Genomic DNA, 108,238 nt, shown 5'->3' on the forward strand with positions numbered 1-108,238 from the left:
CGGCCGAGGTCTGTTCGAGCGGAATGCCGCCCTGATGCCGCTTTGCGATGTAGAGAAAGGCCCGTCCGTACGGGCCGAGCAGCCATTTGTAGGTGGGGAAGATCACAAAGTCAGGATCGATCTGTTTGACGTCGAGCGGCAGCACGCCCGCGCTTTGCGTCGCATCGATCAGGAAGAGGGCGCCTTGGCGCTTCAGTACGGCGGCGACCTGTTCGATGTCGATCAGCCCGCCGTCGGACCAGTGTACCGACGAGATCGAGGCCAGCGCGACCGGCGGCGCGCCGGATCGCTCGACGGCGGCGAGAACTGCCGAGGTCCAGTCGGCGTCGTCGGGCTGCCGGACCGTCTCGACGGCAAAACCATGCGTATCGGCGCGGGTCCGCCATTCCAGCACCGGCGAGGAATGATCGTTCTCCAGCACGATGACGCGCGTCCCGCGCGGGATCGTGAGCAGCTTGGCGGCTGTCGCAACGCCATAGCTGACCGAGGGGATCAGCGCGATATCGGCGGGATCGGCGTTGATCAGCCGGGCGGCCGCGAGCCGCGCGCGCTCGTGCTGCCGTCCGGCAAAACCGGCATCGAGCAGCCATGGTCTGCCCTTGCGGCCGATGGCGGCGCGCGCGGCCTCCTGCGTCTTCAGCGGCAGCGGGCTGTAGGACGCCGAATTCAGATAGCAGACATCGCGCGGGATATCGAACAGCTCGCGTTGCGAGGGCAGCATGTGCATCACCAGTTCATTGTCGCCGCGACCAAATCGATCAATTTTGAGTCGTCAAAGTTTTCGGCAGTTGCAAGCGCGCCGGCTTCGATCAGATCAGCATGGCCAAGGCTCGTTCTGATCCCGATGGTGGTAATGCCGGCCGCGGTCGCCGCTTGAACACCGGAGCGCGAATCCTCGAATGCGACGGAAAATTTCGCTGCAGCGTTCACCGAGCGCAACCCTTCAAGATAGGGCAGTGGATGCGGCTTGCCGTGGCTAAGTTCATCGCCGATCACAACGCGCCTGAACCGGTCTGAGATCCCAAGGCCCGCCAGCAGCATTTCGGCATTGAGGCGCGGCGCGTTGGTGACCGCGACCATCGGCACGCCGGCCTGGTCGGCGCGCGCCAGCAGCGGCATCAATCCAGGCAGCGGTTTGATCTTCCCGGCAACCAGTTTACGGAAAGCGGCTTCCTTCTCGTCCATGATGGCCAGGCGGCGCTCCGGCGGTTCGTCCGGCAGAAAACGCTCGCCGATGGACGCGTTGGAAAAGCCCATCAGTTCGTTGCTGGCGCGGGCTCGGTCAAAGACGTGGCCGCGCGGACCAAACACCTTGTTAAAGGCTTGCAGGTGCAGCGCATCGGTGTCGGCGAGGGTGCCGTCGATGTCGAACAGCAACGCCTTCTGCGAACAGGGCATGCGGACCTAGCGCCCGTCGTACTGGTCCGGCCCCATCGCATAATCCCATTGCTCGTGGCCGTCGGCATAGGTGCGGTTGGTCACGGCCGGATTGCGGTTGATCAGCGGCCGCAGGTACATCGGGTGCGTGGCGCTGCGCACCTCGTGCTCGACCGTGAACAGGTGTTTTCCGTCGGCGAGATCGACGATGTCGCGGAAGCGGTACTGGTACTGGTTGTCTTCCTGCGAGACCAGGCCGCGCTGCTGGAGCTTGCGATAGGGGCCCGAAAAGTCCGTGATGTAGATCTGCACGTGGTGGCCGTCGTAATCGGGCTGGGCGAGGTCGGTCTCGCGGAATTGCAGATACTGGTTCTTGCCGACCTTGGCGCGCGCGACATTGCCGTCGCCGTTTCTGAATTCGGCCGGAATGCCCATGATCTCGGGATAGAACGCCGCGATCGCCCTGGCGGTGCCGGGCGCCACGTCGAACTCGACATAGGGAATGCCGAGCGTGATGCGCCCGAAACGATCGGCGTCCGGCTCGTAGCAGCGGATGCGATTGCCCCACGGGCATATCGCCTCGACATAGTCATTGTGCTCGCTGAAGGAAAAGCGCGTGCCTTCGAGTTTTTTGGCGACGGACGACAGCCGCTCGAGCAGGGCCGCGCGTCCGGAAATCACGAGGCCGGTATGGCCGCGCAGCACCTGCGCTTCGCTGGCCGGCAGATGAAACTGGCTGCGGCCGACATTCACCCACATGTTGCTGTCCGACACCATGATATAGGGATCGCGGGTCAGCCCGAGCCCGGTGACATAGAACAGCGTTGCCAGCCGCTGGTCCGGCACGGTCACGTTGACATGTTCGAGATGAGTGGAATTGCCGAGGTCCTCGGCGGCGCGGTCGAATTGTTGTTGTTGCATGGACGCGTTTCCCGGATGCCTGGCCGCATCATAGTCAAGCGTGAGGCCTATTCCAACAACGCGGGGCGGGCGATCGGGTCCCCCGGCTGCCGGGGCCGGCTAGTGTCCGACGATCGACTGCCGGAAGATCGGCTCCAGTCGCGCCAGTGCGGGAAGCACCCGGTAGCGGGCGATTTCATGCGGGAACTCGGCGCGGTTGGCCAGCAGGATAATGCCGACCTTGCGCTCGGGTATGAAGCCGACATAGGCTGACGCATTGTTGAGCCCGCCCGGCTTGTCGACGACGTCCATTCCCTCCACCGCAATGTTCTCCCACGCCATCGCTTGCCCGAACTTTTCATCGACCCGGAACATTTCGTGCTGGGTCATCTGTAGCGCTTTGCGCAATTGCGGATCGGCCGGCCCGCCGCCGAGGCAGGCGGAGAGGAGGATGGCGAGGTCCCGCGCTGAGGAGAACATCTGCCCGGTGCCGGGGAAGTCATAATAGCTCTGCTGGTTGCCCGGCGGACCGATCGGCATGCCGTCATGGGAATAGCCCTGGACGACGCGCTGCATGAATTTTGGATTCATGACGGCGCGGTTGTCCGGTCCGCGCGCGGGAAGCAGCGTCGAATTCATCCCGAGCGGCCTCAGGATGCGGTTTTCGATGAGCTGATTGATCGGAACGCCGTAGCGGCGCTCCAGCGCGAGCTGGAGCAGCACGTAACCGGCATGGGTGTAGATGCGCTGCTTGCCCGGCTGTTCGCCTGCCGGCGGCGTCCAGGCGTTGAGAACGCCGAGAAATTCGGCCAGCAAATATGACTCGTTGGGCCATGGCGGGTGATCCGTCGCCAGCAGCAGGCCGGAAGTATGGGTCGCAAGCTGGCCGATCGTGACCCGTCGGATATAGTCGCCGTTCAATTCGGTGACGTATTTGCTGACCGGATCGTCCAGCCGGATTTCGCCGCGCAGCGTTCCGAGCGCGACCAGTGCAGCCTCGAACACCTTGCGCACCGACGCTACGTTGAACAGCGTATCTGGTGTGATCGCCCGTTTGCTGGAGCGATCGGCGAGACCGTAATTGAAGAACTGGATGTGGCCCGCGATGTACACTGCGGCGGCTAGCCCGCCGGCATCGCCGGCCGTCGCCGCAGGCGCGAAATTTTCCGCTACGATGTCGCGAACGCGTGCGTTCAAGTCCAACTCTTTCACTCGCGCCGGACCGGGCAGGAAAACGAGCAGAAGGATAACGCCCGCGATGAACGGGAAGCGCCACGAGCTCATGTTGCCGGCGCCATCTCTGGTTCCGGACGACAGCTCATCGATCGCTCGGCTTCCTTCGACATCGCAGTCACCGTGGCCTTGTCCCGCCGGCGGCAACTATAAGCGTCGGCGAGGCAATCGGGATCACATTCCGGATACTTCGCTGGCGAGTAGCCCTACGTCCCGTAACTCTGTACCAAACTCCCCGCCACCAGCGACCAGCCGTCGACCAGCACGAAGAAGATCAGCTTGAACGGCAGCGACACCACCACGGGCGGCAGCATCATCATGCCCATCGACATCAGGACGGAGGCGACGACGAGGTCGATGATCAGGAAGGGGAGAAACAGCAGAAAGCCGATCTCGAAGGCGCGCTTTAATTCCGAGATCATGAAAGCGGGCACCAGGATGCGCAGCGACATCTGTTCCGGCGTGGCGGGCGGGGCCTCGCCCGACATGTCCATGAACAGTTTCAGATCCTTCTCGCGCACATTCTTCTGCATGAAGCCGCGCAGCGGGATGGAGGCGCGCTGGAGCGCGTCCTCGACGCCGAGCTCGTTGGCGATCAGCGGCTTGATGCCGTCGTCATAGGACTTCTGCAAGACGGGTCCCATCACAAAGGCGGTGAGGAACAGCGCCAGCGCTATTATCACCGAGTTCGGCGGCGCGGTCGCAGTGCCCAGCGCCGTACGCAGCAGCGACAGCACCACCACGATGCGCGTGAACGAGGTCATCATGACCAGGATCGACGGCGCGATCGACAGCACCGTGAGCAGGGCGATGAGCTGGATCGCGCGCTCGGTCACTCCGCCGCCGCCCTGGCCGCCGAGATTGATGCTGATGTCCTGCGCGAACGCGGGCACCGCCACCAGGGTGGCGGTGATTGTCAGGCTAGCTAAGAAAAAAACTCTACGCGGAAAAGCAACCGGCCTCACGAAGACGGATTCTTCGGACGGCCCAGGAGGGACGCCATTTCGTCTTCGAGATTTTCAAAGCCGCTCTTCTGCGGGGCAGGCGCGGCGGCGGGCGGTTCGCTCCGCGCCGGGCGCACCGGCACCGGCGGCTCCGGCGCCACGGGCGGGGCGACATCGGCGCCGGCCGGGCGGCGCAGCGCTGCTTCCAGCCGCTGCGCCATCTCGGCAAGATTGGCGTCGGCGCTCGACTGCGCGGGAGGCGGGGGCGGGGCCGGAGGAGGCGGCGGTGGCGGAGCCGCGGCGCGCTCGCGGATGGGCGGCGCCTTCGGCGGTTCGTTGACACGCGGCGCGCGCGGGATCATCGGCTCGGAGCGTGGCATGTCGGAACGTGGCAAGCGCGGCGGCGCGGTGGGGATCGGTTCAGGGCGCGGCTCCATCCGCGGCTCGGGGCGGCCGCCCATCGGTTCCGGCGCAAAGCCGGCCAAAGGATCGTTGCGGTCGGCGCGGCCGCCGGGCGGCGGACCGGCGGGGCGGCGCATTTCTTCCGCGAACGACGGACGGCTCGGGCGCGGCGGCGGTTCCGGCATGACCGGCTCGGGCGGAAGTTCGAAGGCGTCCGATCGCAGCGGCTCGCCTTCCCAGGCGGTATCCGGCAGCGGCGCAATCCGCGGCGGCGGCTCGGCGGCGCCGGGCGAACGTTGCGGAACCTGGTCGCGCGCCGGCATGGCGCGGACGATGTTGGGCTCGACCACGAGGTCGGTGGGACCGCCGATCATCAGCAGATGCTCGACATTGTCGCGCCGGACCAGCACGAGGCGGCGGCGGGCATCGACCGCGGTGGCGTCGATCACGGCGAGGCGCGGCATCCGTCCGCGGGTGGTGTTGGCGCCGATGCGGCTGTTGGCGAAGCGCCGGACCAGCCAGGCGGCAAGGCCGATCAGCGCCAGGACGACGATGAACGCGAAGAAGAACATGAAAGGTGACTGCATCTGACGTCCCCGGCCTTGAAGGCCTTAATCCCAGTCCCGGTCCCGACGCCTGCGGACGGCGAAGCGAAAAGCGATCCAGCGAATTCCGCCCGAGATCGGCCCTATTCCTTAATTCCCCACGGCAAACCTGCCGCCCGGCTCCAGTAATAGACCAAGAATCGCTTGAACCAAAACGACTTCTAAAGTCCCCTGAAGCCGTTTGCCCATTGCTGGTTAACGCAGCATCTGTGGCGAAAATGCGCTCGCATTGCCGATATCGGGCGATTCGTCGTAGCCAAAACGCGCTTCGCGCACGCGGGCGCGTTCGATTTTAACCAGCTGTTAACCATACAGGCGGCAAATATTGCCTACCTCGGGCGTCCCGCTTTGAGGCAGGAGCCGTGAAAGATGGCGATCAACGACCTTTCGATCCTGTCGGCGCTGCGTACCAAGATGCAGTGGCACCAGGAGCGTCAGCGGGTGCTCGCCGAAAACATCTCCAATTCCGATACGCCCAACTTCAAGCCGCGCGACCTGATCGAGCCGAAATTCGATTCGAAGGGCACGCAGGTCGGCGGCGCGATCGGGCAACTCGCGATGATGCGCACCAGCGCCAGCCACATCGCGCCTTCCGGCGGCGCCGGTCAGACGTTCGATCATGATCGCGGCAGGGGCGCCTTTCAGACTCGCCCGGCCGGCAACGCGGTGAATCTCGAGGAGCAGATGCTGAAAGTCTCCGCCAACCAGATGGACTACGCGGCGGCGACCTCGCTCTACAGCCGCAGCCTCGGGCTGCTCAAGACCGCCATCGGCAAGCGCTGAGGTTAAGGAGACTGCACCATGGCCAATGACGTCGGTGATTTCCAGAGGTCGATGAGCATCGCAACGTCAGGCCTGCGCGCGCAGGCCGGGCGGATGCGGGTGATCTCGGAAAACATTGCTAATGCCGACTCGACGGCGACCACCGCCGGCGGCGATCCCTATCGCCGAAAAATTCCGACCTTCTCCTCCGCGCTCGATCGCTCGCTCGATGCAAGGACGGTGACGCTGGGGCGGGTCCGCACCGATACGTCGGACTTCCGCGTCAAGCACGAGCCGAGCAATCCGGTAGCGGACGCGGCCGGCAACGTGAAGTACCCGAACGTCAATCCGCTGGTCGAAATGACCGACATGCGCGAGGCGCAGCGGTCCTACGAGGCCAATCTCAACATCATCAGCGCGACGCGCCGGATGATCCAGCGCACGCTCGATATCCTCAGGTCCTGAACAGGAAGGTCTTTTCGATGGCTTCACCCACGATTGCCGCCAACGCCTATGCCAACCTTGCCCGCATGGTGGAGTCCGCCGGAAAGGGCGGCGCCACCGAATCCGGCGGCCCGTCCTTCAGCGCGCTCTTGAAGGACGCGATCGGCAGCGTCGCCGATGCCGGCCGCAAGTCCGACGCCCAGGCCATGTCGATGGCCTCGGGCAAGGCCAACGTGATGGACGTGGTCACCGCGGTGGCGGAGACCGATGTCGCCGTCTCGACGCTGGTCTCGGTGCGCGACCGGGTGATCCAGTCCTACGAAGACATCATGCGGATGCCGATTTGATTTTTCGTCATTCCGGGGCGCGCGAAGCGCGAGCCCGGAATCCATAACCACGATCGGGAGTATGGATTCCGGGCCTGCGCCAAGAGGCGCATCCCGGAATGACGACAGTGAGAAGGAAGCGTGAAATGACCGGTGCTGAAACCCTCGACGTCGCCCGCGACGCGATCTGGACCATTGTCGTGGTGTCGGCGCCGCTGATGGTGGTCGGCCTCGTGGTCGGCGTCGTGGTGTCGCTGTTCCAGGCGCTGACGCAGATCCAGGAGCAGACGCTGATCTACGTGCCGAAAATCCTGGCGATCTTCGTGACATTATTATTGGCGCTGCCGTTCATGGCTGACTCCATGCACGCCCACATGATGCGGATATCGTCGCGAATCATCGGCGGATGATGCACTGTCCATGAGTCATGCGCGTCGATATCTCATTCCTGCCGGCGCTCGCCGCGACCTTCATGCTGGTATTCGCCCGCATCGGCGCGATGGTGATGCTGCTGCCGGGGTTCGGCGAGACCAATATCCCGGTCCGGGTAAAACTCTCGATCGCGCTGCTGCTCACCATGATCATCCTGCCGCTGCACCGGCAGGCCTATCAGGTCGACATGAGCTCGCTGGCGCCGCTGCTCGTCCTGATGCTGCACGAGATCGTCATCGGCGTCGTGCTGGGGGCGACCGCCCGGGTGACGCTGTCGGCGCTCCAGGTGGCAGGCTCGGTGATCGCCCAGCAGCTTGGCCTCGGCTTTGTCACCGCGATCGACCCGACCCAGGGCCAGCAGGGGCTGCTGATCGGCAACTTTCTCACCATTTTGGGCATGACCCTGCTGTTCGCGACCGACAGCCATCATCTGGTCATCGCGGCGCTGAACGAGAGCTACCGCATCTTCTCGCCGGGGCAGACATTTCCGACCGGCGACGTCGCCGCGCTCGCTACAAAGGCGTTCGCGACGGCGTTCAAGATCGGCCTGCAACTGTCTGCGCCGTTTCTGGTTTTTGGCCTCGTCTTCAACCTTGGCCTCGGCGTGCTGGCGCGGCTGATGCCGCAGATGCAGGTTTATTTCGTCGGCGTACCGCTTTCCATCCTCATCGGTTTTCTGATCCTCGCGCTCGTCATCACGGCGATCATGGGCACCTTCCTCGATTACTTCGTGAGCGTCATGCACCAGCTGACGCCGCTACGGTGAGGTGAGCCTGTGGCCGACGACAGCGAGAATGAGAAGACAGAAGACCCGACGCAAAAACGTCTCGACGATGCGCTGGAGAAGGGTGACGTCGCCAAGAGCCAGGAGGTCAACACCTGGTTCGTGATCGCCGGCGGCACCTTGCTGCTGTCGACCTTTTCCGGCTCGGTCGGAAACGGGATCACGATGCCCTTGCGCAACCTGATCGCCAATTCCTGGATGATCCGCACCGACGGCCCCGGCCTGTTGGCCCTCGCGCAAAGCCTCGAATATGCCGTGCTGGCCGCGATCGGCGTGCCGCTGTTGATGCTGATGCTGGCGGCGATCGCCGGCAACATGATCCAGCACCGCCTCGTCTGGTCGACGGAATCGTTAAAGCCCACCCTCAACAAGATATCGCCGGGCGCTGGTTTCAAACGCATTTTCGGCAAGCAGGCGATCGCGAATTTCTTCAAGGGCCTGTTCAAGCTGGCCGCGCTCGGCGCCGTCATGATGGTCGTGCTGTGGCCGGAACGGCAGCGGCTGGAAGCTTTCGTGCATTTCGACCCTGCCGCGATCATGACCGCCACCACGTCGCTCACCATCCACCTGATGGGCGCGGTGGTCGCCATGCTGGCTGCGGTGGCGATCGGCGACTACTTCTTCCAGTACCGGACCTGGTTCGAGCGGCAAAAGATGTCGCTCCAGGAGATGAAGGAAGAGTTCAAGCAGTCGGAAGGCGACCCGCACATCAAGGGCCGCATCCGCCAGATCCGGATGGAGCGGGCCAAGAAGCGCATGATGGCGTCGGTTCCAAAGGCGTCCGTCATCATCACCAACCCGACCCACTATTCGGTGGCGCTGTCCTATGAGCGCGGCATGTCGGCGCCGGTCTGCGTCGCCAAGGGCGTCGACCTCGTCGCGCTCAAGATCCGGGAGATCGCCAAGGAGCACGACATCCCGATCGTCGAGAACGTGCCGCTGGCGCGCTCGCTCTATGCCACCGTCGACATCGACGACGAGATACCCGTCGAGCACTACCACGCGGTCGCCGAGATCATCGGCTACGTGATGGGTCTCAAGCGGGGAATGCATACGGCTTAACTTCTTGAAAACCACCCGGGAAATTCCCGGAATTGGGCAAATAACCGCTTGGCGGACTTGCGCTTGCCGGTCCGATTCAGGCACTCAGGGGGCGTCTTCACGCCGACAGGCCATGTCTCTTTATATGACCGCCGAGACCGAGCACGATCCGTTACCCGACCCGGTCGTCGTCCACGAGCCGGCGCGGCGAAGCGGCAGCATCATCCTGGTGCTGCTGGTGGCGGCCGGCCTCGTCGCGGTCGCCGTCGCCCTGATGACGCTCGGCCGGAACCATGCGCAGCCCTATATCCTCGGCGTGCTGGCTGTGCTCGCGATGGTCGGGCTGTTCTGCCTGTTCGCCTTTGCCGCCGGCATCATCCGTTTTGCGGACCGCACCGCCGATGATCCTGTCATCGGCCGGATCGCCGACCATTCCTATGATGGCCTTGCTGTCACCGACCCGCGCGGGCATGTGGTTTATTCCAACGCCGCTTACCTGACGCTGACCGGCGCGGCCACGCCGCAGGACGTGCGTCCCGTCGAGCGTGTCTTCATCGGCAATCCCGATGTTTCGGAGGCGGTGTTCCGCCTGCTCAAAGCCGCGCGTGAGGGAAAACGCCAGCAGGAAGAGGTGCGGATCGCTGGCGTTGACGGCGCGCAGGGCCGCTGGCTGCGCATGCGGGTGCGGCCGCTCGGCACCGGAAAACGCTCCCGCTACGCGGTGTGGTCGATCGCCGACATCACGCGCGACCGCGAGCGTCAGGAGGACGTGTTCCAGGAGCTGCAGCACGCCATCGAATATCTCGACCATGCGCCCTGCGGCTTCTTCTCGGTCAGTCCTTCCGGCGATGTCGTCTACGTCAACGCGACGCTCGCCAACTGGCTCGACCATGATCTGGCCGAGATCGGCTCCGGCGGCCTGAAGCTGACCGACATCGTCTCCGGCGACGGCGCCGCGCGGCTCACCTCGATCGTGGCGGTGCCCGGCGAGGTCAAGACCGAGGTTTTCGACATTGACCTGCGCATGCGCAGCGGCAAGACCATGCCGGTGCGGCTCTATCACAAGCTGGCCTTCGGCGCCGACGGTGCGCCCGGCGCCTCGCGCACCCTCGTGATCAGCCGCGCCCGCGACGAGCATTCCGATCCGCAGCGCGCCGCCGAGGTGCGCTTCATGCGCTTCTTCGACCATACGCCGATGGCGATCGCCACCGTCGACCGCGGCGGCACGGTGGTGCGATCAAATGCGCGCTTTGCCAAACTGGCGCAGGGCCTCGGCGGCGACGGCGGCGCCGCCAAATCGATCTTCCGCGCCGTCAACGCGCGCGACCGGGGCCTGTTGATCTCGGCGATCAACCAGGCCGCCGAAGGGCAGGGCGACATCCCGCCGGTCGAGGCGATGCTGGATGCGCCGCGGGAACGCTGGGGGCAATTCTTCGTCACCGCGGTGGAGGAGGGCGAGCGCGATACCGAAGCTGCCATCGTCTACACGCTGGAGACCACCGAGCGGCGGGCGCTGGAGAACCAGATCAACCAGTCGCAGAAGATGGACATGGTCGGCCAGCTCGCCGGCGGCATCGCCCACGACTTCAACAACGTGCTCTCGGCCATCATGATGGCCAATGACTTCCTGCTGAACGCGCACAAGCCGACCGACCCGTCGTTCCAGGACATCATGCAGATCAAGCAGAACGCCACGCGCGCCGCCACGCTGGTGCGGCAACTGCTCGCCTTCTCGCGCCGCCAGACGCTGCGGCCGCAGGTGCTCGACCTCGGCGATGCGCTAAGCGACCTCACCATGCTGCTGCGCCGGCTGATCGGCGAGAAGGTGAAGCTCGACCTCGTGCACGGCCGCGACCTCTGGCCGGTCAAGGTCGACGTCTCGCAATTCGAGCAGGTGATCGTCAACCTCGCCGTCAACGCGCGCGATGCGATGCCGGACGGCGGCACGCTGGCGGTGAAGACTGCGAACGTGACCGCGGACGAGGCGGCACTCGCATCCTACAAGGGTCTGCCGGCCGCCGATTACGTTCGCATCGATGTCGCCGACACCGGTACCGGCATTCCCGCCGAGATCGTCGACAAGATCTTTGAGCCGTTCTTCTCGACCAAGGAAGTCGGCAAGGGCACCGGCCTCGGCCTGTCCACGGTCTACGGCATCGTCAAGCAGACCGGCGGCTTCGTCTATGTGGACTCCGAGCCTGGCAAGGGCACGACCTTCCGCATCTTCCTGCCGCGCCATCGCCCCGAGCTGGAGGCGCAGCCGGAGCCACAGGCGACCAATGGCACGGCGGCAAAGGACACGGCCGTCGAGGCAAAGCCGCAGGCCGACCTGACCGGGCAGGGTACCATCCTGCTGGTCGAGGACGAGGACGGTCTGCGTTCGCTGAACGCGCGCGGCTTGCGTTCACGCGGCTACAGCGTGATCGAGGCCGCGAACGGCATGGAGGCGCTGGAGGTAATGGAAGAGAAGAACGGCGCGGTCGATCTCGTCGTCTCCGACGTCGTGATGCCGGAGATGGACGGCCCGACCATGCTGAAGGAAATGCGCGGCCGCAATCCGAACCTCAAGATCATCTTCGTCTCCGGCTATGCGGAGGACGCCTTCGAGAAGAGTCTGCCGGAAAACCAGCAATTTGCCTTCCTGCCAAAACCTTTTGCCCTTGCCGCGCTGGTCGCGAAGGTGAAGGAAACGATGACGGCGACGTAGGGCGGATTAGCGAAGCGTAATCCGCCATCTTTGCCGCACGACAAGTCGGTGGGTTACGGCTTCGCCTAACCCACCCTACGAACTGTCACCGGACAAACGAGATTACGACCATAAATTCGCCGCGCCGGCGAATTGTAGCTTGCCATGGAATGGGGCGGTGCTAGGTCTGCCCGCCGGTATCCCGAAAGCAAGCTGCATGACAGACCCTGCCATGGCCCCCGAGACGCCGAACGTGACGGATACGGTGCGTTTCCTGCGCCGCTTCGCCGACCTGATGTCGAACGGCCAGAACTCGGCCTGGCTGCTCAATGCCGCCGCCATGCTCGAAACCCTGTCGGGCCGCATCTCGGCCTCAAACGGCGAGGAGCAGCTCTGGCGCCAGAAATGCGAAAACCTCGCCCGCGACAACGACCGGCTGGAGGCCGAGTGCGATGCGCTCCAGGGCGATATCGACGGCCATCTCGAGCTTGCGCGGACGCTGCTCGAGGAGCGCGAGACTCTCTCGACGGCGGTGCAGGCGCGCGAGGCCGAACTGGCCGAGCTCAACGAAGCGCTTGCCAGCGAGCGCGAGCAGCTTGCCGCCGCCTCGCAGGCGCATGAACAGTCGGTCGCCGAGGTTCGCAGCGCCTTCGAGGACGAACGCGCCGCGCTCAAGGCTGTCATGGCCGTGCGCGACGAAGAGTTCGGCCGGCTCCACGAGGCGTCGCAAACCGAACGCGAGCAATCGGAGCAACAATTGCAGGCGCGCGAGGTGGAGCTGGCCGAGCTTCGGCTCGCCTTCGAAAGCGAGCGTGAGGAATTGCAGTCGCGCATCGCTTCAGGCGAAGCCCTGATCTCGGTCCTGCGCAGCGATGCCGAGCGCGACAGCGAATGGATGAAGGCGAGGATTGCCACGCTGGAAGCCCAAAGGGTCGAGCTTCGCTCCGCACTCGATCGCCTCGGCGATCTGCAAACGTCGGCAGCCGCCCCCGATCGCGCCGCGCCATCGCATTCCATCGCCGCCGGTCATCCCGTGCCGGATGAGGACAGCGCCGTCGTGCCGACCGCCACGCTGCGCCACGCCCGCGCCCAGTTCGAATATCTCGCCAGGGAAAGCCTCCGCCGCGGCGACGTCGCCACCCAGGTGATGTGCGAGCTGAGCGCTCACACGCTGGAGCGCGTGCTGCTACAGGCCAGCCGCCCGGATCATCCATCCGCCGGCGAGATCGCGCTGAGCATTCTGGAGCCGTAGCGGCAGGCGGGACCACACTGGAGCGGCATCGGGAAATCACCTCTCCCCGGCGGGGACAGGCCGCTCTAACGAGCGACCGAAGCTGCTCACCCTAGAGATGCTATTGCCCACGTCATCAACTTTTCACTTGCGCGGCCATCACGCGTTTGTCTAGGCTCGCCTCCACAAGGGGCGATTGCAGGCGGCGCAGCATCACGGCGGAATTTTCGCCGGTGCCGCAAATTCAGCCCGACATGAATGGCATTCAGGCCTGTAGGGCGGATTAGCCGAAGGCGTAATCCGCCACCTTTGCTCGCCCGAGCATTCGGCGGGTTACGGCTTCGCCTAACCCGCCCTACAATCGTGCTGGTGGATGACATCGTGGCGAAGCGCATCGATGCGGGCGATATCAGGCTGACCGCGGTGGAATGGAAGAGCGGGGCGAATATGCGAATCGTGGATGTGGTGGCACCGTTTGGCGGCGAGGCGGAGATGCGGGGGCAGATCGTTGAACTGTAATAGTCGGCCGCATCTCAGTCGCGCCGAAGATCGGATCACCAAGCCAGCGTTGCGAAATTTTTTGACTTCTACCGCAATCCTTGCTCGTTTTGCCTCTTCGGTGAGAACCACTATTGGCAAGGCGTTATGGGTCAGCGCGATTCTAAGCGTCGCAACCGTGAGCGCTTCGCTGGCCATGGGCATGATCGAAGTCGAATCAAACATTGGTTCAACTGTAATCGACGACGTCATTCTGAGGGAGGGATACAATCCAAAAACTCTCCCTCCCGGCGAATCTTCACCCCTATCCGTTGGGATACGTGCTCACTTGGTTGAGCGTACAAGGCAGGGAGGTGCTGCTGCCGTTGAAGCGGCCTTGTTGGAAGCGGGCGCCTCTTGCCGCGCTTCAACCAGTGAAACTCGCCACTGCGAGATCGCACGCTATCGAGTGTTGCGTAGCGCAGACCTGATCGGAGCGCGCTACGAAAGAGCGGACTGGATCGTATCGATCTCATATGTTCGACGCGGCAACGACATCCGTAACATTCATGTCACGTATACGATAACCGGCAAACTCATTAACCGATAGCCCGTAGCGCGCGGATTAGCCGAAGGCGTAATCCGCCATCTTTGTTTCGACGGTTCGGCGGGTTACGCTTCGCTAACCCGCCCTACGGGTTGGTGGATGAGATCGTGGCCAAGCGCATCGATGCGGGTGACGTCAGACTGACGGCGGTGGAATGGAAGAGCGGGACGAATATGCGAATTGTCGCGCCTTTTAGGGGCGACGCGGAGATGCGGGGGCAGATTGGTCCGCTCAAATGACAGATGAAAAGGAAATCAAGCAACGGCGTCTCGCCGAGAGGAAAGCTTATCGTCTTACGCTTACCGCAGACGCTAGCAAGCTAATGGACGTGTTGAAACGTCGATCTCCAGAGATTTGGCAGCGTTATCGAAAGACGGTCGAAGAGGAAGGAATTATCGAAGATGAACCCTTCAGCACGATACTCCGAACGGCTTTCTCGTTGTTTCCGGAGCGCAAAACGCATGAAATTACTGATTTGCTTCGACGCATGCTCGACATGGTCAGGGCAGAGCTTGGCATGAAAGACCGGGGAACCTGATGAGCGGGCACCTTATGCAGTGTTGATCGCAGCCTGCACCGCAGCACTCGATCCCGACAGGATCGCGCCTGATCCGCGGCTGGCAGAGCTGGCTGACCATCTGACCTTCATCGAACAAACCGAGAAGATATCAGCCGCTGCAAGACGCGCCTCGAACACATCGATGAAGCCAGGCTACGGCGCCTGGTGCTTGGTGATATTGCCCGACTGAAGGCACGGTGTCGCGTTCACAGGTGTCCGCTTCCCGAGGAAACGCGGTCGCCGCATATCAGAGCAATTGAGCGTCGTGCGCTCGGAGTGAACGACGGAGGTTCACCCGCGGCCTACAAGCAGGACGGGAGTTCGGTAGAGTTCGTTGCTGTCACCATCGGTAACGCGCACAGCACATCCTTTGGAGCACAATTCTGGACGAACGATACGAAGCTCGCTCGCGAGGCTGTCAGCTTTGTCGATAGCGCTATCTGTGTTTTCTAGGATCATGCCGCCCTGGCTTTTGAACTGCGCGCCAACGACGAGATCAAAATTGAAGTATGGCACCTGAGTTCCCCGCAAGTTCCAACTACTTGGAATCTAGCAGAGTCGGTGAGGATTCCTCTATTACAACTTTGGTGGGCAGTTGAATTGCAGGCGCGTGTGGCGTTTCGGTACCGCACGTGACCACTGCGTGACGCGGGGCTTACGCTGTTCTCACAAAAAAGGACTCCATTGGCCGCTGCGCTTTCGGGAAGGCGCGAACGCGAACAGCCTACCGGCCCGCGCGGTTCGTCCGTGTTGCTCGACGAGCGGTTCGACGAAATGGACGGGGCCGGTGCGGAGTTTCGCCCGCTGGCGGTGGCCCGAGCGAGATGAGTGGACGGCGATTACTTTTTGAAAAGAACCATCATAGCGACGCACGGCCTCGTTCACTCGCTCTCGATCATGCCGCTCCACGTCGGGCAGGGTTATCACCGCATGTGGATTTCAGCCGGGATCGTCTCGTGGCTTGTTACCGGCTTGCGCGCCCCAGCCCCAGCGACCCGACGCATCCATCAGAGCTGATCCTTCATGGCGTGAAACATCTCCTTTACGTCGGTCAGGCGAAGCTTCTCGTTCCCGCGGCGATCTCGTCCCCCGCGAGCTAGTCTTTTGCTTTGAAGAATGCCCGCATGTCGCGGAGGAAGGCTTGGGCCAACTCGGGCGGCAATTCGAAATGTTTACGTAACATGGTAGGAAGATAGGCTGGCGAACCATGAAAAAGGGCCGCATTGCTGCGGCCCCGCCGGCAAATTCGGAATGAAATACGGCCCCGGCCTGGGGAGCCTACAGCTTACCGCTCGAAAAGAACACGGTGTTCCGCTGACAGAACACTCCGTAGAACTACTGTGTTCCGTAGTGGAACTTGGCGCCGATGTACACGTTTAGCCATTCAGCGGACTGGCGAGCCCCGTTCGCTCAAGCGCAGTGTGGCTCAAGACCGCGCGCCGGGGACGACCCCCAGTCTGTGACCTGGCCCCGGCCAGACTGGGGGCCCCATGGACCTGGCTGCACCCGACCATCCTCTTAGCCAAAGATTCGAACGAACGAGCGGGATTTGCGCAAGTTCGCTTGAGCTGCGCCGCGCGCCTGTCTCGAGCATGGCTTCATGGGCAACAAAATCGATTGGCCACCCGAGCCGGAAGAGCAAAGCCCCTGGCGCAAATCGTTGCCCTTCATCGTGCCTCCGGGAGCCGCGTCTTTTCTTGTTCGTCGGGTTTACGCACCGTAACGTCAATGCGCCCGCCCATCATTTTTGCTTTTTCGAACACCAGGCGATCTTCCTGAAGACGGTATGTACACCCGTACATTTGCCTGAGCGTGGCACCGAGAAATCCGCCGCCAGTAGTGTCGACGGGCGCCATGATGGCAACAGTGTTATCTGCAGAGTGGTCAGGGAGCATTGTGAAGGGCTTGTAGTCAGCATGCCTGATTGCTGCATAGGTCGACATTTCGAACGGTCCGACAATTTTTGTGTTTGAACCTAGGAGCTTTGAGACCTCAGCTCTGCATTGTTCGGCAACAGCGGGCGTTAGCAGGCCAAGCCCCGCCGCCGCGCGGGCCGGGTCGCCGCCGGACTATCCGATGCCGCCCGCCAATTTCATCGCACCAGTGGCCGCGCTAGGGCGTTGCATGTCCGCTATCGGGGGCAAGACGGACATAGGGTTGGGATGCCGCGACGTCGCCTAATGACCCAAGCCGATATCGGCCACCGTCAGAAACGAGCTGTATGAGGTCACCATCAGCCTCTCAAAGCGTGTTAACCTGAGTTGGAGCCAAAGCGTCTCCCTGAGGCTCGCGGGTGGACACATTGAGGCGCCGCGATTTTTTTACGTTGTTCGGCGGCGCGGTGGCTTGGCCAGCGATGGCGGGAGCACAAGGGCGAGAAGCCAGCCGACCTGCCCGTACAGGCACCGACCAGGTACGAGCTGGTGATCAACCTCAAGACCGCCAGGGCGCTTGCCAGCGCTGACGAGTTGATTGAGTAGCCTTTCTCCTTGCTGTACCTGCTCATGGCAGAAAGCGGCCCCTACCGGACATGCCGGAGAGTCCAGACGATGTCCGCTCTTGCGGGCTAAAGCGGACGTGCCGTTTGAGCGGCGAGACTTTCGCTTATGACCCAAAGCCGACAGACGGGCCACATCCATCGAAACGGAAGGGCCGCGGCTTCGAGCCGGAAGTGGTGAAGTTGCTGCGCAGGGCTACGCCATCGAGGCGGTGAAGATCCCCGCTGTCGGGATCGGTGGCAGGCTTCGCCGGCGACGTCGGCGCGGTGCTGACAAGGCAAGATATTTTGACTAACCTTCAATGCGGACGATCAAGGCGGGGCAGGACAGGGCTGACGAGAAGAGATCGATGAGCACAGTCAAAAGCGCTCTGGCCCAGAAGAGTGGCGCCCTGATCCATGTTCGTTCCGGCGACATGGTCGTCGAAGCCTTGCACCAGATGCGCGACAACCGGGTCCGCTCGGTGCTGGTCATCGACGACGACGTGCTGGTCGGTATCGTGACCCAGGGTGACTGCGCTATCAAAGTGCTACTGCCTGGGCTCGATGCGAAGCAGACGCCGGTGGGCCAAGTGATGACGGGCAACCCGGTGACGGTCAAGCCGGACGATCGGCTGGACGGCTGCATGGCAATGATGGCTAAGCGCAGTTTTCGCCATCTGCCAGTGCTGGACGCGGGCAAGGTCGTGGGCGTGATCTCGATCGGAGACGTCGTCAAGGAGATCATCCGGGATTTGGAGCACAACGTGGACGACCTGATGGGCTACATCATGAAGGACAGCCCCGGGGGCTGACAGACGAACCGCGGTGCCGTCGCACCCCGTCCGCGATCCTGCGGCGGGCCTGGTTCTTCTACGATTGAGAACCGCTCGCCGAGGTGGTCTGGCTGCCGCCACGCGAAAGGTAGTTGATGCGAAGATAAACCGCCTTTTGTTCCGCTGGTCGATACATAGTGGCGGATTACCCTAACGCTAATCCGCCCTTGCAATAGCGCAATCAGCTATCGTCGGTCATTCCGAAAGGAATGGCCTGCCGCGGTTGGCGGCCGCGACCTGGCCAACGGGCAAATCGACTTCCGATTTTCAGAATCGATGTCAAGCCCCGAAATAAAAATATTCCTCTTGTCAATTTCGGCAAATCAGAATTATAACAGAGCCACCTCATTCCCGAGGAGGGGCGTTGGCCATCGCCACCAAACGTTGGGATGGGATGCGGTGGACGCGTTTGTTCGGCTGACGATCGAGCAAGGGCGTACGGCGAAGTCGTGTGGTCCTGGCGCCGCGACGCTGGCGTCAAGTCGGTGGCATCTGCTGCCGGCGATGGTGACAACAAGCCCGCTCACCAGGGAGAGCGCGATATAAGCCGTAAAACCATTGCGCAGGGGATGTCGGAGTGTTCTCCGCTCACCTGTATGCTCGTGTGCAGTTTTTTGATGCGCAAGCAGCGCACACGAGACCTCGGGTGCAGCGCGCACCCGGCATTCCCTGCGCCCTCTACCCTTAGAGGCGCGATGAATTTTGAAAAGCTCGGGCAGATGATGTCGCGAGAACGATCTTCGTCGTCCCTGCGAAAGCAGGGACCCATACACCGCGGCGGATATGGTTTTGGCACGCTGGTCGAAGGCTTTGTTTCAACACCTCCGCCCTGTGGTTATGGGCCCCTGCTTTCGCAGGGGCGACGGGAGGAGAGGGATGTGCTCACTGGGCCGCATTCGATTCCGCAACGCAACCCATCACCCAAAGTTAACGTTTTGTGGCCGCAACTTGCCGGATTGTCACATCCCCGCGACTGAGGGCCGCAGCGCCAATCCCCTTTAATGGCTTCACTTTTAGGCAACACTGCCCATCTTAAGTGCGCTTTCCCCATGCCGGGGATTGAGGAAACAACCATGAGATTCACCCAGCGCACACGCGGCTTCGTCAAGGCGATCGCCGTTGTTCTTTCGTTGGCAGTGCCCCTTGTGATCGCCATCGCTTCGGCGGACGCCCGTCCGGGCGGCGGCGGCAGCATGGGTTCCCGCGGCTCGCGCACCTTCTCGGCGCCCCCGTCCACGACAACGGCGCCCGGCACCGCGCAGCCGATGAACCGCACCATGACCCAGCAGACCCCCGGAATGGGCGCGCCGGCTGCCGCGGCCAACAAGGGCGGCTTCTTCAACCGGCCGGGCATGGGAATGCTCGGCGGCCTCGCCGCCGGCTTCCTCGGCGCAGGCCTGCTCGGCATGCTGTTCGGCGGCGGCCTGTTCTCGGGCCTCGGCGGCATTGCCTCGATCATCGGCCTCATCCTGCAGATCGGCCTGATCATCCTGGTCGTGCGGCTGGCGATGTTGTGGTGGCAGCGCCGCCACACGCCGGCCACCGCCTACGCGTCGGGTCCGGCCGCGGGCCCGGAACCGCAGCCCCAGGCGAACATGCGCAGCGGAATGGGCGGCTTTGGCTTCGGCTCGAGCAGCGCCCCGCTGGAGATCGTCCCGGCGGACTATGAAGCCTTCGAGCGCCTGCTCGGCGAAATCCAGACCGCGTGGTCGAACGAGGACGTGGCCACGCTGGAACGCCTCGCCACGCCGGAAATGGCTTCGTACTTCGCCAAGGATCTGGCGGAGAACAAGGCCCGCAACGACGTCAACAAGATCTCGGGCGTCAAGCTGCTACAGGGCGATCTCGCCGAAGCCTGGCGCGAGGGCGAGACCGACTATGCGAGCGTGGCGATGCGCTTCTCGCTGGTCGACAAGACGCTGGAGCGCACCACCGGCCGGCTGGTTGCCGGCAGCGAGCAGCCGATCGAAGCCACCGAAGTGTGGACCTTCGCGCGCCGCCGCGGCACGGATTGGGAACTCTCGGCGATCCAGCAGACCAGCTGATCGGAACGCGAGAGACAAGAAACGCGAGAACAAAACAGGCGCCGCGGTCAGCTCCGCGGCGCCTTTTCTTTGCCGTCATTTTCGCGGTCGCGAAGCCGGAATATCGGCCCTCGCAGCGGGTTGATACCACGTCGCAACAAGAACAATCGGGAGGCTTCGTCATGCGTGCGCTCGTCAAACTCGTCTCGCCGTTCTGCTTCCTCATCGCAGCGATGTCGGCCGTGCCTGCAACGGCGCAAACCGCGGGCACCACGTTCTTCCTGACCAGCAACGGCGTCGGCAATGGCGGCAATCTCGGCGGCCTTGCTGGCGCCGACAATCACTGCCAGACGCTGGCGCAGGCCGCCGGCTTCGGCGCGCCAAAAACCTGGCGCGCTTATCTCTCGACCCAGGCCGTCGACGGTGGGGCGCCCGCCGTCAACGCCAAGGACCGCATCGGCAGGGGCCCGTGGCAGAACGCCAAGGGCGTCGTCGTCGCCAAGGACGTCGCCGACCTCCATAGCGCAGGCAACAACCTCACCAAGCAGACCGCGCTCAGCGAAAAGGGCGAGGTCATCAACGGCCGCGGCGATACGCCGAACCGCCACGACGTGCTGACGGGATCGCAGGCCGACGGCACCGCGTTCGCAGGCAGCGAGGACCGCACCTGCAAGAACTGGACGAGCAGCACGCAAGGCGCCGCCATGGTCGGCCATTCCGACCGCATCGGCCTGCGCGACGACGACGCCTCGAAATCCTGGAACACCTCGCATCCCTCGCGCGGCCCCGATGGCGGCTGCTCGCAGGCGGACCTCAAGAGCACCGGCGGCGATGGGCTGTTCTACTGCTTCGCAGCCAACTGAAGGCGCCTCGAACTGACGGCGTGTTGGCGCATTGACGGGAGGGGATGTAGCTTCGAGGCAGGCTGCATCCTCTGCCTGTAAAGGGAACGCCAATGCGCTATCAGCTCTATTACTGGCCGATGATCCAGGGCCGCGGCGAATATGTCCGTCTCGCGCTGGAGGATGCCGGCGCAGGCTATGACGACGTCGCGCGCCAAGGCAACGGCATGTCTGACATGACGCGGATGATGGACGCGGGCAAGGGCACGCCGCCCTTCGCCCCGCCGTTCCTGAAAGCCGGCAAGCTGGTGATCGGCCAGACCGCCAACATTCTGCTCTATCTCGGCTCGCGCCACGGGCTCGCGCCGAAGGCCGAGCCCGGACGGCTATCGGTGCACGGATTGCAGCTCACCATCGCCGATTTCGTGGTCGAGGTCCACGACACCCATCACCCGATCGGCGTGTCGCTCTATTACGAGGACCAGCGCCCACCCGCCAAGAAGCGCACGGAGGAATTCTGGAAGGAGCGCGTGCCGAAATATCTCGGCTATTTCGAGGATCTCGTGAAGGGCAATGGCGGCGCTTACGTCACCGGACGCCGCGTGACGTATGTCGATCTCTCCCTGTTCCAGATCGTCGAAGGCTTGCGTTACGCCTTCCCGAAGCGGATGGCGGCGTTCGAGGAGGACATACCCCGCCTGGTCGAATTGCGCGACCGCGTCGCCGAGCGGCCGAACATCAAGGCGTATCTGGCGAGCGAGCGCCGCATTCCCTTCAACGAGCAGGGCATCTTCCGCTGCTACAAGGAACTGGATGCTTGACGGCGCTCACATGCTCCTGCCGTCGATCGGCGTCATCGTCAGCTTCGACAATTCGATGCCGTCGATGCAGCTTACGTTCAGCGCCACCACGTCGCTGCCGTCAGGCTTCTTGCCGCGCGCAAACACGTCGACGCCGCAATCGATGCAGAGCTGATGCTTGATCGCGTGCTTGTTGAACAGATATTCCCTCAGATTGTCCTCGCCCGCGCACAGCCGAAAGCTGGTCGGCGGCAGGAACGTAAAGTGCAGGCCCTTCTTGGTGCAGATCGAACAGTTGCAGGCGGTGACCATGGCGAAATCCGTGGTGCATTCGAAGCGCACCTGGCCGCAATGGCAGCCGCCGGTCATGGTTTTGCTGTCGGGCATCGCTCCTCCTTCACCACACTCCGGGCACGAGACGATAGCGCACGCGCGCGGCATAGTCAGCATAGCCCGCGGGGTGGAACATGCGCAAAGAGGTGATGCCGCGCTATTCGTCCTTGCCGCGCGTGATGGAGATCGCGGCTTCCGTCTTGGTGCGCGTGCATTCCAGGCTGAGCCGGCGATAGCGCATCACAACCTTGTCGCCGCGCAGGAGGCCCATGCGCTTGAGACAGCGCGAGGCGCCGGTAGTGCTGTCGTCCTTGGTGATGGTGAAGACGATGGCGGCCATCGCGCCGACCAGCGAGATGAATTCCGGCGAGGGCTTGCGGGCGCCCTTGGCATAGAGCTCGATGGAATATTTGTCGCCCTTGCAGCCCACCGACAATTCTCTGGCGAGCGGGTGGGTCATGTAGACGAAATTGCCGGCCTTGAAGTTGACCTTCAGCTTGTCGATGTTGTTGGCGAGCTCTTTGGCGCTGTCGTCGCAGCGGTCGGCGTGGGCGGGCGAGGCGGCAAATGCGGCGGAAAGGGCCAGCGCTGCGGCGAGCAGGGCCGATCGGCGAAACGGTCGTCGTGATGTCATGTGCAAATGCCCCTAAAAACCCATTGAAGCGTGCGCGGCGGGTTCGTGCAAGAGCCGCGGCCGAAAGTCAATCAGAACCCGTACATCATCACGCCGATGGCGAACACCACGATGCTCACGGCGTGGAACAAGACCATGAACAGGGTGGGCGTACTGACCAGCGCGGCTGATATCGCCGGCCGCTGGTTGCGCGCTGCGTAAGCGATGCCGCAGGCGGCTATCAGCGGGAAGGCGATGATCTGCGCGGTGGTTTGCAATGCCGTGTAGCTGCTGCCGAAGTCGAAGCCGTGCTGCACCACCGACGGCATCTCGTTGAGCCAGGCGACAAGGGCGAGCGCGCCGAGCACGATGGTCGCATCGCGCAGGCGGCCGATGAGGACGAACAGCAGCGCCGCCAGCGCCAGCACCGGATGGACGGCCAGATGCGCCCGGGCGATCGCGCCGTCGAGGCCGGACGCCTTATGGCCGGGTATCAACAGGTCCGTTACGACCGACAGGCCATTGTACGCCTCCAGCAGCGCGGCGACGCCAAGCAGGATGCGCAGGCCAATATGGCGGGGGGCGGGGACAGCGCCGGCCGGGACGGAAATAGCGGTGTTCATGGCTCAAATGCCGTATGGCCCGGCCATTTCCGAACCTTCCCTTTGTCAGAAAAGTGCTTAGAACGGTTCAATCTGCCGGGGCTGCCCGGCCTAAAAACCCTGAGATTTCGCCATGAACGCCCCGACCGCCTTTCCCGACCAGCAAAAGCCCGTTCCGCCCTACAAGCACACGCCGCTATTCCCGCTGGGGGCCGACACCACGCCCTACAAGAAGATCACGACCGAGGGCGTGCGGGTCGAGAAGGTGCTGGGCAAGGACATGCTGGTGGTGTCGCGTGAGGCGCTGCGGGCGCTGAGCGAGGCGGCGTTCGGCGACATCAATCACTACCTGCGGCCGGGGCACCTGAAGCAGCTCCGCAACATCCTCGATGACAAGGAAGCGTCCGACAACGACAAGTTCGTCGCCTTCGATTTCCTGAAGAACGCCAACATCGCGGCCGGCGGCGTCCTGCCGATGTGCCAGGACACCGGCACCGCGATCATCATGGGCAAGAAGGGCTGCAACGTCATCACCGACGGCGACGACGAGGCAGCGCTCTCCGAAGGCGCGCGCGATGCGTATCTGCGCCGCAATCTGCGCTATTCGCAGGTGGCGCCGCTGTCGATGTACGAGGAGAAGAACACCGCCAACAACATGCCGGCACAGTGCGAGATCTATGCTGAGGGCGATGACGCCTACAAGTTCATGTTCATGGCCAAGGGCGGCGGCTCCGCCAACAAGAGTTTTCTGTTCCAGGCGACGCCTTCGGTGCTGACAAAAGATCGCCTGCTGGCGTTCCTGAAGGAGAAGGTGCTGACCCTCGGCACCGCGGCCTGTCCGCCTTATCACCTCGCGATCGTGATCGGCGGCACCTCGGCCGAGCTCTGCATGAAGACGGTGAAGCTGGCCTCCGCCCGTTATCTCGACGCACTGCCGACCCATGGCTCGGCCGACGGCAATGCCTTCCGCGATGTCGAGATGGAGCAGGAAATTCTGAAGATGACCCAGTCGCTCGGCGTCGGCGCGCAGTTCGGCGGAAAGTATTTCTGCCACGACGTGCGCGTGATCCGGATGCCGCGCCATGGCGCCTCGCTGCCGATCGGGCTCGGCGTGTCCTGCTCGGCGGACCGCCAGGTGCTCGGCAAGATCACCAAAGACGGCGTCTATCTCGAAGAGCTGGAGCACAACCCCGCGCAGTATCTGCCGGCGGTGGAGCAGTCGCTCGGTGGTGAAGTGGTCAAGATTGACCTCAACAAGCCGATGAAGGAAATTTTGGCGACGCTCTCGAACTATCCGATCAAGACGCGGGTCTCGATGACCGGCACCATGATCGTCGCGCGCGATTCCGCGCATGCCAAGCTGCGCGAGCGGCTCGAGAAGGGCGAGCCGCTGCCGGATTACTTCAAGAACCATCCGGTCTATTACGCCGGCCCCGCCAAGACGCCCGACGGTTATGCTTCCGGCGCGTTCGGCCCGACCACGGCGGGACGGATGGACTCCTTCGTCGACCAGTTCCAGGCGGCCGGTGGCTCGATGGTGATGGTGGCGAAAGGCAACCGCGCGGTCGCGGTGCGCGAAGCCTGCAAGAAGCACGGCGGCTTCTATCTCGGCTCGATCGGCGGCGCGGCGGCGAACCTTGCCGAGCACTGCATCAAGAAGGTCGAAGTTGTCGAATATCCCGAGCTCGGCATGGAAGCGATCTGGCGTATCGAGGTGGTGGATTTTCCGGCCTTCATCATCATCGATGATAAGGGCAACGACTTCTTCAAGGAATTGAACCTGGGTTGATCGCTCTCGGCCTCGACGGATACAGGGAAGGCTGGGTCGCCGTTCTGCTCGATGGCACGCGGCAGGAGTTGTCCTTTCATCGCGACATCGCCGACGCGCTGTCGCGACCGTTCGACAAGGCCGGGATCGACATCCCGATTGGAATGCCCGATGAGGGCGAGCGCAGTTGCGATTTGCTGGCGCGGATCATGCTGCGGCCACACGCATCGCGCGTGTTCACGGGCGCGCGGCGCTGGCTGTGGCGAGACTTCATCGATCCTGCTGACGCCAACGAGGAAGCGCTGCGCCGAGGGCAGAAGCGGGTGTCGCGGCAGCTCTGGCACCTCGGTGCGAAGATATCTGAGGTCGACGCATTCGTGCGTACCAATGCCTCACGCAACATATGCGAGGTTCATCCCGAACTGGTATTCCTGCGTTTGAACGGCAACAAGCCTCTGCCATCCAAGAAAACGGAGGAAGGGGACATGGTTCGTCGCGGTTTGCTGAAGCGGCAAGGTGTTGCGAATATCGACAAATGGCTGGACACCGCGAGGATCGGCCACGGCGCCAAGCGGGACGACGTGCTCGACGCTTGCGCCGTCGCCATCGCTATCCGGAATCCGGCTGGATGTCTGCCTGAAGGAAAGCCGCCGTTTGACGAATGCGGCCTGCCGATGCAAATCTGGTTCTGATTTCAGCCTTGCAAATTTTCGCCGGTAAAACATGATCGAATGGTTCGATGACCTGAAGGTCGGGATGCGCTTCAAGAGTGAGGCTGTGACGGTGTCAAAGGAAGACATCATCCGCTTCGCCAGGGAATACGATCCGCAGCCGTTTCACCTCGACGAGGAGGCCGCCAAGAAGACGATCCTTGGCGGGCTTGCCGCTTCCGGTTGGCACACGGCGGCCATTTCCATGCGGCTCGCGGCGGAGGCTCGCCCGTTCGGACCGCATCCGCTGTTCGGTGCCGGTGTCGATGATCTGCGCTGGCTGAAGCCGGTGCGGCCCGGCGATACCATTCATCTCGAAGGCGAGGTGGTCGAACTGGTGCCCTCGCGTTCGAAGCCGCACGGCGTCGCGCGTGTGAAATGGACCGCCTATAACCAGAATGGCGAGGCGGTCTATACGTTCAATCCGATCGCCATCGTGCCGAGCCGGCCACGGTAGGTGCCGGGCCGATCAAGTCAGCGCGGAATCCTGAAGGACATCGGTCCGCCGTTTTCGATACCGTCGAACATCACGAGCACGCGGACCTGTGCGGTATCCTCCTCGAGCACCAGCAGGGTTTCGGCCTTGGCCCCTGCGTCGACATCGCTGAGATCCAGCGTCCGTAATGGCTTGGCTTGCGCGCTCTTGCCATCCCAGAACCAGACCGAGTAGGGGACCATCTCGTTGCGGGTCGGACCTGCCAGGATCAGGATGCCATCGCTCACGGCGGCAAGGTCGCGGATACCGGCGTTTTTCCCGAGCGCGAGCGGCGTCACCTTGCTGTCGAGGTCGCCGCCTTTGGCAAAGACCGCGCTCGCGTCGACGCTGAGCACGAAGGCCGAACCGTCGATGGACGGGCCGCGCAATCCCAGGTGCATGCGGCCGTTTCTGACCGCGATGCCCTCGATATTGATGCCGCCTTCCGCCAATGGCTCATCGTAGAACTCCTTGATGGCTTCACCCTTGCGAAGGGCCTTGCGCAGCCGGGCTGAGGATTCCACGCCGACGACCTTGTCCTCATCGGGCTCGAATGCGGGAAAACCGGTCGCAGGATCGACCGGGATACGGAATACAACGTAGCTTGAGTCATTCTCGGAATCGCCGTGCCGGCTGCGGCCGTGCGATCCAACGACATAGAAAAATCCATCGGCGTAAGCGACGCCCTCGGCGTCGGGATTCTTCTTTTCGTCCGACAGGCGAATGAGGTCTTTCGGTTTCAGCCGGTCGCCGTCGATCTTGAAGAATTGCGCGTATTTCTTCTCATCGTTGGCAATCAGGCAGGACGTGAACTTTGGCTTGGTCGGCACGCATGCGGCGCCGCTCAGATTGGTGCGCGCCGTCTCGTTTTTCTCGAAATCCTTCGACGTCCACTGGATTGGCTCCCGCGCAACTTTCTCGGCAGGCTGGGTAAAGCCAGGCGACACGAGACCCAGAAACAGAAGACCGGCGGCAAGATTCGCCGCCGGTCGGGAACGGATCAAATGTGCAGAGTTACGCGACATGTTGCCTCCGGCCGTTCGATGCCGGACCGAGTACAATCTGAAATTGAAACTCGGGCAAGTGCCAACAACGGCCGGAAGACCGGGATTTTCGTTACGCCCGCGTTCCCGTGAACGGAAAACTGCCCATCGGGCCAATGCCCATTTCGCCGGACATGTTGTCGCCGGAGACCTTTCCGGTGAAGGCGAGGGTCAGCGGCATCGGGTTGGTGATCGAGATCTTCCAGGCGACGTCATCGCCGCTCACCGTGCCGTCGAAGATATCGCCGGAATTACCGTCGGCGCCTTGCGTGCCGGTCAGCGTGCCGCCGGCGCTCTTGAGCGACAGCGTCGCCTTGCGCTCACCCATCGGCGTGCTCATCACGATATTCCAGTTGCCGTCCACCGCCATATTGGTCTCCCCAAAGTTATTCGGTATAGCATCGGGGCGGTATAACCTATCTCGCGGCCGCTGCCTAACCCTCTGTTGTGGGGGCGGCCGTTTGTCTTGAACCAAGCGGTTGGCCGAGGGAGCGCGACGCACGCGCCTATGTCGCGGCTATCTCATCAGCGATCACGACGCGAAGGGTGTTCGGCGGAGAATCGCGAACGGTGCACCCAACCGGCGAATGCGCTTCCACCCACCGGACCAGGTCGCGAAGCTGTTCGGGATCAGCGGCTTGGGCTCCGATTTCGACGTCCGTTGTGAGCGCCGAATAGCCTGCCGAAATATCATCAAGACCGAGAATTCCGCGCGTATCGCCATCTGCGCCGACGCGGACCTCGAGCTTCGTCAGCACGATTCCGAGCCGCGCAGCCTGCGCCGTGATCATCGTCGCGCAACAGGCCGCGAGCGATGCCCGGAAGAACCAGCCGGGGCTTGGGTTGGCGTTTTCACCTCCCATGGCCCGCGGCATGTCGGTTTCGATTTGCTCACCCGATGCGCCGGTGACCCGGCATCTCAGCCTGTTGTCTACGGTAGCGATAACAGGCGCAAAGGTCGTGCGCGCCATGTGAGGGTTGGCGCGCACGGCGTTGCTCAAGCGGTCGAGTTCGACCTTGATGTCGGAAGGTCCCATGGACGGTTTTTAGGCTGCCTTTTCGACCGCGCCGCCGCCATCGGCCCACTCCTTGAAGCCGCCGAGATTGCGTACGTCCTTATAGCCGAGATCCTGTAGCGTCTTTCCGGCAAGCGCCGACCTTCCGCCGGACGCGCAATACAGCAATACCGTCTTGTCGCGGTCGAACGCCTGATCGTAGTAGGGCGAGTCCGGATCGGCGCGGAATTCGAGCATGCCGCGCGCAATATGCTTCGCGCCTTTTATCTTTCCGGTGGTCTGAATTTCGAGACCGTCGCGCACGTCGATCACCAGCACGTTGCCGCCGGCGATCATCGCGGCCGCCTCTTGCCTGTCGATCTTCGGTACCGATGCGTTGGCCGCCGCCATCAAATCTTTCAAGGATGCAGTCATTTGGTATCTCCAATCCAATTCGGATATCCTGCGCGGGAGGCCGCCGGGGGACAATGACCGCGGCTCTGAAAGGCTTTGCCGAAACGCTTGACGCTCGCGGGCCGATACGGAAGGCTTGCAACCGGCTCTGCACCAGTCCCCAGAGGGCTCATGGACGTTTTGTCGGAAGTCTTGCGGGTCGTGCGGCTGTCGGGCGCCGTTCACTTCATAGGCGAATTCAGCGAGCCCTGGGCGTTCGAGACGTCGCCGCCGCAGATGGCCGCGGCTCGCTTGAAGGTGCCCGAGGGATCGGTGACCCCTTTCCACGTGTGCATCGAGGGCCGCTGCACGGTCGTCTCGGGAAAACTGCCGGCCATTCTGATCGAAGCCGACGACGTCATCGTTTTCCCGCGCGGCGACCAGCATGTGATGGCGGGCGAAGCCAGGATCGCGCCGGTTCCGATCCATCAAATCTATTCAAAACCCTCCGCCGAGCAGATCACCGTCCTGAAACATGGCGGTGGTGGCCAGGTTTCCAGATTCATCTGCGGCTATCTACAGTCGGACCAGCAGTTCGATCCGTTGCTCAGCTCGCTGCCGGCGGTGCTGTGCGTTCGCCGGCGGGACGGAAGGCTGGTGCTGGAGGCCTATGATGAGGGCGGGGTGAAGGTGTACGCGATCGAGCAGCCGCGCGAACTGGAATGGTGGTCGGCATCCGTTCGTTTCCTGATCGGCGAGACGGCGACGCCGGGGCCCGGCAATCGGGCGGTGCTGGCGCGCCTTGCCGAATCGCTTTTTGTCGAGCTCTTGCGATGGCTGTTTCAGCACAGCGTGCGCGGCCACGGGTGGCTGGCGGGTCTGCACGATCCGCAGGTCGGCCGCGTGCTCAACCTGCTTCACGCGCTTCCCGATCGTTCATGGACTGTCGATGAACTCGCGAGGGAGGCCGGCGCCTCGCGTGCGACTCTTGCGAAACGCTTTCTGGAACTGGTCGGCCAATCGCCGATCCAGTATCTGGCAAGTTGGCGCATGCATCTCGCCAGGGATCTCTTGCGCGAGAGCTCGCTGGGCATCGGCGAGATTGCGGGGCGGATCGGCTATGAATCCGAAGCGGCATTCAACCGGGCGTTCCGCCGCGCGGTGGGATTGCCGCCCGCCGCGTGGCGTCTCGGCAACCTCACTGCGAAAAACAAGAAAGAAGGCGCAGCGGCGCGCGTGCTCGACACGCGATGAGCGCGCCGGATTGTCAGGCGCGGGCGGCACGCAGACGGCTGCCGACCAGCAGGCGGAACGCCACATACTGGATGGCGAAGGCCGCAATCTTGGCGCCGAGCAGCACGACCGACACGTAGATTGCCCACAATTTCATGTCGCCGGTTGCGGCTACTGCGACGGTGCCGGCGGCCAGCACGAACATCAGTGCCGCCCAGGCATAGCCCGCGAAGGTCACATATTCCGGAATGGTCTCGGTCACGATCGGCGGCAGGTAGCGCAGCATCCAGCCGCGCTTGAGCATGATCAGCCCGATCGCAACATGCCCGATCGCGGGCTTTGCCAGCACGAAGCGCGGATCGTGCGTGAGCAGCGTGGCGCCGCCGAGCACGATGACGAGCGCCAGGCTTGCCCAGGTCATGTAGCCGAGTTCTTGCCCCTTGATGCGCACATAGATCACCTGACCGATGGCGCCGAGAATGGCGACGGATGTCGCCAGGATGACGTTGTCGGTAACGAGATAGATCACCAGGAATACGATGGTGGAGAGGAAGTCCGAGCCGAGCCGGCGGAATGCATCTTTCATCGCGGTGTTTCCTGATGTGTCTCGTAGAGGTCAGTGCGTGCCGGGCAGGGCGGTGGCAGAAGGCGTGCCGTGCCTGGCCTTGCGATATTCGGGATACCATTTCGTAAAGTAGACGGCGCTGTTGCGCGCTGCAAAGGCGACCAGCAGCGACAGCCAGATCGGCAGGCCCGGCACATAGATCAGCGTGACATTGCCGAGCATCATCGCCAGCATCGAGGCGGCCCATACCCAGGTGATGACGTAGTTGGCGCGGATGAAGCCGGGGAATTTGGCGGTTTCCGCGTCGACTTCCTCCAGCGCGTATTGCAGCGTGAAGGGACGGCGGGCGGCGATCGACGCCAGGATGATCAGCAGGACACCGGCATCGACCGCAAATTTGACGGCCGAGACGCTCATGCCGGCATCGACCAGCAGCACATAGCAGCCGATGGCCGCGAACGTCACGACCGAACCTGCGGCGAGCATCTTGATCGAACGGCCGCGCACGAAATGGTCGATGGCGATGGTGGCAAGGCAGATCGCGGCGGTCACAAACAGGCTGACGGCTGCCGAGGTCAGCATCATCAGGACGGCAAAGGCGCCGTAGGGAGCGAGGATCAGGAAGATCGTCATAGCAGCCTCACGGTCGATCTTTACATCGTAAAGATAGCCTAGGCGGGGGCGCCGGAATCGTCAAGCAAAATCTTTACATTGTCAAAATGACGTGAATGAAAACGATAATTCAACGACATTACAATGGCTTGAAAGCTATTTATCCAGGCCAGAACCGCACCAGGCCGGCAATCGCGGCACTCACCATGACGAGCAAGGTGAGGGTGATTCCGCCGACGCGGCAGACCTGAAACTGCCAGGAGCGCGGCCCGACATACATGCCGATGGGGTGGATGAGCCGCGACAGCAGCAGCACGCCCATCAGCCAGTGCACCCGCGTGGCCGGCATTCCCGCGACTTCCAGGATGGCGACCATCAGGGCCGTGATCGGGACATATTCGGCAAAATTGGCGTGGGCGCGGATGGCGCTGCGCAGCCTGATGTTATCGCCGTCGCCGAACAGCACGCGGTTGCCGCGCCGATGGCGCGAGACCTGGAGGGCAAGTGCGATGTGTAGCAGGAGGAGGATGGCGAGATAGAAGCCGGTGACGATAGGCGGTTGCATGACGGCGCTCCCCAAAACATTCGCCGTCATTCCGGGGCGCCCCCAGGGCGAGCCCGGAATCCATACTCCCGATCGTGGTGATGGATTCCGGGCCTGCGCCTTACGACGCATCCCGGAATGACGGAGTGGGGATGTTAGCGCGCTGCCACCCAATTGCCATGGAAACCGTCGGGCACGCGATGGCCGAGATGCACCAGCGCCACGGGGCCGCTTTCGACATCCCTTGCATTGAACACGGACAGATCGCTGCGGTTTTCCCGCGCACGCCAGACCACCGCGAGCAGCCAGCCGTCGCCTTCCTCCGCATCCGCGCCGCGTTCGACGAACACCGGTTCGGAAATCGTATCGCCCGCCGGCAACAGATAATTGCCGAGCCGCTTGCCCTTGCCGTTGACATGCACGATTCCGGACAGCGCGCCGAACATCGGCAGGTCAGGATTGGCGCAGGCGTACCAGCCATGGTTCGAGGTCAGCCCGGCGCGGCGATCGTCGATGCGCGGGAATTCGCCGGTGAGATCGTCGAGATATTTTTGGGAAAAGCGATCGGTATTGCCGGAGAGGTCGAAGGTCCAGCGGCAATAGCGGGCACGCGACTTTTGCGGGTCGGTCGGCGAGCCGTCGGGATGGTTGAACAGCGGAGCTTCCTCGAACTGCATGACGTCGGCGACGATGCGGCCGGTTTCCTCCCAGGCGTTCATGATGTGGAAGACGTAGCAGGTCTCGGCGCGGAACCAGACGATGTCCTTGGCCGAACCGTTGCGCTTCATGACACCGACATAGGCGCCTTTTTCGGGCTCCCAGGCATAAGGAGCCTTGCCGCGCATCACGCGCTCCATGCTGCCGGTGATCGGCAGGATCGGAAACAGCAGGTGGTTCTCGGTGACGATGAAGTCATGCACCATGCTGGCGTAGGGCGCTTCAAAGCGGTCAAAGCGCGTCACGGTGCCGGACGAGGAGACCGAGCCGAAGGAAAGTGCCGGCGTCAGCGGGCCGGACGCATTGTAGCCGAAGAACACGAGTTCGCCGCTGACCGGATCGATCTTGGGATGGGCAGTGAAGGGGCCCTGGATGGCGCCGTTGTAGTCGCAATAGCCGCGGCGGTTCAGCGTGCCGGGCTCGATCTCGGTCGGCAGGTGGCCTTCCTCCAGTGCCAGCAGGCGGCCAGCATGCGAGATGATATTGGTGTTGGCGACGCCGCCATCAGTGGTGACGTCGGCGGGCGCACCCGGCAGTTTGCGGCCAAAACCGCCGAACAGCGCGCGGCCGGCATCGTGCTCGGCCTGCCATTTGGGAGTGCGGACCCAGCGGTTGCGATAGCTGGCGCGGCCGTTTTCGAGGTGAAAGGCGTGCAGCATGCCATCGCCGACGAACCAGTGCGCGCCCGGTGCATCGAATTGCGGATTTGGGCCGTTGCGATAGAGCGTGCCGTTGAGCTCGCGCGGCAGTTCACCCGTGATCTTCAGGAACGGCGCGTCGCATTCCATTGGAATCGGGCCGAGATTGTTGAGGCGGGCCGTATCGGTCGTCACCTTGTCGAGCATCGGTCACTCCTCCCGTATCTTTACATCGTAAAGATACAACTATAGCGCATGGCGGTTATAGTCAAGTAAAATCTTTACAGTGTCAAAATGGCGACATATAAGAATCGCATGGCAAGAAACGCGAAAGAAAACAAAGCGAAGAGTCCGATTCGGACAACGGCTCGTAGTAGCGCCGCAAAAAAGCCTGTGGCACAGCGGCGCAGCCGATCATCGGATGCGACCCCGTATCATCACGGCGATTTGCACGATGCGCTGCTGAAAGCCGCCGAGCGCGTGCTCGAGCGCGACGGGCTGCCGGGCCTCACGTTGCGCGCGGTGGCGCGTGAGGCGGGTGTGTCGCACGCAGCGCCGACCCATCATTTCGGCGATCTCACCGGTCTTGTCAGCGAACTCGCCGCGATCGGCTACCGCCACTTCAGCGCCGCGATGTTGGCCGGGAGAGCCTCCGGAACCGTGCAGGAGCAGGGGCTGGCCGCCGCAAGAGCCTATGTCGCCTTTGCGCAAGCCCATCCGGGCATGTACGGGCTGATGTTTCGCGCCGAGCGGCTCGACATGTCGCGGCCTTCGCTACATGAGGCCTCCGATGCCGCGTTCGCCGGTCTTGCCCGCGGGGTCGGCGCGAGCCGGCACGAACATATCGCGGCAGATGCCATGTCGCTGGAGCAGGGCGGCGCCGTCGCACGCGCCTGGTCGATGGTCCATGGCTTTACCATGCTGCTGCTCGACGGCCGCTTGATCGCTATCCTGCAGCGGCTACCAAAGGGCACCACGATGGACCAGTTGTTCGAGGCGATGCTGAAAAGCCCGGGTCCCCGGCCGCCGGTGTCGTAGCGGCGAAGCAACGACGCCAAGCCGAGCATCTAGCGCCTCGTCAGCTCCACCGCGCGGCCGCTGGCGCCGACCACCTTCACCTCGTCCTTGCCGCATTTGAAATCGCGGGCGAATTCGTCGGCGGCCTTACGGGCGAGCTCGTTGGCGTTGGGATTGGCCTTTACGTCGACATAGGCGACGTGACAGACCGCGCCCGGCGGCAGCCGGGTTACCGCCAGCATCGGCTTTGCGATCGGGCGGCCGTCCTTGTCCTGGTCGGTATTGTCGGCGATGTGCCAGCGCTGGATGATCGCGAACGGTTTTGCATCAGTGGCGCGCCATTCTACCGTGTGGGTGGTGGAGTTGAACGGGCCGAACCAGGCTTGCGCCGCCGGCTCCTTCGATGCGCCGGCGCGGTTGCGGCCGACCGAGACGGTCTCGCGCAGATCGTCCTCGCTGATCAGCACCACATAACCGGCCTTGCCCGGGCACACCCTTGTTGTCGAGTCATCGACGCCATTCCTGCCGGCGAAGACCCGGCAGTCCTTCGGTGCGGTCGAGCTGTAGCTGCTGCCGATAGTTTCGGCATGCGATAGCGGGGGCATGGCAGCGCCGGCGGCAATCAGCGTCGCGGCCAGGATTGTGACAGTTGAGGGAATAGAGCGCATGGCGGACCGATCACGGGAACGTCTCATGCCTTAAGACGTTCGCAATCTGGGGACGGTTCACTCGCAATGCGGGAAGGGCCTGACACGGAAGCGGAATCGTTCTAGAAGAAGTCTTCGCGACACATCTGTCAGCATTAGCGTTTGTCAGTTCAATCATGCCTGCCATAGCCTCCCACAAGCCGTACCGCATTGGCCGCTCCAAGACCGGACTCGGTCTCTTCGCAACAAAGCCGATCAAGAAGGGCGCCAAGATCATCCGTTATTTCGGGCCGCTGCTTGATTCCAAAAAGAAAAAAGACGACGCGATCGAGAACAAGTACCTGTTCGAGCTGACCAACCGCTGGACCATCGACGGTTCCATCCGCGAGAACGTCGCCCGCTATATCAACCATTCTTGCAAGCCGAATGCGGAATCCGACGTCCGTCCGCGCAAGCGCAAGGTGTTCATCCGCGCCATCAAGCACATCGAGCCCGGCGAGGAGATCAACTACGATTACGGCACCGACTATTTCAAAGCCTATCTGAAGCCGATCGGCTGCAAATGCGCGTCCTGCGAGAAGAAGCGCAGGAAGAAGCGCGCCGAGGTGCGGGCGGAGCGGCTGCGGCTGAAGGAAAAGGAAGAGCGCAAGGCGAAGCGGAAGGCCGAGAAGTTGGCCAAGGAGCGGGCCGAAAAGCGCGCAAAATCAAAGCGCAAGGCCGAGAAGCTGAACGGGAAGGCCAACGGCGTTCACCTCAACGGAAAATCGCCCAACGGTCGCGGGGCAAAGTCCGCAGCCAGCAAGGTGCTGGAGGCGAGGCCAGGGATCTCGGTGAAGGCGAAGCGCACGGCGAAACCGAAGCGCGAGATCATCGCACCGGCCGAGGCACCCGGCGCCGCTTCACCGGCCGGGCTTCCGAACTGACCTCGGCAGCGGCGCGCCGCCAAAATCGAGCGCGGAGCGCTGGATGATCGTTCCGCTCTGATCGATGACGAGGCGGAATCGCCGGTGTTTTGAGAAAAAGGTCAGTCGGTGCCGGCCGAGATCCGCGTCCGTGCCCCGTTCTGTCATGGTCGTGATCTTGCCCGCCCGCATATCCTCGCGAAACTGCGGCAGCGCAAGCCCGAGACCCTCGGCAATCACGGATGCTTCGACCTCGATAACGCCGTCCCTGATATCGACTGGCTTCATGGTTTCAGGCTGCGCTGGCGGTTGAAGACTTGCGCGGGCGTGCCGGATAGGCGCATTCGGCAAGCGTCGTCGCATCGAGCTCGCGCATAAAGGCTTCGCGCGCGGCCGCCAGCTTCGTCTTCAGCCGACAACGCGGCGTCAGCACGCAAGAACCTCCTTCGCTGGCGAAGCACTCGACCAGCGCCTGCCGCGCTTCGAGCACGCGGACGACCTCGCCGATGGTGATCGATTGCGGCGGCCGTGCCAGCGCAAAGCCGCCGCCGGCGCCGCGCTGGGTCGTAATGAACCCGCCATCGGCGAGATCGCGCACCACCTTGGCCAGATGATTTCTGGAGATGTTGAATTCGGCCGCGATCTCGCTGGTCGAGAACGAGCGCGCCGGCTCGCCGGCCAGCCGCATCAGGGCGCGCAGGGCAAAATCGGTGAACATGGTCAGACGCATGGCAGCCCTCGAAAATCGGTCTTGCAAGGCCTGTATAGTCCGCTAAATAGGCATTTGAAATACCTATTTAAGAGGCAGGGCCATGACGGGTGCGGAGAGGCGCGAGAAAATCACGGCGGAAATTGCCGCCAGGACCGGCATCACCGAAGAGATGATCGAGCAACTGGTGCGCGGCTTCTATGACAAGGTTCGCGCCGATGAGATGCTGGCGCCGGTGTTCGATGCGAAGATCAGGGATTGGGAGCCACATCTACGGCAGATGTTCGCGTTCTGGTCATCGGTCGCGCTGATGACCGGGCGCTATCACGGCACGCCGATGGTCAAGCATATGCCGCTGCCGGTCGATGCTGCCCATTTCGACCGCTGGCTCGCTTTGTTCGAGGCGACCGCGCGCGAACTCTGCCCGCCGGCGGCGGCAGCGCATTTCGTCGAGCGGGCACAGCGCATAGCGGCCAGCCTCGAGCTCGGCATCGCGAACGGGCAGGGCGTCATGCTCGGCGTGGGCGAACGGTTTCGGCGCAATGAAGCCGGAGCTATCAGATAGAATGCCCGCGAACCCGGTAGGGTTCGCAGGCAAGTTGGAACGCTCGTCTAGATGCCCTTGAAGATATTTCCAGCGAACAGGACGGCGTAGGCGACCAGCAGCACTTCGAAGACGTGCTTGCCCGCATAGGGAATTGAAACGCCGGCGTAGTGGACCAGGAGGGCGATCACGGTAAGAACGACCGAGATCAGGAAGACGGGAAGAGTAGGCGCGCTGAGATTCATGACAGTATCCCCAAGCTGCTCTTGCCGCGCAGTTGCGGCGGCCGATCAAGCTATGGCGCAGCGGGCATTGGCAAGGGGGTTCGTTGGTGCGCCCTGTGGAAAGTCATCGGATTTGCGTCGCCGCAAACCCGATGACCGGTCGCAATTCCGTCACATGGTTCACGCCGTGACGGCACTGCCGCTCTTGCGCAGGCCGATATATTGCAGCTCGGCGAACACGCCGGTCGCAATCGCCTGCGCGACCACCATGACCATGCCGAGGACGTTGGGCGAGACCGCGCCCGAGAACAGCAGCGCGATGCTGGCAAGCGTCCAGGCCGCGTTGCCGACGATCACGATCCAGACCAGCGCCTTCAGCGCCGATTGCCGCAAGCCGAGCCAGCCGACGAAGGCGGCATAGGCGATCAGGAACAGGCCGGTTTCCAGCAACAAGCCCTGCGGAAGATTGAACAGCGAGGCGAACGCGCCGGCGCCGAAGGTGAAGGCCAGCGCTGCAACACCGCTGAAGACAGCATCGGCGAGCAGGGCGCGGCTCAGGAACGAGGACGGTTGGATCATGGCAGTTCTCCTTTGGTTGCGGTGGACGTTGAGGAACTAGCGGAGCCAGGCGCGCAGCCGGCGCAAGAGACGGATCGGGCAGAGCGTTTTCGCCGCCCGTGTTTCTGCCGCCTGCACCTGCGCGAACACGAAGATTCCGGCCGAATGCACCAGCGGTTCGGGCATGTGCAGCGATCGCGCCAGCAGCCAGACGCCGAGGCTGACGAGCCAGGGCAGGATGGCGGCGGGCTGAAAACTGTTGGGGCGGTCAGGCGTCGTCATGGTCATCTCCTGTGATGGCGAAGATGATCCGGCGCGAGGGCCAATTCGATTACCTCGGACGTAATGGAATGCGTGAATTTCGCATGGTAGGTTTCCTGCCATGAACGCACATGCATCCACGGCACGAACCGAGCGAACGCAACCTGTCCATGTCGGCGAGCACCTGCGCGAATGGCGGCAACGCCGTCATCTGAGCCAGCTCGATCTCGCGGGGGATGCCGAGATATCGGCGCGGCATTTGAGTTTTGTGGAAACCGGCCGCGCGGCGCCGTCACGTGAAATGGTGCTTAAACTCGCCGAACGTCTGGAGGTGCCCTTGCGCGAACGCAATGTTCTCCTCGTCGCCGCCGGTTTTGCGCCGGCCTTTCCGCAACGCGCGCTCGATGATCCCGCGCTGAAATCGGCGCGCGAGGCGATCAACCTTGTGCTGAAGGCGCATGAGCCGAGTCCGGCGCTGGCCTATGACCGGCATTACAATCTCGTCTCCGCCAACCGGATGGTGGCGCCGCTGTTGGAAGGCGTGCCCGAGCGCCTGCTCGGCCAGCCCTTCAATATCCTGCGGCTGGCCTTTCATCCCGAAGCCCTTGCGCCGCGCACGGTCAACCTCGCCGAATGGGCGGCGCATCTTTTGGAGCGCTTGCATCGCCAGTGCGAGGCCACCGCCGATCCGGAGCTGATCAAGCTTTACAATGATCTGCGCAGCTACCCGCTGCCGGCGCGCTCGGGGCCGATATCGCCGGACACTGTCGCGATCCCCTTCAAGCTCCGCCACAATGGCGATGTGCTGAGCTTCATCTCGACCACCATGGTGTTCGGCACACCGGTCGACGTGACGCTGTCGGAACTGGCGCTGGAGACGTTCTTTCCCGCCGACGAACTGACGGCGCGGAAGCTGTGCGAGATGGCGCCGCGCGATTAGCGCACACATCCACTATAGGCGCGCCACTGCTGTAAGCGCGCTACTTGACGGTCACGCTGACGTTCATCGTCATTGCGCTCGGTGTCGTGCCGCCCAGTTTGCCGACCCATTGAAAGATATATGAATCCTGACCCTTGAAGCCGGGGGTTGGCCGGTAGACAATTGCGAGGCGGCGGATGATTACCAGTGACCCGTGCTTTGGTCTCGATTTCACGTCAATTCCGTAGATCGGGTCGCGGCTACTTCCTATGCTATGCGTGCACGGAGTGCCGTCCGTCGTTCTCTGGATGTTTAAGTCAGTGCCCAGACGCACGGAATATCTCGATCCCACGCATTTTGCGTCGACCGTTGAAGCGAGTGCTAAGTAAAATACCAATCCCAAAATGAGGCGCTGCATTGATGCTCCTGCTATGCCTTTGAAACGATATTAAGCGCGCTGGCATGGACGATGGTGGGGCGTCCGAAGTCGCCTCGAAACGCAATACTTTATCAATAGCCGCGTTTACTTGTGCAATCGGCCTTCGCATAATCTGTGCATGGATACGCGTTCCGCAAAAACCACCGGCGTGCCCGCCAGTCCGGTCGGCGATCTCCTGCGCGGCTGGCGCAACCGTCGCGCCATGAGCCAGGCCGATCTCGCCTTCGAGGCCGGCATCTCGATCAAGCATCTGAGCTATGTCGAGACCGGCAAGGCCGTCGGCAGCCGCGACATCCTGCTGCAACTTGCCGGCGCGCTCGACCTCTCGCTGCGCGACCGCAATGCGCTGCTGGAGGCGGGTGGTTTTGCCCGGCAATACGGCGAGCGCGATCTGTCGGCGCCGGAAGTTGCCGACGCCAAGCGCGCGATCGATCTGCTCCTGAAACGGCACGAGCCGTTTCCGGCGATCGTGACCGACCGGCAATGGAACGTCATCCAGGCCAACCGGGCAGCGGGCCGGCTGATGACCATGCTGCTGGGAGAGGAGCGCATGAAGCGGCCGCTCAATCACATGCGCATGTTTCTGGCGCCGGACGAATTGCGTCCCTTCGTCGAGAACTGGCCAAGAGTCGCGGCGGCGCTGCTGGTGCGCGCACGGCATGAGGCGATGGCCGCGCCGCTCGATTTCGCCTTGCAGTCGACCTGGCGTGAACTTCTGAAATTACCTGACGTGGCGGCACCTCAACTCGACGAGGACGAAACGCCGAGCCCGCTCTGCGAGGTGCGCCTGTGCAAGGGCGGCATGGCGATCGGCCTGATCGGTGCCGTGCTGACGCTCGGCACGCCACAGGACGTGACGTTGCAGGAACTGCGCGTGGAGATGTTCATGCCGGCGGACGAAGCGTCGGAGAAGACGCTCGTCGCGCTCGCGCCTCAGGATGCCTGAGCCCGCGCCTCGCGCCGCTCGAATGTCATCGCCTGCATCACTTCCGCAAACGGTCCCTGACGGTCGCTGAGCGTTGCCGTGGTCAGTCCCGCGCCGCCGGCGCCCGCGCGGGTGCGCGAGCGGATCAAAATCCATTCGCCCTCGGGCGGGCGGAAGAAATAGAGGCTGATCTCGGGATTGATGAAGGTCCATTCGCGCATATCGACGATCTGCGCGACACCGCTGGAAAAATCCGCGGCCTGCACGGCCTGTAGCAATGGCGTGTTGGCTTCGCCTTCGACCAGCGGCACGTCAAGCCGCATCCAGGCGGCGGCCGGGCCGGGCTTTTCCAGTGCACCCTCGATCAGGCGCGTCGACACGTTCTGAAAGTAGCGGCTCCATTTTTGCGCAAAGGCCGGCGGCGGCCTGCCGGTCTCGGGTGGCGCGTCGGGACCGCTGTTCTTCGAGAAGGGATCCGCCGGGGATTCGCCGCCTTGCGCGGTGAGCAGCGCCGTGCAGCGGCCGATTTCGGTATCGCCATCCAGCAGCCGCACTTGCAGCGTCTTGGCCTTGCGGCCGTCGCGCAGCACATCGGTCTGCACGGCAAAGGCGCGGAGCCCGGCCGGGCGCCAGAGGTCGAAAGTGAGACGGCGCACGGCAAAACCGGATTGCTGCGCCAGCCGCTCGACCTCGCGGGTCATCAGCGCGGTGGTGGCGCTGCCCTGCAACATGTCTGGAGACCACGGCCCGCCGGCATGTTCGGTGGCGCGAAACAGGCTTCCTTCCGGTTTGAAAATGGCGGTCATGGCGCAATCTCCCTTGGAATGTTGCCGCCGTTCCTATGGCCGCTCCGGAAATCCCGCAATAACCGCGGAGGTTATGTGGACGGAGCCATGCGGGCGCCGCCCTTGTTTCGCGTCGCCAACGGGCTATTTTCCGCTTCTCCCTGATGGAGGACGCGCCATGAGCGACCTGAAGCCGCTGAAACTCGATATCGTCTCCGACGTGGTCTGCCCCTGGTGCTACATCGGCAAGCACCGCATCGAGGAGGCGCTGGCGCTGGTGCCTGACGTTCCCGTCGAGGTGCACTGGCGGCCGTTCTTCCTCAATTCGTGGGTGCCGCGCGAGGGCATCAGCCGCGAGGAATATCTCACGGCAAAGTTCGGCTCGGTCGAAGCCTATAAAGGCATCGCCGGCCGCGTGGTTGCCGCCGCCACCGAGGAGGGGCTGAGCTACCACCCCGAACGCGTCAAGCGCCAGCCCAACACCATCGATTGCCACCGCCTGATCCACTGGGCCGAAGCGATCGGCAAGGCCGCCGAGATGAAGCAGCGCCTGATGGAATTGTATTTTCGCGACGGCGGCGACCTCACCGACATCAACGTGCTGGTGCAGGCGGCCGCCGATGTCGGCCTCGATGCCGATGACGTGCGCAGGCGTCTGGCCACGGACGAGGACGTCGCCGAGATTTCCGCTCAGGCGCAGGAGGCTTCCGACAAGGGCATTTCCGGCGTGCCGACCTTCGTGTTCGCCCAGAAGTATGCGGTATCCGGCGCGCAGCCAGCCGAGCAGCTTGCCCGCGCCATCCGCCAGGTATCTGCGGAGATCAACGCGCAGGCGGCGGAGTAGCGATCACATCAGCGACAAGTCTTGATGCCCGGCCGAAAGCCGGGCATTCGTTTGAAGAAGCAACGACAATAACTCTGGGGAGACGTCATGATCTACGAACTGCGAACCTATACCGTTCGGCCAGGCACGCTCGGCGACATCGTGAAAGCGGCGAGCACCGTGTCGCGCGACATCCGCGGGGATAATTTCGGCAAGCTCGAGGGCTACTGGCTAACCGAGATCGGGCCGCTCAATCAGGTTCTCCATATGTGGAGCTACACCGACCTCAACGAGCGCGCGCGGCTGCGCGCCGAGCTTGCCAAGAATCCGCGCTGGGGCAGCGAATACATTCCGCTGATCCGCCCGCTGCTGGTGCGCCAGGAGGTTCGCCTGATGAACGCCATCCGCCCGCCGGTCGCGCCGGCTTCAGGCGGCAACCTCTATGAATTGCGTGCCTACCGTGCGAAGGCCGCAGGCGGCGCGAAGCAATGGCTTGACGAGTTCACCAAGGTGCTGCCGGAGCGCGAAAAATATTCGAAGATCGTCGGGCTCTGGCAGACTGACGCGGGGCAGCCAAACGAGCTATGCCACATCTGGGCCTATCCCGACCTCAATGCCCGCGCCAAGGCGCGCGGCGATGCGATGAAGGATCCGGCCTGGCAGGATTTCCTCACCAGGGGTCCGGGCTTACTGGAGGAGATGCACTCCACCATCATGCTGCCCGCGCCGCACTCGCCGCTGAAATGAGGCGGATGGCGACGCCCCGTTCGTGACGTGTTAGGGTGCGCTAGCGGATCGTGAGTGTCCCCTGGAGGCGCCATGCGACGCCGGGATTTCGTCACCCTTGTTGCGCGTGCGGCTGCGTTGTGGCCGGGCATGGCGTTTGCCCAGCGCTCGACCGGCAAGGTATGGCGTGTCGCCTACCTTCATCCCACGGGCAGTTTGCTAGTCGGCGTTTTCCGCACGGAAATGCGGAAGCTTGGCTACATCGAGGGCGAGAATCTGGTCATCGATCAACGGAGCGCAGAAGGGAAGGCTGAACGCCTGCCTTCTCTAGCACATGAATTGGTCGCGCTCCGCCCGGATGTTATTGTTGCTGTAGCAACTCCGGCCATAGCTGCCGCGCAGAGCGCCACCTCAACCATCCCCATAGTAATGGCTCCTGCTCTTGATCCGATTGGCTCGGGCTTTATCAAGAGCCTAGCCCATCCCGGCGGAAACATTACCGGTATGGCCAATATGTTTAGCGATGCCATCGGCAAGTCAGTTGAACTCCTACACACCATCCTGCCGTCAGCCAAGCGCGTCGCCGTGCTGATGTCCAATAATCCGACCCATCCGCAGTTATTGGAGTTGGCGGAAGTTGCCGCAAAAACGTTAGACCTCGCGGTGGTTCCGGTGATCGCTCCCACGCCTGGCGATCTCGAGTTGGCGTTTAACAGGATGAGGCAGGAAAACTGCGACGCTTTGCTTGTGCTTGGTGATCCAATCCGACCGACGATCGTTTCGTTGGCCGCGAAAACAAGAATGCCGACAATCTATCAAATCGCTTCTTTTGTTGATTTGGGCGGGCTAGCGAGCTACGGCCCGGATTTTCAGGTGATTTATCGCAAGGCGGCGCAATACGTCGACAAAATCATCAAAGGAGCTAACCCAGCTGAACTCCCCGTGGAGCAGCCCGTCGTTTTTGAACTTGCTCTAAACCTCAAAACAGCCTCGGCGCTCGGCCTGACCATTCCCGATCATCTTGTGGCCCGAGGTGATAAGGTGATCGAATGAAATTGACCGCCAGCTATCCAAATCTTGAGACAATGATAGAGGCGTCGTGGATGGCCGGGCAAGGCCCGGCCATGACGGTGGGGCGAGTTACGCGTCCTTCAAATAATAGTTCGCCTTCTTGCCGAGCGCGATCCGGCGCAGCACCTTGCGCATCCCCATCGAGGCGCGCAGCGGTTTGATCGCCGTCGTCACCGTCCGATAGAACGCGAGCTTTAGCGTATCGAGCGCGGGCTGTTTGCCCGGCGGCTTCTGCGGCAGGCCGATGCCGCGCAGCATCGAGTTGAAGAAGTGCAGATCGTTGAGGCGGCGCACGTCGCGCGTCTTCCAGGTGATGGCCATCGAGATCGAATGGGAATCGGCGGTGCGCACCCAGTGCGGCCACTGATAGGGCACGTAGCAGCCATCGCCCCCGAACAGATGGAATTCCTGGCCGCGTGAGGCAAACCGCTCGTCGAATTTCAGGTTGCGGTGTTTTGTCATCGAGCGCTCGATCTCGGCGTCGTCGACGATCGCGCGGTCGCTGTTGTCATAGATGGTGAAGAATTTTTCGCCGTGGATCTGGACGAAGAAATTGTCCTCGCTGTCGAGATGGAACGGCGTGGTCGAGTTCGGCGAGGACACGAACAGAAAACCCTCGAGCTGCTCGAAGCCTGCATCCGCCAGGCTGTTGAAGCCGCGCGCGCGGGCGACCGACAGCAGCGTGTCTTCCAGCAGTTTGCGGTACTCAACAGAGTTTTCGATGCGCTTGAGCACCATCCAGGCGCCGGCGGTCTCGATCTGCCTGACGACGTCGACGGGATCAAGGTCGACGGAGGGGATCGCATCCGGGTCCTGACTGATCGCGACCTTGCCGGAATTATATTCGATCAGGTCGCGCGGCAGCTCCGAGGCAAGCTGCGCGATGCGCGGCAGCATCAGGAGCGGATGACCCGCCAGCTTGTGGCGGATCGCGAACGGCTTGAGCGGAAAATCCCGCCGCAGCGACTCGTTCGCTGCCGTGATCACGGGTGCAACAGCGGTGCTCGTATTCACTGGGGCTTCTCCTGACCGTTGTCCTGACGCTTCTCTTTGCGCTTGCGGATGAAATGCACGGCGCGGCGGGCCGGCTCGCGGATCATGTCGCGCAAGGCCAGCGAGGCGCGGATCAGCGGCACAACGGGATCGCGCGGCCGCAGCGGTATCAGCACATCGCCAATGGCAAGGCGCCCGCGCCAGATCGGGTTGATCATGGGATGATCGGGGGCCGCGGTGGAATCCGCTGATGCGATGGCGGGATCGGCGCACAGATGCTGCGTTAGATCGATCGTGAGCTGGACGCCCGGCGAGAATTTTGCAAAGCGCTCGTCGACGCCGAGCTTGAAGAAGAAGGCGCGATCCCGGTGCCGCAGCACGATGCCGGCGGCCACTGGGACTTCTCCGGCGCGCAGCGTCACGATCTCGCAATTGCCGGTCTCGGCCAGCCCGGCGGTGGCCCGGCGGATAAAGGCGGCATCGCCGACATCCTGTAGCAGCGCGGTGCCGCGCCTGGCCTTCCAGCCGCTGGCTTCCAGTTCAAGGAAGATTTCCGCGGCGGCGGCGACCTCGTTCGGCGTGCGGGCGATGCAAAAACTCACCGTGCCATGCTCGGCAAGCCGGTTGCGCTGGCGGCGCAGCTCCTTGAGTTTCTTTGCACCCAACGCTTCGCGCAGCAATTCATCGGCATCCTGCCGCGCGTCGAGCGCCGCACGCAGATGCGATTGCAACAGTCGCGGACGCAAGCCGTCGCGGCGTAATTCCTCCCGGAACGCCTTCATGGCGGCGCCGTCGAGGGTGACGGCACGCAGGATCAGGGCATGCGCGCCGGCCTGGCGGGCCTGCCGCATGATTTGCAGCGCCGCGTCCTCCGCGCCCTCGCGGTCGAGCAACGGCGTGCAGAGCGTGCCATACGGATCGGCGCTGACGAAGACGGGCAGGGGAATTTTGTAGGCGCGCCACATCGGCATCACCGGCATCAGGCCGGTCAGGCGTGCGGGTGCCGCGGTGTTCCAGGCGCTGAGTGCGAGGGCGCCGATGCGGCCGCGCGCAGACGCGTTCACGGCGTGCGCCCATTCGGGCAGGTAATAGCCGTTGGGCTCGATTGCGCGTTCGGCCAGCGCCCGCCATGGTTCGGCGGCAACGGCTGCCAGCGGTCCATAGGCAACTTTGCCGGGTGAAGCCGGCGCTCGCGCCGCCACGGCATCCTTTTGCGATGCGCGACGGACCATCGCTGTATCGGCTATATCGACCACGTCCCGCTTCCCCGCTCGCGACGGTTGGGCGGACGCATTGGCGCGTCCCGCTTCCCTCGCTGATCGGGCGACGCTACTGAAAAAGATTGGAGAAACCCGCAGGGCCCGGCCGGCAAATTTAGCGGTACTATTAACCGGTCATTCACCGTGAAGCGGAGGTTCCCATGGTCGCAACGTCATTTACCCCGATTGCATCAATTATCGGCGGCGCTTTGATCGGAATCGCTGCTGTTTTGCTGATGGGTTTCAGCGGGCGGATCGCCGGGATCAGCGGCATCGCGTCGCGGCTGCTTCCACCCTATGAGGACCATGAGTTCGCCGGCAGGCTGGCGTTTATCGCCGGCCTCCTTGCAGCGCCGCTGCTGGTGCGGCTCGCGACCGGGGACCTGCCGAGCCAAACTATTCAGGCCGGCCCGCCGGTGCTGGTGATTGCGGGACTACTCGTCGGCTTTGGTTCGGTCTGGGGTAGTGGCTGCACCTCCGGCCATGGCGTGTGCGGAGTGTCGCGGCTTTCGATGCGCTCCTTCGTTGCCACCGCCGTATTCATGGCGACAGCGATCGTGACGGTTTACCTCGTTCGGCATGGAGGCTGACGATCATGCGCGTGCTGATTCAATTCGTGATTGGGGTGATCTTCGGCCTTGGACTGCTCGTCTCCGGCATGTCCGATCCGGCGAAGGTCCTCAACTTCCTTGATTTCGGCGGCGTCAGTGCCGGCACCTGGGATCCGAGCCTCGCCTTCGTGATGGCGGGCGCAGTCGCAGTCACGCTGATCGGCTACAGGTTGGTCTTGAAGCGACCGCGGCCTCTGCTTGCCGAACAATTTCATGTGCCGGGCAGGGACGATATCGATCTGCGCATCGTCGTCGGGCCTGTGATCTTCGGCGTCGGCTGGGGGCTCTCCGGCTTTTGTCCGGGACCGGCGTTGACCGCGCTCGGCTTCGGCGCGCCGCGGGCGTTCCTGTTTGTCGCTGCGATGCTGGCCGGCATGATGCTGGCGCGGTGGATCGCAGGCCGCCCCGCGCGCTCCGGCATCGTCACCCCGGCTGGATGATATCTTTGGGTCAGGCGGACCGGGATATCGGCCGATGCTGGCCCGGCACCGCGGCGAGAAGCTCGCGCGTGTATTGATGTTCGGGGGCTGCGAACAAGGCGGCCGTCGCCTTCAACTCCACGATAATACCGCGTTGCATCACCGCGATGCGGTCGCAGATTTGCGCGGCGACCCGCAGGTCGTGGGTGATGAACAGCATCGAGAGGCCAAGCCGCGCCTTGAGGTCTTCCAGCAGTTTCAGCACCTGGGCCTGAACGGAAACGTCAAGCGCCGAGACCGCCTCATCGGCAACGATGACTTGCGGATCGAGCGCGAGCGCTCGGGCGATTCCGATGCGCTGGCGCTGTCCGCCGGAGAATTCGTGGGGGTAGCGTTCCATCGCGCCGGCATCGAGGCCGACCATTCCGAGCAACTCGCCGGCACGGGCGCGGGCCTGCTTTGCATCCGCGCCATGCGCGATCGGTCCGTCGCTGATGATCTGGCCAACCTTGCGGCGCGGGTTGAGCGAGGCAAAGGGATCCTGGAAGATCATCTGGATGCGGCGGCGCTGCTGGCGCAGCGCCTGCCCATGCAGCGCGGTCAAGTCGATGTCACCGAGCCGGATGGTGCCGCGATCGGCCTCTAGCAACTGCATCACGAGCCGCGCGACTGAAGATTTCCCCGAACCGGACTCGCCGACAAGGCCGACGGTTTCGCCCTGAAGGATCGAGAAGCTGACGTCATAGGCGGCGCGCACCCGGCGCTCGCGCTGAAACCAGCCATTGGAGGTGACGTAGGTCTTGTCGATACCAATGACGTCGACGGCCTTGCTGCGGCCGGTCAATGGCGCGCGGGGCGGCGGGTCCATCGACGGCACGGCTGCCAGCAGAGCCTTCGTGTAGGGATGTTCGGGATGGCCGAGCACCTGTTCCGAGCGGCCCTGCTCGACAACCTGCCCATGCCGCAACACCACGACACGGTCGGCGATATCGGCCACCACGCCGAAATCGTGGGTGATGAACATGACCGCCATGTTGCGGTTGCGCTGGAGGTCGCGGATCAGTTTGAGGATTTGCGCCTGCGTGGTGACGTCGAGCGCGGTGGTCGGCTCGTCCGCCACCAGAATTGCGGGCTCGAGCGCCAGCGCCATCGCGATCATCGCACGCTGACGTTGTCCACCGGACAGTTGATGCGGATAGGCGCGCACGATTCGCTCAGGCTCGGGCAGGCCGACTTCGCGGGCAAGCTCGATCGCCTTGCGCCGCCGTTCGCGCGACGTGAGCAGGCCGTGCGCCTCGAACACTTCCATCATCTGGTCGCCGATCCGCAGCAGCGGATTGAGCGCGGTCATCGGTTCCTGAAACACCATGGCGATGCGGCGGCCGCGCAGATCGCGCCAGCCATTCTCGTCGAGCGAGAGGAGGTTCTTGCCTTCGAAGCTGATGGTGCCGGATTCCGTGGTGACGCTGTCCGGCAGCAAGCCCATCAGTGCATGGGCGCACATCGACTTGCCGGAGCCGGATTCGCCGACCACGCAGACGATCTCGCCCGGATTGAGATCGAACGAGACGTTGTCAACGGCAAACGGCCGTTCGCCGCCCGGCGGCAACGCGATCCGCAAATCCTTGATCGAGACGGCGGGAGGAGCGGGCATGCTCAGCGACCCTGCCGCGCCAGCCGGGGATTGAGCGCGTCGTTGAGGCCTTCGCCCACGAGGTTGAGGCCGAGCACCGAGAGCAGGATCGCAAGGCCGGGAAATACCGTGATCCACCACGCCTGCCGGATCACGGTGCGGCCGGCACCGACCATGTATCCCCAGGAGATCAAATTGGGATCGCCAAGGCCGAGAAAGGACAGCGAGGATTCCAGCAGAATGGCCGTCGCGATCATCAGCGATGCCAGCACGATCACCGGCGACAGCGCGTTCGGCAGGATCTCGTGCCAGATGATCCAGCGGTTGGTCTGGCCGGTGACGATGGCGGCCTGCACATATTCGCGGGTACGCAGCGACAGCACCTCGCCGCGCACCAGGCGCGCCACCGGCGGCCAGCTCACGATCGCGATGGCCGCGACGATCGAATAGATCGACGGCTGCAGGATCGCCACCAGCACGATGGCCAGCGCAAAGCTCGGGATGGTCTGGAAGAATTCGGTGAATCGCATCAGCGCATCGTCGACGCGGCCGCCGAAATAGCCGGCGATGGCGCCAAGGGGAACGCCGACCGCCAGCGCCGCCAGGGTCGAGACCAGGCCGACCAGCAGCGACACGCGCGCGCCGTGGATGATGCCGGCGAACACGTCGCGCCCGAGCGCGTCGGTGCCGAGCGGAACGGCCGACAGCGTGAAGGGCGGCAGGAACGGCCGCTGCACCATGCGCCACGGCGAGTTCGGAAAAATCAGGGGACCGACCACCGCGACCAGGATCGCCATCACGACGATGATCAGTCCGATCAAGCCGCTAGGGTTGCGCAGCATCTGCCTGGCAAACTGTCTCATGCCGAGTACTGGATGCGCGGGTCCACCATGCGGTAGACGAGGTCGGTGACCAGATTGAAGATCAGCACCATCGCCGAGCAGACGACGAAGACGCCGAGCAGCAGGTTGTAGTCGCGCTGGATCAATGCCTCGTACATCAGGCGGCCGATGCCGGGCCAGGCGAACACCGTCTCCGTCAAGACGGCGCCGCCGACCAACGTGCCAGTATGCAGGCCGGCCAGCGTCACTACCGGGAGCAGGGCGTTGCGCAGTACGTGACGGCGCTGGATCACGCGGTCGCTTAGCCCCTTGGCTCGGGCGGTCTTGACGAAATCGAGCCGCTTCACTTCCAGCATCGAGGCGCGCGTCATGCGGGTATAGGTCGCCATGAAGAACAGGCCGATCGTCATGGCCGGCATGATCAGATGCGCGCCGATATCGAGCACGCGCGCAAAACCGGTGTGACGCGCGCCGATGGTCTCGTAGCCGAAGCTTGGCAGCCAATCGAGCGTCACCGAGAACAGCAGGATCGCCATCAGGGCGATCCAGAACAGCGGCGTGGCATAGAACACCAGCGCCATCGCGGTGATCGCGGTGTCTAGCCAGGTGCCGGCCCAGCGCGCCGCCAGCGTGCCGAACAGGATGCCAAGTACCAACGAGATAGCGAACGCCGTCATGGTGAGCAGCAATGTCGCGGGCAGGCGCTCCAGGATCAGCTTTGACACCGGCGCCTGCTGCCGGAACGAGAAGCCGAGGTCGAAGCTGAGGATGCCTTTGACGTAAATGAAGAGCTGCTCGGGCAGCGGCCGGTCGAGGCCGAACTTCTCGCGCAATTGCTTGACGAACACCTGATCGCTGGCGCCGGCTTCGCCCGCCATCACCACGGCGGGATCGCCGGGCGCAAGCCGGATCAGGAAGAAGTTCAGCACGATGATCGCGAGCAGGACGATGACGCCCTTGACGATGCGTTGCGCAACGAAAGAGAGCATCAGCGATCCGTCACAGCATCAGCGCGACCGCGGCGGGCCACCTCACTTGTCGACCCAGGCATCGCGAAACCCGTCATTGACGCCGATGGCGGTCGTGATGAGGTTCTTCACCTTGCAGCGGGTGATGGTCGGGAATTGCAGCTCCAGCATCCAGGCAACCGGCACGTCCTCGACCAGGATCTTCTGCGCCTTCTCGTAGATTTCCTTGCGCTTCGAATCCGGCGTCGCGTTGGCGCCTTCGGCGAACAGCTTGTCGATCTCGGGATTGGAATAGCCCTCGACGTTGTTGAACTGCTGGCCCTTCATGATCTGGCTGGAGACGTAGTTGCGGCCGACGCCGAGCGCGGGATCGCCGTACTGGTAGAGATAGGTGAAGGAGATATCGTAGTCCCAGTCGCCGATGCGCTGGTTGGAGCCGGGCACGTCGGTGGCGATGGTCTCGATGTTCATGCCGGCGTCCATCAGGTTCTGCTTCACGGCCTCGCCCCAGCGCTGCCAGGTCTCGCCGTAGGGCAGCGGCATCAGGCGGACTTTTTCACCGTTGTAGCCGGCTTCCTTCAGCAGGGCCTTCGCCTTGGCGGGATCGTAGGGATATTTCGGTACGTCATCGGTGTAGAACTTGATCGTCGAAGCCGACGGGCCAGTCGCGACCTTGCCGAGACCGTTCCAGATCACGTCTTTCGCGAAGTTGCGGTCGATCGCGTACATGATCGCCTGACGGATTTTCTTGTTGGACGTCGGGCCGGCGCGGTTGTTCAGCCAGAGCCAGGCGAGCGGGGAGAAGAATTCCCAGCCCGCACCGGTCACACAGGTATTGGCAAGCTTGCTCAGCCGCGGCACGTCGAAATTCTCCACCGAGCCGCCCGGCAGCACGTCGACCTTGCCGGTCTCGTAGGCGACCGCGCGCGCCGCAGCGTCGGGAATGATCTGCCAGTAGATCTCGTCGAGATAAGGTTTGCCTTTGACGTGGTAGTTCGGATTCTTGACGAGGCGGATGAACGAGCCCTTCTGCCATTCCTTGAACATGAAGGGGCCAGTACCAACAGGCGTGTTGTTGTTCGGATTGGTCTTGAAGTCGGTGCCTTCATAGAGATGTTTTGGCACCATCGGGAGCGAGCCGACCTCGAAGATGCCGATGAACGGGCCGAATGGCTGCTTCAAGGTGAACACGACGGTGAGATCGTCAGGGGCCTCCACTTTCTCGAGCTGCCCGAGATTGCCGCGCGCCCGCGCATGGGTCTGCTTCAGCATTTCGATAGAGAACAGTACGTCGGCCGAGGTGAAGGGCTTGCCATCGTGCCAGGTCACGCCGGGCTTGAGCTTGAAGGTATAGACCTTGGCGTCTTCGCTGATGGTCCAGCTTTCAGCGAGGCCCGGCAGCGGCTCCAGCTTCGGGCCGTAGCGCAGCAGCCCCTCGAAGATGTTGCCCGACACCATCTGCGTCGGGCCGTTCTGGATCAGTGCCAGCATCAGGCCGGGCGGCTCGGGCTGGATCACGGCGTTGATGACGCCGCCGGTCTTCGGTTCCTGTGCGCTTGCCGCCGCAGTCAGGCAGGCGAGGGTGACGCTCAACGCAAGTTTTTTCAGCATGACACCGTCTTCTTGTTGTTGGCCCCGATCGCGCATGGCGACGGCATCGACACGTCATTCGGCTGAAATTCCCGGATTTTTCAGCCAAAGCATGTCTCTCGGGCAACAAGGCTCACACGGCGCCGCTGATCGCGGCAAGACGAAAGTCTCGACAGCAAACGGCTAAAAAATAGCCATCACGATATGAGGTTGATCGGCATGTTGGTAACGGCCGAGAGCTTTAAAAACGAAAGAGCCGCGGAAGGCGTCTTCCGCGGCTCTCTCGTATCCGAACCGATGCTTACCAGCGATCGCCGCCGACGCCGACGCCCACGCTGACGCCAGGTGTGCGGATGCCGACGCTCGGGCCGTCATCATAGTCGCGATAAGTGCGGCGTTCGTAATAGCGCGCGCGTGGCTCGTAGGAGTTGTAGGAATCGCGGTAGCCTTCGCGGACGATCACACGGCTGCCGCCGCGGGTGCGATAGCAGCGGCCGGAATCGTCGCAGACCATGCGAACCTGCTGCACCATATCCGGATTGGCGTATTCGCTCGTGTTGTAGATATCCGTCGCGCTGGCGCTGCCGGCCGACAGTGCGCCTGCTCCGGCGAGCAGCGCAATTGCAAATGTCCTCATCTCGTCCTCCTCGGTGGAAACTGCCCTCGCGCTGACAAGAATCCTCGAATGCATTGGTTCCGGAGGGAACCGGGTTCCGACGCTCATTCCGTCAGATCGGCTCATACGACTCCGTCGCGCAATTGTCGTCCTCCTCGACACGTTTGCGGTCGACGATCAGGTCGCCGGCGATGGTCACTCGATAGGTCTGGGTGAGGGGCGCACCGGTCACCGAACTGATGTCGGCCCTGACGCAGGCGGTCCAACCGGCGCCGGCCGGCTCGCGGAGCGGCGCCGAGACCCGCACGCGGTTCGGGCGGGATGCCGCCGTAAACACCGATTCCATTCCGTCCCGGACGATCCGTTTGACGTCGGGCGGCGGCTCCGGCGGCGCCGGGTCAGGCGCCTTGGCGCGCATGAATTCGGGGACCGGCGCACGAATGTCCGACAGGCCGCAGCCCGTCAGCATCAGCGCTCCCCAAACAAGGCACACACTATGAACGACGATCCGCCGCATCCGCCGTCTGGTCCCCCCTGCGCCGATGTAAGATCACCTACAGTTGCGGTCAATTCCGGCACCGGCGGACCCGCCAACAATTGATGAAGGGGCGTGGAACCGGTTATCGTGGTGCGTTGCTGCCGTGGCGCGGCAGGGGAGAAAGACGTGACAAAATTCCTCACTGTGATGGCGGCATTGCTGGCGATGATCGTGGTGCCGGTGCATGCCCAGAAGCGGCCGCAAGGCGAGCACCAGAAGAAACAGGATCAAAAGCCGCAGGTGGACGAGAAAGCCTACAAGGCCGCGCTCGAGAGAATTCCCGAGCCCAAGGAAAAATACGACCCCTGGGGCGGTGCGCGTCCCGCAGAACCTGCAAAGAAGAAGTGAGACGGCGGCCACGGACCCTGCCTGTCAAGCCGATCGCCCTGCGTGCATTTGATGCAGCACGCGTTTGAACCTTTCCATTCAAGCATGTGACCAATTCGGCAACCTGCATTGCCGGGAGGGTCATTCATGTTCGGTCGCGCGCTTCTCAAGATCATTATTCCTGCCACGCTTTTGTTGGGTGCTTCTTCCGCATTGGCCGAAAATCGCCTCGCGCTGGTGATCGGCCAGTCCGCCTACAAGACGGTTCCGGTGCTGCCCAATCCCGGCAACGATGCCAAGGTGGTCGCGCAGCTTCTGACGGATTCCGGCTTTGATGTGGTGTCGGCGACAGATCTTTCGCAGAACCAGATGCGGGAAAAGGTCAGCGAATTTGCCGGCAAGATCGCGGCGAAGGGCGCCGACACCGTCGCCATGATTTTCTACGCAGGCCACGGCCTGCAGATCGACGGCGAGAATTTTCTGGTGCCGGTCGATGTCGATGTCAAACGCGAATCCGACATCCCGATGCAGGCGGTGCGCGTCAACGACATTCTCAATACGCTGACGTCAGTGCCGAGCAAGATGCGCTTTTTGCTGCTCGATGCCTGCCGCAACAATCCGTTTCCCGAGCTCGACAAGACGGTCGGCCGGGGACTGGCCATCGTCGACGCCAAGATCGGCGCGCCCAACACCTTCCTGTCGTTCTCGACCTCGCCCGGCGCGGAAGCCGAAGATGGCTCCGGCGCCAACAGCCCGTACACGACGGCGCTGCTGGCGGCGGTGAAAGAACCGAACATTCCCGTGGAAGAGACGTTCAAGCGCGTGCGGCTCGCGGTCAACAAGGCGACCGACGGGCGGCAGACGCCCTGGGACTCTTCATCGCTGACGGAGGACTTCCGCTTTTCCGGCCCGTCGGCGGCAGGCCCAAAACTCGCTGCGGTCAAGAAGAGCGTCGAGGAGTGGAAGCGCGACCTGAAGGGCAAGCCGGTCGAGGAAGCGAACGCGCTGATCGTGGCCGACGGCACGGACGAAGCGTATGAAGCTTTTGCGGTGAGCTACGCCGGAACGACGCGCGGCCTTCAGGCCAAGGATTGGCTTGACCGTCATCGCCGCATGGTGGCATGGAACAATGCCATCATCATCAACACCGCGGCCGGCTATCGCGCCTTCGTCGCGCAATATCCCGACAGCGACCTGGTGGCGACCGCGCGCAAGCTGGAAGAGCGGCTGCGCTACCGGCCGAACCTCGTTGGGGCCAACGCCGCGCTGCCGGTGCAAAACGCTTCGCTCGCGCCGACCTGCTCCTGCAACACGCCGCCGGCTCCGGTGCTGAAACCGGAGCTGAAGAAGGTCAACGCGCCGGTCAAGAAGGTCGATCCCGATCCGCCGAAGCGCAAGCCGCCGAAGCGCGTGTACGAGCCCGAGGACGATGTCGTGGTCGTCCGCCGCGCCCCGCCGCCGCGCGACTATTACGAGCCGGCGCCGGGCCCGTCGATCGGGATCGGTATCGGCATCGGTGGCGGCGGTTTTGGTGGCCGCGGTTACGGTGGCGGGTATGGCGGTGGCGGTTACGGCGGCCCGCGGCGCGGTTATTGATGCCGGCCGGAGCGCGGAATCAAAATCGCGAAAACAACCCCATGCACAGTAGAATTCCGGGGCTTCAGGCTTGCTACGCTAGTTGAAAGCCACGCCAATTCGCCGCTCGTTGCTCCACACCGGGCGACAGCGGCGGATGAACTGATCCCTTTCGATCACCAGCGTAAACGACGACGGCAGGATGGCCGGCGCGGCGAGTTCAATCGCGGCGCCGCCTGACGACAGATTGCGCACCGTGCAGGCGACGTCGTGGCCGCCGAAGGCGATCGTCGCTCCCTTCAGCACCCGGTAGCGCCGTGCCGCGCGTTTCTCGACCATCGTCACAAATCCGAAATGGCGTCTCGATATTCGAATCTAGCGAAGCTGGATTACGGAGCGCTGAATCGCGACTTCTCATTCTGCGCAAAGGATTCAGCTTTCGTTTACGACACGCCAGTGTGAAAACATGCCGGCGCGGATTCTCCGAAAAATCCGATTCCCTGCCGAAAACCTTGCTCATGAATGGAGAGACGAAAATGAAGACGACGACCGGTTCGATCCTGCTTGCCGCCATGCTGCTGTTCTCGTCCGCGCCCGCGAATGCCGCCGTGCTCGATCTCTCCACCATGACCTGCAAGCAGTTCGTCGAAAGCGGCGACGACACCATCAAGATGGTGCTGACCTGGATGGACGGCTGGTACAAGGGCGATTCCGACGAGGCCGTGATCGACACCGACGTGTTCATCGAGAACGCCAAGAAGTTCGGCACCTATTGCGGCAAGAACCCGACGATGAGCATCGTCAACGCCGCCGAATCCGTGCTGGGCAAGTAAGTCTTTCCGTCATGGCCGGGCATAGCCGTCTGAAGGACGGCGTCGCTTCGCTCGCCTATGTCCCGGCCATCCACGTCTTCTTTCGCGTGCGCCGCCAAGACGTGGATGCCCGGGACGTCCAGCGCGAAGACGCGCTTCGCGCTTCTGCCCGGGCATGACGAGTTCGATTCACAGCATCGCGAACGCGCTGGAGACCATCGCCACCGGCTTGTTGTCGGCGGCGCTCGACAGCGTCACGCGGCCGAAGCTCATGGTGCGGCCGAGCCGCACCACGCGTGCGTCCGCCAGCACGTCGGACGCGCTGGCCGCCTTCATGAAATGCGTGGTCTGGTCGACCGTGGTCATCATCCGGTAGCCGCGGTTGGCGGCGAGGTTGGCGATCACCATCGCGGTGTCCGCGAACGCCATCAGCGCCTGGCCGCTGATGATGCCGCCGTTGCGGCACAGCCGTTCGGAGAACGGCATGCGCAGCACCGCGCCGGGCTGCCAGTCCGGGGCGCCCTGCGGCGGATCGCAGTCAAAACCCTCAATCGACAGGTTGAGGTCCATCACCCACGGTGCAAACACTTCGCCCAGCACACGCCTTGCTTCATCGATGCCGAATGTTGCGGTTTCTTTCTGTTGCTGCATGATTCCTCGCCCGGTCTGACGCCTCATTTTATGGATCATCACAGCGAAGGGAACAGGCGCGTCACGGCTTGAACAGGCCGGGTGGGAAGCCGTATCATCGCGACGCAAAGGGTGGGCCGTTCATGTTCCGGCGTTTGGCGGTGGTTTTGGGCGTGATCGCGGTCGCGCTGCTGCTCAACGGTTGCAGTAAATGCGGTCCATTCTGGAGCGACTGGACGCGTTCGCCGCAGGCCTGCAAGTCGGACCGCCAGTGAATCCACCGTTGGAAGTCGTTGAGAAGAAGCAGGGAGCATCCCCATGAGAGTTTTTGGCCCGAGCATCATTGGCGCGGCGGCGGCGATCGCGCTGCTGGCGGGGCCTGCGCGCGCGCAGATGCAGACGCCCAGCATGAACCTGATCCCGGAGATGCAGTCCAAGTCGCCGGAGGAGAAGGAGCAGGACGCGATCAAGGACAAGGCCTATCGAGAGTCCTTACGGAAGATTCCCGACGCTAAGGGGTCCAGCGATCCCTGGGGCGGCGTGCGCAGCAATGATGCGCCGAAGGCCGCCGCCAGCCCCGCGCCGGCGAAATCCAAGGCCAAGGCCGCCACCAAGGCCGACGCCAAGGCCGCGAACTAGGCGGCACCGCGCCGTCGTCGGGGACTCACGCAGCGGTTCCGCCGGCCTTATATTGAGCCGGTCGTTATCGTGTTTTCGGAGTTTTCGACATGGCCGTCCGCCCGCGGGATCTCGCCAGCCGGATGGCCGGGCGGCGAACGCCCGGCCGGAAAGCCGACGACGGCTATTTGCGCGAGACGTTTACGCTGCCGCGCGAGGCGGCGCGCAGCAAGGCGCGCGATTTCTTCTCCCGTTACCCCAAGGCCGCCTATATGAGCTCGGTTGAAAGCTGGCGCGAACTGCCTGACGGGGCTATCGAATTTACCATGCGCCGGCTCGCCAGCGCGGATTAGGCAGAAGGTGCGCCCGGGCTCAAAAGCCGGGGTGGCTGCACGTTTCGATTGTGCCTCAAGCGGCGCCTTGCGACACCGGACCTGCCCGCAAGCCCTTACCGTAATTAATATTTTCAGGTAACCGGTATTCAAGTATTTCCGCCTAGGTTCCCGCATAGAGGGAAATCATGGCAAGGCACCGCAACGATCTCGGCGCGCGCAAATCCGTGCGCGTCGAGCTCCAGACGCAGGGATTTTTGATCCCCGCGCCCAATGCGCCGTGGATCGAATGCACCATCGTCGATGTTGGCGATGGCGGGGTTTGCCTCGATGTCGGCGATCTCGCGGTGCCAAAACTGTTCGGGCTCGCCTTTACCGCCGGTGGCGAGGTGCTGCGGGTGTGCCTGCTGGTCTGGCGCCGGGGCGAACTGATCGGCGCGCGCTACGTCAGCGCCAAGGAACTGCGCCAGGGGCTGACGCCCGCGGAAAATTCGGACCGGAGCGCGATGGCCGGCTAGGCGGCGCGTCCCCGGGGTTCTCGCTGATGACGGGGCGGGCCGATCAGCGTGTGAGGCTGAGTTCGGCCAGCCGGTTGAGTGCGCCGAGTTGCTGTGCCGGCGGGGCCGCATCATCCAGTTCCGCAACCGATTGCAGCAAGCTTTGCAGCGCGCGTTCGGCGACATCCGAGGGCAGGGGCGCCTCGTCATACTCCTCGATATAGCGGCCGACGATCGCATCGAGCAGACGGCACATCGCGCGCTGTTCGGGATGGGCGCGTGCGAGTTCGGCGAGTTTTTGCTGAAAAATCTTGAAGGTCCGAAGACCTGCGTGCTGGCCCGCAAGCCAGGCGTGAAGTTCGTTCACGGAATGCTCCTTCCATTGCCAAGAAGAAGCTGTGGACTTGTACAGCAGGGCGGGATCGATGAGGAGCGCTATTGTTGCAGGGGAGGCAAGCGCCGAGCATCGTGCGAACAGGAAATCACCGGGCGGACATGAACGCGATCGCCAGCACGATGACCCAGCCGACGATGACCAGCGATGCCACCGCGCCGGCGGTGATTTTGGCGATTTCCCTAGGCGTATGAGGCCTGTCCACCATCGCTTAGCGAGCAAGAAATGAGGCTATGGTGGAGGATAGCATTGCGGGGAGTGAAGAGCACCATGGGGGCGGCGCTATCCTGCTTTCACGTCCGGAGCGCGAGAACTGACGGTCTTCGGAAGTTCCCCCGCATGGTCCTTGAGATCGGCGGCCGCCTCCACCAGCCGGGCGGCAATGCCGGCATCTGACGTCGCCTTGGCCATCTTGAGCAGCGCTGCGGCGGCCTGGCGGGCGTGGTAGCGATTTTCCGGCACAGGGACATCCTTCTTTTCTTCCCTCCTCAAGTTGGGGAACAGCGATTCCGTTCCGCAGCGAACGTGCAAAAGTGCACGGAGCGGCCATTCGGGCACAGGGGGGTCCTGGCACGGTGCCAGGCTCAACTCGGCGGGCAGGGCTTGGGAAGCCGCACGCGCGCCGGAATCGTTGGGATCCGCGAAGGCCGCGGGCTGCGGCGGCCTTATACGATCTCGGCGCCCGGATCAGTGCCTGGTTGCGCAAAGTCGGGATTGTCTTCAAGTCGCCGGATGCCGCATTCGACCACGCCGGAGACGATCAGCAAGTCGTGTCCCCAGCCGTCTGCGATCACGACGGTCGCATCCGGATCAGGCAACGCCTTCAATACCTGTATGAGCTCGCGAACTTTCATTTCCGTGGTGAGATGGAAGGCCCTCGCCGGGCCGTAGGGTGGGAACCTGATGAGACCCGCTGACAGCGGCGCGGGCAATATCGCCAGTGCCGATTCTCTCAAAAAACTCTTCCACTTTTTCCCGGCGTGTCCCACCAACCAAAGATCGTATCGGCGCGGGGCCGACAACCGCCTCGGGCGCTGTCCGAGCGATGGCACCGGAATTGTGAACCAGGACACGCTCGGAATTTCCGCTGTGCCGTACCATCGGGCCGCCGATCGGAATTCCCCAAATCCCCGTCGGCTGGCCTCCAAGGCTAGGCCCCGGCTAGCTCGCGTTGGCCGGGGCCACGAATTTCAATGCGGATGAGTTAGGGCGCTTCGGCTTGTTGTCAGCGATTATAAGGGCTGCTTCGCCAGTCCCATGAAACAACAAGCGATAAGCTCTTGATTGAAAGAGGCCGCAACAGAGGCGGCCTCAATGCCCGACCAGCTCTAGATCAAGTAATAGTCGGCCAAAGCATGCTCCTGCGTACCGGGCAGAGCGACGCTGTCGTCGCCGTAGTGAGCATCGATGACTCCGCGCTGCAAGCTTTCTGTCAATTCCTTCAAATCCTCGCCCATCGTACCGTGCGATTGCGATTTGAGGTCCATGAATCCCATGATCCCGCCGAGCTGGCCCATCGTATTTCTCCTGTGCCTGGTGCGATGGCTTTAGCCATCGCTCCCCCAGTCGTCGCGGCGGTCAGCCGTTGGGTTCGGGGTTCGCATTTTCGTGATGCACGTTGGCCGTGGCCACGATTTTCACCCCCACAATTTCGGCGCTTCGGCTTGTATCCGCATTCAGCTTTGGCAAAGGGGCCAATTTAGTCAGCCCACGAAACAACAGCGGGTACGCTATTGATTGAAGAGGCCGCCAACCGAGGCGGCCTCTTCCTTTCGCATCATCAAGGGATCGGAGTGACCAGCTCTCCAATCAGGGTGCACGTTATTCTTATTGCGGTCTGGGCCTGAGTGTAGATTCGAACAAAGGGATATCGGCCCTGTCCGACAAGAAAGGCCATCTGTGTGTTGCTTACGCCCTTCGAGGCTTGCGGGTAGTCCAGGTGGTACTGGCGCCCTAGATCGAAAATATCGACTGTGGCTGCAACCGAGAGGACCAGATCAAACGGGATCGCGCCGGCAGAGTAAGAGCAACTGACGTGAGTGACCTTTAGAAGCTTGTCCGCAGGTGTTCTGGAGAACCAGGCTGTGCACTGCCCCGCCGGGCCGGGATTCCCGCAATCGGCCGGAAGAAGAGTTTCGTCGTAGTACGTCCCGTAAGTGATCTGGACTGCTTGGGCTTGGCTACCGAGGACGAGGGGTAAGGCAAGAACGGCATATCGAGCAAAACGGGCAAAGGGCATTGATGCCTCCATCATTAAAATAACGGGCATATTCCAATCGGATTGCGGGAATGCGTCAATCTGGCACAACCGCTCCGAACGAAGCGTCCCTCGGGTACTGGCCGAAATAGGCCACTCGCCAGATCAAAACAGGCCACTCCCTCAACTGCGGTAGGTCGCCCGCTTTTTGTCGAAGTTTGCCGGAGGCGGGATGCCATCCCAACTGCGGGCGATGTTCCGACAGACCGCCTCAATATTGCGATAGGTCTTTTTGTAACTCGCCGGAGCTGCCACGCGCTCTTGCCGGTGGGTGTGGAAGATGAAGCAATGATCGGGGGACGGTTTGCCTTCCTCTGGAGTCGTCTCGACAACGTGCTGGTGCAGGATGATGGCGCTGTGAGTCATCCCCTCCGTCAACCGGGCCTTGGCGTCGTCGGTTTTGGGGTCAACGCCCTTCGCCACGTCGATCACAACGGCGCCGTGCAGATCGGAGCCGCGCTGCCGGGAAACGCGGATGTGGGCACTAGGACGAACGCTGACTGTGACACCCTCAATCTCAAGACGCCGTGGCGCGGCTTTTTCGAGATTGAGCCCGCCAATCTCCAAAGCATTCAAGCTGCGTTCAAATGCGGCGAGGGCGTTCAGCTCGTAGGTCAGATTATCTTTCTGCTGCGGATTTTGTGCGCCCTTGATCGCTTCTTCCAACGCGATGCGACACTCCGCAAGGATGCGCCTGTCGCGGGTCGGACTAGACAAAAAGCGCGATACCGCAGGCCAAAGTAAACGATATATTAACGACCGAGACAGACGCTCGTAACGCATGTTCCGAAGGATTGTTTCGCGTGGTCCATCATCGGCGGCCATGTATTCGCCAAGTTCCAAAACCGTAAACCTGGGTTTGCGGTTCACACGCCAGATAGGTTTGAGGTCTTCCATGCAACACGTCCTGTTTTCGACCCGGCTTACCGACGGTCGGGAAATTTGCGTGTCGCCGATCTCGGCTGACACATTTGAGGCCAACAAGGCGCACAGCCTTGGCGACGACACTGGCTATTTCATCTACGAGTTCGACGCCCGCCGCCCATCGGTCGGCATCGAGATTCTTGCCAAAGCAATATCGTTCGACGCCGCCGTGAGACTGGTGGACATATTCGTGGGGGCGGCATTGGCGCCGCCCGAATCAATGGGTTCAATCTAACCCGATTGGCAACCGGAAGTGTAGCCGGTCAGGATTTGCCCCCATCAATTACCACGAACTTTCGGCGCCGATCCGGGGGCGTTTCCGTCGGCAGGGAAGGCGCTACAGCAAGCGCAGCATCGACAAGCTGGCCAATGCTCCAAGCACGATCCGCAACGCCTATGGCCTTCGCTGGCGTCGTGCGGAGGGCTTCGTGAGTGCGGCAGAGGTTGTAGTGGCAAACGTACAGCGCGACCGCTGCGACGTGGTTATCCAGCTTCTTTGAGAAGCCATTGGTGAGGCGGGTAAAGCGACGGCTGCCCATGCGGAGCGAAAGGTTCTGCCGTTCAACGTAGCTGGTCGAGACGTACTGGTCGGGATCGCCACTTACTACCTCGCGATCTACAGCTACTACAGCGGCCGGGGAGTAGCGGCCCTGTGCTTCCTTTACGAGGTGCGTTACCGAATAGGTCTTTACGATCACGCCATGAGAGGCGCTGTCGCCGAAGGCGCTGCGGATCGCTACGCGGTAAGGGTGGAAGCCGTCCGTTGAAATCTCAGGCTGACCGATGACGCGGCTGCGGAGGTCGTGCAGGAAGTCCATCGTGCTCTCAGCATTCCGCTTGCCGACGCCCCAGCTAATGATTGCCTTCTGCGTTCCGGCCATGGCGATGAAAATATACTGATCGCCCTTGGCGTGGATTTCGTGACGCTGGACGTTCTTCTGCTTCTTTCCGACGAAACTCCAAGCCTCATCGAGTTCAAGACGCTCGGTGCGAACGCCGACCATCAAGCGGTCGTGCAATTCCATGCAGCCCATGCCGACACGCAGAGCCAGGTTGCCGACCGTGCCACGGTTGACGCCAGTAAGGCGGGCAGCGGTGCGGATGCCGACGCCTTCGCAGAGGGCGGCAATGACTTCAATTTGCTTTTCGCGGGGGAGTACGTTCACGAAGCTCATCCTTCGGGTTGAAGGGATGGCTTCGGCGACTCTGGAATATGCGCCCGTCAAAGCGTATATTATCCAGAACGGTTGTCGCTGCGGGCTCATCCCCGGGGCGGTGATCGGGGGTCGTTTCCGCGTCAACGGCAACGGCCCCACTGGATTGGTTATGGTGGAAGCGGTCAGATTCGAACTGACGGGACCCTGCGAGGGGTTTGGACGCCCAAAGGTCCGCCGAGGGGTAAGCTCGGTGCGATAAGCCACTCTGCCACGCTTCCGCACACAAAAACGCCCCGCCAGCCGAAAGGCCGGTGGGGCGTTCTGTCGTGTGAGCTATGCTTAGCATGGAGCCAATATGCTTGACATGGTTCCGGCTGTCAAGCATATTCGGTGATGCTAAGCATGGAGGTTTGGCATGGATGATGACAAGGACGAGGACAAGCAGAGGGCGGGGCAGATCGGCGGGGCGCGACGCGCTGAAATTCTTGCCCCTGACCGTCGGGCCGAGATTGCTCGCAAAGCAGCGACCGCGCGATGGGGAGCGCAAATGCCGCGCGCCACCCACAAAGGAAATTTCAAAGAGGAATTTGGCCTTGATGTCGAATGCTACGTTCTAGACGATGCGGCAAAGACAGCGGTCGTTAGTCAGACGGGCATGGCGCGAGCGTTAGGTTTGCCGTCCACCGGGGGCGCTTTTCCGCGATTTTTCACCGGCAAAGCTATCGCCAATGCAATCGGTCTCGATGTCCGCCAAAAACTAGAGAATCCGATTAAATTTCAGACTCTTACGAGCGGTATCGAAAGAGGTCCCGACCGGATGGTCGTGAACGGATTTGATGCTGCTCTTCTGATCGATCTTTGCAAGGCGATTGTCGCTATTGAAGCTGAAGGGAAGCTCTACCGCCGCCATCACCGCGTTGCCGCTCAAGCGCATATTATTCTGGGCGCTTCAGCAAAGGCTGGCATTCGGCAACTCGTCTACGCGCTGGCAGGATACAATCCCACTGCCGAGGAAGTTATTGCAGCGTTCAAGCTCTATGTGCAGGAAGAAGCGAAAAAGTATGAGCAGGAATTCCCAAGTGAATTGTACCTGCAATGGCACCGCCTCTACGCCATACCGGTGCCAGTGCGTGGCAAGCCGTGGCACTTCAAGCACCTAACTATCAAGCACGTCTATTTCCCGCTTGCGAAGAGCAGTGGGAAGGTGCTGGAGTTGCTGCGAGCCCTGAAAGCCAAAGAGGGGGATCGGCAAAAAAAGCTGTTCCAGTTTCTGAATGAACTTGGTGCGCGGATGTTGCGAATCCACATCGGTCGGGTGCTGGAGATGGCAGAATCCTCCGATGATCGCTTCGCGTACGAAAAGAAAATCATCGAACGATTTGGCGGGCAGCACGAGTTAGATCTGATTGTTCCTCCGCAGCCGGAAATGAAAGAGGCCGCCAACTGAGGCGGCCTTACTTGCCTAGACGGTGCTCGTATTTTTTCTACGCCTAGACGCCAAGAGAACAATTCCCGAACTAGGCCACTGCCATTTTCAAACTAGGCCACTGAGCCCGGAAACAGGCCATTACCGTCCCTCGCAAAAGAACATATTGCGAACATAGAACAAATGTGGTACGGAATTTTCACACGCGAAAAAATCCCGATTCTGGCTGTTTGTGCCGCCTGCGAATCCGCCATAAGGAGCACCACCTATGTCCGCTACTGCCCTGCGTATCGTCGAAGGATCCTCCATGGATAAGTCCAAGGCGCTGTCCGCCGCGCTGTCCCAGATCGAACGTCAGTTCGGCAAGGGGTCTGTGATGAAGCTCGGCAAGAACGACCGCTCGATGGATGTCGAGACGGTGTCGTCGGGCTCGCTCGGGCTCGATATCGCGCTCGGCGTCGGCGGCCTGCCCAAGGGACGCGTGGTCGAGATCTACGGACCGGAATCGTCGGGCAAAACCACGCTGGCGCTGCATACGGTGGCGGAAGGCCAGAAGAAGGGCGGCATCTGCGCCTTCATCGACGCCGAGCACGCGCTCGATCCGGTCTATGCGCGCAAGCTTGGCGTCAACATCGATGAACTCCTGATCTCGCAGCCGGACACCGGCGAGCAGGCGCTGGAAATCTGCGACACGCTGGTGCGCTCCGGCGCGGTCGACGTGCTGGTGGTGGACTCGGTCGCAGCGCTGGTGCCGAAGGCCGAGCTCGAAGGCGAGATGGGCGATGCGCTGCCCGGACTTCAAGCTCGTTTGATGAGCCAGGCGCTGCGCAAGCTCACCGCGTCGATCAACAAGTCCAACACCATGGTGATCTTCATCAACCAGATCCGCATGAAGATCGGCGTGATGTACGGCTCTCCCGAAACCACCACCGGCGGCAACGCTCTGAAATTTTACGCCTCCGTCCGCCTCGACATCCGCCGCATCGGCGCCATCAAGGAGCGCGACGAGGTGGTCGGCAACACCACCCGCGTAAAGGTCGTGAAGAACAAGCTGGCGCCGCCGTTCAAGCAGGTCGAGTTCGACATCATGTATGGCGAGGGCGTCTCCAAGATGGGCGAGATCCTCGACCTCGGCGTCAAGGCCGGCATCGTCGAAAAATCCGGCGCCTGGTTCTCCTATGACAGCCAGCGCCTCGGCCAGGGCCGCGAGAACGCCAAGGCGTTTTTGAAGGCCAATCCGGACGTCACCGCAAAGATCGAGACCTCGATCCGGCAAAATTCCGGCCTGATCTCCGAGCAGATTCTTGCCGGCACCCCCGAGCGCGACGCCGATGGCGTCGAACCGGAGGAATGAGGTTTTGATCTGAAGCTCGTGTTTCAAGAGAGCGGGCGCTGAAGACGTTGAGTTGCCGACGTCTTTGGCGCCCATTTTGTTTGTGTTTTGAATGCCTCAAAGGCTTCTATCGCGTCCCGGACGCAGTGCAACGCACCGCGAAGCGGTGTGGTGCGCTGCTGAGCCGGGCCCCATCGCTTCTGCACAAACAGGTGTGGGTCCCGGTTCTGCGAAGCAGCGCAAGAGCGCTGCATCGCGTCCGGGACACGAGGTCTGGTTTTTACTCCGCCGCCTCGGCATAATCCGTCACCGGCGGGCACGAGCACACCAGGTTGCGGTCGCCGTAGACGTTGTCGACGCGGCCAACCGGGCTCCAGTATTTGTCCGAGCGCGACACACCCGCCGGGAAGCAGCCCTCGGCGCGGCTGTAGGGGCGGGCCCACGCATCATCCGCGATGTCGTGCACGGTGTGCGGCGCATTGCGCAGCGGCGAGACCTCGACCTTCCAGCGGCCGGCTTCGATCTCGGCGATTTCGTTGCGGATCGCGATCATGGCGTCGCAAAAGCGGTCCAGCTCCATCTTCGATTCCGACTCGGTCGGCTCGATCATCAGCGTGCCCGGCACCGGGAAACTCATGGTCGGGGCATGGAAGCCGTAGTCGATCAGCCGCTTGGCGATATCGTCGACGGTGACGCCGGCCGAATTCTTCAGCGGACGGGGATCGACGATGCATTCATGCGCGACGCGGCCTTTTGCATTCCGGTACAGCACCGGGAAATGCGGCTGGAGACGTGCTGCGATGTAGTTCGCGTTCAAAATCGCGATCTCGGTCGCGCGTTGCAAGCCTTCGCCGCCCATCGTCAGGATGTAGATGTAGGAGATGGTGAGGATCGACGCCGAGCCTGATGGAGCTGCCGACACCGGACCGACCGGATGCGGTGTCGCGCCGTCCGTAAAGGGATGGCCCGGCAGGAACGGTGCGAGATGCGCCCTTACGCCGATCGGGCCCATGCCGGGGCCGCCGCCGCCATGCGGAATGCAGAACGTCTTGTGCAGGTTGAGATGGCTGACATCGGCGCCGTAGTCGCCGGGCCGCGCGAGGCCGACCTGCGCATTCAGATTGGCGCCGTCGAGATAAACCTGCCCGCCGTGCTGATGGACGATGTCGCAGATGTCGCGGATGTGCTCCTCGAACACGCCATGGGTCGAGGGATAGGTGATCATCACGGCCGCGAGATTTTTGGAATGCTTCTCCGCCTTGGCGCGCAGATCGTCGACGTCGACATCGCCGCGCGCATCGCAGGCGACCACCACGACATCCATGCCGACCATCGCGGCGGAAGCCGGGTTGGTGCCGTGCGCGGAGGAGGGGATGAGGCACACCTTGCGATGCGGCTCGCCGCGTGCGGCGTGATAGCCGCGGATCGCGAGCAGCCCGGCATATTCTCCCTGCGCGCCCGAATTCGGCTGTAGCGACACCGCGTCATAGCCGGTGATGTCGGCGAGCCACTTTTCCAGCCGCGCGAACAGCGCGTGATAGCCCGCCGCCTGCTCGCGCGGCGCGAACGGATGCAAGCTTCCGAACGCCGGCCAGGTCAGCGGGATCATTTCCGTCGTGGCATTCAGCTTCATGGTGCAGGAACCGAGCGGGATCATCGCGCGGTCGAGCGCGAGATCGCGGTCGCTCAGTTTTCGCATGTAGCGCAGCAGTTCGGTCTCCGAGCGATGCGCGTGGAACACCGGATGGGCGAGGAAGGCTTTTTTGCGCTTCAACTCGGCCGGCAGCGTGTCACGTACGCCAACTTCGATCTCGGCATAGGCCAGCTTGCCGCCGAAGGCGCGCCACACCGCCTCGACGGTCTCCGCCGTCGTGGTCTCATCCAGCGCAATGCCGAGCATGCCGTTGCCGATGCGGAGGTTGATCCTTTCCGCAACCGCGCGCGCGACGATCTCGCTCTGCTTGCCGCCGGCATCGACCGTCAGCGTATCGAAGAACACATCGCTCCGCGGCGCAAAGCCTAGCTTGCGCAGTCCCGCCGCCAGCACCGCGGCGCGGCGATGCACCGTGCGCGCGATGTGGGTCAGCCCCTCGGGGCCATGATAGACCGCGTACATCGAGGCGATTACCGCAAGCAGCACCTGCGCGGTGCAGATGTTCGAAGTCGCCTTTTCGCGCCGGATATGCTGCTCACGCGTCTGTAGCGCGAGCCGATAGGCCGGCTGCCCCCGCGAATCCACCGAGAGGCCAACGATGCGGCCGGGCAGCGAACGCTTCAGCGCATCGCGCACCGCCATGTAGGCCGCGTGCGGGCCGCCATAGCCCATCGGCACGCCGAAACGCTGGGCAGAACCGACCGCGATATCGGCGCCGAGCTCGCCGGGCGAAGCCAGCAGCGTCAGCGCCAGCAGGTCGGCGGTGACGATGGCAAGCGCGCCCTTCGCACGCAGCGTCGCGATCGCCGGCCGCAGATCGCGCACGACGCCTGATGTGCCCGGGTACTGCAGCAGCGCACCGAACATTTCGGCCTTGTCGAGATCGGTGAGGGGATCGCCGACGACGACGTTCCATCCCAGCGGCTCCGCCCGCGTGCGCAGCACGGCGAGCGTCTGCGGATGCACCTCGGCATCGACAAAGAACGCCTTCGTCTTCACCTGCGAGGCACGCTCTGCCAGCGCCATTGCTTCCGCCGCGGCGGTGCCTTCATCGAGCAGCGAGGCGTTGGCGACGTCGAGCCCGGTGAGGTCGCAGATCATGGTCTGGAAGTTGAACAGCGCTTCCAGCCGGCCCTGGCTGATCTCGGGCTGATACGGCGTATAGGCGGTGTACCAGGCCGGATTCTCCAGAATGTTGCGCTGAATAACCGCGGGGAGGATCGTGCCGGAATAGCCAGTGCCGATCAGCGAGGTGAATACCTGGTTCTGCGCAGCAAGCGCGGTCATGTGCGCGAGTGCCTCCGTCTCGCTCAAGGCGCGGCCGAGATCGAGCGGCGCCTTTTGCCGGATCGAGGAGGGCAGCGTCTGGCCCATCAACTCGGCGAGGCTTTTGGCGCCGACCGTCTCCAGCATCGCGCCGATATCGCGCGGCGAGGGGCCGATATGCCGGCGCACGAAGGTGGTGGCGGCTTCGCTGGTGTGTTTGAGCGGCGCGTTCATGTGTTCACCTCAGGCCGTATGCTTTGCGTAGGCGGCCTCATCCATCAGGCCGCCGAGTTCGCCCTTGTCGGCGATCTTGATCTTGAAAAACCACGCCTTGCCGTCGGCATCGGAATTCACCAGCGCAGGTTCCGCTACGAGCGCGTCGTTCACTTCCACCACTTCGCCCGAGATCGGCGCATAGACGTCGGAGGCGGCTTTTACCGATTCCACCACGGCGGCGGCTTCCGCCTTCTGGAACGAACGGCCGACCTTCGGCAGCTCGATGAACACGACATCGCCAAGCTGCGACTGCGCGTAATCGGTGATGCCGATGGTGGCGACGTCACCTTCGATGCGAAGCCATTCGTGGTCGGAGGTGTAGAGCGTCGTCATGAAAAACCTCTAGCGTTTATAGGTGTTGGGTACGAAGGGCGTGGCGGCGACCTGTAGCGGCAGGCGCTGTCCGCGCACTTCGGCGAACAGGGTCGTGCCGAGTGCAGCGAGTGGGGAGGGGGCATAGCCCATCGCGACCGGCGCATTGAGGCTCGGGCCGAAGCCGCCTGATGTGACCTTGCCGATCTGTTCGGAGGAGGCCGCATCCGCAAACAGCGGCGCGCCCTCGCGCACCGGTGCACGGCCTTCCGCTTTCAGGCCGACGCGGCGGCGCGGCGCGCCCTTGTCGAACTGCGAAAGAATCTTTTCCGCGCCCGGAAACCCGCCGGCGCGCGCGCCGCCGTTGCGGCGGCTCTTCTGCACCGACCATTCAAGCGCGGCTTCCACCGGCGTGGTCGTGGTGTCGATGTCGTGGCCGTAAAGACAAAGCCCGGCCTCGAGCCGCAGGCTGTCACGCGCGCCGAGTCCGATCGGCAGCACATCAGGATCGTCGAGCAGCGCCGTTACCAGCGCCTCGGCCTGTTCGGCCGGGACGGAAATCTCAAAGCCGTCCTCGCCGGTATAGCCTGAGCGCGACACAAAACAGTCATAAGCGCCGATGCGGCGCGGACCGGCATCCATGAATTTCATCGCGGAAACATCTGCACCAATTTTAGTCAAAGCCGCTTCGGCCTTCGGCCCCTGCAACGCGATCAGCGCACGATTCGGCAAAGGCTCAATGATGCAGTCATCGGAAAGTTTGGCGCGCAGATGCGCCTCGTCATCCGCCTTGCAGGCGGCATTGACCACCAGGAACAGGTGATCGCCGAAATTGGCGACCATCAGATCGTCCAGGATGCCGCCGGCGTCATTGGTGAACTGGGCGTAGCGCTGCCGTCCCGGCGCAACCGCCACGATATCTTGCGGCACCAGCCGTTCCAGCGCGCGCGCGGCATTTTCCACCCGGCCGGATTTTGCCCGCAGCACGATCTGGCCCATATGGGACACATCGAACAGTCCGGCACTACCGCGGGTGTGCAGATGTTCCTTCAGCACGCCGGCGGGATATTGCACGGGCATGTCATAGCCCGCGAACGGCACCATTTTGCCGCCGCGCTTGATGTGCAGCGCGTGCAGCGGGGTGGTTTTCAGGCTGTTTTCGGATTCGCGCGCAAGCATCACAGAGGCCCTCGCAGGTTCCCGGGGACCAGCCCCCGAAAAATCCTGCAGAAAGCCCCATCTGTCGCTGTGCCTGAGAGTATTATCCCGTCGGCGGACGCGTAGGGCTTGTGGCCTTCGGCGCCTCTTTCCAGATGCATTCAAGTCACGCGGTCCGTTTGCCTGAGAGTTTCCGGGGCGGTTGCTCCTTCGGCGCCGGCATCAAAGCCGATCTCTCCCGACGTGACTGTCGTCTAGCAGATGGGAGGGAAACACGGCTCCCACAAGTCTGTCAACGCGGCGAAAGCGCTATCAACGGCCCTTTGTGTGCTGCGGCAAGCCCATGATCCGCCTGCACAGTTTCTGGACAGGCGCACAGGCAATGTCTAAAAGCGTCTCTTCCGGGAAACTGCCGTTCCCGCAAAGCTTTCCCCGATTGGATGAACATGAGCGGCGTCAACGAGATCAGGTCGACTTTTCTGAACTACTTCAAGGCCAACGGTCACGAGATCGTGGCCTCGTCGCCGCTCGTGCCGCGCAACGACCCCACTCTGATGTTCACCAATGCCGGCATGGTGCAGTTCAAGAACGTCTTCACCGGCGTCGAGAAGCGGCCCTATCAGCGCGCCACCACGTCGCAGAAATGCGTGCGCGCCGGCGGCAAGCATAACGACCTCGACAATGTCGGCTACACCGCGCGCCATCTCACCTTCTTCGAGATGCTCGGCAACTTCTCGTTCGGCGATTACTTCAAGGAGCGCGCGATCGAACTCGCCTGGAATCTGATTACCAGGGATTTCGGGCTGAAGAAGGACAAGCTGCTGGTCACCGTCTACCACACCGACGACGAGGCGGCCGGCCACTGGAAGAAGATCGCCGGCTTTTCCGACGACCGCATCATCCGGATCGCGACCTCGGATAATTTCTGGGCGATGGGCGACACCGGCCCGTGCGGCCCCTGCTCGGAAATCTTCATCGACCGCGGCGAGCATATCTGGGGCGGACCGCCGGGCAGCCCGGAGGAGGACGGCGACCGCTTCCTCGAATTCTGGAATCTCGTCTTCATGCAGTTCGAGCAGGTGACGAAGGAGGAGCGCCAGCCGCTGCCGCGTCCCTCGATCGACACCGGCATGGGGCTGGAGCGCATGGCCTCCATCATGCAGGGCGTCGACAGCGTGTTCGAGACCGATCTGTTCCGCAACCTCATCGATGCCACCGCGTCCGCGCTCGGCCATGGCCCGAAGGAAGGTACCGTCGCCTCGTTCCGCGTCATCGCGGACCATCTGCGCTCCTCGGCCTTCCTCGTTGCCGACGGCGTGCTGCCGTCGAACGAAGGCCGCGGCTATGTGCTGCGCCGGATCATGCGCCGCGCGATGCGGCATGCGCAGCTCCTCGGGGCAAACGAGCCGCTGATGCATCGCCTGGTCTGGGCGCTGGTGCGCGAGATGGGCCAGGCCTTCCCCGAGCTGGTGCGCGCAGAAAAGCTGATCGAGGAAACGCTGCGGCTGGAAGAGACCCGCTTCCGCAAGACGCTGGCGCGGGGCCTTGCCATCCTCGACGAGAAGAGCGCCGGCCTGAAGAAAGGCGACATGTTCGACGGCGACACCGCCTTCACGCTGTACGACACCTATGGTTTTCCGCTGGACCTGACGCAGGACGCGCTGAAGTCGCGCGGCATCAGCGTCGATCAGGCGGCCTTCACCGATGCGATGGATCGCCAGCGCGAGAAGGCGCGTGCGTCATGGGCCGGTTCGGGCGAAGCCGCCGATGAAGCGGTCTGGTTCCCGCTGCGCGAAAAGCTCGGCCCGACGGAATTCCTCGGCTACGAGACCGAGAGCGCCGAAGGCGTCGTCTCGGCGCTGGTGAAGGACGGCAAGGAGACGGACAGCCTCAAGCCAGGGGAGACCGGCTCGATCGTGCTGAACCAGACCCCGTTCTATGCGGAGTCCGGCGGCCAGGTCGGCGACACCGGCGTGCTCACGGGCGAGGGCGTCAAATTCCGCGTCACCGACACCCAGAAGAAAGCCGGCGACCTCTTCGTGCACATCGGCACCGTGGAGCAGGGCACGCTGAAGCCCGGCACCGCGCTTCAATTGGAAGTCGATCACGGCAGGCGCGCGTCGATCCGCGCCCATCACTCGGCGACGCATCTCTTGCATGAGGCGCTGCGCCAGGTGCTCGGCGATCACATCGCCCAGCGCGGCTCGCTGGTCGCGCCGGACCGCCTGCGCTTCGATTTCGTGCATCCAAAGCCGATCACGCCAGAAGAGCTCGCCCGCGTCGAGGACATCGCCAACGACGTGGTGCTGGAGAACGACGAGGTCACCACCCGCATCATGGGCGTCGATGACGCGCGCGAGGCGGGCGCCCGTGCGCTGTTCGGCGAAAAATACGGCGACGAGGTCCGCGTAGTCTCGATGGGCAGGCAGGCGCGCGAGCACGGGCAGAACGCGCTCGGCTGGTCGGTCGAACTGTGCGGCGGCACCCATGTCAAGCGCACCGGCGACATCGGCCTGATCTCGGTCACCAGCGAAAGCGCGGTCGCTTCCGGCGTGCGCCGCATCGAGGCGCTGACCGGCCGTCACGCCCGCAAGCATGCCAACGACACGATGGCGCTGGCGAAGGCGGCGGCCTCCGAATTGCGCACGTCGATCGAGGACGTTCCCGCTCGGATCGCCGCGCTGATGGAAGAGCGCAAGAAACTCGAGCGCGATCTTTCGGATGCGCGCAAGAAGCTCGCGATGGGCGGCGGCGCTTCCGCCGGCAATGGTGCGGCGGGCGGCGTGCGCGAAGTCGGCAACGTCAAGCTGCTGGCGCGCGCGGTCGAGGGCGTCGAGACCAAGGATTTGAAGAGCCTGGTCGATGACGGCAAGAAGCAGATCGGCTCCGGCGTCGTCGCCATCGTCGGCGTCACCGAGGACGGCAAGGCCGGTGTGGTGGTCGGCGTCACGCCCGATCTCACCTCGCGCTTCAGCGCGGTCGACCTCGTCAAGATCGCTTCCGCCACGCTCGGCGGCAAGGGAGGCGGCGGCCGGCCCGACATGGCGCAGGCCGGCGGGCCCGACGGCGCCAAGGCGAGCGCTGCGCTCTCGGCCATCGAAAAGGCGATGGCTGACGCCTGAGGGCCGGCCTCGCGCGTTACGGATCGTTCGCGGGCTTCTTGCAAAGCGGCTCGTATTCGGCCGCCCGCTCGGTCCATTTCTCTGCTTCGGCTATCCAGTATTCCCGCCGGGCAGCGTCGGTCTGTGCCTTCGCCAGACACCGTGCCGCCTCGACAAGGCAGGACAATCTTCGATCCATGTTGGTCCCCATTCACGGGAATAGGGAAGAGGATTCAGGATGCCGGCTCCGTGCGGCGCGTCACATAGGGACTGGGGCGCGCTCTACTGCTTTGCTATCGCCGGCCCGATGCGGTCGATCCGGTTGGTCCAGATACCGCCGGCATATCCTTTCGGCAGCAGCGTGAGATCTTCCACCCGGTCGATGCCCTTCGAGAAATCCTCGCCATCGTGGGGTCCGATGACGAAGACCCCGGATCGATGCTTGTTCATGCGGGCGAGAAAGCGGTTCGGCCAGCCCCACAGCCATGGCGCATAGTTAACCGGGACCAGCAGCAGGCTGCGTTCGCAATCCGCGGGGACATGTCCGGACCATCCGAGCAGGAGATAGCGGATCAGGCAGCGCTTTAGCGTAGCTCCCGACATCGTCGCGACGTCGAGCCTTTCGCGCACCTGCGCGACCGGCAGCGCGCCGCCATAGATCATCAGCCGTTGCAGTTGCGCCTGTGGCAATGATTGCAGCCGGGCCGCCAACAGTCGGCCCTCGGCGGGATCGTTGCTCTTGATGTGGATGAGAAAGCGCTTGTCGGGAAAGGCGGCCAGCACCTCGTCCAGCGATGGCATCAAGCCGACGCCCTTGCCGCGAAACGGCCAGGTCTTGCCGCCATCGGCGGTATAGCCGTAGCCGACGTCCAGTCTCTTCAGGTCTGGGAGCGAATGCTCGCGGGTGACGCCCTTGCCGTCGGTGCGGCAGTCCAGCGTCCAGTCGTGAAACACGGCGAACTGGCCGTCCGTCGTCGGATGAATATCGAGCTCGACGATGTCGGCGCCGGCGGCAAAGGCCGCGCGCATCGAGGGCAGGGTGTTTTCGATTAAGCCGTGCTCGGGTGGAAAGATACGCGCTGCCGTGCAGGTCGTCGCGGTGAGGCCCTCTGTGCCGTAGGTCTGCGCCAGCCCACGATGCGCGAGCAAGGTGGGCTTTGCCCCCGGCGCGGTCCAGAGCGAGCTGTTGTTGAGCCAGATCGCCGCCGCGGCAATGAGGACCAGCGCTCCGACCCAGGCCAGTCGCCGCATCTGCACGTTACGATTCACGCCAGCGGCTCAATCCTTGCGCGAGAACACATAGTCCGCGGCGTAGGGCACGCTGCTGAAGGCGCCGGCCTTGTCGCAGGCGCCCGCGAGCTTGCCGCCGCTTGTATTGATCCGCTGCACCGTAGTGACGCCGGCGAGCACGCCGCTGCCGCGCCGGGAAACCACCTCGAGTTTCAGCCAGGGAATATCGTTCGCCGTCGCGCCGGGGGCATTACCGACGGCCTTGCCGACCACGGCGCTGCCGTCGGCATGCTCCCAGCTCGGCCCGGCATAGTGGCGGCCGACGGTCTTGCCATCCACCAGCAGCGTCGCGATCGGCTCGCGGAACGCCCAGCCGAGCTTGCCGTCGGCCCCGGCCTTGCATTCGTACACCTGCGCACCTTCGGCATGCGCGGTGAGCACAACGGCTTCTCCCGGCGCTGCGATGGCGTCGGGAAGCGGGGTCTGGGCATACGCCGTCACGGGCGCAGCCGACAGCAGCAATGAGAGTGTAACGGCCTTGCAACCCGGCATTGTGTCCTCCCGAGTATGAGTTTCTTGCAAGCCGCGAAGCGGCCAAGACAAACCCGCCGCAGCAGGCAAATCCTTTGGGGCGAAAACGCGGCGGTGTGCGATGGCCAAACAAGAAAGGCGGCCCGAGGGCCGCCTTTTGATGTTTGCAACTTGTCAGCGACCGCTTACGCCGCCATCGCCTTCGCGAGGTTGTCCGACACCTTGTCGAGGAAGCCGGTGGTGGACAGCCAGCGCTGGTCGGCGCCGACCAGCAGCGCCAGATCCTTGGTCATGTAGCCTTCCTCGACGGTGGCGACGCAGACCTTCTCCAGCGTGTCGGCGAATTTGGCGAGCTGCGGATTGTTGTCGAGCTTGGCGCGATGGGCGAGGCCGCGCGTCCAGGCGAAGATCGAGGCGATCGAGTTGGTCGAGGTCTCCTTGCCCTTCTGGTGCTCGCGGTAGTGGCGGGTCACCGTGCCGTGCGCGGCTTCGGCTTCCACCGTCTTGCCGTCGGGGGTGAGCAGCACCGAGGTCATCAGGCCGAGCGAGCCGTAGCCCTGCGCCACCGTGTCGGACTGCACGTCGCCGTCGTAGTTCTTGCAGGCCCAGACATAGCCGCCCGACCACTTCAGGGCGGACGCCACCATGTCATCGATCAGGCGGTGTTCGTAAGTGAGCCGCTTCTCGTCGAACTGCTTCTTGAACTCGCGGTCGAACACGTCCTGGAAGATGTCCTTGAAGCGGCCGTCATAGACCTTGAGAATCGTGTTCTTGGTCGAGAGGTAGACCGGATAGTTGCGCATCAAGCCGTAGTTGAAGGAAGCGCGGGCGAAATCGATGATGGAATCGTCGAGATTGTACATCTGCATCGCAACGCCCGAGCCGGGCGTCTTGAACACTTCGCGCTCGATCACCGTGCCGTCCTCGCCGACGAATTTCATCGACAGCGTGCCCTTGCTGGGGAACTTGATGTCGGTGGCGCGGTATTGGTCGCCATAGGCGTGGCGGCCGATGATGATCGGCTTGGTCCAGCCGGGAACGAGGCGCGGCACGTTCTTGCAGATGATCGGCTCGCGGAAGATCACGCCGCCGAGGATGTTGCGGATGGTGCCGTTCGGCGACTTCCACATTTCCTTCAGGCCGAATTCCTTCACCCGGGCCTCGTCCGGGGTGATGGTGGCGCATTTGACGCCGACGCCGACCTTCTTGATGGCGTTGGCGGCGTCGATGGTGACCTGGTCGTTGGTCTTGTCGCGGTGTTCCATCCCGAGATCGAAATAGATCAGCTCGACATCCAGGAACGGGTTGATCAGCTTGTCCTTGATGTATTGCCAGATGATCCGGGTCATCTCGTCGCCATCGAGTTCGACGACGGGGTTGGACACCTTGATTTTTGCCATGACGGAGGGGGCCTTCTTTGGAATGGCGCGCTTCTTGGAGCGGCTCGGGCGGGAAATGTGACGGGGCTATAGCACTGCCGGGGGGCGGGCGGAAGCCAAGCGGGTATGCACTTTAAGCCGATCCGCGGCCCAAGGATGGCCGCCTGCGCGGAGGCGCCGCAGCCTCACGTTCCCCCGGGCGATTCAGGTCCGTGTCAGTGGCTCAAAAAGTGCCGCCAGGCGCATTGTGAGCCCTGCAAAATCCTGCCAGACAGGCCCGAAATTGGATAACCAAACCAAGGCTTTGAATCGGCCTTTTGCGGGCTTCGTTCAAAATCCTCAGAACTTGAATTCAGAAAGTGAAGTGATGTCCGGATCGGGCACCGACAGGACCAAGGCTGGCCGCGACCTGGAAGGGCCTGTTGTGATTCTGGTCGAGCCGCAGCTCGGCGAGAACATCGGCATGACCGCCCGCGCCATGGGCAATTTCGCGCTGTCGCGGTTGAGGATCGTCAAGCCGCGCGACGGCTGGCCGAACATCGCCGCCCAACGCGCCGCCGCCGGTGCCGACCACATTCTGGAGCGGGCGGAGCTGTTCGATACGGTGCAGGCGGCAGTCGCCGACCTCGACCTGTTGTTCGCCACCACCGCCCGCGCGCACGATCAGGCAAAGCCCGTGGTGGCGCCGGAGGGGGCGGCACGGGAGATCACCGCTCACATCGCCGGCGGCGGCAGGGCCGGCATCCTGTTCGGCCGGGAGCGCGCGGGGCTGGAGAACGACGAGGTCGCGCTCGCCAACCGCATCATCACCTATCCCGTCAATCCCGGCTTTGCCTCGCTCAACCTGGCGCAGGCGGTGCTGCTGATGGGCTATGAGTGGTTCAAGCTCGCAACCGCCGGCGCGCTGCCGTTCGAGATGCCGGAGCGTTCCGAGCGCGCCTCCCAGCACCAGATCGATGCATTCTTCGAAAATCTCGTGCGCGAGCTCGACAAGGTCGAATTCCTGCGCCCCGCCGAGAAGCGCGACACCATGCTGGTCAATTTGCGCAACATTTTTACCCGCATGGAGCCGACCAAGCAGGACATGCATACCCTGCACGGCGTGGTGATGGCGATCGCCGAGGGACGCAAGGGGCCGGCCAAGGGCGGCGTGCTCGACGGCGAACAGGCAACGCGCCTGCGCGCGCTGCTCGCCGAGCACGCGCAGGGCACGCTGACCTCGGAAAGCGGCACGGTGCGCGGGCTCGCCCGCATGCTGCGGCGGAATCCGACCGATGCCGAGCGCATCCTGTGGCAGTCGCTGAGCCGCGACCGCCGCTTTGCCGGCCAGTTCAAGCGCCAGACCCCGGTCGGCCGCCACATCCCGGATTTTGTCTCCTTCGTACACCGGATCGCGATCGAGCTGATCAATCCCGGCGAGACGGAGGTGATCGTCGCAGAGCGTGCCGCGCGGGGGACGTGGCTGGAGGCGAGGGGATACAAGGTGATCGGCATGACAACAGCCGATGTCGAGCGCGATTTGCAGACGGAGCTGGCGAAGGTGGAAGCGAGTTTGAGGAAATAAATCTTCCGTCGTCCCGGCCAAGCGAAGCGCGAGCCGGGACCCATAACCACCGAATTGAATTTTGCGAAAGCTGGAGCTCCAGCTTGTTCTAACCACATCCTCCTGTGGTTATGGGTCCCTGCTTTCGCAGGGACGACGACTCACACCGCCTCAAGCTGAGCAGCCGCAGCCCGCTTTGCCTTCTTCACTTTCGCCGGCTCCAGCAGCGATCCCGCCGCCAGCGCTGCGGTGTCGGCGACGCCCGGATTGCCCGTCACCATCGCAGCGACGATCGCACCGTCGATCAAGAGCGCCAGCTGATGCGCGAGCACTTCCGGCTGGGCCGCGCCCATTTCTCCCGCCAGCTTTTCGATATGGCCGAGAACCACCTTCTTGTGCCGCATCGCGATGTTTCGGAACTGCTTCTGGTCCTTGTCGTGCTCGGCAACCGCGTTGATGAAGGGACAGCCGTAAAAGCGTTCCTCGCCGAACCAGCTCTTCAGCGCCGGAAAGATCCGCGCCAGCTTGGTCTGCGCATCGCCGCCGCCTTCCTCCATGGCGCCGATGAACCACTCGCGCCACTGCCTGCCTTCGCTCTCCAGCACGGCATGCACGAGATTGGTCTTCGAGCCGAAGAGTTTGTAGAGCGTCGTTTTCGCGGTGCCGGCTTCGTTGATGATGGCGTCGATGCCGGTGGCGTTGATGCCGTCCTTGCAGAACAGGCGCGTCGCCGCGCTCAGCAATCGTCCGCGTGCGGATTCGTCATCGATGGCAATGCGTGCCGCGGCCGACTTCTTCTTCGAAGCTGATTTGCTCATGCGCGCAAGTAAATCGGAGCGCGCGGTTCCAATCAAGCGGCATTGTGTTTGTGCTCAAAAGAACCGCGGGCAGGGCAGCAACTGCATCGGCTTTGAGCAAGCCTCTCCTGATCAATCTCGCGCCATGCGCCACTAACGGCCTGCAATGCTTCGTCTTTCGATTTGGCCGGCATTCTGGCACGCTTCGTGCAGGAAACAGACCGTTCGGTATCCTACTCCCAGGGAGAGAAATAGATGACCGCGGTCGCTCAAAAAACAGTGCTGACAGGCTGCCTCGCGCCGATCGACAAAGGCGGGCTCGAGCAACTGATCGCCAACGGCAAGGCCAACCCCAAGGTCATCAAGACCTTGAAATGCAAGACGGTGGCCGAAGGCAAGTTCCGCCACGCCAACTACATCCGCAACCTCGCGCCCTACATCGTCGACGAGCCGCCGGGACTTTTGGGCGACGACACGGCGCCCAATCCGTCGGAGGCCTCGCTTGCCGCGCTCGGCTCATGCCTTGCGGTCGGCCTGCATGCCAACGCCGTGCATCGCGGCTGGACCGTCAACAAGCTCGAACTCGAGCTCGAGGGCGATCTCAACATCACCGCGGTGTGGGGCACCGGCGACGTCAGCGAGAAGCCGGTCGGCTTTACCGACGTGCGCGTGAAGGTCGACATGGAATGCGAGGGCATCTCGCAGGACGAGATCAACGCGCTGGTCGCCCATGTGAAGAAATGGTCGCCGGTCGCCAACACCTTTACCCGGCCCGTCAATCTCGAGGTTGGCGTGTAGAGCATGATCCGGAAAAGTGGACACCGGTTTTCCGAAAAGATCATGCTCAAACAAAAAGATAGAGCGCGATGACGCTTCGAAGAAAAGTCATCACGCTCTAGCAAACGCGAAGCAAAAGGTGCGGAGACGATCCATGGGTTCACTGGCTTTATCGCGGGTCGAAACTTCCGATCAGCCCGCACCTTCCATTGCCGACGAGGTCGCGCGCATCGCGCGGCAGAAGCTGGCGCCGCTGGCGCCGGCGATCGATGAGGGCACGGTCTATCCCGCCGAGTTGTTGCGCGATCTCGGCAGGGTCGGGGCATGGGGCAGCCATGTCCCGCTGGAAGGGCCGGCGGATCTACGCTGCGCGATCCAGTCGATCGCGGCGCTTGGCGAAGTCTGCGGCGCCACCGCCTTCATGGCCTGGTGCCAGAACACGCTGGTCTGGTACGCCGCGAATTCCTGCAACCTGAAGCTTGCGGCACGGTTCGGCGACGGCTTTTCGAGCGGGCGCGTGCTCGGCGGCACCGGGCTGTCCAACCCGATGAAGACGTTCTTCGGCATCGAGAAATTCAAGCTGAAAGGCCGCAAGGTCGAGGGCGGCTACATCGTCAAGGGCGCGCTGCCTTGGGTGTCGAATCTCGGGCCCGACCATTTCTTCGGCACCATCTTCGAGCGTGAGGACGAGCCCGGCGGGCCCGTGATGTTCCTCGCTGACTGCTCCGATCCCGCCATCACGCTTGCTCCCTGCAAGCCGTTCCTCGCGATGGACGGCACCGGCACCTATGGCGTGCAGTTTCGCGATGCCTTCGTTCCGGACGAATTGATCCTGGCCGAACAGGCGGGACCGTTCGTCAAGAAGATCCGCGCCGGCTTCATCCTTTTGCAGGCCGGCATGGCGCTCGGCCTGATGAAGGACTGCATCAACATCATGGACGAGGTCGACGGCTCGCTCGGCCACGTCAACCGCTATTTGCCGCAGCAACCCACTCAGTTCCGCGAACTCTACGCGGAATTCGAGAAGGAGGGGATGGCGCTGGCGAGCGATCCCTACAACGCCGATGACAGCTACTGGCGCCGCGTGGTGGCGCTGCGGCTGCGCCTCGGCGATGCCAGCGTCGCGGTCGCGCATGCGGCGATGCTCCATTGCGGCGCGCGCGGCTACCTGAAGAGCCATCGCGCCCAACGAAGGCTGCGCGAGGCCTATTTCGTCGCCATCGTCACGCCCGCCACCAAACAACTTCGCAAGATGCTGGCGGAGTTCTGATGGCGCGTTCCGTTCACCCCGACTGCTAACCAACCACAACAGGAGAGGCCTGCCATGACGGACGTTCTGATTACTGCCAGCGATCTCGCCGAACTGATCAAGAAAGAACCTTGCGTGATCATCGACACGCGCAACCCGGACGCCTATGCGGCCGGCCACCTGCCGGGCGCGGTGAACGTGCATGAGATCTTCACCTATCTTGCAACCTCGACGCCGGAGGGCATGCACGAGCTGAAGACCAAGTTCGCCGATGCCTTCGGCGCGGCCGGCCTGTCCGGCAAGGAAACCGCGGTCATCTACGAGCAGTCGATGAACTCCGGCTTCGGCCAGTCCTGCCGCGGCTACTACCTGCTCACGATGCTCGGCTATCCCAAGGTAAAAGTGCTGCATGGCGGCTACGACGCCTGGGCGATGGCGGGCTTCCCGACCACCACGGATGTGCCGAGCCCGGTGAAGGCCTCGTTCTCGATCGTCCCCGAAGCCGGCGACATCCTGATCGACGCCAAGACCATGCTGGCGGCACTCGACAAGCCCAGCATCGCGCTGCTCGATGTCCGCGATGTCGATGAATGGATCGGCGAAAGCTCGTCTCCGTACGGCAAGGATTTCTGCCCGCGCAAGGGCCGTATCCCCGGCGCGGTGTGGCTGGAATGGTACCGCATGATGAAGCCGACTGCGGAAGGGCCGCGCTTCAAGTCGAAGGACGAAATCCTGGCCGAATGCGCCACCGTCGGCATCTCCCAGAACACCCCGGTCTATCTCTACTGCTTCAAGGGCGCGCGGGCTTCCAACACCTTCCTCGCGCTGAAGAACGCCGGGGTGAAGGATGTCCGGATGTATTTCGGCTCCTGGAACGAGTGGTCGCGCGACCCGTCGCTGCCGATCGACGAGGGTCTTCCGACTGCTGCCCGCGTAACAGGCAAAGCGGCATAAAACGGCACAGAACCTGCATGCTTGTCATCGCCCGGCGGCGCAAAAAGCGGCCGGGCGATGAAAAATTGTCCGGATGGGCGCGGAGCGAGCCTTTGCGAACCGTCCGGTGTGACAAAGGGGCGCAGCATGTCTACCTTCGATGATCCCTTCGATTCCGACCGGAAACTTTCCGCCGGCTGCGTCTGCGGCCAGCATCGCTCGGCGGCGGAGCATGAATATGCCGAACGGACGCTGCGTTGCGAGCCGGTGACGCCTGTCTCGAGCGAGGAAAAGCGCTACGAGGGCGTCGTCGCATCGGCGGTGATGCGTGCAGTGTTTCCCAAGGACGCGGCGCGCCGCGCCTTCCTGAAATCGGTCGGCGCCTCGACCGCGCTCGCCGCGCTGTCGCAATTCTTCCCGCTGAAGACCGCGACCGAGGTGTTTGCGCAATCCGGTGCGCCGGAGAAGAAGGATCTGAAAGTCGGCTTCATCCCGATCACCTGCGCGACGCCGATCATCATGGCGGCGCCGATGGGTTTTTACGCCAAGAACGGCCTCAATGTCGAAGTGGTGAAGACTGCCGGCTGGGCCGTGATCCGCGACAAGACCATCAACAAGGAATACGACGCCTCCCACATGCTGGCGCCGATGCCGATCGCGATCACGCTCGGCCTTGGCGCTAATGCGATTCCCTTCACCGTGCCCGCGATCGAGAACATCAACGGGCAGGGCATCACGCTTGCCATGAAGCACAAGGACAAGCGCGACCCGAAGGACTGGAAGGGCATGAAGTTCGCCATCCCCTTCGACTATTCCATGCACAATTACCTGCTGCGCTATTATCTCGCCGAGCACGGGCTCGACCCCGACACCGATGTGCAGTTGCGCTCGGTGCCGCCGCCGGAGATGGTCGCGAACCTCCGTGCCGACAACATCGACGGCTTCCTCGCGCCCGACAACATCTGCCAGCGCGCGATCTATGACGGCGTCGGCTTCATGCACATACTCTCCAAGGAGATCTGGGACGGCCATCCCTGCTGCACCTTTGCCGCCAGCCGAGAATTCATCACCACATCGCCTAATTCTTTTGCAGCGCTGACCCGCGCGATCGTCGATGCCACCGCCTTTGCTTCGAAAGCGGAGAACCGCAAGCAGATCGCGGAAGCCATCGCGCCGGCGAACTACATCAACGCGCCCGTCACGGTGCTGGAGCAGGTGCTGACCGGCACTTACGCCGACGGCCTGGGCGGCGTCAAAACCGATCCGAAGCGTGTCGATTTCGATCCGTTCCCCTGGCAGTCCTTTGCGGTGTGGATGCTGACCCAGATGAAGCGCTGGGGCCAGATCAAGGGCGATGTCGACTACAAGGCCGTCGCCGAGCAGGTGTATCTGGCCACCGACACCAAGAAGGTGATGGCCGAGATGGGATTGAGCCCGCCGGCGACGTCCTACAAATCGTTCTCGGTGATGGGCAAGACCTTCGATCCTGCCAAGCCAGACGATTATCTCGCGAGCTTCAAGATCAGGAAGTCGTCGTGAGTTCCAAGGCGCGTCTGCGCTCTCTGCCGTCGTCGTCCCGGCGAACGCCGGGACCCATACCGCGCAATCTTTCGATCGTGGGCGGTGGGAATACCGAACAACGAATCTTCGCCAAATTGCTCCCTGGGGTTATGGGCCCCGGCGTTCGCCGGGACGACGGGCTGAGGGAACGGGCGCGATGACCTTCTCTCTTCGCTTCCGCGCGGCCATCGTCTCGATCGTGCTGTTCGCCGCCTTCCTCGGCATCTGGCACATCGCAACGCGCAGCACGTCCGCCGTCGGCAATATGAGCCCGGAATATGCCAAGCTGATGGGCATCACCGCCACGCAAGGCAAGTCGGCGATGCCCGGCCCGCTCGATGTCGGCGCCAAACTGTGGGAGCACGTCAAGCGTCCCTTCTACGACAACGGGCCGAACGACAAGGGGCTCGGCATCCAGCTCGGCTATTCCATCGCCCGCGTCGGCCTCGGCTATCTCCTCGCCGTGCTGGTTGCAATCCCACTCGGCTTTCTGATCGGGATGTCGCCGCTGATCAGCAAGGCGCTCGATCCCTTCATCCAGGTGCTTAAACCGATCTCGCCACTGGCCTGGATGCCGCTCGCGCTCTACACCATCAAGGATTCCTCGATCTCGGCGATCTTCGTCATCTTCATCTGCTCGGTGTGGCCGATGCTGCTCAACACTGCGTTCGGCGTCGCCAGCGTGCGCAAGGAGTGGATCAACGTCGCGCGCACGCTGGAGGTTGGCACCATCCGGCGTGCTTTCACCGTGATCCTCCCCGCGGCGGCGCCGACCATCCTCACCGGCATGCGCATCTCCATCGGCATCGCCTGGCTGGTGATCGTCGCCGCCGAAATGCTGGTTGGCGGCACCGGCATCGGCTATTTCGTCTGGAACGAGTGGAACAATCTCTCGATCACCAACGTCATCATCGCCATTTTGCTGATCGGCATCGTCGGCATGCTGCTCGACCAGGTCCTCGCGCGTTGCGCACGTATGGTCACGTTTCCGGAGTAGAGCGGTGTGACCGAAAAATTCATCTCCATCGAAGGCATCGCCAAGCGCTATCCGGCGCCGGGCGGCACCACCACGGTGTTCGAAAACCTCTGGCTGTCGATGTCGCGCGGCGAGTTCGGCTGCGTGATCGGCCATTCCGGCTGCGGCAAGACCACGGTGCTGAATATTCTCGCGGGCCTCGATGAGCCGAGCGACGGCGCGGTGATCGTCGACGGCCAGGCGATCGAGGGCACGAGTCTGGACCGCGCCGTGATTTTTCAGAGCCACGCGCTACTGCCGTGGCGCACCGTCCTCGGCAACGTCGCCTATGCCGTCACCTCGAAATGGCGCAACTGGGATCGCGCCAAGGTCAAGGCGCACGCGCAAAAGTTTATCGATCTCGTGGGCCTGACCGGCTCCGAGCACAAGCGGCCGTCGGAACTGTCCGGCGGCATGAAGCAGCGGGTCGGCATCGCCCGCGCGCTGTCGATCACGCCAAAAATCATGCTGATGGACGAGCCGTTCTCGGCGCTGGATGCACTCACGCGCGGCACCTTACAGGACGAGGTGCGCCGCATTTGCCTCGAGACCGGCCAGACCGCGTTCATGATCACCCATGACGTGGACGAAGCGATTTATCTCGCCGACAAGATTTTCCTGATGACCAACGGCCCGGGCGCGGTGCTCGCCGAGATCGTCGAAAATCCGCTGCCCAAGGATCGCGGCCGCATCGATCTGCACCGCCATCCCTATTACTATGCGCTGCGCAACCACATCGTCGATTTCCTGGTAACGCGCAGCAAGACCTTTACATCGGGGAATCCTGGTCACGATCCGCGCGATGTACCGGTGGTGCGGCCGGGGAAGCCCGAACTGGTGATTGCGTCGGTGTCCGAAAGTTCACAACAGGCGTCATGGCCGGGCTTGTCCCGGCCATCCACGTCTTAACGCAATCCAAGACGTGGATGCCCGGCACAAGGCCGGGCATGACGAATAGAGGGAGACTGCAAATGAAAAGATCCGATCTCACGGAAAAGCTGCTCGACATCAAGCGCGAGAAGGGCTGGAGCTGGAAGTACATCTGCGAAAAAATCGGCGGTTATTCCGAGGTGCTGATCGTCGGCGCGATCATGGGTCAGATGAAACTGACGAAGCCGCAGGCCGCCAATGCCGGTGAATTGTTCGGGCTGTCGAAATCGGAAATCGCGATGCTCAACGAGATTCCGATGCGCGGCACCGGCACGCCGATGCCGCCGACCGATCCGCTGATCTACCGCTTTTATGAAATGGTGATGGTGAATGGCCCCGCCTGGAAGGCGCTGATCGAGGAAGAGTTTGGCGACGGCATCATGTCGGCGATCGACTTCGATTTTGTGATGGAGCGCCTGCCCAACCCGAAGGGCGACCGCGTCAAGATCACCATGTCCGGGAAATTCCTGCCGTACAAATATTACGGCGCCAGCGGCAACGTGCCGGAATATGGCTTCAAGGAGGAGTGATCTCTCCACCCGTCATTGCGAGCGAAGCGAAGCAATCCAGCTTGGCCACAAGCAAGGAAGCTGGATTGCTTCGTCGCTTCGCTCCTCGCAATGATGGAGGTTGCTTTTGACCTCATGGTGAGGAGGCGCGTCAGCGCCGTCTCGAACCATGAAAGCCCCCGCTGCGGCCATCCTTCGAGACGCGGCGCTGGCGCCGCTCCTCAGGATGAGGGCTGCACCTTCGCAAACGCCTCCCTGACTTCCTTCACCGGCGCCATCTCGCGGATATAGGTGAAGGCGCCCTTGTCCTTCATCTCATTTGCGCACCTCAGAAACGCCGCCAGCGCCACGCGCGCCATCGCACCGCCGACGCTGATGCGCTTGACGCCGGCGGCCGATAGCTGATCGATCGTCAGCGTCGGATCGGCAAAACCCATCACGTGGTTGAACGGCTTCCTGAGCGAGTCGCAGACGGTCTTGATGGTCGCAAGATCGTAGAGGCCCGGCGAATACAAGACGTCAGCGCCGGCGGCCTCGAATGCCTGAAGCCGCTTGATCGTGTCGTCGATATCCTTGCGGCCGTGCAGCAGGTTCTCTGCCCGCGCCGTCAGCATGAACGGGAAGGGCAGCGCGCGTGCGGCTTCGACCGCCGCATGCACGCGCTCGACTGCAAGCGCAAAATCGTAGATCGGATTTTTGGGATCGCCGGTGAAATCCTCGATCGATCCGCCGACGCAACCCGCCTCGGCGGCAAGCCGGATCGCCTTGGCGGCCTGCTTCGGGTCATGCGCCCCGCAATTTTCCAGGTCTGCGTTGACGGGCAGGTCGGTGGCCGCGGTGATCACCCGGCAGTTCGCGATGATCTCGTCCAGACTCACCGTCGCGCGGCCCAGCATGTTGGCAACCCCGAGGCTGGTCGTCGCCAGCGCCTCAAAGCCCATCGCCGCGAGCAGCTTTGCGGTGCCGGCCTCCCAGGGGTTGGGAATGATGAAGGCGCCGGGACGCTCATGCAGTTCACGAAACGCTTTTGCCTTGTCCATCTGGCTGCGCATGCCGGCTCCTGTTCGCAAGTGTCGCTGTCGCGCCGAACCTAGTGCGCTTTCCGATATCCACCAAATTTGTTATTTCTCTTCATTCCATCAGTTTTTTGCATGAGGAGAGCATGGACAGCGACGCCCTCAACACCTTCCTGATGGTGCATCACCGCGGCGGCATCTCGAATGCCGCAAAAGCCCTGCATCGGACGCAGCCGGCGATCTCGCGCCGCATTGCGCTGCTGGAGCAGGAGCTCGGCATGCCGCTGTTCGAGCGGGTCGCCGGCCAGATGGTGCTGAGCGATGCCGGCCGGGTGATGGTGCCCTATGCCGAGCGCGCGGTGGCGGCGGCGCAGGATGCGGAGAATGCGGTGAGGGCACTGGCGCGGCCGGACTCGGGACCGGTGGCGCTCGCCGTGGTCGGCACGCTCGCGAGCCACAAGCTGGCGCGCATCATCAAGCGTTTCACGAAAGAGCATCCGAATGTCGATCTATCGCTGCGCACGGCCACCAGCGCCGAGGTCAGCGAACTGATCCGGCGCGGCGAAGCGACGATCGGGCTGCGCTTTCACCGCGATCCGTCTCCCGATCTCGATTGCGAAGTGCTGACCTCCGAGCGGCTTCAGGTCGTATGCGCCCCGGATCACCCGCGCGCCGGCCGGCGCGTGAAGAGGCTGGCCGATCTGCGCGGCGAACGCTGGGTCGCGTTTCCGCTGCTGCCGGAACGGCCCGAGATCATGGCGGCGCATGTGTTCGCGCTGTTCCAGGCGCACGGGCTGGGTGACATCGCCTGGACCCCGGTCGACAGCCTCACCGCGCAAAAGCGCCTGGTCGAGGCCGGCCTCGGCATTGCGCTGCTCTCACAGAGCAACGCCGCCGACGAATTGCAATCGTCGGCGCTGAAAACCATCGCGGTGGGTGATCTGGATGCGAGCCAGGACGTCGTCGCGGTCACGCGACGCGGCGGTTTTTTAAGCGCAGCGTCGCGGCGTTTGCTGGATGTGTTTCGTGCGCGCCTCGGCGGTTCTCGTCGTCGCCCGGCTTGACCGGGCGATCCAGTATTCCAGAGACGCCAACGATTGAGCCGAGAGGCCGCGGCGTACTGGATACCCGCATGCGCGGGTATGACGGGTGAGGGTGGGGCTGCGTCCGTGCCAGTTGCGGAGCGCCTACGACCCCGCCTTCACCTGCGCGACCGCGGCCGCCATCAGCTCGTCCATCTTGGCGCGAATTTGCGGCTCGCCGATCGCGACGCCCTTGGCCTTGAAGTCGCCGGCCACCTTGCGCAGCACATCGGTGTCGCCGGCTTCCTCGAAATCGGCCGCGACCACTTCCTTGGCGTAGGCGGTGGCGGCATCGCCGGTGATGCCGAGCTGCTCGGCGGCCCACAGCCCCAGCAGGCGGTTGCGGCGGGCTTCGGCCTTGAACTTCTGTTCCTCGTCGAGGGCGAACTTCTTCTCAAAGCCTTCTTCGCGCTTGTCGAAAGTGGTCATGTCCTGGGGTTCCAATCCTGCCAAATCGGTAAAGGCGGCGCTCGTTGCGGCAGCCCGGTCGCGCGCCTACATAAAGGGCCGATTCCGTCCAAACAACGGGCCTTTAAGCCGCAGCTAAATAGGCGGAATCGGGCCTTGAATCCAGCCCGGTATAACTGGGCCCAAACGGGCTGGATCGATTGTGCTTGGCGGGCCAATCGGATAGGTTGCCAACAGGCTTGGTTCTTGTTCTGTTTCGGGTCGATCGGTTCAAGTTCCTGGCCTTCACGGCAGCTCCGTCGTGGGTCGCATTCCCTTGTCATCCGGAGCACACCAATTCATGGATTTCAACAAAACACGGTACATCCCAATGAGCCGTCGACGCCGCATTTATGAAGGCAAGGCAAAGGTGCTTTATGAAGGCCCCGAGCCGGGAACCCTGATCCAGCACTTCAAGGACGACGCGACCGCGTTCAATGCCAAGAAACACCAGGTGATCGAGGGCAAGGGCGTCCTCAACAACCGGATTTCGGAGTACCTGTTTGCGCACCTCAACGACATCGGGGTGCCGACCCACTTCATCCGCCGTCTCAACATGCGCGAACAACTGATTCGCGAGGTGGAGATCGTGCCGCTGGAAGTGGTGGTGCGGAACGTCGCCGCCGGCTCGCTGTCGCAGCGCCTCGGCATCGAGGAGGGCACCCAGTTGCCGCGCTCGATCATCGAGTTCTATTACAAGAACGACCAGCTCAACGACCCCATGGTGTCGGAAGAGCACATCACCGCGTTCGGCTGGGCGACGCCCCAGGAGATCGACGACATCATGGCGCTCGCCATCCGCGTCAACGATTTCCTCACCGGCCTCTTCCTCGGCATCGGCATCCGCCTCGTCGACTTCAAGATGGAATGCGGCCGCCTGTTTGAAAATGAAATGATGCGGATCATCGTCGCCGACGAGATCTCGCCCGATTCGTGCCGGCTGTGGGACGTCAAGTCGAACGAGAAGCTCGACAAGGACCGCTTCCGCCGCGACCTCGGCGGCCTGCTGGAGGCCTATACGGAAGTCGCCAAGCGGCTGGGCATCCTGATCGAGAACGACCGGCCGTCCGGCACCGGGCCCGTGCTGGTGAAGAGCTAGAGCATGATCCCGACCCGAAGGGCCGCGTTAGCGCAAAGTGGGAACCGGTTTTCGGAAAAGATCATGCTCAAGTTAAAGAGGATTAAGACGTGAAGGCACGCGTTACCGTAACGTTGAAGACCGGCATTCTCGATCCGCAGGGCAAGGCCATCGAAGGCGCGCTGAAATCGCTCGGCGTCGACGGCGTCGCCAGCGTCCGCCAGGGCAAGGTGTTCGACATCGAACTGTCTGCGACCGACAAGGCCAAGGCGGAAGCGGCATTGAAAGAGGCCGCTGACAAGCTACTGGCGAATACCGTGATCGAGAATTACCGGGTCGAGCTGCTCTGAAATGAAATCCGCCGTCCTCGTTTTCCCCGGAATCAATCGCGAGCGCGACATGGCACGGGCGCTGAAACTGGCGTCGGGGCAGGAGGCCGCGATGGTCTGGCACGCCGAGACCTCGCTGCCCAAAGGCACCGATCTCGTCGTGGTGCCCGGCGGTTTTTCCTATGGCGATTATCTCCGCTGCGGCGCGATTGCGGCGCGAGCGCCGGTCATGGACGCGGTGCGGAAGTTCGCCGCCGACGGCGGCCTCGTGCTCGGCGTCTGCAACGGCTTTCAGATCCTGTGCGAAGCCGGCCTGCTTCCGGGCGTCTTGATGCGCAATGCGCGGCTGAAATTCATCTGCAAGGACGTGCATCTGCGCGTGGAGCGCTCCGACACGCCGTTCACGCGCGGCTACAATGCCGGCCAGGTGATCCGCGTGCCGGTTGCCCATGGCGAGGGCAATTATGCGGCGGATGAAGAGACGATAAGACGGCTCGAAGGCGAGGGGCGGGTGCTCTATCGCTACTGCTCGGCGGACGGCGAGGTCGGCGATACACACAACATCAACGGTGCTGCGGCGTCGATCGCCGGCATTGTCAGCGAGCGCGGCAATGTGCTCGGCATGATGCCGCATCCGGAAAACCACGTCGAAGACATCATGGGCTGCACCGACGGCCGCGGGCTGTTTGCCGGGCTGGTGCAGCATCTGGAACGCGCCGCCTGAGCATGCGGCGGCGATCGCTTTTCCCGGCGCTGCTGCTCCTGCTGTCGGCGACGCCTGTTCTCGCCGATGCCGTCCCTGACGCGCTGAAAAACAGGACGGTTACGATCGGCTGGACGGCCAACAACACCCTGCGTGCGGAATCCGGCAACGTCATATCGCGCTCGGTTCAGGTCAGGCGGCAGATTTACATCAGCTCGGCGGGGCGAACGTTTGTGAGGTTCGAAGCGAATTCCGGACCCATGTCGCGAACAAAAGAGTTCGGTCCAGGCGAAAGTGCCGGCGGCAGGGCTCGCGAACTGCGATTTTCAGGCGGCAAGCTTGTCGGTTCGACTGAATTCGCAAGTGGTGCGGCGCAACTCGTCATTTCGTTCGATGCCGGCTATTCCGGTTGCAGCGTCGATGTGACCTTCGGGCGCTCCGGGGGCGCCCCGATACGGCGCAGAGGGCTGAATGGAGTCATGTATGAGTTGCTCAAGTCGGAGATTTCGGGCCGGACTTGCGGCATCCGGGACGGCAATGTTTTTGCCCGCTAGGACGGCCCCGAATATGCCCCCCGCTTGAAAAATAGCCGTCGGCGCGGCTAGGCTCCTCCAGTTGTTCGGTCGGGGGAGGACGCCTCCATGCGAAGTTCGGCTGTTCTCGCGATTCCTGTCCTTTTGGTTCCTTCGTCTTCTGCTTTCGCGAACGCGCCGGCGGCCGCCTACAACAAGACCATCACGATTTCCTTCACCTCGAGCGGAACGCGTACCGACTCGCTCGGCAAGAGCGCCGGCTTCAGCTCGCAGGTGAGCCGGATTATCTATGTCAGCAGCAATGGGCGCCTGTTCATGCGGCATATCGTAACGTCTATGGGCAAGGGCCGCCGTGCGCGTGGCGGCGATTTCGAGCCCGGCAGTGGCCGCGGCGGCAGCTTTACGTTCCAGGGCAACCGTCTGGTCGGCACCATGACCTGGGCGGCGGGCGCGAGGCAAATCACCGTGACCTTCGATCCGGGCTTTACCAGTTGCACGGCGACGGTGGTCGACGGACGCATGGCGGGCGGCACGATCCGCCGCAGGGCGCCGAGTGGCGAAATGGTTGAAGTTACCTCCGTCAGCAATTCCGCGCCGAGCTGCTCGATCCAGAGCGGCAATGCATTCGCGCAATAGGCAAAGATGGAGCGGTAGAGCGTGAGATTCGCAGCGCTGATTTTTGTATCCCTGTTGTCCCTTTGTGAGGTGGCCCTTGCGCAAGGCTTTCCTTCGCGCCCCATCACCATGATCGTGCCGTTCGCGGCCGGCGGCACCTCGGACGTGATCGCGCGGGTGGTCGCCGAGCAGATGAGCGCGGCGCTCGGCCAGCCGATCGTGATCGAGAATGTCGCCGGCGCCGGCGGCTCGATCGCGCTGGCGCGGGCCGCGCGCGCCGCGCCCGACGGCTACACCATCGCGATCGGCAATGCCGGCACCAGCGCGGCGACCTACACCATCTACCCCAACCTGACCTTCACGCCGGACTCCTTCACGCCGATCGCCATGGTCGCAAAAACCTTCGGCATCATCGCGCTGCGCAAGGATTTTCCGGCGAAAAGCATGCAGGAATTTCTCAGCTACGCCAAAGGCAATCCGGGCAAGATCAATCTCGGACATGCCGGCGTCGGCTCGTCGAATTTCTTGATCTGCAAGAGTTTTGTGCAGGCCGCCGGTATCGACGTCACGCTGGTCGGCTATCGCGGCGCGGCGCCCGCGCTCACCGATGCGATCGGCGGCCAGATCGACGGCGTCTGCGACGCGGCCGCTTCCGTCGCGCAGCCGATCATCGAAAAGCTGGTGAAAGGCCTTGTCGTCGGCTCGACCGTGCGCCTTGCCAATTTGCAGGAATTGCCGACCTCGGCGGAAGCGGGCCTGCCGGAATTCGAGGCGCAGGGCTGGAACGGCCTGTTCGCGCCGAAGGGAACGCCGCCCGAGATCATCGCCAGGCTGAATGCCGCGGCGAAGACGGCGGTGGAAAGCGATGCGGTGAAAAAGCGTTTTGCCGATCTGTCGACGGTGGCGCCTGATACCAACGAGCACGCGCCCGAGGTGCTACAGCAACTCGTCACGCGCGATGTCGCGAAATACGGGAAGCTGCTGGAAGACGGCAAGAAGTAGTTTTGTGCCGTGAACCAGCCGAACGCGGCAGGATCTGGCTTAAGCGAAAGCGATCGCGTCAACGAGATAGTGCGCAAGTATCACCGGCCAAAGGGCGCCTGATCGCCGATACATCACCATTAATGGAATGCCGATTGTCGCGGCGAGCAGCACGTTTCCGACCCCGGCCCACCAGTGATAGACGCCGAATATGAGAGACGTGATTAGAACGGCAGAGGTCCCATCACCCGCATAAGGTTTCGAGGCGCTCCAAAGCAGCCGCCTGAAGACGATTTCTTCGCTGACCGCCACCAGCGCCATACCAAACACCAGATCAGAGACGTAGAGCCAGCCTGCTAAGTGCGGGTATCCACCGACGACAGTCGCCGGAAATGCTGCATTGATGAGGCGTTGCGGCCACTGGCATAGGCGGTACAGGAGCAAGATTCCTGCGATCCAGGCTCCGATCTCGAGAAGCGAAATCCGACATTGCTCCCTTCGAAAGGCGACAGATCGCGCTGCGGGAATGGCCGCAAGGACTGCCAGAGTCACTATTCGACCTGCATAGTCCCAAGCAAGCCAACTCGTTGCATAGTCTTGATGCAGTCGGATGACCTGCGATCCGAATAGCGGGATAAAAGCAACTGCAAGCCACCAGATTGCGGGTGCGCGACCGTCTCTCGGGTCGCCGGGAGCTTCCGGCGGACGACTTTCCATGCTGGGTCTCAAGAAAAGAACGCGCCACGACAGCTGGAGCTACAGCTGAACTATTATCGGCTTTCATAATCCTTTCACACTAGTTTTCTCGACAGAGCAACCGGGGATTGTCTGATGGCCCGCGGCCGTTTATCAAGGCGCGCCGGTCAATCATACCCGCTCGGATTTCCCATGCCCGTTGCTTTGGTCATTATATTGCTCGATATCACGCTGGTTTATCACGCTGCGAAGACCGGCCGCCTACAGCCCTGGGCGTTCATCATCCTGATGGTGCCGCTGATCGGCGCGCTTGCCTACATCGTCGTCGAACTGATCCCGGAATGGTTCGGCAGCCCGGGCGCACAGCAGGCGCGCCGCCGGGTCGCTGCAAAGCTCGATCCGGAAAAGCGCTATCGCGGAATTGTCCGATCGGCTGCTCGATGCCGACACCATTGCAAACCGCGCCGTGCTTGCCGCCGAATGCCTCGAGCTCGGGCGCTTCGACGAAGCGGAGCGTCACTACGACCACATCCTGTCGCTTCCGATGGGCGACGATCCAATCTACGCGCTGGGCAAGGCGAAGGGCAGTTCGGCGCCAAGCGTCCGAGCGACGCGGTAACGACGCTGGATGCCCTGAAGGCGAAATGGCCGGACTTCGAGTCGGGCGAGGGGCACCTGCTTTATGCGAGAGCGTTGGCCGAAGCCGGCCGCGTCGACGAGGCGCTCGAGGAATATTCTTCGGTCATCACCTATTTCTCCGGCGCCGAAGCGCGGGTGCGCTACGGCCTGCTGTTGAAGCTGGTCGGCCGCACCGCCGAGGCGAGGGTGATCTTCAACGAACTGTTGCTCCAGATGCGGCGCGCTCCCAAGCATGCGCAGAGCATGCAGGCCGAATGGCTCGCGATTGCCGAGAAGCAGTTATCGGCCTGACCAGGCGCCGCGCAAGCGCTGCATCGCGCGCTTGAACGCGTCGCCCGGCACCGTCATCGCCGCAACGCCTGCCATCACCAGCAGCAGCCCGAGCGCGAGGTTCGGCGGCACGGCCTCGCCGAGCAGCAGCACCGATAGTCCGACGCCGATCGGAATGCGCAAGTAGCCCTGCGCATTCGTTGTCAGCGTGCCGAGCCGCTGGAGGCACATGTAGAACAGCATCAGGCCGAGCGCGCTGGAGAAGATGCCCATCGTGGCGACCGCGGCCAGCGCCTGCGGCGTCGGCCGCAAGGTCCACGGCTGCTCGAAGATCATCGCGGGCGGCAGCAGGATGCAGCCGCCGAACAGCAGTGAGCCGGCGGCGACCACCATAGGATCGTAATCCGACAGCCGCAGGCCGAAGATGGTGGCGCAAGCGAAGGAGATGGTGGCGAGCAGGATCGCCGCTTCCGCGATGATGTCAGTGGAAAGGCCGCCGAGCGCATCGAGGCCGATGATCACGGCGGTGCCGGCAAGGCCAAGGATGGCGCCGGCGAGCTTGAGCAGCGTTGCCGGCTCGTGCCGCGTGATGGCCCATGTGATGAGGAAGGCGAAGATCGGCGTGGTGGAGGCCAGCACCACCGTCGGCGCCGCCGCCACATATTGCTGCGCCCAGGTTATCATCAGGAACGGAATCGTCGAATTGATGGTCTGTTGCTGGGCGAACAGCTTCCAGGCCCTGAAGTCGGACGGCAGGCGCAGCCCGCGGAAGTACAATACCGCAATGAGGAACGCCGCTGCGATCAGCGAGCGCGCCGAGATGAAGGTAACAGGCGGTATCGAGCCGAGCCCGATCTTCGTCAGCGGATAGGTCGAGCTCCAGCACACCGCGAGCGCCAGCAGCAGCGCGCAGTCGCGCCAGGATTGCTGACGGGGCGGATTGGGGGAAGGGGCAGGCTGCGGCGCAGGCGCCGCCTCGATCTCGCTGAGTACTGTGCTCTTCGGCAACTTGTTCTTCCCGGCGCTTCCCGCTCGTTTATGGCCTCATCCGGAGGGAGCGCACAAGCAGGCCGGGCGCATAGGCTACGTGCCGGCCGCGCCGGTCGCGGGCGGCTTTTTCCACTTCACCCGCTTGATGGTGCCGGAGAAGGTGAACAGCTTTCGCTCGCCCGAGCGCAGCGTGCCGCGCAGAAAAATCAGCGAACCGCCGGCCCGCGTCACCTCGCCGTCGCATTCGATCAGCTCGCCCTCGCGCGCCGCGTCGAGGAATTCGCAGGAGAAGCCGACGGTCACGCCCGGTCCCTGCAAATGCGAAGAGGCGATCGCGAACAGGCAATAATCGGCAAAGCTCATGAAGGCGCCGCCATGGACGTTGCGCTGGCCGTTGAGGTGCTTCTGCTCGACCCGGAAGACGCATTGCACGCGGCCGTTCTCGTCCATCCGGTGCCAGAACGGGCCGTTATGGGTCTCAAAATTGTCGCGGGTCCAGGTCCGCCAGCCCGCGAATTCGCCCTCGGTTTCGATATGGATATCGGGGCGGCGATGGAATGCGTCTTGGGGAAGCTCGTTCACTGAAAATGGGCCTTCAATTGCGGTTTGGCGCCCTTAAATCCGATCCTTCGGCAATGCGCAAACTCTGTTCCTGCGGCCAGCAGCCGCAAAGCTCTGGACAGGCGGGAAATGGGCCATAAAAGGCCTTTTCCAGCCCCTCCGGACTTCCTATTACGGGCCCCATGCAGACCAACGAACCCAAAATCACCCCTGAGCTCGTCGCCAGCCACGGGCTCAAGCCGGACGAGTATGAGCGCATCCTGAAGCTGATCGGGCGGGTCCCGAGCTTCACCGAGCTCGGCATCTTTTCCGCAATGTGGAACGAGCACTGCTCGTACAAGTCCTCGCGCATCCATCTGCGCGGCCTGCCTACCAAGGCGCCATGGGTGATCCAGGGCCCGGGCGAGAATGCCGGGGTGATCGACATCGGCGACGGACAGGCGGTGGTTTTCAAGATGGAGAGCCACAATCACCCGAGCTACATCGAGCCCTATCAGGGTGCGACCACCGGCGTCGGCGGCATTTTGCGCGACGTGTTCACGATGGGCGCGCGCCCGATCGCCTGCCTCAACGCGCTGAGCTTTGGCGCGCCAGAACATCCCAAGACGCGGCATCTGGTGTCGGGCGTGGTCGCCGGCGTCGGCGGCTACGGCAATTCCTTTGGAGTGCCGACGGTCGGCGGTCAGGTGCGTTTCCACACCCGCTATGACGGCAACATCCTCGTCAACGCGATGGCCGTTGGCCTCGCCGACGCCGACAAGATTTTCTATGCGGCGGCCTCCGGCGTGAACATGCCGATCGTGTATCTGGGCTCGAAGACCGGCCGCGACGGCATTCACGGCGCCTCGATGGCGTCAGCCGAGTTCGACGACGATTCCGAGGAGAAGCGCCCGACCGTGCAGGTCGGCGATCCCTTCGCCGAAAAGCTGCTGCTCGAAGCCTGCCTCGAGATCATGGAAAAGGGCTGCGTGATCGCGATCCAGGACATGGGCGCGGCCGGCCTGACGTGTTCCGCGGTGGAAATGGGCGCCAAGGGCGATCTCGGCGTCGATCTGATCCTGGATTCCGTGCCGACGCGCGAAACCGGCATGAGCGCCTATGAGATGATGCTCTCGGAAAGCCAGGAGCGCATGCTCATGGTGCTCAAGCCCGAGAAGGAGCAAGAAGCCGAGGCGATCTTCAAGAAGTGGGGCCTCGACTTTGCGGTGGTCGGCTACACCACGCCGAGCAAGCGCTTTGTGGTGAAGCACGGCGGCGACGTCATGGCCGATCTGCCGATCAAGGAGCTTGGCGATGAGGCGCCGGTGTATGACCGGCCGCATGTGGCCTCGCCCGCGCTGCCCGTCGTGCATGCGCGCGACGTGAAGCCGCCGATGAGTATTTCGGCCGCGCTGGAAAAACTGATCGGCACGCCGGAGCTTTGCTCAAAGCGTTGGGTGTGGGAGCAGTACGACCACGTCATCCTCGGCAATACCGTGCAGCGCCCCGGCGGCGATGCCGCCGTCGTGCGCGTGCAGGACGGGCCAAAAGGGCTTGCGCTCACCGTCGACGTCACGCCGCGTTATTGCGAGGCCGATCCGTTCGAGGGCGGCAAGCAGGCGGTCGCCGAAGCCTGGCGCAACATCACGGCGGTCGGCGGAAAACCGCTCGCCATCACCGACAATCTCAACTTTGGCAATCCGGAGCGGCCCGAGATCATGGGCCAGTTCGTCGGTTGCCTGAAGGGCATTTCGGAAGCCTGCCGTTCGCTCGATTTCCCGGTCGTGTCCGGCAACGTCTCGCTCTACAACGAGACCAACGGCCGCGGCATCCTGCCGACCCCGTCGATCGGCGGCGTCGGCGTGCTCGATGACTTTACAAAATCCGCTACGCTCGCCTTCAAGGCCGAGGGTGAAGCGATTCTCTTGATCGGCGACACGCAAGGCTGGCTCGGCCAGTCCGTATACCTGCGTGATATCTGCGGCCGCGAAGAGGGCGCGCCGCCGCCGGTCGATCTCGCAGCCGAAAAGCGCAACGGCGATGTGGTGCGCGGCATGATCCGCGCGGGTACGGCGACGGCGGTGCATGATGTCTCCGATGGCGGTCTTCTGATCGCGCTCGCCGAGATGGCGATATCGAGCGGCATCGGCGCGCAGCTACTTGCCGCGCCAAGCTCGCTCGTGCCGCATGCGTACTGGTTCGGCGAGGACCAGGCGCGCTACATCGTGACCGTGCCCGCGTCCGAAGCCGGCCTCGTGCTCGCCAAGATGAAGGGCGCCGGCGTGCCTTGCGCGCGGATCGGCACCACGGGCGGCGATGCAATTGCGGTGGCGGGTGAAGCCCCGGTATCGATCGCAGCGCTCAACACGGCATTCGAGTACTGGCTGCCGGCCTATATGAGCGGGAAGGCGTCCTAAAGTACGTTCTTCGCTCCCGGAATCATCCGCAGCGCCCGTGTCACTCCCCAGCTAAACGCGACAGTCAGCACGAATACGATCGGCACCTTTACTGTCGCCGGCATGTTGTAGTCGAACAGCCAATATTGCAGCCACAACGTGATCGGATAGTGCACGAGGAACATGCCGTAGGCGTCGCCTTGCATCGGATCCAGCACGCTCTTGCCTCCGCCGGCGAACCGCAGGAAATAGGCCAGGATCAGGAACAGGATCGCCACGCTGAAGACCGTAAAGCAGACGGCGTAGAGCGCCTCATACCAGTTGGGCAGCGGCGACGGGTTGCCCAGATTTTCGCGCTTGATGCCGATCAGCACCCACATAAGATAATACGGAACGATCGCCAGCAGCATCCAGTCCCAACTGACCTTCGCCATTCGGCCGTCCGGCGACAGCAGCCCGCGATCCATCTGCGCAAGGCCGACGCCAGCGCCGAAAAAGAAGTAGGTGGCGTAGAGCAGCACGCGGCCATGCTGGACCGAAAACGGCCCAAACTCGAACCAACTGGCTGGTCCGTAGCGCATCAACCCGGGCACGTAGAACGCGGCGGTGACAGCCAGCATCACCGCGAAGAACACGGCAGGCCGGCGGCGGCCGTACAGCGAGAGGCGGTTGATGGGGTCGAGCGCGTGAGGCGATAGCTTGTAGAGTGTGCACGCAGCAAGGTCGAAGGCTAGCAAGACCCAGAGGAACCAGATCGGTCCGCTTGGCCAAGGGCCTTTTGTGACTGTGGTCCACCAGAACTGCGAAAAGCCGATCTCGGGATGGTGCCGCAGCGAGATGGCGTAATAGGCGAGCGGGATGATCGTGAAGGCGCAGATCACGAACGGCAGGCCAAGTCGAAGCAGCCGATCCGCCAGATAGTTCACCACGCCCTTGCGGGCGATCCCCGGCCAGACGAACAGACCCGAGAGGAAAAAGAACATCGCCATGAAGAAGCTGTCGGTGGCGAGCACGATCATGTCGAAGCCGAAGAATTCCTTCGGATCGGTATGACCGTAATAGGTGTAGGGGATGACCGCGTGATGCAGCAGAACGATCAGCGTCAGGAAGGTGCGGGCGCGGTCGATCGAAAAATTGCGCGTCTTGGCTTTCGGCGCGGCATGAACTTCCGGTGCCACCGAGGTCGTGGAAATCGTCGTCATGTTATTCCGCCCCTGCAGGGTCGCTTATGTTGCAACCGGGAACCCGATTCAGCAAGGCCTATCGCAGCTTGTTTCCCTAAAGTCCAACTGGCTCGTCATGCATCGAGTGCTTGGCGTGTCTTCGGCATGACGTGCGTCGGCAGCCGACGCCGCAACCAGAAGCGGGATTTCGCAAGGCGTGTTGCGCGACCGGTCGGGCAAATGTGATCGCGCATCTGACGCATGTCCGGGAACGGCCGGAGTCCGCGGGACGTTGGCCCGGTCAATCATGCGGAGTGTTCAAATGCTACGAAAATCATCTCTTCTTGCGCTGCTGGCGGCTTCCGCGATGGCTGTTTCCACCCCGGTTTTTGCGCAGAACGCCGGCGCAGCCGCAGGTGCCGCACAGATGGCACCCGGCACAAACGGCATACCGCCGGTCGGTACGACGCCGAACCCGGGATCTGCCGGCATCTCGCCGGCGCCGGGTGGCCAATCCACCACCGGAACAGGAATCACGACCGGAACGGGGACGGGTCAAATCCCCGGTGGTGCCGGCGCCAATCAGCCCGGCGTGCCCAACACGTCGACGCCGGGCATGATCGGTACCGGCGGATCGCCGAGCGGCTTGCCGGGCGATGATCCCGTCCATCCCGGCTTCCCGGGCAAGGTCGGCAAGTGACGCCGATTCAGAAAGGGCGGCAGACGGTTGCCGCCCTTCTGCCCTGGAACCCGCGCCATCGCCTGAAGTTAGGTACGGCGGGCAACGACATCGGAAGGCTGAGGAGCGGGCGATGACAATCCTGAAATGGGCGCTGATCTTCCTGGTGATCTCCATCATCGCGGGCCTGCTCGGCTTTACCGGCGTGTCGATTGTCTCGGCCGATATCGCCCGCTTCCTGTTCTACGTATTCGTGGCGATCTTCCTGGTGCTGCTGATACTGGGGCTCACGATCTTCAGGGCATAGCGAAGGCCCGCGGCCCTCTCCGAGTCATTGCGAGGAGCGAAGCGACGAAGCAATCCAGCTTTCCTTGTTGCGACAAAGAAAAGCAGGATTGCTGCGCGGAGCCTGTCATCGGGCGCGCGTGACCCGTTGGCTCGCAAATGACGGTTGTGGAAGCAGCTATCCCACTTCCTCGATCGTCACCTTGTCGGGATAGAACGCCAGATGCCCCGTGATCTCGGCCATTGCCGGGAAGGGCGTCTCATAGGTCCAGATCGCATTCTCCAGCGACTTGCCGTCGGTTCTGATGCTGAAATAATTCGCATCCCCCTTGTACGGGCAGTGCGTGGTACGGGCGGTGCGCTCCAGCAGTGCCATATTGGCATCCTCGCGCGGCACATATTGCACCGCCGGATACTTCGCTTCCTTCAATGTCAGCGCGTGAGTGGTGTCGGCAATGACGATGTCGCCGGCAGTCACGCGGACGCGTTTCGGATTGGGTGAAATCGTGATCGGATGGTCGGGGCCCGGTAGTTTCATGTTATTGCGCCTTTTTCGGTCAGCCGGTTGTGATCCCTGCGGCGGATTTGGCCAATTTCAAACCCTCAGAGGTCTAATATAGTCCTGCCGGACGTGACCTAGAAGGCCGTCCGCGCTAGGTTTGGCGATCACGGCCGCGCGAGCGGGCGCTGATTCGAAACCTGTTCGATGGCCCAAGTTCGACGACCAAGGGAGGATATGCCGGATGCCGATGGACGCCCGCGATATCGAATCGATGATCAAGGCAGCGATCCCCGATGCCGTGGTGACGATCCGGGATCTCGCCGGCGACGGCGACCACTACGCAGCCACGGTGATCTCGGAATCGTTCCGCGGAAAATCCCGCGTGCAGCAGCACCAGATCGTCTACCAGTCGCTGAAGGGACAGATGGGCGGCGTGCTGCATGCGCTGGCGCTACAGACCGGGGTGCCTGAAGGCTAGAGCCGCGCCGGGGGCGAGGCGATGACCACGGAAAATCCCCACGGTACGCTGTTCCGCGTCATCGCGCCCGACAAGCACAGCCGGGTCACCAACGCCGAACTGTTCTTCGATCTCGTCTTCGTCTTCGCGGTCACCCAGCTCTCGCACACGCTGCTGCACCATTTCACGACGCACGGCGCGGTCCAGGTCACGCTGCTGTTCCTCGCGGTGTGGTGGGTGTGGGTCTACACCACCTGGGTCACCAACTGGCTCGATCCCGAACAGACGCCGGTCCGCATCCTTTTGTTTGCCCTGATGCTGGGCGGCCTTGTGCTGTCGACCTCGATTCCTTCGGCGTTCGAGGGGCGCGGTCTCTGGTTTGCCGTTGCCTATGTGGTGATGCAGGTCGGCCGCACGCTGTTCTGGCTGCTGGTGACGCCGCCGCACCGCACGGCCGTTCGCCACAATGCGACCCGCATCCTGATCTGGCTGTGCGTCTCGGGCGTGTTCTGGATCTCGGGCGGCCTCGCCGAGGGCGACAAGCGGCTCTATTTCTGGATCGCCGCGCTGGCGATCGAATACCTCTCCGCCGCGGCTCGCTTCTGGACGCCGGGACTCGGATTTTCCTCCGTCGAAGCCTGGCGGGTCGAAGGCGGCCACATGGCCGAACGCTGCTCGCTGTTCGTCATCATCGCGCTCGGCGAGTCCATCGTCGTCACCGGCTCGACCTTCGCGGAACTGACGTGGAGCGCGCAAAACATCGCAGCCTTCGTCTCCGCGCTGGTCGGCAGCATCGCGATGTGGTGGGTCTATTTCCACAAGGGCGCGGAAGCAGGCTCCGAGATGATCTCGAAGTCGGAGCAATCGGGCCGGGTGGCGCGCCTTGCTTATACCTATCTGCACATGCCGATCATCGCCGGCATCATTCTGGCGGCGGTGTCGGATGAACTGGTGCTGAAGCATCCGGATGGCCATGCCGATATCAAGACCGTGCTCAGCACGATCGGCGGGCCGATGGTGTTTCTGGTCGGCATGATCCTGTTCAAGCACGCGATCCGCGGCTTTCTCCAGCTATCGCACATCGCAGGCATTGTGGCGCTCGCGATCCTTGCATGGTTCGCGAGCGATCTGTCGCCATTGTGGCTGTCGATCCTGACCACCGCGATCATGATCGTGGTGGCGGCATGGGAATCGCTGTCGTTGCAATCAGGGCCGGAAGAATAGGTTAGTGGCCCCGCACACGTTGCGGTTAGCAATCAATCAATCCAGCTATTTCTGATCGACAACATTCTTCAGTACGAGGTCCGACAAACGGACCACGAGCGCCCGAAGCCGGGCGTTTTCCTCGAGCAGCGACACCAGTTCGTTGTCGATGTCGTTGTCCCAGCCGGTATCGTCGCCATCCCGATGAGAGGATGAGCGGACAGGCCGGTTCTGGTCGTCAAGTTGCGAATACGCATTCCCCATAACTGTACATCCCTTGGCGAACTCACCCCAGCCAAGCCGCTGGCGCCAACACTCATCCGAATCAGCGTCAAAATTTGGACGGATCGGAGGGGAAATGGCAGCGCGAGTGGAGCGATTTGCTGGCGCCGCCAACCGCACCAAATGCAATTGCGCGCACTGGCCAACAGGGTTAAGAAATGTTTAGGAGATATCTGCCAGTTTAGGGAGAAAGGTATCGAGGGCGCGGCGGCGCACACCTTCTCTCGCCACGAAAATTTGACCGGCGCGGTCAACTCATCCTCCACGGTTTCAGCCGTGGCTGGGAACACGCGCCGATGAAGCAAAAAATAGCCCGAGAGCAAATTCTTCAGCAATGGGACCGCTGGATCCGATCGCAGGCGATCGAGCCGGGCGGGCCCACCGGAAAAGATTCGTTGAAGTTTTTCATCGAGCTACAGGACGCCAAATCGCCGCTATTGGATTTTCCGTCCCGCGGCAGAGACAAATGGCGGATCATTCACACCTGGCTTCTGACCGCACAGCGCGTCACCGACCACTGGATCGTGCCCGCGCCGCCGATCGTGCCGCCCCGCAGGCCGAGGGCCGCCCGCCACCGGACCGGCTGCAAGACCTGAACGGGCGCTTTCGCCTTAGTCCGACGCCACCAGCGCATGGACCGAGAACATCCGCGCCTTGTCGGTCCAGGATTCCGTCACCTTCCAGCCCGCGCCGCGCGCCAGCTCCGCAAAACGCTCGAGCGAATATTTGTAGCTGTTCTCGGTGTGAATGCTCTCGCCGGGGCGGAACGAGAAGCTGTGCCCGAGCACGCGCACGTTCTGCGCCTTGCGGCTGATCAGGTGCATCTCGATGCGGTGCCGGTCCTTGTTGTAGATCGAGCGGTGCATGAAGCCCGAGAGATCGAAATTGCCGCCGAGCTCGCGATTGATGCGTTCCAGCACATTGAGGTTGAAGCGCGCGGTGACGCCCGCCTTGTCGTTATAGGCGTCGTAGAGCGTGCGCTCGTCCTTTTCGAGATCGACGCCGATGATCATCTGCGCGCCGTCGCCGAGGATTTTTCGCGCGGTGCGCAGGAAAGCCGCTGCCTCGTGCGGCTCGAAATTGCCGAGCGTCGATCCCGGAAAGAATCCGACTTTCGGCATGCCTGATATCGCCGCCGGCAATTCGAATGGCGCGGTGAAATCGGCGGCTACCGGATAGACGTCGAGGTCTGGAAAATCCTTGCGCAGGCCGTCCGCCTGCGCGTTGAGGAAGTCGCCCGAGATATCGACCGGCACATAGGCGCCGAACTGGCAGCGCTTGAGCAGCAGCCGCACTTTTGTGGTGGCGCCGGCGCCGAACTCGATCAGCGCCGCGCCGTGCGGGATGATCGCCGCGATCTCCTTGCCGCGGTCGCGCAGGATCGAAAGCTCGGTGCGGGTCGGATAATATTCGGGCAGCACCGTGATCTGCTCGAACAGCTCCGATCCCTTGGCGTCGTAAAAATATTTCGGCGAAAGCTTCTTCGGATGCTGCGCCAGATCCTCGATCACATCGCCGGCAAACACCGAGGTCGCATCATCGAGTTGATGCTCCGTGGCCAAAGCGGGGGCGTGCACATTCATGATACTCTCCTGAACGCGCTTACCGGCGCGCTTTTGATCCAGTGGTCGGGCATGGACCGCTCATGCCCAAGGAAAAGTCAGGCGAAAAGCCAGGCGAAAGTCAGTCGTAGTCGGCGAGGCGCAGTCCCGTGAATTGCCAGCGGTGATGCGGGTAGAAGAAGTTGCGATAGGTGATACGGCTGTGCCCGGCCGGAGTTGCAAGCGACGAGCCGCGCAGCACCAGTTGGTTGACCATGAATTTTCCGTTGTACTCGCCGAGCGCGCCCTCGATCGCCCGGTAGCCGGGGTAGGGCGAATAGGACGAGCGGGTCCACTGCCAGACGATGCCGAAGGCGTCGTTGAGTTGGCCGGCGCGCGCCGCCACTTCCCATTCCATCTCGGTCGGCAGGTGCTTGCCGCGCCAGCGCGCGAACGCGTCCGCCTCGTAATAGCTGACGTGGCAGACCGGCGCGTCGGGATCGATCGGCTGGAGTCCGCCGAGCGTCATGATCTTCCATTCGCCGCCGCTCTTGCGCCAGTGGCCCGGCGCTTCCCAGCCTTCGTTGCCGACGACGGCAAATCCGTCCATCAGCCACAGCGTCGCGGTCTGGTAGCCGCCGTCTTCCATGAAGGCGAGCCACTCGGCATTGGTGACGAGGTTGCGTGCGAGCTTGACCGGACCGACCAGCGCGCGATGCGCCGGCTTTTCATTGTCGAAATGAAAACTGTCGCCGGCATGCCCGACGGTGTGAATGCCTTCGTTGAGCACGGCCCACTCCTCGCCGTCGCGGTTCGAGGCCGGAAAAGTCCATGCCGGATCGTAGGCCGGCGGAATCGGATTTTGCGCAAAGGCATGCAGGATGTCGGTGAACATCAATTCCTGATGCTGCTGCTCGTGGTTGAGGCCGACCTCAACCAGCGGCGCCAGCTCTCTCAGCTTTTCTTCGCCGGCGGACTGGAAGAACTTGACCATGGCGGCATCGACATGCCGGCGATAGGCGGCGACCTCATCGGCGCCCGGGCGGGTCAGATGGCCGCGCTGATGGCGGGCGTGCCGCGGGCCGGCACTGACGTAATAGGAATTGAAGAGATAGGCGTAGTCCGGGTGGAAGACCCGATAGCCCTCGCAATGCTCGCCGAGCAGAAACTGCTCGAAGAACCAGGTGGTGTGGGCGCGGTGCCATTTCGCCGGGCTGGCGTCCGGCATCGACTGGATGAGCTGGTCCTCGGGCGAGAGGGGGGCGGCCCGGCGCTCGGTCTCTTCCCGCACCGCAAGATAGGCCTCAACCAGATTCTGGGCCGATGTCCCGGAATCGGAGAACAGTGACGGAGAGGCGGGAAGGGCGGCCGCGGCGGATACTGGTTTCGTCACTCTTGGTCTCCGGGTGGGGAGAGAACGTTGCTCGGGCGAACAGGTTCCTGACAGGTTCGTCCTAGATAGGGCGTTCGTTTCGCGAAAAAAGCCTCCGCCGGCGATGATATTGCGGCCGTCAGGCAATGGCCGTCCGGGCCGCCGGCAGGCCCATCCCTGCTGCCGTCTGCCGCCGCATGGCGGCTCCCCGCCATTTTACTTTGGACGAACAAGGGTTTGGGGTTACATATAGGGCAGTTCGGGATTACATCGGTCGGACCGGTCCCGCCGAAGCCATGCCGCAGGGGGCATGGCTTTCCAAAAGGAAATGAAGATGAGCATCGAGCAATTCATCGACAACGAAGTGAAGTCGAACGACGTCGTGCTGTTCATGAAGGGCACGCCGCAATTCCCGCAATGCGGTTTTTCGGGTCAGGTGGTGCAAATCCTCGACCACATCGGCGTCGGCTATAAGGGCCTCAACGTTCTCGAGTCCGCCGAACTGCGCAACGGCATCAAGACCTATTCGAACTGGCCGACCATTCCGCAGCTCTACGTCAAGGGCGAGTTCGTGGGCGGCTGCGACATCATCCGCGAGATGTTCCAGGCCGGCGAATTGCAGCAGCTTTTTGCCGACAAGGGCGTCGTAGCCAACGCTGCGGCGTGAGGCTGACGCTTGGCCGCGCGCCTGATCGGGACAGCGCGGCTCGAGGTCATCGTTGCCGACATCACGACATTAAGCGTTGACGCCATCGTCAACGCCGCCAACACGTCGCTCCTTGGCGGGGGCGGCGTCGATGGGGCAATCCATGATGCGGCGGGGCCTGAGTTGCTTGTCGAATGCCGCACCCTGAATGGATGCGCGACGGGCGATGCAAAAATCACCAAAGGCTATCAGCTGCCGGCGAAGCATGTGATCCATGCCGTCGGACCGGTATGGAATGGCGGCCAGCGCGGCGAAGCTGACCTGCTCGCCTCCTGCTATCGCCGCGCGATTGAATTGTGTCAGTCGCGTGACCTGGTCTCGATCGCGTTTCCCGCCATCTCGACCGGCGTCTATCGCTTTCCCGCCGACCGTGCTTCCCGGATTGCGGTGGCAACCACGGTGAAGGCGTTGCCGTCAGCCCCCTCGATGGAGCGCGTCATTTTCTGTTGCTTTTCAAGGGATAGCGGCCTGCTACACGAAGAGGCATTGGAAGCCTTTGGTAGCCCTTGCCCCGACTGACCCCTCCGCTAAACTCCCCCGATTAACCGGGAGGGGTTGATGAGTTTTAGAGCGTTGCTGCGCGCGCCGGTGTTCGGCGCGCTGCTGATGGTGTGCGTCGGCCCACAGGCTGCCGCTGAAGGTACCTTCGACATTCCGCCGGGTGCGAAGTTCAACCAGGAGAAGCTCGGCAAGATCACCGAGTTCTTCAAGAACGAGGTCGCGACTGGCAAGATATCAGGCGCCAACATCCTGATCCGGCAGCACGGCAAGGACGTCTATCACGAAACCTTCGGCGTGCAGGACGTGGTGTCGAAGAAGCCGATCGACGACAAGACCATCTTCCGCCTGTCGTCGCTGACCAAGGCGATCACGTCTGTCGTGGCGATGCAGTTGATCCAGGACGGCAAGTTCAAGCTCGACGATCCCGTCTCGAAATACATTCCCTCCTTTGCCGATGTGAAGGTCGGCGTCGAGAAGACAAAGGACGACGGCACCAAGACGCTCGAACTGGTGCCGCCGGTCCGGCCGATGACCGTTCTTGACCTGATGCGTCATACGTCGGGCATCACCTATGGCTTCTACGGCGACAGCCTGGTGCGCAAGGCGTATGCGGCGGCTAATCTTTACGCGGGCGAATTCGACCTTGCCGAATTCGCCGAGCGCATCGCCAAACTGCCGCTGCACAACCAGCCGGGCGCGCTCTGGCAATACGGCCATTCCACTGACATCCTGGCGCGGATCATGGAGATCACATCAGGAAAATCGCTGCTCGCGATCGAGAAGGAAAAGCTGCTCGATCCCATGGGAATGGTCGACACCAACTTCTTCGTCACCGAGCCGGAGCGGCAGGCGCGGCTCGCCCAGCCGGTGCCGAACGACAGCAATTTCCGCGTGGGGCGCGAGTACCGGACGGAAGTCCGCCAGAAGTGGGAATCCGCCAGCGGCGGCATGGTCTCGACCATGTCGGATTTTTCGAAATTCGCGCAGATGCTGCTCAATGGCGGCACGTATGACGGCAAGACCTATCTTAGCCCGAAGACGTTCGAGGAGATGGCATCGGACCACGCCAGCAAGGGTTCTGGCGTCGAGCGCGATTACTTCTATTTCCCCGGGGACGGCTTTGGCATGGGCCTTGGGCTTGCCGTCCGCACTGATCCCGGCAACGCCAAACCACCGCCGCCGGGCTCGCTCGGCGAGCTGAAATGGGATGGCGCCAGCGGCTGCTACATGGTGATCGACCGCAAGCAGGACATGTTCTTCGTGATCCTGGAGCAGACGCCCTCGGAGCGTCAGCGCGTCCAGCGCACCCTCAAGCAGCTCGTCTATGAAGCCATGGTCAACTGACAGGATGTTTGTGGCGCGCCGCCCTGTTCTGGCGGCGCTTTCGACTGCCCTGGTTTTCGGCTGGGTGCCGGAGCTGCATGCCGAAACCAGGGCGCCCGGAACTCTTTCACGCGCGGCGCTTGGCCGGCTAGGCGACACTATCCGCAACGAGGTGGCGACCGGCAAGATTCCCGGCGCGGTTTTCCTGATCTGCCAGCACGGCAAGCCGGTCTATTTCGAAAGTTTCGGCGTGCGCGACCCGGACACCGGGCAACCGATGACGCCGGACTCGCTTTTCCAGATCTATTCGATGTCGAAGGCCGTCACCTCGGTTGCCGCGATGATGCTGGTCGACGACG

At 62.9% G+C, this 108,238-nt stretch carries 127 protein-coding genes, 1 tRNA gene, 1 pseudogene and 1 riboswitch (2 of these 130 running past the window's edge); of the genes and pseudogenes, 68 read left to right on the forward strand and 61 right to left on the reverse strand.

The annotated features are described in order from the left end of the window. The 6 genes from JQ628_RS22585 to JQ628_RS22610 form a co-directional block, all read right to left on the reverse strand. Nucleotides 1-721: the 5' portion of an aminotransferase class V-fold PLP-dependent enzyme gene (locus JQ628_RS22585; RefSeq protein ID WP_212225457.1), read on the reverse strand. 431 nt of this gene lie to the left of the window's left edge; 721 of the gene's 1,152 nt are visible here — the first part of the coding sequence; its start codon is at nt 719-721; its stop codon lies off the left edge, out of view. A gap of 5 nt (nt 722-726) precedes the next feature. Then, nucleotides 727-1,398, reverse strand: coding sequence for an HAD family hydrolase (locus JQ628_RS22590; protein WP_212225458.1), 672 nt, complete (start codon nt 1,396-1,398; stop codon nt 727-729). A 6-nt stretch (nt 1,399-1,404) separates the two neighbouring features. After that, nucleotides 1,405-2,298 (reverse strand): VOC family protein, encoded by an 894-nt coding sequence (locus JQ628_RS22595; RefSeq protein ID WP_212225459.1) that lies wholly within the window; start codon nt 2,296-2,298, stop codon nt 1,405-1,407. 99 nt (nt 2,299-2,397) lie between these two features. Then, nucleotides 2,398-3,474, reverse strand: a complete 1,077-nt coding sequence (locus JQ628_RS22600) for a serine hydrolase (protein ID WP_249128252.1) — start codon at nt 3,472-3,474, stop codon at nt 2,398-2,400. A 242-nt stretch (nt 3,475-3,716) separates the two neighbouring features. Further along, nucleotides 3,717-4,475, reverse strand: a complete 759-nt coding sequence (gene fliP / locus JQ628_RS22605) for a flagellar type III secretion system pore protein FliP (protein WP_212225462.1) — start codon at nt 4,473-4,475, stop codon at nt 3,717-3,719. Next, nucleotides 4,472-5,443, reverse strand: coding sequence for a flagellar biosynthetic protein FliO (locus JQ628_RS22610; protein WP_212225463.1), 972 nt, complete (start codon nt 5,441-5,443; stop codon nt 4,472-4,474). Before JQ628_RS22610 ends, fliP begins: the two co-directional genes overlap by 4 nt. A gap of 387 nt (nt 5,444-5,830) precedes the next feature. Between JQ628_RS22610 and flgB the strand changes: the two genes are divergently transcribed. From flgB to JQ628_RS22670, 13 genes are all read left to right on the forward strand, one after another. After that, entirely contained in the window at nt 5,831-6,244 is a 414-nt protein-coding gene (gene flgB, locus JQ628_RS22615) for a flagellar basal body rod protein FlgB (RefSeq protein WP_212225464.1), read from the forward strand. Between the two features lie 18 nt (nt 6,245-6,262). Beyond that, nucleotides 6,263-6,688 carry a flagellar basal body rod protein FlgC gene (gene flgC / locus JQ628_RS22620; RefSeq protein WP_212225465.1) on the forward strand — a complete coding sequence of 142 codons (426 nt, stop codon included), beginning with the start codon at nt 6,263-6,265 and terminating at the stop codon, nt 6,686-6,688. A 17-nt stretch (nt 6,689-6,705) separates the two neighbouring features. After that, nucleotides 6,706-7,014: a flagellar hook-basal body complex protein FliE gene (gene fliE, locus JQ628_RS22625; protein WP_212225466.1), complete on the forward strand. Its 309-nt coding sequence runs from the start codon at nt 6,706-6,708 to the stop codon at nt 7,012-7,014. A gap of 125 nt (nt 7,015-7,139) precedes the next feature. Beyond that, nucleotides 7,140-7,403, forward strand: a complete 264-nt coding sequence (gene fliQ / locus JQ628_RS22630) for a flagellar biosynthesis protein FliQ (protein ID WP_212225467.1) — start codon at nt 7,140-7,142, stop codon at nt 7,401-7,403. A 17-nt stretch (nt 7,404-7,420) separates the two neighbouring features. After that, nucleotides 7,421-8,191: a flagellar biosynthetic protein FliR gene (gene fliR / locus JQ628_RS22635; protein ID WP_212225468.1), complete on the forward strand. Its 771-nt coding sequence runs from the start codon at nt 7,421-7,423 to the stop codon at nt 8,189-8,191. Nucleotides 8,192-8,200: 9 nt separating this feature from the next. Continuing rightward, nucleotides 8,201-9,271 (forward strand): flagellar biosynthesis protein FlhB, encoded by a 1,071-nt coding sequence (gene flhB, locus JQ628_RS22640; protein ID WP_212225469.1) that lies wholly within the window; start codon nt 8,201-8,203, stop codon nt 9,269-9,271. Nucleotides 9,272-9,395: 124 nt separating this feature from the next. Next, nucleotides 9,396-11,957, forward strand: coding sequence for a cell cycle histidine kinase CckA (cckA, locus tag JQ628_RS22645; protein WP_212225651.1), 2,562 nt, complete (start codon nt 9,396-9,398; stop codon nt 11,955-11,957). Between the two features lie 196 nt (nt 11,958-12,153). After that, nucleotides 12,154-13,188 (forward strand): hypothetical protein, encoded by a 1,035-nt coding sequence (locus tag JQ628_RS22650; protein WP_212225470.1) that lies wholly within the window; start codon nt 12,154-12,156, stop codon nt 13,186-13,188. Between the two features lie 237 nt (nt 13,189-13,425). Beyond that, nucleotides 13,426-13,686: a toxin-activating lysine-acyltransferase gene (locus JQ628_RS34550; RefSeq protein WP_249128254.1), complete on the forward strand. Its 261-nt coding sequence runs from the start codon at nt 13,426-13,428 to the stop codon at nt 13,684-13,686. 61 nt (nt 13,687-13,747) lie between these two features. After that, complete coding sequence (locus JQ628_RS22660; RefSeq protein WP_212225472.1) at nt 13,748-14,254, forward strand: hypothetical protein; 507 nt, start codon at nt 13,748-13,750, stop codon at nt 14,252-14,254. 104 nt (nt 14,255-14,358) lie between these two features. Beyond that, a complete protein-coding gene (locus JQ628_RS34745; protein ID WP_283815820.1) occupies nt 14,359-14,490 on the forward strand; it encodes a hypothetical protein in 132 nt (43 codons plus the stop codon). Further along, nucleotides 14,487-14,789 (forward strand): hypothetical protein, encoded by a 303-nt coding sequence (locus JQ628_RS22665; RefSeq protein ID WP_212225473.1) that lies wholly within the window; start codon nt 14,487-14,489, stop codon nt 14,787-14,789. Before JQ628_RS34745 ends, JQ628_RS22665 begins: the two co-directional genes overlap by 4 nt. Nucleotides 14,790-14,808: 19 nt before the next feature. Continuing rightward, a complete protein-coding gene (locus JQ628_RS22670; RefSeq protein WP_249128256.1) occupies nt 14,809-15,000 on the forward strand; it encodes a hypothetical protein in 192 nt (63 codons plus the stop codon). A gap of 1,477 nt (nt 15,001-16,477) precedes the next feature. On the opposite strand, the gene JQ628_RS22675 is transcribed toward JQ628_RS22670, so the two are convergent. Continuing rightward, nucleotides 16,478-16,753: a hypothetical protein gene (locus JQ628_RS22675; RefSeq protein WP_212225475.1), complete on the reverse strand. Its 276-nt coding sequence runs from the start codon at nt 16,751-16,753 to the stop codon at nt 16,478-16,480. 426 nt (nt 16,754-17,179) lie between these two features. Between JQ628_RS22675 and JQ628_RS34975 the strand changes: the two are divergent. The 5 genes and pseudogenes from JQ628_RS34975 to JQ628_RS22695 all read left to right on the forward strand — a co-directional run. After that, a pseudogene (locus JQ628_RS34975) lies at nt 17,180-17,290 on the forward strand (ABC transporter substrate-binding protein); the annotation flags it as partial. A 367-nt stretch (nt 17,291-17,657) separates the two neighbouring features. Then, nucleotides 17,658-18,101: a CBS domain-containing protein gene (locus tag JQ628_RS22680; RefSeq protein WP_212225477.1), complete on the forward strand. Its 444-nt coding sequence runs from the start codon at nt 17,658-17,660 to the stop codon at nt 18,099-18,101. 1,070 nt (nt 18,102-19,171) lie between these two features. Then, on the forward strand, nt 19,172-20,167 hold the full coding sequence (locus JQ628_RS22685) for a Tim44 domain-containing protein (RefSeq protein WP_212225479.1): 996 nt from the start codon (nt 19,172-19,174) through the stop codon (nt 20,165-20,167). Nucleotides 20,168-20,379: 212 nt separating this feature from the next. Continuing rightward, on the forward strand, nt 20,380-21,009 hold the full coding sequence (locus JQ628_RS22690; RefSeq protein WP_249128276.1) for a lectin: 630 nt from the start codon (nt 20,380-20,382) through the stop codon (nt 21,007-21,009). A 92-nt stretch (nt 21,010-21,101) separates the two neighbouring features. Then, complete coding sequence (locus tag JQ628_RS22695; RefSeq protein WP_212225483.1) at nt 21,102-21,809, forward strand: glutathione S-transferase; 708 nt, start codon at nt 21,102-21,104, stop codon at nt 21,807-21,809. A gap of 6 nt (nt 21,810-21,815) precedes the next feature. Here JQ628_RS22695 and JQ628_RS22700 read toward each other — a convergent pair whose 3' ends face one another. The 3 genes from JQ628_RS22700 to JQ628_RS22710 form a co-directional block, all read right to left on the reverse strand. After that, nucleotides 21,816-22,175 (reverse strand): GFA family protein, encoded by a 360-nt coding sequence (locus JQ628_RS22700; protein WP_212225485.1) that lies wholly within the window; start codon nt 22,173-22,175, stop codon nt 21,816-21,818. A 103-nt stretch (nt 22,176-22,278) separates the two neighbouring features. Beyond that, complete coding sequence (locus tag JQ628_RS22705) at nt 22,279-22,755, reverse strand: hypothetical protein (protein WP_212225487.1); 477 nt, start codon at nt 22,753-22,755, stop codon at nt 22,279-22,281. Nucleotides 22,756-22,826: 71 nt separating this feature from the next. Beyond that, nucleotides 22,827-23,357 (reverse strand): hypothetical protein, encoded by a 531-nt coding sequence (locus JQ628_RS22710; RefSeq protein WP_212225489.1) that lies wholly within the window; start codon nt 23,355-23,357, stop codon nt 22,827-22,829. 112 nt (nt 23,358-23,469) lie between these two features. Between JQ628_RS22710 and JQ628_RS22715 the strand changes: the two genes are divergently transcribed. From JQ628_RS22715 to JQ628_RS22725, 3 genes are read left to right on the forward strand one after another with little or no spacing between them, the layout of a single operon-like run. Continuing rightward, nucleotides 23,470-25,125, forward strand: coding sequence for a fumarate hydratase (locus JQ628_RS22715; protein ID WP_212225491.1), 1,656 nt, complete (start codon nt 23,470-23,472; stop codon nt 25,123-25,125). Continuing rightward, nucleotides 25,122-25,796, forward strand: a complete 675-nt coding sequence (locus tag JQ628_RS22720; RefSeq protein ID WP_212225493.1) for a DUF429 domain-containing protein — start codon at nt 25,122-25,124, stop codon at nt 25,794-25,796. Before JQ628_RS22715 ends, JQ628_RS22720 begins: the two co-directional genes overlap by 4 nt. A gap of 31 nt (nt 25,797-25,827) precedes the next feature. Beyond that, nucleotides 25,828-26,271 carry a MaoC family dehydratase gene (locus JQ628_RS22725; protein ID WP_212225495.1) on the forward strand — a complete coding sequence of 148 codons (444 nt, stop codon included), beginning with the start codon at nt 25,828-25,830 and terminating at the stop codon, nt 26,269-26,271. Between the two features lie 17 nt (nt 26,272-26,288). Here the strand turns inward: JQ628_RS22725 and JQ628_RS22730 are convergent, their stop codons facing one another. The 4 genes from JQ628_RS22730 to JQ628_RS22745 all read right to left on the reverse strand — a co-directional run bounded on the left by JQ628_RS22730 (nt 26,289) and on the right by JQ628_RS22745 (nt 28,762). Next, complete coding sequence (locus tag JQ628_RS22730; RefSeq protein ID WP_212225497.1) at nt 26,289-27,314, reverse strand: DUF3616 domain-containing protein; 1,026 nt, start codon at nt 27,312-27,314, stop codon at nt 26,289-26,291. Nucleotides 27,315-27,405: 91 nt separating this feature from the next. Continuing rightward, nucleotides 27,406-27,702, reverse strand: a complete 297-nt coding sequence (locus JQ628_RS22735) for a hypothetical protein (protein ID WP_212225499.1) — start codon at nt 27,700-27,702, stop codon at nt 27,406-27,408. A 136-nt stretch (nt 27,703-27,838) separates the two neighbouring features. Next, nucleotides 27,839-28,333 carry an OsmC family protein gene (locus JQ628_RS22740; RefSeq protein WP_212225500.1) on the reverse strand — a complete coding sequence of 165 codons (495 nt, stop codon included), beginning with the start codon at nt 28,331-28,333 and terminating at the stop codon, nt 27,839-27,841. A 45-nt stretch (nt 28,334-28,378) separates the two neighbouring features. Continuing rightward, nucleotides 28,379-28,762 carry a rhodanese-like domain-containing protein gene (locus tag JQ628_RS22745; RefSeq protein ID WP_212225501.1) on the reverse strand — a complete coding sequence of 128 codons (384 nt, stop codon included), beginning with the start codon at nt 28,760-28,762 and terminating at the stop codon, nt 28,379-28,381. A 150-nt stretch (nt 28,763-28,912) separates the two neighbouring features. Between JQ628_RS22745 and JQ628_RS22750 the strand changes: the two genes are divergently transcribed. Further along, nucleotides 28,913-29,974, forward strand: a complete 1,062-nt coding sequence (locus JQ628_RS22750; protein WP_212225502.1) for an AraC family transcriptional regulator — start codon at nt 28,913-28,915, stop codon at nt 29,972-29,974. A gap of 13 nt (nt 29,975-29,987) precedes the next feature. Here JQ628_RS22750 and JQ628_RS22755 read toward each other — a convergent pair whose 3' ends face one another. The 4 genes from JQ628_RS22755 to JQ628_RS22770 form a co-directional block, all read right to left on the reverse strand. Further along, nucleotides 29,988-30,539 carry an inner membrane-spanning protein YciB gene (locus JQ628_RS22755; RefSeq protein WP_212225503.1) on the reverse strand — a complete coding sequence of 184 codons (552 nt, stop codon included), beginning with the start codon at nt 30,537-30,539 and terminating at the stop codon, nt 29,988-29,990. Nucleotides 30,540-30,569: 30 nt separating this feature from the next. Beyond that, entirely contained in the window at nt 30,570-31,151 is a 582-nt protein-coding gene (locus JQ628_RS22760) for a hypothetical protein (protein WP_212225504.1), read from the reverse strand. 139 nt (nt 31,152-31,290) lie between these two features. Continuing rightward, nucleotides 31,291-31,695: an MAPEG family protein gene (locus JQ628_RS22765; protein WP_212225505.1), complete on the reverse strand. Its 405-nt coding sequence runs from the start codon at nt 31,693-31,695 to the stop codon at nt 31,291-31,293. Nucleotides 31,696-31,829: 134 nt separating this feature from the next. Next, nucleotides 31,830-33,236, reverse strand: coding sequence for a carotenoid oxygenase family protein (locus JQ628_RS22770; RefSeq protein ID WP_212225507.1), 1,407 nt, complete (start codon nt 33,234-33,236; stop codon nt 31,830-31,832). 108 nt (nt 33,237-33,344) lie between these two features. On the opposite strand from JQ628_RS22770, the gene JQ628_RS22775 reads away from it, so the two are divergent. After that, entirely contained in the window at nt 33,345-34,067 is a 723-nt protein-coding gene (locus JQ628_RS22775; protein ID WP_212225509.1) for a TetR/AcrR family transcriptional regulator, read from the forward strand. A 29-nt stretch (nt 34,068-34,096) separates the two neighbouring features. Here JQ628_RS22775 and JQ628_RS22780 read toward each other — a convergent pair whose 3' ends face one another. After that, nucleotides 34,097-34,651, reverse strand: a complete 555-nt coding sequence (locus JQ628_RS22780; protein ID WP_212225652.1) for a hypothetical protein — start codon at nt 34,649-34,651, stop codon at nt 34,097-34,099. Nucleotides 34,652-34,869: 218 nt separating this feature from the next. Between JQ628_RS22780 and JQ628_RS22785 the strand changes: the two genes are divergently transcribed. Continuing rightward, nucleotides 34,870-35,616 carry an SET domain-containing protein gene (locus JQ628_RS22785; RefSeq protein ID WP_212225511.1) on the forward strand — a complete coding sequence of 249 codons (747 nt, stop codon included), beginning with the start codon at nt 34,870-34,872 and terminating at the stop codon, nt 35,614-35,616. Here the strand turns inward: JQ628_RS22785 and JQ628_RS22790 are convergent. Both JQ628_RS22790 and JQ628_RS22795 read right to left on the reverse strand, forming a co-directional pair. After that, entirely contained in the window at nt 35,593-35,883 is a 291-nt protein-coding gene (locus JQ628_RS22790; RefSeq protein ID WP_212225514.1) for a DUF6522 family protein, read from the reverse strand. The two genes, JQ628_RS22785 and JQ628_RS22790, sit on opposite strands and share 24 nt — an antisense overlap. Before the next feature lie 4 nt (nt 35,884-35,887). Beyond that, complete coding sequence (locus JQ628_RS22795; RefSeq protein ID WP_212225516.1) at nt 35,888-36,325, reverse strand: RrF2 family transcriptional regulator; 438 nt, start codon at nt 36,323-36,325, stop codon at nt 35,888-35,890. Between the two features lie 82 nt (nt 36,326-36,407). Here JQ628_RS22795 and JQ628_RS22800 point away from each other — a divergent pair, with 82 nt between their 5' ends. Continuing rightward, complete coding sequence (locus tag JQ628_RS22800) at nt 36,408-36,869, forward strand: group III truncated hemoglobin (protein WP_212225517.1); 462 nt, start codon at nt 36,408-36,410, stop codon at nt 36,867-36,869. Nucleotides 36,870-36,916: 47 nt separating this feature from the next. Here JQ628_RS22800 and JQ628_RS22805 read toward each other — a convergent pair whose 3' ends face one another. From JQ628_RS22805 to JQ628_RS22815, 3 genes are all read right to left on the reverse strand, one after another. Further along, nucleotides 36,917-37,093, reverse strand: coding sequence for a hypothetical protein (locus JQ628_RS22805; RefSeq protein ID WP_212225518.1), 177 nt, complete (start codon nt 37,091-37,093; stop codon nt 36,917-36,919). 159 nt (nt 37,094-37,252) lie between these two features. After that, the gene (locus tag JQ628_RS22810) at nt 37,253-37,651 is read right to left on the reverse strand and encodes a hypothetical protein (RefSeq protein WP_212225519.1); all 399 of its coding nucleotides are present in this window, start codon (nt 37,649-37,651) and stop codon (nt 37,253-37,255) included. A gap of 36 nt (nt 37,652-37,687) precedes the next feature. Next, on the reverse strand, nt 37,688-37,912 hold the full coding sequence (locus tag JQ628_RS22815; RefSeq protein ID WP_212225520.1) for a hypothetical protein: 225 nt from the start codon (nt 37,910-37,912) through the stop codon (nt 37,688-37,690). A gap of 100 nt (nt 37,913-38,012) precedes the next feature. Here JQ628_RS22815 and JQ628_RS22820 point away from each other — a divergent pair, with 100 nt between their 5' ends. After that, complete coding sequence (locus JQ628_RS22820; protein WP_212225521.1) at nt 38,013-38,831, forward strand: helix-turn-helix domain-containing protein; 819 nt, start codon at nt 38,013-38,015, stop codon at nt 38,829-38,831. A gap of 40 nt (nt 38,832-38,871) precedes the next feature. On the opposite strand, the gene JQ628_RS22825 is transcribed toward JQ628_RS22820, so the two are convergent. Beyond that, the gene (locus JQ628_RS22825; RefSeq protein WP_212225522.1) at nt 38,872-39,228 is read right to left on the reverse strand and encodes a hypothetical protein; all 357 of its coding nucleotides are present in this window, start codon (nt 39,226-39,228) and stop codon (nt 38,872-38,874) included. Nucleotides 39,229-39,367: 139 nt separating this feature from the next. Here JQ628_RS22825 and JQ628_RS22830 point away from each other — a divergent pair, with 139 nt between their 5' ends. Further along, on the forward strand, nt 39,368-40,195 hold the full coding sequence (locus tag JQ628_RS22830; RefSeq protein WP_212225523.1) for a helix-turn-helix domain-containing protein: 828 nt from the start codon (nt 39,368-39,370) through the stop codon (nt 40,193-40,195). On the opposite strand, the gene JQ628_RS22835 is transcribed toward JQ628_RS22830, so the two are convergent. Beyond that, nucleotides 40,183-40,980 (reverse strand): thioesterase family protein, encoded by a 798-nt coding sequence (locus tag JQ628_RS22835; protein WP_212225525.1) that lies wholly within the window; start codon nt 40,978-40,980, stop codon nt 40,183-40,185. The genes JQ628_RS22830 and JQ628_RS22835 overlap by 13 nt on opposite strands. Before the next feature lie 157 nt (nt 40,981-41,137). On the opposite strand from JQ628_RS22835, the gene JQ628_RS22840 reads away from it, so the two are divergent. From JQ628_RS22840 to JQ628_RS22850, 3 genes are all read left to right on the forward strand, one after another. Further along, a complete protein-coding gene (locus JQ628_RS22840) occupies nt 41,138-41,803 on the forward strand; it encodes a DsbA family oxidoreductase (protein ID WP_212225527.1) in 666 nt (221 codons plus the stop codon). An 87-nt stretch (nt 41,804-41,890) separates the two neighbouring features. Then, nucleotides 41,891-42,529, forward strand: a complete 639-nt coding sequence (locus tag JQ628_RS22845) for an NIPSNAP family protein (protein WP_212225529.1) — start codon at nt 41,891-41,893, stop codon at nt 42,527-42,529. A 72-nt stretch (nt 42,530-42,601) separates the two neighbouring features. Then, on the forward strand, nt 42,602-43,561 hold the full coding sequence (locus JQ628_RS22850; RefSeq protein ID WP_212225531.1) for an ABC transporter substrate-binding protein: 960 nt from the start codon (nt 42,602-42,604) through the stop codon (nt 43,559-43,561). A gap of 87 nt (nt 43,562-43,648) precedes the next feature. Here JQ628_RS22850 and JQ628_RS22855 read toward each other — a convergent pair whose 3' ends face one another. Then, nucleotides 43,649-44,593, reverse strand: a complete 945-nt coding sequence (locus JQ628_RS22855; protein ID WP_212225533.1) for a JmjC domain-containing protein — start codon at nt 44,591-44,593, stop codon at nt 43,649-43,651. Continuing rightward, on the reverse strand, nt 44,590-45,828 hold the full coding sequence (locus JQ628_RS22860; RefSeq protein WP_349628105.1) for a GNAT family N-acetyltransferase: 1,239 nt from the start codon (nt 45,826-45,828) through the stop codon (nt 44,590-44,592). The genes JQ628_RS22855 and JQ628_RS22860 overlap by 4 nt, the downstream gene beginning before the upstream one ends. Nucleotides 45,829-45,992: 164 nt before the next feature. On the opposite strand from JQ628_RS22860, the gene JQ628_RS22865 reads away from it, so the two are divergent. Further along, a complete protein-coding gene (locus JQ628_RS22865; protein WP_212225535.1) occupies nt 45,993-46,421 on the forward strand; it encodes a YeeE/YedE family protein in 429 nt (142 codons plus the stop codon). Between the two features lie 5 nt (nt 46,422-46,426). Next, nucleotides 46,427-46,882, forward strand: a complete 456-nt coding sequence (locus tag JQ628_RS22870; RefSeq protein ID WP_212225536.1) for a DUF6691 family protein — start codon at nt 46,427-46,429, stop codon at nt 46,880-46,882. Nucleotides 46,883-46,892: 10 nt separating this feature from the next. Here JQ628_RS22870 and JQ628_RS22875 read toward each other — a convergent pair whose 3' ends face one another. The 6 genes from JQ628_RS22875 to JQ628_RS22900 all read right to left on the reverse strand — a co-directional run bounded on the left by JQ628_RS22875 (nt 46,893) and on the right by JQ628_RS22900 (nt 52,979). Further along, nucleotides 46,893-48,515, reverse strand: coding sequence for an ABC transporter ATP-binding protein (locus JQ628_RS22875; RefSeq protein ID WP_212225537.1), 1,623 nt, complete (start codon nt 48,513-48,515; stop codon nt 46,893-46,895). A 2-nt stretch (nt 48,516-48,517) separates the two neighbouring features. After that, nucleotides 48,518-49,357, reverse strand: a complete 840-nt coding sequence (locus JQ628_RS22880; RefSeq protein ID WP_212225538.1) for an ABC transporter permease — start codon at nt 49,355-49,357, stop codon at nt 48,518-48,520. Continuing rightward, nucleotides 49,354-50,325: an ABC transporter permease gene (locus JQ628_RS22885; protein ID WP_212225539.1), complete on the reverse strand. Its 972-nt coding sequence runs from the start codon at nt 50,323-50,325 to the stop codon at nt 49,354-49,356. Before JQ628_RS22885 ends, JQ628_RS22880 begins: the two co-directional genes overlap by 4 nt. 42 nt (nt 50,326-50,367) lie before the next feature. Continuing rightward, a complete protein-coding gene (locus JQ628_RS22890; protein ID WP_212225541.1) occupies nt 50,368-51,915 on the reverse strand; it encodes an ABC transporter substrate-binding protein in 1,548 nt (515 codons plus the stop codon). A gap of 280 nt (nt 51,916-52,195) precedes the next feature. Beyond that, nucleotides 52,196-52,531: a hypothetical protein gene (locus tag JQ628_RS22895; protein ID WP_212225543.1), complete on the reverse strand. Its 336-nt coding sequence runs from the start codon at nt 52,529-52,531 to the stop codon at nt 52,196-52,198. 91 nt (nt 52,532-52,622) lie between these two features. Beyond that, nucleotides 52,623-52,979: a hypothetical protein gene (locus JQ628_RS22900; protein ID WP_249128259.1), complete on the reverse strand. Its 357-nt coding sequence runs from the start codon at nt 52,977-52,979 to the stop codon at nt 52,623-52,625. Nucleotides 52,980-53,213: 234 nt separating this feature from the next. Between JQ628_RS22900 and JQ628_RS22905 the strand changes: the two genes are divergently transcribed. Next, nucleotides 53,214-53,396 carry a hypothetical protein gene (locus JQ628_RS22905; RefSeq protein ID WP_249128280.1) on the forward strand — a complete coding sequence of 61 codons (183 nt, stop codon included), beginning with the start codon at nt 53,214-53,216 and terminating at the stop codon, nt 53,394-53,396. A gap of 126 nt (nt 53,397-53,522) precedes the next feature. Then, on the forward strand, nt 53,523-54,971 hold the full coding sequence (locus tag JQ628_RS22910) for a caspase family protein (protein ID WP_212225547.1): 1,449 nt from the start codon (nt 53,523-53,525) through the stop codon (nt 54,969-54,971). A 78-nt stretch (nt 54,972-55,049) separates the two neighbouring features. Here the strand turns inward: JQ628_RS22910 and JQ628_RS22915 are convergent, their stop codons facing one another. After that, the gene (locus JQ628_RS22915; protein WP_212225548.1) at nt 55,050-55,289 is read right to left on the reverse strand and encodes a PilZ domain-containing protein; all 240 of its coding nucleotides are present in this window, start codon (nt 55,287-55,289) and stop codon (nt 55,050-55,052) included. Nucleotides 55,290-55,486: 197 nt separating this feature from the next. Between JQ628_RS22915 and JQ628_RS22920 the strand changes: the two genes are divergently transcribed. Continuing rightward, a complete protein-coding gene (locus JQ628_RS22920; protein ID WP_212225549.1) occupies nt 55,487-55,783 on the forward strand; it encodes an HdeA/HdeB family chaperone in 297 nt (98 codons plus the stop codon). Between the two features lie 168 nt (nt 55,784-55,951). On the opposite strand, the gene JQ628_RS22925 is transcribed toward JQ628_RS22920, so the two are convergent. Beyond that, on the reverse strand, nt 55,952-56,413 hold the full coding sequence (locus JQ628_RS22925; RefSeq protein ID WP_212225550.1) for a PaaI family thioesterase: 462 nt from the start codon (nt 56,411-56,413) through the stop codon (nt 55,952-55,954). Nucleotides 56,414-56,535: 122 nt separating this feature from the next. On the opposite strand from JQ628_RS22925, the gene JQ628_RS22930 reads away from it, so the two are divergent. The 4 genes from JQ628_RS22930 (at nt 56,536) to JQ628_RS22945 (ending at nt 57,860) form a co-directional block, all read left to right on the forward strand. Beyond that, entirely contained in the window at nt 56,536-56,667 is a 132-nt protein-coding gene (locus JQ628_RS22930; protein WP_212225551.1) for a peptidylprolyl isomerase, read from the forward strand. A gap of 43 nt (nt 56,668-56,710) precedes the next feature. Next, nucleotides 56,711-57,031, forward strand: a complete 321-nt coding sequence (locus JQ628_RS22935; protein WP_212225552.1) for a hypothetical protein — start codon at nt 56,711-56,713, stop codon at nt 57,029-57,031. An 89-nt stretch (nt 57,032-57,120) separates the two neighbouring features. After that, nucleotides 57,121-57,363, forward strand: coding sequence for a hypothetical protein (locus JQ628_RS22940; RefSeq protein WP_212225554.1), 243 nt, complete (start codon nt 57,121-57,123; stop codon nt 57,361-57,363). 167 nt (nt 57,364-57,530) lie between these two features. Further along, complete coding sequence (locus tag JQ628_RS22945; protein ID WP_212225556.1) at nt 57,531-57,860, forward strand: hypothetical protein; 330 nt, start codon at nt 57,531-57,533, stop codon at nt 57,858-57,860. Between the two features lie 43 nt (nt 57,861-57,903). On the opposite strand, the gene JQ628_RS22950 is transcribed toward JQ628_RS22945, so the two are convergent. From JQ628_RS22950 to JQ628_RS22970, 5 genes are all read right to left on the reverse strand, one after another. Beyond that, the gene (locus JQ628_RS22950; RefSeq protein WP_212225558.1) at nt 57,904-58,206 is read right to left on the reverse strand and encodes a hypothetical protein; all 303 of its coding nucleotides are present in this window, start codon (nt 58,204-58,206) and stop codon (nt 57,904-57,906) included. 309 nt (nt 58,207-58,515) lie between these two features. Further along, on the reverse strand, nt 58,516-58,791 hold the full coding sequence (locus JQ628_RS22955) for a hypothetical protein (protein ID WP_212225659.1): 276 nt from the start codon (nt 58,789-58,791) through the stop codon (nt 58,516-58,518). Between the two features lie 107 nt (nt 58,792-58,898). Next, on the reverse strand, nt 58,899-59,189 hold the full coding sequence (locus tag JQ628_RS22960) for a hypothetical protein (RefSeq protein WP_212225560.1): 291 nt from the start codon (nt 59,187-59,189) through the stop codon (nt 58,899-58,901). A gap of 372 nt (nt 59,190-59,561) precedes the next feature. Continuing rightward, complete coding sequence (locus JQ628_RS22965) at nt 59,562-59,750, reverse strand: hypothetical protein (protein ID WP_212225562.1); 189 nt, start codon at nt 59,748-59,750, stop codon at nt 59,562-59,564. Nucleotides 59,751-60,613: 863 nt separating this feature from the next. Beyond that, entirely contained in the window at nt 60,614-61,387 is a 774-nt protein-coding gene (locus JQ628_RS22970; RefSeq protein WP_212225564.1) for a hypothetical protein, read from the reverse strand. Between JQ628_RS22970 and JQ628_RS22975 the strand changes: the two genes are divergently transcribed. Then, the gene (locus tag JQ628_RS22975; protein WP_212225566.1) at nt 61,386-61,649 is read left to right on the forward strand and encodes a hypothetical protein; all 264 of its coding nucleotides are present in this window, start codon (nt 61,386-61,388) and stop codon (nt 61,647-61,649) included. The genes JQ628_RS22970 and JQ628_RS22975 overlap by 2 nt on opposite strands. A 28-nt stretch (nt 61,650-61,677) precedes the next feature. Here JQ628_RS22975 and JQ628_RS22980 read toward each other — a convergent pair whose 3' ends face one another. Beyond that, entirely contained in the window at nt 61,678-62,580 is a 903-nt protein-coding gene (locus tag JQ628_RS22980) for an IS1 family transposase (protein WP_433996158.1), read from the reverse strand. 161 nt (nt 62,581-62,741) lie between these two features. Next, nucleotides 62,742-62,849 (reverse strand) — tRNA-Val (locus JQ628_RS22985). A gap of 137 nt (nt 62,850-62,986) precedes the next feature. Here JQ628_RS22985 and JQ628_RS22990 point away from each other — a divergent pair. Beyond that, nucleotides 62,987-64,018: a P63C domain-containing protein gene (locus tag JQ628_RS22990; protein ID WP_212225570.1), complete on the forward strand. Its 1,032-nt coding sequence runs from the start codon at nt 62,987-62,989 to the stop codon at nt 64,016-64,018. A gap of 247 nt (nt 64,019-64,265) precedes the next feature. Then, on the forward strand, nt 64,266-65,351 hold the full coding sequence (recA, locus tag JQ628_RS22995) for a recombinase RecA (protein WP_212225571.1): 1,086 nt from the start codon (nt 64,266-64,268) through the stop codon (nt 65,349-65,351). Nucleotides 65,352-65,610: 259 nt separating this feature from the next. Here the strand turns inward: recA and gcvP are convergent, their stop codons facing one another. From gcvP to gcvT, 3 genes are read right to left on the reverse strand one after another with little or no spacing between them, the layout of a single operon-like run. After that, entirely contained in the window at nt 65,611-68,484 is a 2,874-nt protein-coding gene (gcvP, locus tag JQ628_RS23000) for an aminomethyl-transferring glycine dehydrogenase (RefSeq protein ID WP_212225572.1), read from the reverse strand. Nucleotides 68,485-68,493: 9 nt separating this feature from the next. Further along, nucleotides 68,494-68,859: a glycine cleavage system protein GcvH gene (gene gcvH, locus JQ628_RS23005; RefSeq protein ID WP_212225573.1), complete on the reverse strand. Its 366-nt coding sequence runs from the start codon at nt 68,857-68,859 to the stop codon at nt 68,494-68,496. Nucleotides 68,860-68,868: 9 nt separating this feature from the next. Then, nucleotides 68,869-70,017 carry a glycine cleavage system aminomethyltransferase GcvT gene (gene gcvT, locus JQ628_RS23010; RefSeq protein WP_212225574.1) on the reverse strand — a complete coding sequence of 383 codons (1,149 nt, stop codon included), beginning with the start codon at nt 70,015-70,017 and terminating at the stop codon, nt 68,869-68,871. Nucleotides 70,018-70,158: 141 nt separating this feature from the next. Beyond that, a riboswitch (glycine riboswitch) is annotated at nt 70,159-70,247 on the reverse strand. A gap of 195 nt (nt 70,248-70,442) precedes the next feature. Here gcvT and alaS point away from each other — a divergent pair. After that, a complete protein-coding gene (gene alaS / locus JQ628_RS23015; RefSeq protein ID WP_212225575.1) occupies nt 70,443-73,118 on the forward strand; it encodes an alanine--tRNA ligase in 2,676 nt (891 codons plus the stop codon). A gap of 16 nt (nt 73,119-73,134) precedes the next feature. Here the strand turns inward: alaS and JQ628_RS23020 are convergent, their stop codons facing one another. The 4 genes from JQ628_RS23020 to JQ628_RS23035 all read right to left on the reverse strand — a co-directional run bounded on the left by JQ628_RS23020 (nt 73,135) and on the right by JQ628_RS23035 (nt 76,258). Beyond that, nucleotides 73,135-73,296, reverse strand: coding sequence for a hypothetical protein (locus JQ628_RS23020; RefSeq protein ID WP_212225576.1), 162 nt, complete (start codon nt 73,294-73,296; stop codon nt 73,135-73,137). 83 nt (nt 73,297-73,379) lie between these two features. Beyond that, nucleotides 73,380-74,348 carry a glycerophosphodiester phosphodiesterase family protein gene (locus tag JQ628_RS23025; RefSeq protein WP_212225654.1) on the reverse strand — a complete coding sequence of 323 codons (969 nt, stop codon included), beginning with the start codon at nt 74,346-74,348 and terminating at the stop codon, nt 73,380-73,382. Between the two features lie 27 nt (nt 74,349-74,375). After that, a complete protein-coding gene (locus JQ628_RS23030; protein WP_212225577.1) occupies nt 74,376-74,879 on the reverse strand; it encodes a DUF3455 domain-containing protein in 504 nt (167 codons plus the stop codon). 164 nt (nt 74,880-75,043) lie between these two features. Further along, on the reverse strand, nt 75,044-76,258 hold the full coding sequence (locus tag JQ628_RS23035; protein WP_212225579.1) for an NADP-dependent isocitrate dehydrogenase: 1,215 nt from the start codon (nt 76,256-76,258) through the stop codon (nt 75,044-75,046). Between the two features lie 346 nt (nt 76,259-76,604). On the opposite strand from JQ628_RS23035, the gene JQ628_RS23040 reads away from it, so the two are divergent. Next, entirely contained in the window at nt 76,605-77,801 is a 1,197-nt protein-coding gene (locus JQ628_RS23040; protein ID WP_212225580.1) for a TrmJ/YjtD family RNA methyltransferase, read from the forward strand. A gap of 140 nt (nt 77,802-77,941) precedes the next feature. Here the strand turns inward: JQ628_RS23040 and JQ628_RS23045 are convergent, their stop codons facing one another. Next, the gene (locus JQ628_RS23045; RefSeq protein WP_212225581.1) at nt 77,942-78,598 is read right to left on the reverse strand and encodes a TetR/AcrR family transcriptional regulator; all 657 of its coding nucleotides are present in this window, start codon (nt 78,596-78,598) and stop codon (nt 77,942-77,944) included. Nucleotides 78,599-78,832: 234 nt separating this feature from the next. Between JQ628_RS23045 and JQ628_RS23050 the strand changes: the two genes are divergently transcribed. From JQ628_RS23050 to cynS, 7 genes are all read left to right on the forward strand, one after another. Continuing rightward, nucleotides 78,833-79,375, forward strand: a complete 543-nt coding sequence (locus JQ628_RS23050; RefSeq protein WP_212225582.1) for an OsmC family protein — start codon at nt 78,833-78,835, stop codon at nt 79,373-79,375. Between the two features lie 133 nt (nt 79,376-79,508). After that, nucleotides 79,509-80,624, forward strand: a complete 1,116-nt coding sequence (locus tag JQ628_RS23055; protein WP_212225583.1) for an acyl-CoA dehydrogenase family protein — start codon at nt 79,509-79,511, stop codon at nt 80,622-80,624. A gap of 54 nt (nt 80,625-80,678) precedes the next feature. Continuing rightward, entirely contained in the window at nt 80,679-81,557 is an 879-nt protein-coding gene (locus tag JQ628_RS23060) for a sulfurtransferase (protein ID WP_212225584.1), read from the forward strand. A gap of 126 nt (nt 81,558-81,683) precedes the next feature. Further along, nucleotides 81,684-83,075 (forward strand): CmpA/NrtA family ABC transporter substrate-binding protein, encoded by a 1,392-nt coding sequence (locus JQ628_RS23065; protein WP_212225585.1) that lies wholly within the window; start codon nt 81,684-81,686, stop codon nt 83,073-83,075. A 178-nt stretch (nt 83,076-83,253) separates the two neighbouring features. Continuing rightward, nucleotides 83,254-84,093 (forward strand): nitrate ABC transporter permease, encoded by an 840-nt coding sequence (ntrB, locus tag JQ628_RS23070; RefSeq protein ID WP_212225586.1) that lies wholly within the window; start codon nt 83,254-83,256, stop codon nt 84,091-84,093. 6 nt (nt 84,094-84,099) lie between these two features. Then, nucleotides 84,100-85,020, forward strand: coding sequence for an ABC transporter ATP-binding protein (locus tag JQ628_RS23075; protein ID WP_212225587.1), 921 nt, complete (start codon nt 84,100-84,102; stop codon nt 85,018-85,020). Between the two features lie 62 nt (nt 85,021-85,082). Continuing rightward, the gene (cynS, locus tag JQ628_RS23080; RefSeq protein ID WP_212225588.1) at nt 85,083-85,571 is read left to right on the forward strand and encodes a cyanase; all 489 of its coding nucleotides are present in this window, start codon (nt 85,083-85,085) and stop codon (nt 85,569-85,571) included. Nucleotides 85,572-85,771: 200 nt separating this feature from the next. Here the strand turns inward: cynS and JQ628_RS23085 are convergent, their stop codons facing one another. After that, complete coding sequence (locus JQ628_RS23085; protein WP_212225590.1) at nt 85,772-86,602, reverse strand: isocitrate lyase/PEP mutase family protein; 831 nt, start codon at nt 86,600-86,602, stop codon at nt 85,772-85,774. Nucleotides 86,603-86,712: 110 nt separating this feature from the next. Here JQ628_RS23085 and JQ628_RS23090 point away from each other — a divergent pair, with 110 nt between their 5' ends. After that, entirely contained in the window at nt 86,713-87,630 is a 918-nt protein-coding gene (locus tag JQ628_RS23090; RefSeq protein ID WP_212225592.1) for a LysR family transcriptional regulator, read from the forward strand. A 123-nt stretch (nt 87,631-87,753) separates the two neighbouring features. On the opposite strand, the gene JQ628_RS23095 is transcribed toward JQ628_RS23090, so the two are convergent. After that, nucleotides 87,754-88,077, reverse strand: coding sequence for a DUF1476 domain-containing protein (locus JQ628_RS23095; RefSeq protein ID WP_212225594.1), 324 nt, complete (start codon nt 88,075-88,077; stop codon nt 87,754-87,756). A gap of 349 nt (nt 88,078-88,426) precedes the next feature. On the opposite strand from JQ628_RS23095, the gene purC reads away from it, so the two are divergent. The 5 genes from purC to JQ628_RS23120 all read left to right on the forward strand — a co-directional run bounded on the left by purC (nt 88,427) and on the right by JQ628_RS23120 (nt 92,355). Further along, the gene (gene purC / locus JQ628_RS23100; RefSeq protein ID WP_212225596.1) at nt 88,427-89,194 is read left to right on the forward strand and encodes a phosphoribosylaminoimidazolesuccinocarboxamide synthase; all 768 of its coding nucleotides are present in this window, start codon (nt 88,427-88,429) and stop codon (nt 89,192-89,194) included. An 89-nt stretch (nt 89,195-89,283) separates the two neighbouring features. Next, nucleotides 89,284-89,523, forward strand: a complete 240-nt coding sequence (gene purS / locus JQ628_RS23105; RefSeq protein ID WP_212225597.1) for a phosphoribosylformylglycinamidine synthase subunit PurS — start codon at nt 89,284-89,286, stop codon at nt 89,521-89,523. Between the two features lies 1 nt (nt 89,524). Continuing rightward, entirely contained in the window at nt 89,525-90,226 is a 702-nt protein-coding gene (purQ, locus tag JQ628_RS23110; protein ID WP_212225598.1) for a phosphoribosylformylglycinamidine synthase subunit PurQ, read from the forward strand. Nucleotides 90,227-90,846: 620 nt separating this feature from the next. Next, nucleotides 90,847-91,374 (forward strand): hypothetical protein, encoded by a 528-nt coding sequence (locus JQ628_RS23115; protein WP_212225599.1) that lies wholly within the window; start codon nt 90,847-90,849, stop codon nt 91,372-91,374. Nucleotides 91,375-91,410: 36 nt separating this feature from the next. Next, nucleotides 91,411-92,355, forward strand: a complete 945-nt coding sequence (locus JQ628_RS23120) for a tripartite tricarboxylate transporter substrate-binding protein (RefSeq protein ID WP_249128284.1) — start codon at nt 91,411-91,413, stop codon at nt 92,353-92,355. Between the two features lie 39 nt (nt 92,356-92,394). On the opposite strand, the gene JQ628_RS23125 is transcribed toward JQ628_RS23120, so the two are convergent. Continuing rightward, the gene (locus JQ628_RS23125; RefSeq protein ID WP_212225600.1) at nt 92,395-93,051 is read right to left on the reverse strand and encodes a CPBP family intramembrane glutamic endopeptidase; all 657 of its coding nucleotides are present in this window, start codon (nt 93,049-93,051) and stop codon (nt 92,395-92,397) included. A 267-nt stretch (nt 93,052-93,318) separates the two neighbouring features. Here JQ628_RS23125 and JQ628_RS23130 point away from each other — a divergent pair, with 267 nt between their 5' ends. Continuing rightward, the gene (locus tag JQ628_RS23130) at nt 93,319-93,960 is read left to right on the forward strand and encodes a hypothetical protein (RefSeq protein ID WP_249128260.1); all 642 of its coding nucleotides are present in this window, start codon (nt 93,319-93,321) and stop codon (nt 93,958-93,960) included. Here the strand turns inward: JQ628_RS23130 and JQ628_RS23135 are convergent. Together JQ628_RS23135 and JQ628_RS23140 are read right to left on the reverse strand one after the other, a co-directional pair. Further along, the gene (locus JQ628_RS23135; RefSeq protein WP_349628106.1) at nt 93,949-94,920 is read right to left on the reverse strand and encodes a DMT family transporter; all 972 of its coding nucleotides are present in this window, start codon (nt 94,918-94,920) and stop codon (nt 93,949-93,951) included. The two genes, JQ628_RS23130 and JQ628_RS23135, sit on opposite strands and share 12 nt — an antisense overlap. Nucleotides 94,921-95,022: 102 nt before the next feature. Beyond that, a complete protein-coding gene (locus JQ628_RS23140) occupies nt 95,023-95,511 on the reverse strand; it encodes a PaaI family thioesterase (protein ID WP_212225602.1) in 489 nt (162 codons plus the stop codon). Nucleotides 95,512-95,672: 161 nt separating this feature from the next. On the opposite strand from JQ628_RS23140, the gene purL reads away from it, so the two are divergent. Beyond that, complete coding sequence (purL, locus tag JQ628_RS23145) at nt 95,673-97,886, forward strand: phosphoribosylformylglycinamidine synthase subunit PurL (protein ID WP_212225603.1); 2,214 nt, start codon at nt 95,673-95,675, stop codon at nt 97,884-97,886. On the opposite strand, the gene JQ628_RS23150 is transcribed toward purL, so the two are convergent. After that, a complete protein-coding gene (locus JQ628_RS23150; RefSeq protein WP_212225607.1) occupies nt 97,883-99,067 on the reverse strand; it encodes an acyltransferase family protein in 1,185 nt (394 codons plus the stop codon). The genes purL and JQ628_RS23150 overlap by 4 nt on opposite strands. A 283-nt stretch (nt 99,068-99,350) precedes the next feature. On the opposite strand from JQ628_RS23150, the gene JQ628_RS23155 reads away from it, so the two are divergent. Next, nucleotides 99,351-99,728, forward strand: a complete 378-nt coding sequence (locus tag JQ628_RS23155) for a hypothetical protein (RefSeq protein WP_249128262.1) — start codon at nt 99,351-99,353, stop codon at nt 99,726-99,728. 112 nt (nt 99,729-99,840) lie between these two features. After that, on the forward strand, nt 99,841-100,014 hold the full coding sequence (locus JQ628_RS23160) for a DUF1328 domain-containing protein (protein WP_212225608.1): 174 nt from the start codon (nt 99,841-99,843) through the stop codon (nt 100,012-100,014). A gap of 156 nt (nt 100,015-100,170) precedes the next feature. On the opposite strand, the gene JQ628_RS23165 is transcribed toward JQ628_RS23160, so the two are convergent. Further along, nucleotides 100,171-100,530, reverse strand: coding sequence for a DUF427 domain-containing protein (locus JQ628_RS23165; protein WP_212225609.1), 360 nt, complete (start codon nt 100,528-100,530; stop codon nt 100,171-100,173). A gap of 205 nt (nt 100,531-100,735) precedes the next feature. Here JQ628_RS23165 and JQ628_RS23170 point away from each other — a divergent pair, with 205 nt between their 5' ends. Together JQ628_RS23170 and JQ628_RS23175 are read left to right on the forward strand one after the other, a co-directional pair. After that, nucleotides 100,736-100,972 (forward strand): BolA/IbaG family iron-sulfur metabolism protein, encoded by a 237-nt coding sequence (locus JQ628_RS23170; RefSeq protein ID WP_212225610.1) that lies wholly within the window; start codon nt 100,736-100,738, stop codon nt 100,970-100,972. Between the two features lie 21 nt (nt 100,973-100,993). Continuing rightward, on the forward strand, nt 100,994-102,175 hold the full coding sequence (locus JQ628_RS23175) for a low temperature requirement protein A (protein WP_212225612.1): 1,182 nt from the start codon (nt 100,994-100,996) through the stop codon (nt 102,173-102,175). A gap of 45 nt (nt 102,176-102,220) precedes the next feature. Here JQ628_RS23175 and JQ628_RS23180 read toward each other — a convergent pair whose 3' ends face one another. After that, nucleotides 102,221-102,418: a hypothetical protein gene (locus tag JQ628_RS23180; RefSeq protein ID WP_212225614.1), complete on the reverse strand. Its 198-nt coding sequence runs from the start codon at nt 102,416-102,418 to the stop codon at nt 102,221-102,223. Between the two features lie 413 nt (nt 102,419-102,831). Here JQ628_RS23180 and JQ628_RS23185 point away from each other — a divergent pair, with 413 nt between their 5' ends. After that, on the forward strand, nt 102,832-103,032 hold the full coding sequence (locus JQ628_RS23185) for a hypothetical protein (protein ID WP_212225616.1): 201 nt from the start codon (nt 102,832-102,834) through the stop codon (nt 103,030-103,032). Nucleotides 103,033-103,047: 15 nt separating this feature from the next. Here the strand turns inward: JQ628_RS23185 and egtD are convergent, their stop codons facing one another. Next, on the reverse strand, nt 103,048-104,019 hold the full coding sequence (egtD, locus tag JQ628_RS23190; RefSeq protein WP_212225618.1) for an L-histidine N(alpha)-methyltransferase: 972 nt from the start codon (nt 104,017-104,019) through the stop codon (nt 103,048-103,050). Between the two features lie 100 nt (nt 104,020-104,119). Then, nucleotides 104,120-105,370: an ergothioneine biosynthesis protein EgtB gene (gene egtB, locus JQ628_RS23195; RefSeq protein WP_212225620.1), complete on the reverse strand. Its 1,251-nt coding sequence runs from the start codon at nt 105,368-105,370 to the stop codon at nt 104,120-104,122. A 313-nt stretch (nt 105,371-105,683) separates the two neighbouring features. Here egtB and grxD point away from each other — a divergent pair, with 313 nt between their 5' ends. The 4 genes in view from grxD to JQ628_RS23215 are tightly spaced (at most 39 nt apart) and all read left to right on the forward strand, a layout consistent with a single transcriptional unit that may run on beyond the window. After that, the gene (grxD, locus tag JQ628_RS23200) at nt 105,684-106,016 is read left to right on the forward strand and encodes a Grx4 family monothiol glutaredoxin (protein WP_212225623.1); all 333 of its coding nucleotides are present in this window, start codon (nt 105,684-105,686) and stop codon (nt 106,014-106,016) included. 9 nt (nt 106,017-106,025) lie between these two features. After that, entirely contained in the window at nt 106,026-106,574 is a 549-nt protein-coding gene (locus tag JQ628_RS23205; protein WP_212225625.1) for an O-acetyl-ADP-ribose deacetylase, read from the forward strand. Between the two features lie 39 nt (nt 106,575-106,613). Beyond that, entirely contained in the window at nt 106,614-107,900 is a 1,287-nt protein-coding gene (locus tag JQ628_RS23210) for a serine hydrolase domain-containing protein (protein ID WP_212225627.1), read from the forward strand. Beyond that, nucleotides 107,881-108,238 carry the 5' end (the start) of a serine hydrolase domain-containing protein gene (locus JQ628_RS23215; protein ID WP_249128264.1) on the forward strand. The gene runs 944 nt beyond the window's last position, so 358 of the gene's 1,302 nt are visible here — the first part of the coding sequence; it begins with the start codon at nt 107,881-107,883; its stop codon lies off the right edge, out of view. The genes JQ628_RS23210 and JQ628_RS23215 overlap by 20 nt, the downstream gene beginning before the upstream one ends.

It is taken from the genome of Bradyrhizobium lablabi (assembly GCF_018129385.1).
In the GTDB taxonomy this organism is placed as follows: Bacteria; Pseudomonadota; Alphaproteobacteria; order Rhizobiales; family Xanthobacteraceae; genus Bradyrhizobium; species Bradyrhizobium lablabi_C.

Excerpts from the sequence above, each read along its gene's own strand:
- JQ628_RS22590 (WP_212225458.1), bottom strand. The coding sequence starts at position 1,398 with ATGCCCTGTTCGCAGAAGGCGTTGCTGTTCGACATCGACGGCACCCTC.
- JQ628_RS22595 (WP_212225459.1), bottom strand. The coding sequence starts at position 2,298 with ATGCAACAACAACAATTCGACCGCGCCGCCGAGGACCTCGGCAATTCC.
- JQ628_RS22610 (WP_212225463.1), bottom strand. The coding sequence starts at position 5,443 with ATGCAGTCACCTTTCATGTTCTTCTTCGCGTTCATCGTCGTCCTGGCG.
- flgB (WP_212225464.1), top strand. The coding sequence starts at position 5,831 with ATGGCGATCAACGACCTTTCGATCCTGTCGGCGCTGCGTACCAAGATG.
- flgC (WP_212225465.1), top strand. The coding sequence starts at position 6,263 with ATGGCCAATGACGTCGGTGATTTCCAGAGGTCGATGAGCATCGCAACG.
- fliE (WP_212225466.1), top strand. The coding sequence starts at position 6,706 with ATGGCTTCACCCACGATTGCCGCCAACGCCTATGCCAACCTTGCCCGC.
- fliQ (WP_212225467.1), top strand. The coding sequence starts at position 7,140 with ATGACCGGTGCTGAAACCCTCGACGTCGCCCGCGACGCGATCTGGACC.
- fliR (WP_212225468.1), top strand. The coding sequence starts at position 7,421 with ATGCGCGTCGATATCTCATTCCTGCCGGCGCTCGCCGCGACCTTCATG.
- cckA (WP_212225651.1), top strand. The coding sequence starts at position 9,396 with ATGACCGCCGAGACCGAGCACGATCCGTTACCCGACCCGGTCGTCGTC.
- JQ628_RS22650 (WP_212225470.1), top strand. The coding sequence starts at position 12,154 with ATGACAGACCCTGCCATGGCCCCCGAGACGCCGAACGTGACGGATACG.
- JQ628_RS34550 (WP_249128254.1), top strand. The coding sequence starts at position 13,426 with ATGGCATTCAGGCCTGTAGGGCGGATTAGCCGAAGGCGTAATCCGCCA.
- JQ628_RS22665 (WP_212225473.1), top strand. The coding sequence starts at position 14,487 with ATGACAGATGAAAAGGAAATCAAGCAACGGCGTCTCGCCGAGAGGAAA.
- JQ628_RS22675 (WP_212225475.1), bottom strand. The coding sequence starts at position 16,753 with ATGTCGACCTATGCAGCAATCAGGCATGCTGACTACAAGCCCTTCACA.
- JQ628_RS22680 (WP_212225477.1), top strand. The coding sequence starts at position 17,658 with ATGAGCACAGTCAAAAGCGCTCTGGCCCAGAAGAGTGGCGCCCTGATC.
- JQ628_RS22685 (WP_212225479.1), top strand. The coding sequence starts at position 19,172 with ATGCCGGGGATTGAGGAAACAACCATGAGATTCACCCAGCGCACACGC.
- JQ628_RS22690 (WP_249128276.1), top strand. The coding sequence starts at position 20,380 with ATGTCGGCCGTGCCTGCAACGGCGCAAACCGCGGGCACCACGTTCTTC.
- JQ628_RS22695 (WP_212225483.1), top strand. The coding sequence starts at position 21,102 with ATGCGCTATCAGCTCTATTACTGGCCGATGATCCAGGGCCGCGGCGAA.
- JQ628_RS22700 (WP_212225485.1), bottom strand. The coding sequence starts at position 22,175 with ATGCCCGACAGCAAAACCATGACCGGCGGCTGCCATTGCGGCCAGGTG.
- JQ628_RS22705 (WP_212225487.1), bottom strand. The coding sequence starts at position 22,755 with ATGACATCACGACGACCGTTTCGCCGATCGGCCCTGCTCGCCGCAGCG.
- JQ628_RS22710 (WP_212225489.1), bottom strand. The coding sequence starts at position 23,357 with ATGAACACCGCTATTTCCGTCCCGGCCGGCGCTGTCCCCGCCCCCCGC.
- JQ628_RS22715 (WP_212225491.1), top strand. The coding sequence starts at position 23,470 with ATGAACGCCCCGACCGCCTTTCCCGACCAGCAAAAGCCCGTTCCGCCC.
- JQ628_RS22725 (WP_212225495.1), top strand. The coding sequence starts at position 25,828 with ATGATCGAATGGTTCGATGACCTGAAGGTCGGGATGCGCTTCAAGAGT.
- JQ628_RS22730 (WP_212225497.1), bottom strand. The coding sequence starts at position 27,314 with ATGTCGCGTAACTCTGCACATTTGATCCGTTCCCGACCGGCGGCGAAT.
- JQ628_RS22735 (WP_212225499.1), bottom strand. The coding sequence starts at position 27,702 with ATGGCGGTGGACGGCAACTGGAATATCGTGATGAGCACGCCGATGGGT.
- JQ628_RS22745 (WP_212225501.1), bottom strand. The coding sequence starts at position 28,762 with ATGACTGCATCCTTGAAAGATTTGATGGCGGCGGCCAACGCATCGGTA.
- JQ628_RS22750 (WP_212225502.1), top strand. The coding sequence starts at position 28,913 with ATGGACGTTTTGTCGGAAGTCTTGCGGGTCGTGCGGCTGTCGGGCGCC.
- JQ628_RS22755 (WP_212225503.1), bottom strand. The coding sequence starts at position 30,539 with ATGAAAGATGCATTCCGCCGGCTCGGCTCGGACTTCCTCTCCACCATC.
- JQ628_RS22760 (WP_212225504.1), bottom strand. The coding sequence starts at position 31,151 with ATGACGATCTTCCTGATCCTCGCTCCCTACGGCGCCTTTGCCGTCCTG.
- JQ628_RS22765 (WP_212225505.1), bottom strand. The coding sequence starts at position 31,695 with ATGCAACCGCCTATCGTCACCGGCTTCTATCTCGCCATCCTCCTCCTG.
- JQ628_RS22770 (WP_212225507.1), bottom strand. The coding sequence starts at position 33,236 with ATGCTCGACAAGGTGACGACCGATACGGCCCGCCTCAACAATCTCGGC.
- JQ628_RS22775 (WP_212225509.1), top strand. The coding sequence starts at position 33,345 with ATGGCAAGAAACGCGAAAGAAAACAAAGCGAAGAGTCCGATTCGGACA.
- JQ628_RS22780 (WP_212225652.1), bottom strand. The coding sequence starts at position 34,651 with ATGCCCCCGCTATCGCATGCCGAAACTATCGGCAGCAGCTACAGCTCG.
- JQ628_RS22785 (WP_212225511.1), top strand. The coding sequence starts at position 34,870 with ATGCCTGCCATAGCCTCCCACAAGCCGTACCGCATTGGCCGCTCCAAG.
- JQ628_RS22790 (WP_212225514.1), bottom strand. The coding sequence starts at position 35,883 with ATGAAGCCAGTCGATATCAGGGACGGCGTTATCGAGGTCGAAGCATCC.
- JQ628_RS22795 (WP_212225516.1), bottom strand. The coding sequence starts at position 36,325 with ATGCGTCTGACCATGTTCACCGATTTTGCCCTGCGCGCCCTGATGCGG.
- JQ628_RS22800 (WP_212225517.1), top strand. The coding sequence starts at position 36,408 with ATGACGGGTGCGGAGAGGCGCGAGAAAATCACGGCGGAAATTGCCGCC.
- JQ628_RS22805 (WP_212225518.1), bottom strand. The coding sequence starts at position 37,093 with ATGAATCTCAGCGCGCCTACTCTTCCCGTCTTCCTGATCTCGGTCGTT.
- JQ628_RS22810 (WP_212225519.1), bottom strand. The coding sequence starts at position 37,651 with ATGATCCAACCGTCCTCGTTCCTGAGCCGCGCCCTGCTCGCCGATGCT.
- JQ628_RS22815 (WP_212225520.1), bottom strand. The coding sequence starts at position 37,912 with ATGACGACGCCTGACCGCCCCAACAGTTTTCAGCCCGCCGCCATCCTG.
- JQ628_RS22820 (WP_212225521.1), top strand. The coding sequence starts at position 38,013 with ATGAACGCACATGCATCCACGGCACGAACCGAGCGAACGCAACCTGTC.
- JQ628_RS22825 (WP_212225522.1), bottom strand. The coding sequence starts at position 39,228 with ATGCAGCGCCTCATTTTGGGATTGGTATTTTACTTAGCACTCGCTTCA.
- JQ628_RS22830 (WP_212225523.1), top strand. The coding sequence starts at position 39,368 with ATGGATACGCGTTCCGCAAAAACCACCGGCGTGCCCGCCAGTCCGGTC.
- JQ628_RS22835 (WP_212225525.1), bottom strand. The coding sequence starts at position 40,980 with ATGACCGCCATTTTCAAACCGGAAGGAAGCCTGTTTCGCGCCACCGAA.
- JQ628_RS22840 (WP_212225527.1), top strand. The coding sequence starts at position 41,138 with ATGAGCGACCTGAAGCCGCTGAAACTCGATATCGTCTCCGACGTGGTC.
- JQ628_RS22845 (WP_212225529.1), top strand. The coding sequence starts at position 41,891 with ATGATCTACGAACTGCGAACCTATACCGTTCGGCCAGGCACGCTCGGC.
- JQ628_RS22850 (WP_212225531.1), top strand. The coding sequence starts at position 42,602 with ATGCGACGCCGGGATTTCGTCACCCTTGTTGCGCGTGCGGCTGCGTTG.
- JQ628_RS22865 (WP_212225535.1), top strand. The coding sequence starts at position 45,993 with ATGGTCGCAACGTCATTTACCCCGATTGCATCAATTATCGGCGGCGCT.
- JQ628_RS22870 (WP_212225536.1), top strand. The coding sequence starts at position 46,427 with ATGCGCGTGCTGATTCAATTCGTGATTGGGGTGATCTTCGGCCTTGGA.
- JQ628_RS22875 (WP_212225537.1), bottom strand. The coding sequence starts at position 48,515 with ATGCCCGCTCCTCCCGCCGTCTCGATCAAGGATTTGCGGATCGCGTTG.
- JQ628_RS22880 (WP_212225538.1), bottom strand. The coding sequence starts at position 49,357 with ATGAGACAGTTTGCCAGGCAGATGCTGCGCAACCCTAGCGGCTTGATC.
- JQ628_RS22885 (WP_212225539.1), bottom strand. The coding sequence starts at position 50,325 with ATGCTCTCTTTCGTTGCGCAACGCATCGTCAAGGGCGTCATCGTCCTG.
- JQ628_RS22890 (WP_212225541.1), bottom strand. The coding sequence starts at position 51,915 with ATGCTGAAAAAACTTGCGTTGAGCGTCACCCTCGCCTGCCTGACTGCG.
- JQ628_RS22895 (WP_212225543.1), bottom strand. The coding sequence starts at position 52,531 with ATGAGGACATTTGCAATTGCGCTGCTCGCCGGAGCAGGCGCACTGTCG.
- JQ628_RS22900 (WP_249128259.1), bottom strand. The coding sequence starts at position 52,979 with ATGCTGACGGGCTGCGGCCTGTCGGACATTCGTGCGCCGGTCCCCGAA.
- JQ628_RS22905 (WP_249128280.1), top strand. The coding sequence starts at position 53,214 with ATGATCGTGGTGCCGGTGCATGCCCAGAAGCGGCCGCAAGGCGAGCAC.
- JQ628_RS22910 (WP_212225547.1), top strand. The coding sequence starts at position 53,523 with ATGTTCGGTCGCGCGCTTCTCAAGATCATTATTCCTGCCACGCTTTTG.
- JQ628_RS22915 (WP_212225548.1), bottom strand. The coding sequence starts at position 55,289 with ATGGTCGAGAAACGCGCGGCACGGCGCTACCGGGTGCTGAAGGGAGCG.
- JQ628_RS22920 (WP_212225549.1), top strand. The coding sequence starts at position 55,487 with ATGAAGACGACGACCGGTTCGATCCTGCTTGCCGCCATGCTGCTGTTC.
- JQ628_RS22925 (WP_212225550.1), bottom strand. The coding sequence starts at position 56,413 with ATGCAGCAACAGAAAGAAACCGCAACATTCGGCATCGATGAAGCAAGG.
- JQ628_RS22930 (WP_212225551.1), top strand. The coding sequence starts at position 56,536 with ATGTTCCGGCGTTTGGCGGTGGTTTTGGGCGTGATCGCGGTCGCGCTG.
- JQ628_RS22935 (WP_212225552.1), top strand. The coding sequence starts at position 56,711 with ATGAGAGTTTTTGGCCCGAGCATCATTGGCGCGGCGGCGGCGATCGCG.
- JQ628_RS22940 (WP_212225554.1), top strand. The coding sequence starts at position 57,121 with ATGGCCGTCCGCCCGCGGGATCTCGCCAGCCGGATGGCCGGGCGGCGA.
- JQ628_RS22945 (WP_212225556.1), top strand. The coding sequence starts at position 57,531 with ATGGCAAGGCACCGCAACGATCTCGGCGCGCGCAAATCCGTGCGCGTC.
- JQ628_RS22965 (WP_212225562.1), bottom strand. The coding sequence starts at position 59,750 with ATGGGCCAGCTCGGCGGGATCATGGGATTCATGGACCTCAAATCGCAA.
- JQ628_RS22975 (WP_212225566.1), top strand. The coding sequence starts at position 61,386 with ATGCAACACGTCCTGTTTTCGACCCGGCTTACCGACGGTCGGGAAATT.
- JQ628_RS22970 (WP_212225564.1), bottom strand. The coding sequence starts at position 61,387 with ATGGAAGACCTCAAACCTATCTGGCGTGTGAACCGCAAACCCAGGTTT.
- JQ628_RS22990 (WP_212225570.1), top strand. The coding sequence starts at position 62,987 with ATGGATGATGACAAGGACGAGGACAAGCAGAGGGCGGGGCAGATCGGC.
- recA (WP_212225571.1), top strand. The coding sequence starts at position 64,266 with ATGTCCGCTACTGCCCTGCGTATCGTCGAAGGATCCTCCATGGATAAG.
- gcvP (WP_212225572.1), bottom strand. The coding sequence starts at position 68,484 with ATGAACGCGCCGCTCAAACACACCAGCGAAGCCGCCACCACCTTCGTG.
- gcvH (WP_212225573.1), bottom strand. The coding sequence starts at position 68,859 with ATGACGACGCTCTACACCTCCGACCACGAATGGCTTCGCATCGAAGGT.
- gcvT (WP_212225574.1), bottom strand. The coding sequence starts at position 70,017 with ATGCTTGCGCGCGAATCCGAAAACAGCCTGAAAACCACCCCGCTGCAC.
- alaS (WP_212225575.1), top strand. The coding sequence starts at position 70,443 with ATGAGCGGCGTCAACGAGATCAGGTCGACTTTTCTGAACTACTTCAAG.
- JQ628_RS23020 (WP_212225576.1), bottom strand. The coding sequence starts at position 73,296 with ATGGATCGAAGATTGTCCTGCCTTGTCGAGGCGGCACGGTGTCTGGCG.
- JQ628_RS23025 (WP_212225654.1), bottom strand. The coding sequence starts at position 74,348 with ATGCGGCGACTGGCCTGGGTCGGAGCGCTGGTCCTCATTGCCGCGGCG.
- JQ628_RS23030 (WP_212225577.1), bottom strand. The coding sequence starts at position 74,879 with ATGCCGGGTTGCAAGGCCGTTACACTCTCATTGCTGCTGTCGGCTGCG.
- JQ628_RS23035 (WP_212225579.1), bottom strand. The coding sequence starts at position 76,258 with ATGGCAAAAATCAAGGTGTCCAACCCCGTCGTCGAACTCGATGGCGAC.
- JQ628_RS23040 (WP_212225580.1), top strand. The coding sequence starts at position 76,605 with ATGTCCGGATCGGGCACCGACAGGACCAAGGCTGGCCGCGACCTGGAA.
- JQ628_RS23045 (WP_212225581.1), bottom strand. The coding sequence starts at position 78,598 with ATGAGCAAATCAGCTTCGAAGAAGAAGTCGGCCGCGGCACGCATTGCC.
- JQ628_RS23050 (WP_212225582.1), top strand. The coding sequence starts at position 78,833 with ATGACCGCGGTCGCTCAAAAAACAGTGCTGACAGGCTGCCTCGCGCCG.
- JQ628_RS23055 (WP_212225583.1), top strand. The coding sequence starts at position 79,509 with ATGGGTTCACTGGCTTTATCGCGGGTCGAAACTTCCGATCAGCCCGCA.
- JQ628_RS23060 (WP_212225584.1), top strand. The coding sequence starts at position 80,679 with ATGACGGACGTTCTGATTACTGCCAGCGATCTCGCCGAACTGATCAAG.
- JQ628_RS23065 (WP_212225585.1), top strand. The coding sequence starts at position 81,684 with ATGTCTACCTTCGATGATCCCTTCGATTCCGACCGGAAACTTTCCGCC.
- ntrB (WP_212225586.1), top strand. The coding sequence starts at position 83,254 with ATGACCTTCTCTCTTCGCTTCCGCGCGGCCATCGTCTCGATCGTGCTG.
- cynS (WP_212225588.1), top strand. The coding sequence starts at position 85,083 with ATGAAAAGATCCGATCTCACGGAAAAGCTGCTCGACATCAAGCGCGAG.
- JQ628_RS23085 (WP_212225590.1), bottom strand. The coding sequence starts at position 86,602 with ATGCGCAGCCAGATGGACAAGGCAAAAGCGTTTCGTGAACTGCATGAG.
- JQ628_RS23090 (WP_212225592.1), top strand. The coding sequence starts at position 86,713 with ATGGACAGCGACGCCCTCAACACCTTCCTGATGGTGCATCACCGCGGC.
- JQ628_RS23095 (WP_212225594.1), bottom strand. The coding sequence starts at position 88,077 with ATGACCACTTTCGACAAGCGCGAAGAAGGCTTTGAGAAGAAGTTCGCC.
- purC (WP_212225596.1), top strand. The coding sequence starts at position 88,427 with ATGAGCCGTCGACGCCGCATTTATGAAGGCAAGGCAAAGGTGCTTTAT.
- purQ (WP_212225598.1), top strand. The coding sequence starts at position 89,525 with ATGAAATCCGCCGTCCTCGTTTTCCCCGGAATCAATCGCGAGCGCGAC.
- JQ628_RS23115 (WP_212225599.1), top strand. The coding sequence starts at position 90,847 with ATGCGAAGTTCGGCTGTTCTCGCGATTCCTGTCCTTTTGGTTCCTTCG.
- JQ628_RS23125 (WP_212225600.1), bottom strand. The coding sequence starts at position 93,051 with ATGGAAAGTCGTCCGCCGGAAGCTCCCGGCGACCCGAGAGACGGTCGC.
- JQ628_RS23130 (WP_249128260.1), top strand. The coding sequence starts at position 93,319 with ATGGTGCCGCTGATCGGCGCGCTTGCCTACATCGTCGTCGAACTGATC.
- purL (WP_212225603.1), top strand. The coding sequence starts at position 95,673 with ATGCAGACCAACGAACCCAAAATCACCCCTGAGCTCGTCGCCAGCCAC.
- JQ628_RS23150 (WP_212225607.1), bottom strand. The coding sequence starts at position 99,067 with ATGACGACGATTTCCACGACCTCGGTGGCACCGGAAGTTCATGCCGCG.
- JQ628_RS23155 (WP_249128262.1), top strand. The coding sequence starts at position 99,351 with ATGCTACGAAAATCATCTCTTCTTGCGCTGCTGGCGGCTTCCGCGATG.
- JQ628_RS23160 (WP_212225608.1), top strand. The coding sequence starts at position 99,841 with ATGACAATCCTGAAATGGGCGCTGATCTTCCTGGTGATCTCCATCATC.
- JQ628_RS23165 (WP_212225609.1), bottom strand. The coding sequence starts at position 100,530 with ATGAAACTACCGGGCCCCGACCATCCGATCACGATTTCACCCAATCCG.
- JQ628_RS23170 (WP_212225610.1), top strand. The coding sequence starts at position 100,736 with ATGCCGATGGACGCCCGCGATATCGAATCGATGATCAAGGCAGCGATC.
- JQ628_RS23175 (WP_212225612.1), top strand. The coding sequence starts at position 100,994 with ATGACCACGGAAAATCCCCACGGTACGCTGTTCCGCGTCATCGCGCCC.
- JQ628_RS23180 (WP_212225614.1), bottom strand. The coding sequence starts at position 102,418 with ATGGGGAATGCGTATTCGCAACTTGACGACCAGAACCGGCCTGTCCGC.
- egtD (WP_212225618.1), bottom strand. The coding sequence starts at position 104,019 with ATGAATGTGCACGCCCCCGCTTTGGCCACGGAGCATCAACTCGATGAT.
- grxD (WP_212225623.1), top strand. The coding sequence starts at position 105,684 with ATGAGCATCGAGCAATTCATCGACAACGAAGTGAAGTCGAACGACGTC.
- JQ628_RS23210 (WP_212225627.1), top strand. The coding sequence starts at position 106,614 with ATGAGTTTTAGAGCGTTGCTGCGCGCGCCGGTGTTCGGCGCGCTGCTG.